Genomic DNA, 115,343 nt, shown 5'->3' on the forward strand with positions numbered 1-115,343 from the left:
CGCCGCTACATCATCTGGCGAAACCGCAATGCCGACAACCGGCACCTACGCGCCGTCGTGGACAGGGCAAACGTTGCCTGATCCGGCACTAGCTGCCTCCGTATGCGTGGTCCTGCGCTTCTGCCCCGGCTTTGCCTTCTCCGCTGCAGGTACCGCGCGGTGGCCCGTTGCAGGGAACCGTTCCCGGCACCCTTGGTGACAAGCAGCGCGCTGTTCTTGTGACGCACGTTGCGCCGCCGGGCTCTGTGGCGCATTTCGCCGGGGCGTGCGGAGCGACCGTGTCGGGAGCCGGCAACTGCGAGATCGCGGTGGGGTGTCAGACCTCCCAGTGCCCGCTCAAAACAGTTCCAGGTCCTCGCCGCTGGTGTCCGCGATGACTGGCCGGGACTGGGCAGGGAGGCCATCCAGGCGGTCAGGACCGGCCGCGGCGGCCACGGCAGGGGCCGTCTCGGTCAACCAGGCACGAAATCGCTCGACGGCTTCGCGGTAGGGGACTCGCGCCAGGACACGGTGCTCGCCGGAGGGGCAGAAGTCGACGACGACAGTGAGCAGGCAGGAACGAGGCGCGTTCTGACTGCCCGTCCAGGACACGCGCAGGGCACCGCAGGGCTTGCGCCCGCGGGGGGCGCGGTGGGTCGGGCGCAGCGATCGGCAGGCTATGTGGGCGGTCCATGCGGCAAGGTGCGGCAGGGGCAGGGTGGTGCGTGCGCGGCAGCCGGGGCAGCGGTGCCAGTGGCGGAGCCAGTCGTCGGTGTCGGTGTGGAAGAGGCGTGTGTAGCGGTTCGCCACGCGGATGTCGTTGCTGTACAGGTGGTCGGGGCGTTCCTGTGTGTTGCAGGACTGGCAGACGGGGGCGCGGACGTAGCCGTGTTCGTGGCAGTGGTCGAGGACTGTGGCGGGCGCAGTGCGGCAGACGGCGCACGCCCACCCAGCCACCCTGCGGGAGGTACCGGGCTTCCTGCTGAGCACCGAGTACAGCTGGCCTTCCAGCTCTTTGTTGTACGGGCGCAGTGCGGGGGTGGGGGTCCCAGGGTTCGTCTTTTGCCGACTGCCGGTGTCCGAAGGCTGCCGGGGGTGGGAGGGCGGCTCGGTGGCGGCTGTGCTTGCCTGGCGGGTCCGTGCAGCTTGCACCCACTGTGTTTCGGTGTGCTCGGCCGCGTCCAGGAGTCTGACCACAGCGCGCGGCATCCACCATGTGCGCTGCGTCCCGTTGCGGGTCTGTTCCACGAGTATGTGTCGCCAGTCGATCCCCGCCAGGGGGTACGGTCGGCGGGCTTCACGTCGTGCTGCCCGCTCGGGGTCGCTCAGCTCCTGCAGTTCCTCCGTGATGCGCCGGCGCCAAGGCAGCGGCGTTTCCTCGTTGGACTCCCGCCTCGGCGCCCTACGAAACGGACCGATGCGGACCAGGTCCTGCCGATCCATCCCGACCGCGTTCAGTTCCGCGGCCGCCCGGCGCACCTCAACCTCCGGAACACTCCACTGGCCGCTGCTCGCCCTCACCGTCGCGACCACATGGCTGCCGAGCAGGACGTGTCCCGCCTGGGCACGGGCAGGCGAGGCGAATGCCCCAGAAGCCGTGGGCACGGCGCTGTCGGCCGTCAAACCGACCCACAGAGCATCCGCGGCAACCAGGGTGATGAGGCCGTCCGTGCGACCGGGCATGACGCGCTCCGACATACCGACAGACTAACGGCCGGCAACGGGTCCCAAGCGCCTCGGTCAGCCGGGCCGCCGCCCGCAACTCCACATCCCTGAGCATCTGGCTAGCCAGCGCCTCCCGCGCCCGTAGCCTCACCACCAGAACGTCAAGAACCGGGCAAGTCGCCCTCGCACATCAGTGTAGTTTCTGCACGTCTGCAGGACCTGTACGTCGAACTGGACGAGCCGCTCACCGCTTGGGCGAGGTCAAGGTGGTCGGATTTCCCAGGTGGGCGACGACTTCATGAAGCCCGCCGACGATCTCACCGCGCGGGTCGAGCAGAGGCTCCGCACGTCGGCCGACCGGTACAAGGTCCTCGACAGCTACACCTCGGACTTCGACCCGTGCGAGACGTGGACGTTGACCCGCGACTCCATCGCTGCTCAGGCGCCGATTCGTGTCTTCCTCGAAGAGGGCGACTTCGACGCACACACGTACACGATGCGCGAGGGTGCCTTCGCAGACGAGGGCGCCGCCCGGCACTGGCTGGACGACCGCAGCAGCCCACTGCCGCAGCCGCCGGAATGCCGCGGTGACGCCGCTGCCCTCCGGACCCGCGCTGCCCGCACCCGGTCGGCCGGTGCCTCCGCGATACCGAAGGCCGGCCTCGATGCCCACAGCACGCCGTCGGCAGGAACGGCTCAGCGACCGAGCCCTGGGAGGTAGCCTCCCGGATCACCGACGCCTGCATGGAGATCTCAAGCGGTCTCCTCGAAGACGCCGCGTATGTCCTCGGCGAGGCGACCGACCACGTCTGGATCGGCGATGGTCCCGACAGCCTGCCCACCCTGGTCCGTTCGCTGCTTGCCCGGATGGAGGCGGCCGAATGAACCCCCACGATCCAGCCAAGCGGCCCGGTGCCCACCTCGTCGCCGAGATGCTCGGCGACGAGGACCCCTGGGCGCTGACCAGTGGGCATCGCCCGAGTGAACCGCTCGGCCGCGCCGGGACGGCGGTCGCCGAGGCCGCCCGTGATCTCGACGAGCTGCACGGCCAGGTAGCTCATGCTGCCCAGTCCGCCATCGGGCTGCTCGAACCCGTCGGTCGCGGCGAACTCAGCGGTACGCGCGTCTCGTACGCACTGCTGCGGACCGCAGTCCCACAGATCGGGCTGCTCGTCGCGCGGCAGGATGCGGCCTACGAGCAGCTCACCCAGTCCATTTCCGCGTACCGCCATCTCTTGTTCGACTCGGATGTTACCCAGCCTTCGAAGGCATCCGTCCACGGTCTGAAGAAGGAACAGAATCCTGGCCGGGACGATGACTGGGCCATCTCGGGTGATCGCCACCTCGGGGCCCTCGAAGCCGTCGAGGCCGGCGGACTGCGATTCCACCAGAGCGCGGTCTACGGCTACATCTACCTCTCCGACGGGCGGGGCCAGCGCCCCAACCCGGAGGTCTGGCCCGAAACCGTCCAGCGGCTGGTCGCCGACGGGCTACTCGACCAGGACACCAGCGAGGGGCTGTACCGGCCTGGACAGCTCCTCTCGCTCACGCCGCAGGGCGAGGCGGCTCTTCGAGACGCCCGTACGGCCACGCCGCGCGTATCCGCCGCCCTCAGCCGCAGCGGCACTGCGGCGATCTCCGGCGCCGCCGTCGACCCATCTGCCGCACCCGCGACAAGCGCGGCCACCAAGCCTTCCCGTTCCCGCTGATTTCCCCAGAAAGGGCGTCCCCCATGTCCACCGCGATCTACACCCGCCGCCTGGTCGAGCACCGGTACGGCCGCCCGCTGGAGGAACTGCAGCGCGGCAACGCCTCCGGCCGCTCCGACGATCCTGTCCTGCCCATCCTGCTGCGACGGCTCGGCGGGCTCGCCCAGACCGGCGCCGATGCCCGGTCTGCCCGTCGCAACCTCGATGCGGCCTGGCAGCGATGCCGTTCCGGCGAACACGTCCTCGACGATCTCGTGCTGCTGTACGCGACCGAAGTCGTCGACCTCGAACGCCAGGAGCAGACCGAGGCGGAAGCGGTCTGGGACCTGCTGGATGTCCGCCTCCTGCTGGACCGCCCTTCCGCTCAGCGGCCCTCGGCCTATCGAGCGGCCCATGCTCCTGACGACGAGGACCTGCTGGCCGTCGCCCGCGAGGTTGCCGCCGGCCTGCAACGCCTCAACCGCGAGGCACTGCGCCGGGGCCTGCGGACCGCGGCATCCACATCAGCAACCGCCGCCTCGGCGCGGTGCTCCAGAGGCTCCAAGCCGAGAGCGCCTCCCACTGACCACGCGGTCTCACCGGCACAGCCGGAAGTCCTTCTTCTTCTAACGGAGTTCGTCCCATGTCCACCCCCGCACAGCCCTCTGCCTCCTCGATCGGCTCGGTCGATGCCCAGCGTGTCGAGGACGCGCTTTCCCTGATAGCACCGAAGTGGACCACCTGGTCGGCGCAGACCCTGGCACAGCAGGGCCACCCCATGCGTGTGCGTGACGTCGCCGCCAGGCTCCCCTTCGTCAGCGAGCAGCTCATCGGCAAGCGGCTGGCCCAGATGCACGCTGATGGGCTGGTCACCCGAGCCGACGACCGCCACGGGGCTCCGTACCAGCTCAGCGCATTCGGCGAATCTCTGTCTCCGGTGCACCGTGCCCTTTCGGACTGGTCCCAGACCAACCTGTCGCTCGGCGGCAAGGTAGCCGGTGCCGAGCGCGTCGAGGACGCCGTGCGGCGTCTGCACCTTCGGCATTCGACCGCCGTGATCCAGGTCGTCGACGCGGGCGGCCCCATGCGGTTCGTCCACATCGCCGAGGAGGCCGGCCTGGACAACGGCTTCACCCGGCAGCGACTCAACCGGCTTCAGGCCGATGGCCTGGTCGCTCGTACCGGACCGCGCCACGGCGACCCCTACGTCTTGACCGACGCCGGGCGGGCGCTGGGCCCCGTTTACGCGGCCGTCGAGCAGTGGAGTAACCCCGTCGCCACGCAGAAGCGCTCGGCATCCCGGCCCCTGTCACGGCGGCCACCCGGACCCACACCGGCGTCCCGTTGGGGTCGGACGGCATCCGAACCGCAGCGGCACTGCGCCGGAGCACCGCCGCGCCGAGCGCCCTGTTCAGCCACGCACCGCAGCCGCAACCGCGGGTGCCGGTGGCCGTCACCGCCCAGTCGGCCCCCTCTCGGGGCCGGTGATCCGGGTGGCGCTGAGAGCCAGCCGCGTCTCCCCGCTGCCACGGCGCCCGCGTGCAGTCGAGCAGCCCGTTCCGCTGCGCGCGCGGGCGCGTTCCCCTCCTACGCCCCGGAGCCTCGACTATGAGCACCCAGCAGCCCTACCAAGAGGTACTAGTCAGCCCCGTGTACCTGGCCGGCTCCAACGGGACCGGGGACGCTGGCTTCGCCCCCCTCGCCCAGTGGCCGCACCACTACCTCGACGAGGGTCCCTGCCAGCTCCTTGTTACCTCGCCCGACCAGAGGATTCGTATCGGCTGGTTCGGCGACGACTTCGAGCTGTGGAAGATCACTGCAGCCGAGGACGCCGTCTCCGCACCCCGCTGGACGGCAACCTTCAACCATGTCACCCCGGCCGAGATCGTCGCCGGTCTCACCACCGCTCTGGCCCACGACTACGCCGAAGCCGACGCCACTGACGGCAACGGGCGTTTTCTGACGAGCCCGTCGTTGTACTGGGTCGACGCCGTCCGGCCGCTGACCGATGCTGGCTGGACCCGTGGCGCGGCCGAGCGCGGCACCGTCGAGATCACCGCCTCCGACGGGCAAGCAGGCGTCCTGATCGACAACCGTCTCTCTAGCTGGGACGACGAAACCGTGACGCTGTGGGCCGGTCCTCCGGGCTGGGGCACGCGCGCGGAGGCGGTCTTCACGGCCCGCATCCCGTCCCACTTGATCGCCGCGACGGCAGCCGCCATGAGCGATTCAGCCCCGGTGATCCGTGAGCGGCATCAGATCGATCGCAAGGTGGAACACCTGGTCACGCTTACCCCCGTCGGCCCAGCCGCCCCCAAGGTCTCTCGGACTCCGACTCCACTCGACGTGCGTCGCACCGCTGTCGCCCAGGCCGTCCACCGCGCCGCCCGCACCCCGCAGACAGCCGCCGACCTCCGGATCATGGCCGCCCGCAGCCGCACCGCGACTTCGGCACAGAACCGGTCGAGCAATCCCGCGCACACTCTCGGGGCCAGGCCGCTGGCCAGCCCGTCGGCGCATCCGTCTCCACTGGGAGCCCACCTCCCTCGCGGGCTGGGACGTCACCGCCCACCTGGGCCTGGCCACAACCGAGGTGCATCTCGCCTCCTGGCCCGCTGTCCCGGACGACTGGCCGCGCCTGGTCCGTCCGACCGTCCACGAGGTGATTGGCCTGTGCGCCGCTCTCGCGTTCGCGACCGACGCCCTCGACCTCTCGAATCGCCTCGCCGAGGTCTGACCGAGAACCGCAGAAGGCCGCCCCGCGCCGATCAGGCGGAGGCGGCCTTGCCGTGCGCCCAGTCGCGTGTTGCGTACGCTCATCCCGACAAACGAGGAGGACACGATGGCCGACGACCAGCAGGAGGTCGCCGCCCACCTGGGCATCAGTGTCGGCGCCGCCCGCAGCTGGAAAAGCCGGGGCAGCCTGCCCGCGCCCGACGACGACAGCGTGCCGGACCGGCCCCGTTGGAAGCCAGCCACTCCAGGGCTGGAAGCCGGTCGGCCGAGGATTCCGCAGCGACCTGCACGTATCCTCCCAGCGGGAGACCACTCCGTCGGACTGACCGGCGCCCGTACCCGCCCGTAGGCTGCGGCCATGACATCCAACTCGTCAATGCCGTCCCCTCCATTCCCCTCGCCCGACAACGCTGTGCTCGGGGTGGTCGTCGCCAACGCCATCGCTTCGGTCCGCAACGGCGAAGCCTCGGTGGAGGAGGCGATCCTGCACGCGGCGGTCCATGGCTGGTACGAGGGCCATATCCAGGGTGAGGACGAGTGCCCCGGGTGCGGCTTCCGGGGAGAGCTGCCCAAGCACAGCAATCGCAGCTGAGCAGGAGCAATGCGCCTGAGGGACTTACGACCGCACGAGCAGTGGTGGTCTGCCTTCTGGACAGACCTCGAAAGGCACCGTACGGCTCGTCTTTGGATGCCCCGTCCCTCCACCATGAGTCGCGTACGCCAGGGCGCGCCCAGCCCCGGATGGGGACGCGGGCGCCCTGGCGTACGGGCTGAGTCAGGCGGCGCCGGGTTCCTCCAGCGTCACCACGACCATCACCGGAAGATCGGTGTCCTGCTGGATCACGCCGGCGGTCAGGATCCGGGCGTCGAGGGTCCACTTCTTCACCGTGATGAACTCGTCTCTGTCCGCCGCCGTCTGCTCGGCCTCGGCGAGGTGGCTGGCGAGAGAGGATTCCTCGATCTCGGGGAGGAAGTCGGCCAGTGCCTGCTCTCCCTGCTCGTAGACGGCTTCCAGGTCGTCGAAGTAGCCCGACTCGTCGACGTCGCGGATCCAGACGGCGAACGAGACGCTGACCGCCCCACCGCCGAACGTCTGGATCCAGCCCCCGACGCCGTCCTTGTCCCACGACGTCTCCACGCCGTCGCGGGGCTTGCCTCCGGGCGTCCACTCCTGGGCCGTGAACCGCGCCGCCGCACCTTCGGCGGTCAGCGGGGCGATGTCCCTGAGCTCTTCCAGCATTGCGATTACTGCAGCCATGAACTCATTCCACTCATGCCGTTGCCGGGCACGTGATACGCCTTCAGCTGCCCGCTGGCGTAGGCCTCGGGGAAGGCCTTGGACAGCACTTCGTTCACATGCGCGGCACCCCATTCGTTGGACACCATATAGCGGACACCCTTGCCTCCGAGATCCTCGTTGAGGGCGAGCAGTTTGTCGGTCTGTGTGGTGAGCCGGCTCTCGTCGTAATACTTGAAATCGGGGTTGTATGGGGACTTCTTCCATTCGGGAAGGTTGTCACCGCCGGTCCACTTCGCCTCCGTGATCCAGCCGCCCCGCGGGCCGCCGTCGACGTGGACCTCCCGGCCGTCCGGCAGGATCCACTGTTGCTCGTAGCTCTGGTCGGTGACGAGCCGCTGGTACCGGAACGACGGGCGTTCGAGCATCTTGTCCGTCAGCCAGCCCAAGCCTTTGAACTGCGAGTACGGCGACAGACCGAGGGGGTCGCAGACGGTGAACGGGTTGTGCACATAGGCGACCGGATTCGGCGCGGGGCCGAGGCCGAGGGGGTCCGGGGAGGTGTAACGACCGGTCTCCGGGTCATAGTGGCGGAAGAGGTTGTAGTGGAGACCGGTCTCCGGGTCGTAGTACTGGCCGGGAAAACGCAGCGGGGTGTAAGCCGTGCTGGAGCGGGCCCAGGCAGTGGTGCCCCAGAGGGTGCTCCTGGCGCGCCAGGCGATCTCACCGGACTCGTCGACCAGCTCGGTGGGCGTTCCCACGAGATCGGTGGCGATGGCGAAGAACCGGCGGTCGATCTCTTCCTGACGGCTGTCCGGGGTGAGGAGGCGTTCCGTCTGGGACAGCGGCACCAGGCCGCGATGGTCCCAGGTGAGGGCGACCACGTGTGAAAGACCCGGTGTGTGGACTGTTTGTTCGCACAGGGTCGTGCCGTCCCAGGAGAAACGGACCTCCTCTGCGACCCTCTCGCCGTCGTCGGCGAGGCGCTGTTTTGCGGTGCGGCGGCCCAGGGGGTCGTAGAGATAGCGCCAGCGAGTGCCGTCGGGGGTGACCACGGCCGCGAGACGGTCCTCCGCGTCCCACTCGTAGCGCCAGGTGTCGGGCTTGCGCGACAGGCGGGTTTTCTGGCGCAGGGTCACGCGACCGAGGGCGTCGTGTTCGAAGCGGACGTTGCCGGCCCTGGTGACGGAGGTTCCGGTGTAGGTGCGGGGACCGGTGGCGTCATGGCCGGGGTGGGAGTCTGGCCAGGAGGCCACCGTCTGATTGCCGGCGGCGTCGTAGGCGTAGCGCTCGGTCCACCCCTCGGCGTGGACAGCGTTGACCCGGCCGGCCGCGTCCAGATCGAAGGTGCGGGAGCCTGACAGATCGTCGGTCACGGAGGTGAGATGACCGTCGGCGCGGTGCGCGTAGTGGCGGTGGTTGAGGGAGCGGCCCCCGATCGTCAGGTGCTGGGCGCAGATCCTTCCGGCCTCGTCCCAGGCGGAGGCCAGGGTGAGGGTTCCGCCGAAGACGCGCTCGAGTTCCCGGCCGGCCGCGTCGTGGGTGAAGGCGATCTCGCGGCCGCCGCTGGTTATCCGGGCGGCACGGCCGGCGGCGTCGTAGCCGTACTCGGTGATCGCGCCGGTGGGGGTGATGCGGCGGGCCCGGCGGCCCAGGGTGTCGTAGGCGTAGTTCATGACGCGGCCGTCGACGATTTCGGTCTTGGTCCGGCCACGCCGGTCGTACGCGTAGAGAATCTCGCTGTCCGGTCCGGCCGCGTGCAGCAGGCGTCCGGCCCGGTCGTACGCGTAGGTGGTCACCTTGCCCGCCACGTCCTTGCGGACCGCTTGGCCGAGCTGGTCGTAGGTGTAGGACACCGTCCGGCCGAGTGCGTCGGACCGGGCGGTGAGCTGCCCGGCGGCGTCGTACCGGTAGGTGAGGGTGCGGCCGTCGAAGTCCGTCTCGGAAGCGAGCCGGCCGGCGGCGTCGTACGTGTAGGACCAGGTGCCGTGCGGGCCGGTGACCCGGGTCAGCCGCAGGTCCGCGTCGTGCTCGAACGTGTGGCGGGTGCCGTCGGGCCCGGTGCGGGTGGTGAGCAGGTCGAAGTGCGTGTAGTCGAAGCGGGATATGCCGTCGGCCAGGCCGGTATGGCTGAGGGGGTTCCCCTCGCCGTCGTACGTCCACGACTCGGTGGCACCGTCCGGGGCGACACGGCGGGCGAGATTGCCGTCCTCGTCCAGGGCGACCCGGGTGACGTTGCCCACCGGGTCGACGGTACGCACGACCCGGCCCAGGGCATCGCGTTCCAGGAGGGTGGTGCCGCCGGCCGGGTCGGTCACCGCCACCGGCAGCCCCGCGGCGTCGCAGCGCACGGTGGTGGTGGCGCCGAGGGCGTCGGTGACGGTGGTCAGCCTGCCCCTGCCGTCGTAGGCGTACCGGGTGGTGGCCCCGGCAGGGTCGGTGACCGCGGTGCGGTTGCCGTACTCGTCGAATTCCTGGAGCCAGCGGGCACCGTCCGGCCCGCGGAACTCCGTGGACAACCCCGACGGGTCGCGCACGGTGCGCAGTTCGCTCCCGTCAGGGCGGGTGACGGCGAGCAGGCGACCGTCCTCGTCGTGGGTGAAGGCGGTGGTGCGGCCCAGAGGATCGGTACGGCTCAGGGTGTTGCCGCGAGCGTCGTAGGTGAAGCGGGTGGTGTGACCGAGCGGATCGGTGGTGGCCACCACCCGGCAGTGACGATCGATCCGGTGCCGGGTGGTGTGCCCGCCGGCCGTGGTGAGGCTGGTGGTGCGAAGACCGGTCTCCGGCTCGGGTTCTGTGTAGCTGAGGGTGATCTGGATGTGGCCGGCCTGACCGCCTTCGGCGATGACGCGGTCCCGGTCGTCGTAGGTGTAGTCGTAGCGGCTGTTGTTGGAGTCGATCCAGGCGGTGACGCGGCGGCGGTCGTCGTGGACGAAGGTGGTGGTAGCACCGGACGGCTTGACGACGGCGGTGAGGTTTCCGTCCTCGTAGCCGTATCGCATCAGAGGCAGGTCCGCCCCGTTCTCTCCCGCTCCCGCCAGGGACAGGGCCGCGACCCGGCCGTCGCTCACCATTACGGCCACCCGACGGCCTGCAGAACAGGTCAGGGCGAGCGGGGTGCCGTTTTCGGTACGTTCCACGGCCCACCAGTTGCCGTGGCGGTCTTCGACCTGGTCCAGCCAGGCGTCGCCGTCGCCGCCCGGTTCGCTGTCGGCCGGGGCGGTGAAGTGCCGGACCAGGCCGGTGCCGGGATCGGTGACGGTGTAGTCGCCGTCCGTTTCACGGGCCAGCAGTGTGCGGGCGGTCCCGGACTCCGGCTTGGTCGGGGTGCCTGGGGCGGGGTGCGGATAGGGGATCAGGAGGCCGTCAGCAGTGACGTGGACGACGCCGGCCGCGTCGATCTCCAAGCGCTCGTCGACGGTGGAGGTCCAGGACGGGCCGAGGAACCGGCCTGCCAGCAGGCCGGACTCGGTGCGGCGGGTGAAGACCAGCGGCAGGGTTCCCGGCAACACCAGGTCGGTCTGGGGCAGGAACATCCGTCCCGAGGCGAGGTCGACCGGGTCGGTGCCGGAAACGAGGCGGTGCCCGTCGGGGCGGTTGTGAGTGCCGTGGGGAACGTTGTCGAGCAGCCTGCGGGCCCGGGAGGCCTTTGCCATGTCCGCGGCGAGGCGGACACCCTTGACGACGGACCCGCCACCACCGGTGGCCACGGTCAGTGCCGCGTCGGGCAGCAGCCGACCGAATCCTTCCGCAGGGTCCTTCATGAAGTCGCTGATCATCTGCTTGCCGGTGCCGACCGGGTCGTTGCCGGCGACCACCAGGCCGGCGGCAAGACTGTTGAGGCTGGTGGCGTACTCGGCGGGATGGGTGAGGTTGTACGGATCCAGCGGATTGACTCCCCGGACGAAGTTCACCAGCCCCGCAGTGCCCTTGATGACGCCGCCGCCGACGTGGTCGTTGATGATCTGCCACTCCTGCAGACCGTCGCCCACCTGTTGTGCGTACGACGGCTTTTCCGGGGCCATGTCACGGGCGCCGCGGACCGCGGCACGGGCGGTCTCCGCAGCAGTGTTCCGCTGTTCACGGGCCTGGGCAAGGAGTTCCTGCGCGTCCCGCATCAGCGATTTACCCGGGTCGTCGAACGTCGGCGCGGGACAGGGCGGCAAAGTACCGGGGTTGCGCTTTTCTGGGGCCTGTGCTTTGTAACGGTCCACGGCCTTGTTGTAGTCGTCGATCCGCTTGAGGTGTGCGTCGGCCGCGTCCTGGGAGGCTTTGACGCCCTCCTTCCACACGTCGATCGCCGTCTGCGCCTGGTTCTGCGCCCAGGTGACGGTGTAGGCGAACGCCTCCAGCGCGGCGGCCGCCTTCTCGCAGGCATTGGAGCCGGTGAACCACTTCGGCGGCTGGGTACTCACTGCGGTGCGCAGCGCATCGGCCGTCTCACCCTTCAACCGAGAGGAGTCGAGACCCTTCAACCCGCCGCCGGCATCGTCGAACGCCTTCTGAAAGGAACGGAGTTGCTTCGCAGTGGAGTGGATCTTGCTGGGGCTGCCGTACACCAGCTTGGTCTTGTCCTCGGTCTGCCCGAGGTCCATCTCCTCGACATCGGCGCCCATCCGGTTCGCCACCGAACGCGACTGTTCCCGCACCCAGTCCGAACCTGATTCCCAGCCCACGTCGTCCAGCCGGTCCGCCGTCCAGTTCCCGGCGTCCTCGACCCGGTTGCCGACCCACTCGACACCGCCCTCGACCGCGTCCTCAACCGAGTCCGGCGTGATGTCCCTGATGAAATCCCCGACGCCCATCTTCAGTCGTCCCCGCCCGTGTTCGAGTCGCCCTGTTGCTGTGCCTGCTGGGCGCGTTCCTCGGGCGACGGCCCGAACGTGTCGTCCAGTGCCCGGTCCCATTGGCCGTCACTGAGGCCGAGCTCGGTCTTGAGCCTCTCCGACACCTGATCGCCCGCCCCTTCGGTGAGAACGGTGCGGCCGGTGTCCTTCCAGGTCTGCTCCATGTCCTGGCCGGCCTTTTCGAACGACTCGGCGCTCCAGTCGGGGTCCAGGTAGTCAGGGGTGAAGATGTCACCCCAGTTCTGCTGGGAGATGTCCTCCTCGTCGGCGTGCGGGTTGCCGCCCATCACTGCGCTGACGCCGACCTTGAAGGAGCCCTCAACGTACTGGTCGTGCTCCCACTGCGTGCCCGCCGCCAGCCCGAGACGGTCCGCGAGCGCGCTCGCGTCGCTCACCAGGGCGCGCACCCCCCACTCCCACCGTTCGCAGAAGTCCTCGAAATCTACCGACAGCCCGCGATGCCCGGCCTCCATGCCCGTCATGGCCAGACCCGAAAACCCCTTGCCCATCACCGACCCGGTGGCGCCACCGAGTTCGCCGAGTTGATCAATGACCGCGCCCACTCCCTGCGTGAACTTCGCCACCGACTCCTTGTCGAAAGCGAGGTCCGCCCCGTCACCGCTCACGGCCGCCCCCCTCCTCTGACACGCCGGAGTCGACCGCGACGCCGTCCGGGACGATTCCGGTGACCGGAGGGAAGAACATCGCCCCGTCTTCGTCCGCGATATCCACCGCGAGCCCGGCGGGTTCGTCCAAAGCCGACACGATCTCATCCACGATCCGCGCCCCGAGCAGCGCGACGTAGTCCATCGGACGATCACCCGGACCGTGGTGAACGGCGAAGCGGGCCAGCGCCGTCTCGTCCGTGAACGCGCAGATCCACCGAACACCGCCCGATCGGGCGCTCCACAGACCGGGTTCGGCCGACGGGACCAGAAGAACCGTGCGACGCATCTCACCCACCAACGCCCATGGATCGCCAGCTCCCGCCCGTTGCTCGGATATTCGTTGGGCGAGCATGGTCCTCGGCTGTCCCACGGGTTCTCCCTTGTCCTGGTCGGCTGACGGCACCGTAGAACAGAACGAGTATGCGGGTGGGACGGTTCTCGCACGTCCACGCACCACAGCCCCCCAGCCTCATGGACATGAACACCTGCTGATGTCCCACCGAGACGGTCGAGTGGGGGGCGTTGCCGGCGTCCGACGACGAAACGTCCCGTCCTCTTGAGTACGGAAGGAGCTCGGGCCGGAGTCCACGCTCGGCAACGCCATCTCATCGGTCCACACCGGCGAAGCCTCAGTGAAGGACGCGATCGTGTACGCGGCCGTCCACGGCTGGTAAGAGGGGCATATCCAGGGCGAGGACGAATACCTCGGGTGCGACTTCCGGGGCGAGCTGCCGAAGAACGGCAACCGCGGCTGACCATCTTGCAGCGCCGAGGAGCGCAACCGACACGTCGGTTGCGCTCCTCGGCGTTTGGTACTCCGCTCGCCTAATCCAGGTAGGTGCCGGCGAAGGCCCCATCGAAGCCGAGCGCGGCGAGGCCCTGCTCGACGCTGGGGTAGGTCGTCCCGTCCGGGATAGCGATCAGGGCGTCGAAGTCGGCACGGCTGATCTCGGGTTCGAGCCACTGGTTGCTACAGCGGCAGCAGAACCAGGCGTTTCGGCCGTGGTTGATGAGCAGCCAGTCGCGCCGGGCACGGCAGGCCGTGCACATCACGGGGATCCCGCGAAGGGCCAGTTCGCGGGGGTGGCTGAGGCAGCGCGTCGCGCCGGGGCCGCTGGGCGGCTGCGTCTCGTACTCGAGTTGCAGCAGGGGATCGGTGCCGGCGGGGAGGACGGGCAGCACGGGTGTCGGCTCTGCGGGGCGGTTGGTGGTTCTGAGCACGAGCGTCATCTCCCGGTCGAGGTCGTTCTGTTTTCATCCGTAACAGCCGGTGAAACCGGTTGTCCAGGGGTTTCGCGGAGTCGAGCGGGCCGGTTACCGGCCTGCCCGGCTCTGTCAGCGGCGCGGTGGGCGGTTACGCGGGTCGGAGGCGGCGGGGCGAGCTGCGGCCGTGGGTGCCGTCCGGTTGCTGGTGCGGTTGGCCGAGGACTTGGTGTCGGCCTGCGGGCGGCGGGTCGCTTCGCCCGGGTGAGCGGGGAGCTCGGCGAGTCGGCGCAGGCGCCATACCAGGACGTCGTTCACGTCCTCGGCGGTGTCGAGTTCGCGCATGTCGATGGCTTGCCGCAGGAGGGCCTTGGGGTCGTGGCCTGACCGCTCGGCCTGGGCAAGGGTGGCGGCCAGGGCGTCGGTCTTCGTCGACGAGCTGTCTGCTCGCAGCCCCTCTTCCGGCAGTGCTGCACGGATGGTGGCCTCGTGGGTTCGGCGTTCGGCTTCGGGCAGGGCGCGGCCTTGTTCGCGCAGTGCCCGCATGGGCGTGGCGGCGGCCTGGCGGTAGGCGGCTCGCAGATGCTCGGCGGTCTGTCGGGAGGCGTGGGCCTGCTGGGCATGTCCACGAGCGGAGTGCCAGCGGGCGGCGGCGAGGGCGACCAGGACCAAGGTGGAGACGAGCATGACGGTGGTGCCACCGTCCTCGCCCCGGCCGAGAGCGCTGCCGGTCTGGATGATGCCCCGGGCCGCCGAGCGGATCGCCCGGGTGTCGGCGCGCTCCGCTCGGACGTGACTGCGGGTGGCACGCTCGAAGGCGCGGGCGGCTGCACCCAGCTCGGCGCGGGTGGCGACCGGGGAGGTCTGCGCGACCGCGTCCAGGAGTTCGCCTACCCCTACCAGTTGGGCTGCGGCTTCATCTTCGTCGCTGTCGAGCAGGATGACGGCGCGCTCGGCGATGCCGGTGGCGTTGCGTCGTTCCCGGGCAGGCGGGGACCAGTCCGGTCGGCCGCCTGTGGCCGCCGACTGCGTCGTCTGGTCGGCGGTGCCGTCGGCCAGACGGTGGCGGATCTTGGGGAGTGAGAGGTCGGGGGCCAGCTTGGAGCCGGGGTACCAGATCGGTTTGCCCTCGCGGTTGCGGTCGCCGGGGAGTGCGACGTTGTAGCCGATGGCGTCGCCGGACGGGGCGTTTCGCATCTTCACGCGCAGGCCCGCCTCGCGCAGCCGGGTGAAGAACTCTTCTTCGGTGGCGGCTCCGGCGAGGGCTTGGCGGACGGCTTCGCGGAGCGTCTCGCGTGGGGCCTCGGTGCGGCCGGTGCGCTCGGCCTTGAAGCGTTCGGCGCTGGTGGGGGTCTTGGCTCCGGTGCCGTCGCCGGGTTTGAGTTGGCGCAGGCCCATCTCCTTCTCGATGCGACGACATTCGGCCTGGGCCTTCTTGAAGTCGTAGTTCATCCTGGGGCGGCGAAGGTCGCCTCGGACCATGGTGGCCAGGATGTGGATGTGGTCGTCCGCGTGCCGCACGGCGACCCAGCGGCAGCCGTCCGGGTCACCTTCGGGGGCGAGGTTGACGGCGTGGACCAAGCGGCGGGCGACGGTGTTCCACTCGGCGTCGGTCAGGGTCCGGTCGCCGGGGTCGGTGCGGACCGAGCAGTGCCAGACGTGCTCGGCCGGTGCCGTGGTGCCGGCCTGCTTGACGCGCAGGTCCAACGCGGCGGCGAGGCGGGCGAGGGTGACCTTGGGGTCGGGGTCGGGGCTGCTGTCTCGTCCGGGGTCAGGGGCGAAGCCGTCCCAGCTCCCGACGAGGTGGGCGGCCATCTGTTTTCCGGTGACTTCGCCGCTGTACAGGACGTTTGCTGTGTGCTGGGGGCATGTCTTCTGCGGGTGCCGCTGTACGTGATGCGGTCCGGTCTGGTCGCATGCACGCTCGACCTTCTCCTGACCGTCCTCGTCACCGCCGCCAGCGTCCACGACTCCACAGCAGGCGCCCACCCGGTCGACCACCTGACAGCCCACCACCCCACCCACGTCATGGCTGAGGGCCTTGAGTTGGCGGACCAGGTCGCGGGTGTGGCGGGCCGGGTCGATGAGGTGCTGGTGGTAGTCGGCGCCGAGGGCATTTTTGACGGTGCCCGGGTTGTTGGCCAGATGCCGGACAGTGACGAGGATTGAGCGGGCGACGGCGACCAGGGCCTTGGGGCGATCGCACCGTTTGACCAGGCGTTTGCAGCGGGTGCCGAGGAAACTGTCGCTGTGCGAGGCGGCCAGAGCGATCTCGCCGAGTAATGCGCGCGCGGCGTGCGGGAGCCCCAGTGTCTTGCGGTGGGCTGCGTGGGGCGCCGAGACTCGGTCCTGACGGTTCTTCTGATGCGGGGGACAGAGTGAAACGATTAGCGGACACCGACCCGGTGACGGTCGGAAGGTATCGGACGATCGCGGAGCTCGGCCGGGGCGGCATGGGCCGTGTCCTGCTGAGCAGTGACCCGGGCGGGCAGTTGGTCGCGCTGAAGCAGGTACGGGCGCAGTTCGTCGAGGACGACGGATTCCGCGCACGGTTCCGCCGAGAGGTGGAAGCCTCCCGCAAGGTCTCCGGAAAGTACACGTCCGCGATCACCGACGCGGATGCGGACGCCCCCGAACCGTGGCTGACGTCTGTGTTCGTCCCCGGCCCCTCGCTACAGCAAGCCGTGGCGGCCGTCGGCGCACTGCCCGAGGAATCGGCTCTGCGGATGGCCGTGGGACTGGCCTCGGCCCTGACCACCATCCACCGGGCCGGCTTGGTGCACCGGGATCTGAAACCGTCCAACGTACTTCTAGCCGACGACGGGCCCCGAGTGATCGATTTCGGCATCGCCCGGGCGGCCGACAGCGAGGACGGCAGCGAGCTGACAACCGCGGGCTGGCTGGTCGGCTCACCCGGGTTCATGTCCCCGGAGCAGGCCCAAGGTGAGCCGCTGGAACCAGCCAGCGACATCTTCTCCCTCGGGACGGTGCTGGTCATGGCATGCACCGGCGAGTGCCCGTTCGTCGGACCCTCCCTGCCGCAGACCTTATACAACGTCGTACACACCGAGCCCGATCTCAGCAGGCTCCCGGAGAAGATCCGCCCGATCGCGGCCGGCTGCCTGGCCAAGGACCCCGCTGCCCGGCCGAGCGCGGCCCAACTGCTGGAAGCCATCGGCCGGCTCACGCCCTCGGCGCGCCCCTGGCCGCTGGAGGTACACGAGCTGATCGCCGAGCAGCAGGCGGAAATCGAGCGGCTCCGGGACGAGTTGCGCAGACGGCCGGCCATCCCGGAGTCCGCCGCGGAGGTCGTCGACAAGCCCCCGCCGCACGCGGGCATTCCGACGAAGCCGGCGTCCCCGCCCGCACCGGCCTGGCGCGGGCGCGCCGTCGGCGCGGGCATCGCCATCGGCATCGTGATCGCCGCCACCGCCATCGCCCTCGTGTCCGGCTACGACAGCGGAACCGACACCATCGCCGACCCCAAAACCACCGTCACGGCGTCCCCGCCGCCAGCCGAGGAGCCGGCCACCTCGACGTCCGCCCTCCCGACCGCTGACCCCATCACCGAGGCACCCCGGCAGACAACCGCCGAACCGACCCCGCCTGCCGAGCCCTCCCCCGTCACGGAACCCTCCGCGCAGCCGCCGACGACGGCCGCCACACGGCAGAGCACGCGGCCCGCCGCGATCGCAAACTGCTTCGGGGAGTACCTGGCCGAGCCCAAATCACTCCTGCTCCACTGCGGAGACGGGAATGGCGGGCTCGAGGGTCTGACCTGGTCAAACTGGGGGCAGTCCACCGCCCAAGCCAGCGGGCAGGAGTCGGCTGTCATCTGCCAGCCCAACTGCGCGAACGGCAGAGAGGTCCACTACCCGGCCACTGTGACCCTCACGGGCCTCGTAGGCGGGCGATACACGATGATGCAGGTCAACACCCCGCAATCACCCTTCGGCCCCGTCGCCCAGTACACGCTCGACTCGAACGGGCCGACGCAGAGGAACTGACAGGGGCCCGGCGCGGAGCACTCAGACCCCCCATGCGGTGAACGCGGCCCAGTGGACCGGCGATGCGAAAGGGCACTCGTCGGTCGTCGGCCGAGCGGTGTACCGCTCGGTCAGGGCCGCCAGATGCGGACGGGCGGCTGTGTATTGTGCGAGCTCCTCCCAGGTGAGACGGCGCAACCACCCGCGTGCCCGGCGCAGTGCCGACACCGGGGGAACGCCGTCGGCACCGTGTGCGGGAGAGATCAGCTCGTAGAAGCGTGTCATCAGCAACGCGGTCACCATGTCGTCCACCTGCCACAGCCCGGCCACCGCGCAGGCCACCCCGGTCTGGAGGAAGCCGGCCGGAAGCCCGCGGAACTCGTCCGGAGCCTCCGCCATCGCGTAGTGGCCCGACTGGCATGCGCTGGCCACGGCCAGTCTGCAGGCGGGCAGTTGCCGATGGACCAGGGTGTCCATGTTCAGGCGGCCGTCGGCCAGGGCGAGGGAGCCGCCCACGCCGTCGAACCCGCCGCTGCCGTGGCAGCTGAGGTGCAGGTACGAGGCCTCGGCAAGATGGCCGAGCACCCAGCCCACGGTGGCTTCAGACCCCACCGCGCAACGGCTCTCTTCGAACAGTGTACGGATTTCGGCGAGTTCGGCGCGGCTGCCGGGGAGCGAACCGTCGGGGTCGGCCACGGCCACCAGGCGGGGCACACTCTGCGGCGGCCGTGCGGCCACGGAGCGGCACGCCGCGTACACCGCGGCGGACGGGGAGACGACCAGGGTACCGAGGTCGTCGAGTACGCCTTCCACCCCGAGCGGCACGGCGTGCAGCGGCACCACGCCCAGCAGACCGGTCGGAACGACGACAGCCTCGTGCCCCGGGTCGTCCGCAAGGAGCCGCGCGACCGGCCGTAGGAGCGGTGCGAGGGCGGCGAGCCGGTCCAAGGCTTGCGGGAGCTGACGCCTACGCCGGAGCGCTCCGCCCTCCTGTGCCAGGAGCAGCCCCAGGGTGTTGTCGGCCGGATCCATGACCAGGAGGCGGGTTACGGACTCGCTGCTCACCTCGGGAACGGGAACGGCCCGTACGGCGGGCCGCGCGCCCGGTGTACGGGGTAGCGCGAGGACATAGCTGCCCCAGGGCGCATTCACCAGATAGGCCAGCGGGCTACCGCCTGCCGCCCGGACGATGTCCTCCAGCTCGCTGGTGCGCAGGAAGCGTTCGAAGCTCGGGATCGCGCGGATCTCCTCGATCGCCGTGCGCACACCGCGTTCGGCCTCGGCCTCCTCACGCGCCGTGAAAGCGGGGCCGCCAGTCGCCGCCTGAGTCGCCACGCCGGCCGTGGAGCGGTACCGGGCCCGCGCCAGCCGGTAGCGGCGGGCCGTGGCCGGATCGGTCTGCTCAAGGGCTTCCAGGTCCGCCGCTCCCCGCCCGGCCACTACCGAGAGCTCGCAGGCCAGTCCGCTTTCGATGGCCTCGACTGCGCGCTCCGGGCGCCCCGCCCTGGCCAGCAGGAAGGCGGCCCAGCGGGCGATCGTGGTCACCTGGGCGAGTACGCTCCGGCGTCCGGCTCCGGTGACCTGGGCGTCGTAGAGCGCGTTCACGGCGATCACCATGTGCGACGCGACATCGGCCGCCTCGCTCCAGCGTTCCGCCGAGGCGTAGGCGTGGAGCAGTTCCCGGGCGATGCCGAGGTGCAGGGACGGCGACACCGCGGGCGGTGTCGCCGCCAGGGCCTTGAGGCGCAGCCGTTCGCTCCCCGCGCTGCCCGGGCCGTCGAGGTGATCACTGGCCCGGGCCAACAGCCAGGTGATGCGGCCGGTGTCGAGGAAGCCAGGGCGCGCGGCGGACAGGCCGAGCGCCGCGGTCGCCGCTTCTCTGGCGCCGTGCGCGTCGACGGGATCCCGGGACAGCAGCAGGTCGGCCAGATTGCACTGGATCCGGGACCACAGCGCCGCGTTGTCACCGGCGCCGAGGTACCGCAGGGCCTCCCGATAGCACCGCTCCGCCTGCCGCAGGTCCTCCGCCCCGGCTCGGCGGTACAGCAGCAGGCCGAGGTTGACCATCGAGTAGGCCCAGTCGCCCCGGTCACGCTGGGGGGAGCGCTCCTCCAGCCCGGCCTTGATGTGCTCGATGCCCAGGGTGAGGTCCTCAGGGCCGCCACCCGGCCGTTCCGACAGGAGCAGCCCGTAATTGGTCTGGACCCGTGCCCAGAACTCAGGATGCTCACGGCGGTCCAGTACGGTCGCGCGCGCCAGCAGGTCGCGCGCCGCCTCCCACGTCTCCAGCCGGTCGCCGTCATCACGCAGGTGGTGCGCACTGGCGAGGTTGTTCGCCACCTCTACCCACTGCAGACTTCCTTCGGGCAGCCGGCGCAGTGCCCGTTCGAGGACCTGGACCGCCTCGGACGGATCGGCATCGAGCCCACCCTGCACCGCGTGCACCAGGTGTCTGCCGAGCAGCGCGGCGAGCTCGGTCTCCATCTCCTCCTCACCCAGTCCGGCGGCGAGCGCCAGAGCCTCACGGGCGAGCGGGATGCCCTCCAGCCCGTCGGTGTTCCGGGCCTCGAGGTACATCGCGCGCAGCCGTGACCGCAGACCGGCGTCGAAGTGGACCCAGGCTTCGGAGTAGCGGCGGATCGCCGCCGCCGAAGGCGTCCGGCCGTCGCACAGTTCGTCCAGGAGCTGCTGACGGATGCCCATCACCTCTTCAAGCGGCGTGCCCTCAGCCTCGCGGAGCTCCGCGCGCCCCGCGTCGCGCACCCTGGTGCCGTCCGTCAGTTCCGGGTGCGAGCGGACGAGCTCCGCTAGGTCGTCCGGCAGACTGCCCAGCGTCGCGGCCAGGAGCTTCCCCACCCGAGTGTCACCCTGTTCCTCCCCGAGGTACTGGAGGAAGATCCTGTAGTTCGCGACCGTCGGCGCCCCCTCCGGCTGCAACTGCCGGCATGCCGCCTCGGGGTCCTCCAGGTCCCGTTGGAGGTCGCGGGCCAGGACGAACGGGAGCAACCTGCGCGGCAGCGGGATCACCCGCCCGGCGAAGGCACCGCCGAGGAAGGCCCCGGCCCGCCCGGCCTCCTCCAGCAGGGGTGCCGCGGACTGCGGCGGATCGTGCTGGAGCTCCGCGACCGGGACCGCGAGCAGCAGGGGCGCCACCCCGCCCGGACGCAGGACCAGCAGCGGCGCCTCGATGTGCGTCCTCGTACCGCAGACGGGGCAGTCCACCCAGGAGACGCCCGGGGCGGGGGCCGCCAGGACGTCGGCCTGCTCACGCGCGTCGATGACCCGCCAGATCGGAGCCCGGCGCTCCTGGGCACATTCCTCGCAGCGCCACGCGTACGGCACCCTCGCCGACACATTCATCCCGCACCCCGTCCCGGTCCGCTGGCTACTTGCCGCTGGTGATCTGCGAGAGCAGGGCCGTCAGGACCCGACCGAGAGTGGAGTCCCGCAAGGCCCGCTTGTGGATGGTCAGGCTCCACCTCCCATGCGGATCCCGCTTCACCACCACCTCGGTCTGCAGCAGCGTGACGGCGAGCGCGGCGACCGGGAGCGTGACGGGGTCGAGCCGGTCCATGGGCGACCGCGCGTACGCGACCGCCTCGCCTACCGTATCCGCCAGGTCCTCGCGCAGGGCCACCGCGTACTCCAGTACTCGGCGCGCCAACTCCCCGCCTGACACCTCGGGTTGCCCCGGATCTAAGTACCGCTCCAGCTCCACGGCGTCCACCCCGGCCTTCAGCCCACCGCCCTCCGGAGAAAACCGGTGCGCGGCGGGGAGCAGCCCGCGCTCCTCCGCCAGCGCCGTCAGCGCACGGATGGCCTCGTCGTCGGAGAGCGCGCGGATGGACTGCTCCAGATCATCTTGACTCAACATGCCCGCAATTCTGTCCCTTGCAAAGCATGTTCGGGCAGGAACGCGAGAGCTGGGGACGGGGAAGTGGTGGCGTGCCCTTCGGTACGCGGATGATCACGCGGACGCTCGCTCCTTCGGCGGCCGCGGCCGGGAGCTTCCCCCCGAGCAGGTCGAACGCCCTCTGCGATGCGGTCCAGTGACCTCGCGCCCGGAGGCACTCCGGCACCAAGAACAGCTCTCCGTCGGGACGTTCGCCAACGTTGACGCGGGTGGGTAGTTGCCAGTAGACGGCGAATTTCGGCCAGCGCGAGGTCCACGAGGCCGGGCGTGTCATGGTCGGCTCCCTCCTTTTTGCCGTTCCTGGGCGGCGGGGACGGTCAGGAACGGGTGGGCGAGCACGGCGAGGGTGATGTGGCGGTGCCAGCCGACGTAGCGGCGGACTTCGTACTGGTCCAGGCCGCATTCGTTCTCCGCGCTCTGGGTAGGTGGGCCGCACGGCAAGGTTCCTGTCAATGAACAGGACCTTTTCCGTGCGGCCTCCCTCCGAACCGGACATGCCCGGTTTCCAGGCATCCGGCTCTCCAGCGATCATTTTGTGAATGTTGCGGCGGTTGCCCTCTGGTGGATGAGACCGTGGAAATCAGCGCACACCACAAAGGATTTGCGGCGCTTCTTGACCATGACCGTTGTCCAGTGGGCCGGTTCGCTGGTTGCGCCCGCGCTTTCACACAACCCGCCCTGCGGACGCTTCACCTCGACGGGCTGCACCACCCGCTGGAACAGAGCCCGCAACTCGTCCGGTACCAACCGCTCAACCAGTTCCTCATGCACGGTTCAACGCGCGATCGCGCCATAAGAAACGATGTCAAGACGAAGATAGATACCACGGATTGACTGCAGGGCGAAATCGCCCGTCATCGACATGGTGATCCCTCCAAAGCCACCAGCCGTGTCTGCAGCTGGTGGCTCCAATGACGCCCCGGAGGTATCCGCATCCGATGAACGCCGCACACACTCCGATGCCGAGCGAAGATGACTGCTGGGAGGCGTTCTGGGACGTCTTGGCCGCTGTAGTGGTGACGCGACAGGAGTCCGGATCAGGCAGTGCGCAGGCCAAGCATGAAACACCCGCGTCAAGGTAGCCCTACAGCACAGCGCCAGCAGTAGAAGGCGCTGCCACGGGGCGCGCCTCCCACATGGGAACGATCCGGTACTTCTCGTTCAGCGGCAATCCGCGCCCCTTACGGACGTAAATCCCACGCACAACCGTCTTGATCAGCTTGTTCCGGGCGTTCGGGGTCGCCTGTTCCCACTCGTCCACCAAGCTCTTGAAGGCCACGGCACGGGGCTGGGAAACCATGCGCTCTCGACGCTTGGAGAGCTGCTGACGCTCCGTCTCAAGCTCCTCGCGACGAGCGTTGATCCGCTCCTGCTTGCGGCGGGCGGCGTCCTCGTTGATCAAGCCATCCACCAGGCTGTCGGTGAGCTTGTCCTCCTGACGCACCAACCGTTCCAGTTCCCGTTCAAGGCCGGTGAGCTGGGCTGCCGAGTCATTCGGCTTCAGCGCCGACTGGCTCCGGCGGACACGCGTCTCCATGTCCTGGCCTCCCTTGGCATTCTCCTTGAGCCAGTCAAGTACACGGACTTCGATGTGTTCCAGATTTCCGTACCCGGATCCGCGGCAAGAACCGAGTTCGGCGTACTGGCGGCACCGCCATGTGACGTCGAACGGATCGGGACGGCCGTCGATCGGGGGTTTCCGGATCTTCTTCGCCCGGAGCAGGGCGTGCATCGAGCCCCCGCAGGCCGCGCAGAAGACCAACCCGGTCGTCGAGTACCGGATCTCTCCCCGCTCACGGGCTGACGTCTTCGGCGAATCACCACGGCGGTCGAGATAGGCGTCCCCGACACGCTCGCACTCAGCGCGGTCGCTGATCACGGGTTCGTGCCCGCCCGGCAAGTACAGTCCGAACGTCTCCGGCCTGCGCGACCTGTTGCGTCCCCGGCGCTTGACTCCGTCCTTGTCGTTTCGCAGGACGTGCTGTTGCTCCGGCAGCCGGTGGCGCACGAAGCCGAGGCCGAAGCCCGAGTCGAGGATGTCGTACAGGCGCCCGGGCGTCACGGGCTTACCCGAGGACGGATCGACGACACCTTCCGCGTACCACTCGTGCGTGATGTGAGCGATGAACTCACCGGCGGCCAGCCACCGCCAGGCATCGGCCAGCCTGGGCCCCAGCACCGGATCGACCTTGAGTATGCCCTCCTTGCACGCCGGGCAGGTCTCCAGCGGTACACCCGGCTTCCGGGGAGGGCAGGTGTCGCACCGGTAGTAGCCGAATCGCCCCTGGTTCGCGTGCGGAAGTCCCTTGCGTCGGCGTCGGGCTATGGATTCCTTCCACACGTCGGCCTGCTGATCGCTGAACAGCTCAGCGATGTTGAGCATCTGCCGGATCGCGAAGCGGCCGATGTTCGTCCTCCCGTCGAAGTCCTCCTTGACCGCACGGACTTCGATACCCAGCTCGGTGAGCCGGTCAAGGTTGGTCAGGGAGTCCTTCATGTTCCGGCCGAAGCGCGACCAGACCCACAGGATGAGGACGTCGAATTCCTCTCGCTCAGCCATCCCGATGATCTTGGAAATCTGGCGTTCGCCGAAGGAACGCCCTGTCTTGCCCAGGTCCATGATGGGCTTCCCCACCAACTGCATGCCCTCCTTGGCGGCAAGCGTCTCGCCCTGGTACTGCTGCAGTTCCGGGCTGATCATGTCGTCCCTGGCCGTACTGACCCGGATGTAGATCAGCGCTCGTCGCGGACACCCCGTTTCGGTGCCTGCCATCGTCGTTCCCTCCCACGTCCCCGGTCCTGTGACCGCGCCGGCGACGGCATCTCATCATGGAAAGGGCGGCACGACATTCGTCGCCCCGGTGCTCATGGGCCTGGACCCGAACCTGGCGATCATGATGTCGGGTGTCGCGACGGCCATCTTCCTGCTGGCCACGCGCGGCCAGGTGCCCAGCTACCTCGGCTGTTCACTCTCCTTCGTCGGGGTCGCCGCGACGATCCGGGCGAGCGGCGGCAGCAGCGCGGTGGTCACCGGTGCGGTCTTCGTCGTCGGCGTGGTGCTCTTCCTCGCCGGTCTCGCGGTGCAGCGGTTCGGCGCGCGGATCATCCATGCGGCGATGCCGCCGGTGGTCACCGGAGCCGTCGTCATGCTGATCGGCTTCAACCTGGCTCCGGTGACCGCGTCGACGTACTGGCCGCAGGACCAGTGGACGGCACTGCTGGTGATGCTCTTCACCGGACTGGCCGTGGTGTGCCTGCGCGGATTCTTCTCGCGTATCGCGATCTTCCTGGGTCTGGTCTTCGGGTACGTGCTGTCCTGGGTCCTCGACCTGGTCTTCGGCAAGATCCACTCCCCGGTGGGCGGCGCCCAGGCCGTCGACCACTGGCGGCTCGACCTGTCGGGTGTCGCCAAGGCCGACTGGATCGGGCTCCCGTCCTTCCACGCGCCGAGCTTCGAGTGGTCGGCGATCCTGGTCGCCCTGCCGGTGGTCATCGCGCTGATCGCCGAGAACGCCGGCCATGTGAAGGCCGTCGGCGAGATGACCGGCGCCTCGCTGGACGACAAGCTGGGCACCGCGATCGCCGCCGACGGCGCCGCGTCGATGCTGTCGACCGCGGTGGGCGGCCCGCCGAACACCACATACTCGGAGAACATCGGCGTCATGGCCGCGACCCGCGTCTACTCCACCGCCGCGTACTGGGCCGCCGCCTGCTTCGCTCTGCTCTTCGGTCTCTGCCCCAAGTTCGGTGCGGTCGTCGCCGCCATCCCCGGCGGTGTGCTCGGCGGCATCACCGTCATCCTGTACGGCATGATCGGCCTCCTCGGTGCCCAGATCTGGCTGCACGGCAAGGTCGATCTGCGCAATCCGCTGAACCTGGTCCCGGCCGCCGCGGGCATCATCATCGGCGTCGGCGGGGTCAGCCTGAAGATCACCGACAACTTCGAGCTGAGCGGCATCGCCCTGGGCACGATCGTGGTGATCACCGGCTATCACGTACTCCGTGCCTTCGCCCCGGCGCACCTCAAGACCCAGGAGCCCTTGCTGGACTCCGGGACGTCGGCGTACGACGAACCGACACCGACGGACAAGGCGTAGCACCGAAGCGGGGCCTTCCGGCTGCTCGCACGCCGGGCACGCTGCGGTGCGCGTCGCAGCCGTTCCCCCGTTCCGCTGAACCCTCGGCAGGTCTGTGCCGTGGCGTACTTGGATCCGCGAGGATCTGATGCCCGGCCCCGATCTGCTGGAACTCGCGGATCCGCTCACCCATCTGCTCGGCTCGTGGAGTCCGGAACGGGCCCGTGAGGCGGCCGGTCCGCGCCCCTGGCGCTGTGGCGACTGCGTGATGTCCCGCTGCTCGCCGAGGAGTTCAGGAAGCGGATGGACGCGGGGGCGGGGCTGGTGGGGCGCTGTCTGCTCACTCCCTGTCGCTGACGGCGTCCCGGACTCGTAGAAGCGGCCGCCGTACCGGTCAGAAGCAGTCGCCGTACCAGTGGACCGCACCGGGCGCCGTGACCGTGGCCCGGACCGAGTCGGCGGTGGCGTGCAACGGGCGTGCCATGCCCACGTGTTCGTCAACCGTCCGGGGGTCCACCAGCAGGGCCGGCAGCGCTGCCCGGACCCCCGGGCCGTCGGGAATCCGGACCCGGGCCCGGTTCAGCCCCGCGGCCCGGCCGCGTTCGCCGACGGCGGCGAACAGCTCGCCCAGGCACTCGGGGGCGCCCGCGAATTCGCGTACCTCCACGCACTGCCTCTCGTGCTGGGCCACCATCCAGCCGACGAGCGCCCCCGACCCGGGGTCCTGAGCCACGAACGACCGGCCGGCAGGGCCGTACCAGGCGGGCACGCGCACCGCCCAGTCCTCCGGAGCCCGCAACGAGCTGAGCGGTCTGTTCACGTTGTACGCATGGTGCAGGGCAGCCACCTCCACGGCGTCCTGTGCGGTGGCCTCGCGTACCCGGAACGCCCCGGGGGCAGCCGGGGGCGCGAGCGTCCCCTCGGTGTACGCACTGCCGAATTCCTGCCATCCCGAGCCCCGGTAGACCCCGGGCGTCCCGGTGAACAGCAGGGACCAGGCGCACTGTTCGGCCATCATGGTGCGCTCCGCCTCCACCAGCAGCCGACGCACCAGCCCCTGCCCCCGGGCTTCGGGACGGGTGGCGACGCTGCCGATGCCGCCGACCCGCTGCGGGGTGCCGTGTGCGTCACGGATCAGCCTCGGTACGTAGACGACGACCGCGTCGACCCCGTCCCCCGGACCGTTCTGCGCGACGAACGTATGGCGGTGGCGGTCCGGGTCGAGGGCATGGAGGGCGGCGATCTGCGGGGCGTCGAAGCATCGCTGCCACAGGGCGGCCAGGGCCGGATCGTCGGCCGACGTCGCGGCTCTGATGATGCCGGTCACAGCGTCAGATTTCCGTCCGTGCGCACCGAGTCGCTGTTCACGGGCATCGCGCCACGCTTCGTACCGTCCTCCACGCACGCGGTGTGCAGGGTCGAATCGAGTGCGTCCGGGGCGAGGTGGAGCGTGCCGCCGGTGAAGCGGCTGCCGGTCGCCGCGTAGTGGTTCGTGCCGTCGGCGATGCGCACATGGGCGGTGTCCGGTCCCGAGGCGGCGCTGCTGAGCGCGTTGATGTCCCAGGTCACCTTCCCGGGGCCGGCTGCGCGGCCGAGAAGCACCTTGGCCTTGTTGCTGCCGGTGAGGTGGGTGCCGCCGGTGACGGTGATCCGCTGGTCGCGCACGGCGCTGAGTTCGATGCCGGTGTTGTCGTAACTACCGCCGTCGATCCGTAGATCCGCCGATCCGACCGAGATCGGGGCCGCGTTCCCGGCGCCGGTGACGGTGCAGTCGGTGAAGTGGACGGGCCCCGCACCGCGCAGGATCGCACCATCGACGCCCTTGAAGGTGCAGCGTACGAAGTGGACGGGAGCGGTGACCGGAGTCTGGACGAGGACGGCGCCCGCGGGCGGCTCGAAGGAGCAGTCGCTGATGGTGGTCGGCCGGGCGGAGCGGGCGGAGCGCTGGGCGACGGCGAAGGTCCTGGCGGTGCAGCCGCGCACCTGGGCTCCGTCGGCGTTGACGGTGAGGGTGCCGGCCTGGTCGAAGGTGGGGCGCGCGATCACCGTGATGTCCTCGAGGGTCAGATCGGTGATCTTGGTGTTGGCGGTGAACCAGGAGCAGACATGTCTGCGTACGGTGATCCGCTTCGCGGAAATTCCCCACTGCGCACCGGAGTTGGCTATGTCCATCAGTCCGGAGTTGCCGTCGAAGAGCAGATCGTGCTCGTACTGCCCGTGTGTCGTGAAGGGGTTGCCGCCCGCGTCGTCGCCGTCGCCGTGGCAGTTCACGACGGTGCAGTAGGCGGAGGCTGTCAGGTCGTTGAGATGACGGACGTTACTGGTCGTGCAGTCCGCGACCCGCCCGTACAGGCAGTAGATCTGCTGCGTGAGATAGCCCGCGCCGCCGTACTCGACGGTGGGCGGGTTCTTCAGGGAGCACTCCTCGGTACGGAACCGGGTGCACCAGCGGCGCATGATGACCGGCCAGAAGGAGCCGGTGGCATGGATCCCGGAGACGTCGCAGCCGACGGCGTACTCGAAGCTGACGGGGTGGGAGCCGGTGTACTCGTCGGGGCCGGCGCCCTCGAAGACCAGATTGCGGATGTGGGTGCCCTGGACCGGCTCGATGCGGGTCCAGGTGAGGGTGCGGCCCTCGGCGAGTTCCCAGCCGTTGAGGTAGCCGACCCGGATGTGGTCCGCGTCGATGATCTCGGTGATCTCGACCAGCTTCTGCAGCTCGCGTTCGTCACGGCCGCCGCCCGCGACCGGATCGACCTGCACGGCCCACCACTGGCCGACCTCGAACGCCTTGGCGTCGGGGACCGGGAAGGTGTCGGTGAGCTCGATGACCTTGCCGGAGAGCGCGTGCTCGACGGTGGTGTCGGTGACGGTGCCGCGGAAGGAGAGGACGGCGCCGAAGGGGTTGTCGTGGGTGTTCTTCTCGATGCCTTCGGTGCGCATGCGGTGGCCGCCGAAGTCGAGTTCGATGTTGGAGCGGTTCCAGAGGTGGCGTTTGGTGAACAGGAGGTCGGTGTGGGCCTCGATGCGGTGGACGCTGTTGTCGGCGATCATCGCGTCGAGGGCGGCGTCGGCGGGTTCTTCGGCGTCGAAGTGGCCGAAGGTGCGGAAGTCGAGGGTTCCGGTGTGGAGCTGGAGCCAGCGGCCGGTCTTTGTGGCGGTGGGTGCGATCACCGTTCCGCCGTTGTGCGCGGCGTCGGACTTCCTGTTCCAGCGCACGGCCATCGCGCCGCCGTCGCCGGGGGCGTGGTAGCCGGCGACCAGGATCTGGGTGCCGTCGTCGAGCGGCTTGGTGTTCAGCGCGCGCAGCTCGGCGACCGTGTCGACACGCAGCACATCGCCTGCGTGCGACGGTGCGGCCTGCGCCGAGCCGGAGGCCACGGCCGAACCGGCCATGACCAGACCGGCCAGCCCCGAAGCCCGCAACAGAGTACGACGGGACGAAGCGGAGGACTTGGCTGGGGACGATGCATGGACGGACATGGCGGAGGTACTCCTCGCGTTGTCGATGCGTGCTCGATGAAGACCGGTCGGTCGCGGTCAGATCGTGTTGCGGTACGGCGGCATGAATCGCATGCGCGGCATCTGGTCGGCGAGGACTCCCCCGTCGACGACGATGCGCGCCCCGGTGAGGTACGCCCCGGCATCCGAGGCGAGCAGCAGCAGTGCGCCCACGCATTCGTCGGGCTGTGCGTATCTGCCGAGTGGGATGCGCTCGCGGTACGCGGATTCGAAGGCCTCCCGGTCGAAGGGGAATTCGCCGTCGATGGGGGTCTCGACCATGCCGGGGGCAAGGGTGTTGGCGGTGATGCCGTGCGGGGCGAGTTCGACCGCCAGGGTCTCGGTGAGCAGTTGGGCGGCGGCCTTGGAGGCGTTGTAGTGGGCCAGGCCCGCCTCCGCCACCAGGGCGTTCTTCGACGTGATGGTGATGATGCGGCCGGCGACGGAGTCCGCCGTCATGTGCTCGGCGATGCGCTGGCTGAGGAAGAAGACGGCGTCGACGTTGACCCGCATGATGTGCGACCAGCTTGCGGGGGTGATCTCGTTGAAGCGTTCCAGTGCCGCCGTTCCCGCATTGTTGACCAGGATGTGCAGCGGTCCTGTCTCGGCGCGTACGGCATCGACGAAGCCGGGCAGCGCGTCGATGTCCGCGAGGTCCTGGCCGTAGGTGCGGACCTGTCGGCCGAGCGCCCGGACGGCCGCCGCGGTCTCGGCGACGCCGTCGGCACCGGGCAGGTCGACGAGGACCAGATCGGCGCCCGCCTCGGCGAGCCCGACGGCGAAGGACCGGCCGAGGCCCCGCGCGGCTCCGGTCACGACCGCGGTGCGGCCGGTCAGGTCGAAGCGGTCACTGCCGCGGGGCGGGACGGCTGCGGTCATGGCGGGGGTTCCTCCAGGCGGAGAGGTACGGAGAAGGGTGGGCCGCCGCGCAGGGACACAGGGTGGGAGCGCGGCGGCCCGGCTGCCGGTGCGGCGCCCGGGTAACAGGCGGGCGACCCGTGCGCCGTACCGGCAGGTCTGTGGGGACGGCCCGGTCAGTCGTTCAGGCCGAGCAGGTCCAGTGACGGCCGGTGGATGATCTCCTCCACCGCGTCCGCATCCAGCGGCGGCAGCCCGGGGATGCCGGGGATGCGGGCGATCTCCCGCAGCCCCTTCACCGAGTCGTCGACCGTCGTGAACGGGTAGTCGCTGCCGAACATCAGCTTGTCGAAGACCCCGTAGTCCTGGACCAGCCGGAGGCTGTGCCAGAGCTGGAAGGGCCGGTAGTGCAGGGCGCTGATGTCCGCGTACACATGCGGGTGCTTGCGGATGACCGCGATGCACTCGCCCTCGAAGGGGTGGCCGAGGTGGGCGAGGACCATCCGCAGTTCGGGGTGGCGGATGGCGACTGCGTCCAGGTGGCGGGGCATCGCCCATTCCAGCGGCGCGTTCGACACAAAGGTCGTGCCGGTGTGGACGAGAAGCGGAAGGCCGTGCCGTTCGGCGTAGCCGTACAGCTCGTCGTACTCCTCGGCGGCCGGGTCGAAGCCCGCGTACATCGGCATCAGCTTGATGCCGCGCAGTCCCAGTTCCTGGTGGCCGTAGCGGAGTTCGTCCTGCCAGCCGGGCTGGGTGGGGTCGAGGGAGAGGTAGCCGATGAGCCGGTCGGGGTGCGCTCCGGCGTACGAGGCGACGGCGTCGTCGTCGACCCAGAGGCCGCTGCGGCGCGCCTTGCCCCCGACGACGATCGTGCGGGTGCCCTCGGGCGCCGTTGCTGCGTACTCCTCCCACTTCACCGTGAGGTCGACCTCGCCCGCGTGGGCGCGTGCGGAGTCGGACTTGAACGGGTCGGTGAAGTCGTGGCTGTGCCGGAAGAGATGTGAGTGGACGTCGACGATCATGTCCGGTTCCGCTTCTCCCAGCCGTCCGCGAACATGTTCCAGAAGCGGTGGCTGGGCGGGTGTTCCTCGAAGACCTCGTCGACGAGCTCGACACCGAGTCCCGGGGCGGTCGGCAGGCCGATGCGGCCGTCGACGATCGGGAGGGTGCCCTTGAGGGCGTCGAAGACGTAGTCCTCCAGGAGTCCGTCGAAGGTTTCGAGGATCTTGAAGTTGGGGACGCCGAGCGTCGCGTGCACCGAGACGGTGGTGCAGAGCGGTGAGTTGGAGTTGTGCGGGGCCACGAGCATGCCGTGGGTATCGGCGATCGCGGCGAGTTTCCTGACCTCGGTGAAGCCGCCGGCCATGGAGAGGTCGGGCTGGATGATGTCGACCGCGTTCGTGGCGAAGAGCTGCTTGTACTCGTAGCGGTTGTGGAAGTGCTCGCCGCCGGAGATGGGGAACGCGGCGCGCTGCCGCAGTTCCGCGTAGCGCTCGATGTGGGTCCAGGGCATCGGCTCCTCGAACCAGCCGATGTCGAAGGGCTCCAGCTCCCGCACAAGGCGGGCGGCGGTCGGCATGGCGAACCGGGCGTGGCCTTCGATGAACAGGTCGACGTCCGGTCCGATGGCCTCGCGGACGGCGGCCACCAGGTCGACGGAGCGGCGCAGTTCGGCGCGCTCCAGCTCGTGCAGGCCGGGGCCGAAGGGGTCGAACTTGAGGGCGGTGAAGCCCTTCGCCACGGTCTCCTTCGCCTTGGCGGCGAAGGTCTCGGGCTCGCGTTCGCCGGTGTACCAGCCGTTGGCGTACACGCGTACCTCGTCCCGGCAGGCGCCGCCGGTCAGCCGGTATGCGGGCACGCCGAGCGCCTTGCCCATCAGGTCGTACATCGCCTGGTCGAGGCCGGAGAGGGCGATGCCGCCCATGTCGCCGCCGCGCAGGAAGTCGCCCTGGTAGACGCGGAGCCAGAGCTCCTCGATGTCGAAGGGGTCGGCGCCGATGAGATGGCGCTGTGCGAGGGCCTCGGTGAGGGCGCAGACCTCGCTGACCCGGTAGGGGTGGGTGATCTCGCCGATGCCGGACAGGCCCTCGTCGGTGTGGACCCGGACATAGCCGAAGTCGCGCCAGGAGGTGCCGAGCATCAGGGTCTCGACCCGGGTGATCCGTCCGGCGGGGCCCGCGGGGCGGGTGCGGTTGACAGTGAGCATCAGCGGGTCGCTCCGCCCATGGTGGAGGTGTTCTCCAGGTCGCGCGCGCCACCGTCGGCGAGAACGGCCTTGACCGCGGCCTCGGTGCCCTCGATCAGGCGGTCCACGTCGGCGTCGGTGTGGGCGTAGCTGATGTGGCTGCGCTTGAGGTTGAGCGGCAGCTCGAACAGGCCGTGGTCGAGGAGCCTCCGACGGTAGCCGACGAAGAGCGAGGCGTCGTTGTTCAGCAGGTCCGCGTAGGTGCGGGGGGTCTCGCCCGGCATGAAGTAGCTGACGAAGACGGAGCCGTAACCGGTGACGACGGCGGGGACGCCGAGGCGCTCGTACAGTCCGGTCAGTTCGCTGCGGACCCGGTCGCCGAGCCGGAAGACGTGCTCGTGGACCGGCTCCTCGCGCAGCTTGCGGAGGGTGGCGAGGGCGGCGGCGACGACGGACGGGTGGCCGTTGTACGTACCGGCGAAGAAGGCGGGGGCGCCGGGGCGGGTGGAGAAGAGGTCCATCAGGTCGGCTCGGCCGCCGATCGCGCCGACGGGGGCGCCGTTGGCGATGGCCTTGCCGAGGGTGGTGAGGTCGGGGGTGATGCCGGAGATCTTCTGCCAGCCGCCGATGTCGTGGCGGAAGCCGGTGATGACCTCGTCGAAGATCAGGACGCTGCCGGCCCTGGTGGTCTCCTCGCGCAGTGTGGTGAGGAACTCCTGGTACGGCAGGAGCGCGCCGACGTTGTGCGGGACGGGTTCGACGATGACGGCGGCGATGTCGGAGCCGTGTTCGGCGAAGGTGCGGCGGACGGCCTCGCTGTCGTTGAAGGGCAGGACGAGGGTGGCTTCGAGGACCTCGGGCAGGATGCCGGTCGAGATCGGGTCGTGGGCGCCGACCATCGAAGGGGCGGAGATGACGTTGAGGCTGACCGCGTCGTGCCAGCCGTGGTAACAGCCCTGGAACTTGACGACCAGGCGGCGGCCGGTGGCGGCGCGGGAGACGCGCAGCGCGTGGAACGTGGCCTCGCTGCCGGTGCTGGTGAGCAGCACCTTCTCGATCGACGGGATCAGTTCGGTGAGCTGTTCGGCGAGGAGGACCTCGCCTTCGGTGACGCCGACGCCCATGTGTCCGAGGGTGGCGCCGGCCTCGGCGGTGGCACGGGCCACGTCGGGGTCGTTGTGACCGAGCAGGGGCGGGCCGAACGCCGAGTGGAAGTCGGTGTACTCGCGTCCGTCGGCGGTACGGAACCGTGCGCCGTCGGTTCCGGTGACGACCAGATCGGTCAGTCCGGGAACGCTGCGCTGACCGCTGTTCACGCCGCCGGGTACGACCTGGCGGGCGCGCTCGGCGAGTCGGGCTCCGGATTCGTTGCCTACCGGGCCTGAACTCATATCGCTTGCTCCTTGCGTCGAGAGTCGTCGGTCTTCGCAGGCCCTGCCCGGCCTGTGAGTCCCTGGCGCCATCCGCCCGGCAGTCGCCGCAGGAAGAGGGGGATCCGTGGTGCTTGGGTGGTGTGTTTCGCTTTTTCTGAACGCTGTTCTGTAGAGCAGAACAGTGCCTGGATATTACGTGCGGCGCCTGGGCCGGTCAACCCCCTTTCCGGCTCGGCAAACCCGATTCCCCGGCTTTCTTCTCGGAGAAAGCGCCTCCCGGCCTCCCCGAAGGCACTAGGCTGTTCTGCTATGACGAACAGTGCTGCCCCAGAAGAACCGAAGTACTGGGTCAAGAGCGTGGCCAGGGCAGCGGACATCCTCGAAGCGCTCGCCGCCCCCGCACAGGGGAACGGCCTGAGCGTCACGGAGGTCGGCCAGGCCTGCTCGATCTCCAAGAGTGCCGCCTTCGGCATGCTCCAGACCCTGCGCGCCTACGGCCTCGTCTCGGACGACGGCGAGGGCATGAACCGCCGCTACCGGCTCGGCATGAGCCTGGCCCGGCTCGGCGACAGGGCCCGCTCCCAGGTGTCCCTGCGCGGGGTCGCCCACCCGGTCCTGCGCGAGCTCACCCGGACCACCGGCATGGCGTCCAGGCTCGCCGTGCCCGAGGACGGCCATGCGGTCGTCGTGGACCAGGTCGAGCTCGACCAGCGCGTCCGGCTCGATCTGCGGATGGGGCAGCGCGAGCTGCCGCACTGCACGGGCCTGGGCAAGGCGCTGCTCTCCGCCGTGCCGCAGAGCGAGGCCGCCGCGGTCGTCGAGCGTTTCGGGCTGCCCCGGCGTACGTCCCGCACGATCACCGACCCGGCCACCTTCCTTTCGCATCTGCGCGACATCGCCCGGGTCGGCTACGCCCTGGACGACGAGGAGGACGCCGAGGGCATCATCTGCATCGGCGCGCCGGTATTCGACGACCGTTCGGTGTGCGCCGGAGCCATCTCCATCACCGGCCTCAAGCTCGGTCTGCCGGCCTGGCGCTACCAGGAACTGGGCGGCCAGGTACGGGACTCGGCGCGGCGGATCAGCATCTCGCTGGGGTGGGTCGACGACGCGGAGGACGACACATCCGACACCGACACATCGCATTCCGACGGATTCGGGTCTTGACCAATCGGCGTAACCCGCCGTAGGTTCCCTGCCAACCGCGGTGACGCTCGTTCGTCACCGGCGATTTACCCCTTCCGGTCCGCTTCCGACGCCTGCCCACCGCGTCGTGAACATCCGACGGCCGGACCCTTTTCAGCCATCCGCCTCATGGCAGTCCACCGCAGGAACGCTCCCTCATTTTCGGCACTTCTCGGAAGGCGAAGTCCGCATGAGCGTTCCGCACCCACACACCTCCGCTTCGTCCCGTCGTACTCTGTTGCGGGCTTCGGGGCTGGCCGGTCTGGTCATGGCCGGTTCGGCCGTGGCCTCCGGCTCGGCGCAGGCCGCACCGTCGCACGCAGGCGATGTGCTGCGTGTCGACACGGTCGCCGAGCTGCGCGCGCTGAACACCAAGCCGCTCGACGACGGCACCCAGATCCTGGTCGCCGGCTACCACGCCCCCGGCGACGGCGGCGCGATGGTCGTGCGCTGGGACCACAAGTCCGACGCCGCGCACAACGGCGGAACGGTGATCGCACCCACCGCCACAAAGACCGGCCGCTGGCTCCAGCTCCACACCGGAACCCTCGACTTCCGCACCTTCGGCCACTTCGACGCCGAAGAACCCGCCGACGCCGCCCTCGACGCGATGATCGCCGACAACAGCGTCCACCGCATCGAGGCCCACACCGACCTCCTGTTCACCAAACGCCACCTCTGGAACCGCTCCAACATCGAACTCGACTTCGGCGGCCACCGCATGCGCACCGAAGGCATCGAGAAGAACACCCACGACAACCCCTTCGGCGCCGTCCTCTCCTTCCGCGGCACCGTCACCGACACCACCGTCGAGCACACCCTGAGCGCGGCGATGCCGGATCTCTCGGATCTCTTCGAGGTCGGCGACTCGGCGAAGTTCTCAGTCGGCCAGTGGTGGGCCGTGGAGATCAACGCCCTGTCGGGGAAGTACGAGAAGGAGATCCAGCGTCTCGTCCAGGTCACCGATGTCGTCGACCCGACGCACATCCGGGTCAACTACCAGATCGGCTGGGACCTGGCCGCCGGCCGCACCCTCACCTGGACCCGGATCGAGCCCGTCGACCGCGCCCACGTCCGCAACCTCGTCTTCGAGGGCTGGGGCGAGGACGAGATGACCGGCTCGCACCCGGTGGCATACGAGTACGCGGTGCGCTGCGACGTTTCCGGAATCGAGGCCATCGGCACCTTCTGGCCGGTGGTGATGCGCCGCTGGTGCACGTACTACCGCACCGAGCAGTGCTCGCTGACCAACCCCAAGTCCGTCACATACGGCGGCGCCGGATACCTCACCCAGCAGATCTACTGCCTGTACGGGCACGTCGAGGACTGTCACACGTCCAACGCCCGTCATCTCAACGACTTCACGGCCTCCGCCTACTGCTACGTCACCAACTGCCACGGCGACGGTGACGACGAGGGCCCGTTCGTGACGCACGGACAGTTCGAGCACGACCTCGTCTACACCGGCAACTCCGGCCTGATGACCTTCGCCAACTCCGGTGCCGCCTGGGGTGGCAGGGCCAAGCGGATCACGGTACGCAGGCACGCCTGCTCCTGGTTCGTGGCCCGCGTCAAGATCACCGATCTGACGCTGGAGGACGTACTGGTCATCGGCAAGAAGTCCCTGGCCGGCTCGGGAATGCTCTGGGTCAACGCCGACGGTGTGCAGATGCGCGGCTGTACGGCCTCCGGTCCGCTGATCGTGTCCCGAACCTCGGACCTGTCCGCCCGCCCCAATGTGATCGCCGACTCCTCGTTCGCCTTCGCGGCGGGCGCGGAGATAACCCAGACCGGTGTCAGCGTCCCGCTCACCCTTCAGCGCAGCACGCTGAAGGGCGTCGACGGCGCGGTCTTCAACGGCACCGGTCCGCTCGTCCTGGACCAGTGCGCCCTGACCGGCTCCAAGGACACCGCCCCGGTCTCGCTCGCGCACGCCGACATCACCGTCCTCGGCGGCGAACTCCGCGACACCGGCCTCAAGTTGACCTCGGCGAAGAACCAGCGGCTGCGCATCGACGGAACGCGCCTGACCGGCACCAACAAGGACGGCGCCCTGCTGGCCCGTACCGGCTCCGGACGAACCGTCGACTGGCAGCTCACCGGCCTCGACTCGACCGCCCCCGAGGGCACCGCCCACGTGCTGGTCACCGAGGGCCCCAACCGCTACCGGGCCACCGGCTCCACCTTCACCGGCGGCCGGCTCGAACTGCGGCCGGCGGCGTTCGGCGGCAACTCCAGCCATCTGCTGCACACCGGCTGCGTGGAGGACGGCACCGAGCGCACCGCGCTGCCGGACGAGGGCGACCGCGTCGCCCACACCGCGGCCACGCTGCGCTTCTGACCACTTCGGGACCTCTCGTTCGGATCATGCCGGGCTCGCGGGGTCCGGCACGCACGCTCGCGGCGTTGTCGTCGGTCTTCCCCAAGCTCTCGGCTCCGCTCGAGCAGGGGAGACCCCATCGGCTCCGCCATGGCTCCCTCCTCCGCCTTGCGATCGCACGCACCGGACCCCGCTCTCTGATCCGGCCTGATCCGAACGAAAGGCCCCAACCCATCGAGCACCAGGGATTCCCCGTGTCCACGCATACCCCGATCACCGGCCGGCCCGTACGGGTCGCGCTCGTCGGCGCCGGCAACCGCGGTCAGACGTACGCCGAGTGGATCAAGGCGCACCCCGAGCGCGCCGAACTCGTCGCCGTCGCCGATCCGCGCCCCGCGGCGCGGGCCGCCGCCGGTGCACCCGTCGAGTTCGACGACTGGCGGCCGCTGGCCGAGAACCGCATCGCCGACGCCGTCATCGTCGCCACCCAGGACCGTTTCCATGTGGAGCCGGTGCTGGCCCTGGCCGAGGCCGGATACGCGATCCTCGCCGAGAAGCCCCTCGCCCCGACCGAGGACGAGACCCGGCGGATCGTCGAGGGTGTGGAGCGGGCCGGGGTCCTCTTCGCGGTGTGCCATGTCATGCGGTACACCCCCTACACCGACCTGGTGAAGGAGGTGGTGGACTCCGGCGTGCTCGGTCAGCTGGTCTCCCTCGACCATCTGGAGCCGGTCGGCTGGTGGCACTACGCCCACAGTTACGTGCGCGGGCCGTGGCGCAGCGAGAAGGATTCCTCCCCGATGCTGCTCGCCAAGTCCTGCCACGACCTGGACTGGATCACGTATGTCATGGGCGGACGGATCGAACAGGTCACCGGTTTCGGCGGGCTGAAGCACTTCCGGCCCGAGAATGCTCCGGCCGGGTCCGCCGACCGCTGTCTCGACTGTGCGGTCGAGTCCGACTGCCCGTACAGCGCACTGAAGTTGTACATGCCGACGCTGCGCGAGAAGGGCGCGGTCTGGCCGGTCACCCATGTCACCGAGGCGTCCGACGAGGCCGGGCTCGTGCAGGCGTTGCGCGAGGGGCCGTACGGCGTCTGCGCGTACCGCAGCGACAACGACGTGGTCGATCACCAGGTGCTGGCGATGCAGCTGACGGACGGGGTGACCGCGACCTTCCAGATGGTGGCGTTCACCGAGCAGACGCACCGGCAGACCCGGATCTTCGGCTCGCACGGCTGGCTCATCGGTGACGGTGAGCGGGTCACGGTGCAGGACTTCCGGACCGGCGAGTCCACCGTCCATGAACTCGGCGCCTCCGGTTCGAACGCGGCCGACGGGCACGGCGGCGGGGACGCCGCGCTCGTCGAGGCGTTCGTCACCGCCGTCGCCACCGGTGACGCCGGGGCCGTCCGCTCCGGTCCCACCACCTCGCTCGGCAGCCATCTCGCGGCGTTCGCCGCCGAACGCGCCCGGCACACCGGCACCGTCCAGACGGTGCCGGCCAAGTGACGCCCCCTGAAGGGCCTGTCGTTCGGACCAGGCCGGGCTCGCGGGGTCTGGCACGCACATCTGCCGCGTTGTCGTCAATCACCAACGCTCCACGTTGCCTCAATCCTCCGCCTTGCAGCCGCACGCACCAAACCCCGCTCCCTGATCCGGCCTGGTCCGAACGACAGGCCCTCTTCCCCATCCCACCCTCACGTCCTCGGAGGACCACCTCATGTCCCGTCTCCTCAGCCGCCGCTCCAGAGTGCGCGCCGTCGCCGCCCCCGTCCTCGCCACCGCCCTCGCCGCCGGCGTGCTGGCCGGCTGCTCCGGCAGCGGCAGCGACGACAACACCGTCACCATGTGGACCTACCCCGTCATCTTCGACGAGGCCAAGAACAAGGCCTACTGGGACGGTCTGGTCAAGGCGTTCGAGAAGAAGCACTCGGGCGTCAAGGTGAAGGTGGAGACCTTCCCGTGGGCCAACCGCGACACCGCCCTGGCCACCGCGATCGCCTCCGGCAAGGGTCCGGACGCGGTCTACCTGATCCCGGACCAGCTGCCGAAGTACGCCAAGAGCATCGTCCCGGCCGACGAGTACATGCCGTCCGACGCCAAGTCGGACTACACGGACTTCGCGCTGAAGTCCGTCACCGTCGACGGCAAGGCGCTCGCCACCCCGATCCTGACCAGCGCCAATCCGCTGATCTGCGACAAGCGGGTGTTCGCCGCGATCGGCGAGAAGAACTACCCGACGAGCTGGGCGGACCTTCAGGCGCTGGCCCCGAAGCTGAAGAAGAAGGGCTACTACGCCACCACCTACTACGGCGACACCCAGCAGACCCTCAACATGACCTTCTACCCGCTGCTGTGGCAGGCCGGCGGGGACGTCTTCTCCGAGGACGGCAAGACCGTCACCTTCAACGACGCGGCGGGCGTCAAGGCCCTGACGTACCTGAAGGAGCTCGTCGACGGCGGCTACACCGACAAGGACCTGGTCACCACCACGCCCAAGCTGGAGCAGACCCCCACTGCCAAGGGCAAGATCGCCTGTACCTGGCAGAACACCCCGTCGGACGTCGAGCCGTTCTGGGGCAAGGAGAACATCGTCGTCCAGCCGCCGCTGAAGGACGTCGAGTCGGTGGGCTACGGGACCGTGGGCGCCCTGTCGATGCTGAAGGGCGCCGACAAGAAGAACACCGGCGACTGGCTGAACTTCGTCGCCGAGTCGAAGAACGCGGCCGGTCTGGAGAAGGAAGCAGGCTACTTCCCGGCCCGCAAGTCCGGCGGCGACCTTTATCCCGGCGACGCGCTGCAGACGGCGGTCGGCGCGACGCTGCCGAGCATGACCGTGGGTCCGCTCCAGGACAAGGCCCGTGAGGTCCAGGGCGTGCTGGCGCCGGAGATCCAGGCGGCGCTGCTGGGCAAGAAGAGCCCGCAGGAGGCGCTGAACGCCGCGCAGAAGGCCGCGCAGGCGATGCTCGGCCGCTGATCACACGCGGGGCCGGGGTCCGGCCGCACCCGGACCCCGGCCCCGCACCCTCCGGGGGAGCACGCTCCCCCGGCCCCCCGCAATTCCCCCGTACCGCAAGGAGATCCCCGTGGCAGTCGTCGCGGAACCCACCCGCCGGGGCCGTCGCAGCGGGCCGCAGGCGCGCCGCGAGGCCCGGATCGGCCTGCTCTTCGTCCTGCCGTGCTTCCTGCTCTTCCTGGCCTTCCGGTTCGGTCCGGGCATCGCCGGTGTGCTGATGAGCTTCACCGACTACTCCCTGACCGGCGGCGGCAGCTTCGTCGGGCTGGACAACTTCACCCGTCTGTGGGACGATCCGCTGTTCTGGCAGGCGCTGAAGGTCACCGTCCTGTACACCGTGCTCGCCGTGCCCGGCACGCTGATCGCGTCGGTGTCCCTGGCCCTGATCACCCGCCGCGCGTTCCGCGGCGCCAAGTTCTTCCGTTCGGTGTTCTTCCTGCCGGTCGTCACCTCGCTGGTGCTGGCCGCCACCGTCTTCGTCTGGATCTTCTCGACGGGCGGCCCGTGGTCCACCCTGATGGGCTGGTCCGGGATGTCGGAGGGCTCCTGGCTCTCCGACGACGTGCTGGTGCTGCCCGCGCTCGCGATCGTCGGCGTCTGGTCCCGGTTCGGGTACGGGATGCTCATCCTGCTGGCCCGGATGCAGGACATCCCGCGGGAGCTGGAGGAGGCGGCTCTCACCGACGGCGCGGGCCCCTGGCAGCGGTTCCGGCACATCGTGCTGCCACAGCTCAAGCCCGCCCTCTTCTTCCTCGCCGTGATCGAGACGACGGCCTCGTTCCAGGTCTTCGACGCGGTCTACACGATGACCGGCGGCGGCCCCGCCAACGCCAGCTACACGCTCGTCTTCCAGCTCTACGACGCGGGCTTCAAGTACTTCGACCTGGGCTACGCGTCCGCCATCGGCGTCGCACTCTTCGCGCTGACCGTGGTGGTCGCGGTGATCCAGCGGCTCGTGATCGGGAAGGACCAGTGACCATGACCGCAGCACCCGTAAAGACCGAGACCCCGCCCGCGGGCACGGTTCCCGCGACGCCCGACCGGGCCGCCCGCCGGGCCGAGCGCAAGCTGCGCAAGCTCTCGGAGCAGGACACCGTCCCGCACGGCATGCGGCCCACCCGGGCCGGCCGGATCGGCCGCGCCGTCCTGCTGACCGTGGCCGCGATCGTCACGATCTTCCCGTTCTACGCGATGGTCGTGCTCTCGCTGAAGCCCGCCGCGGCGGTCGAGTTCCCCGGCAGTCTGCTGCCCTGGCCGCTGACCGGCGAGGCGTACGGCACCGTCATGAACTCCCAGGACGTGCCGCGCTGGCTGCTCAACACCCTGCTCTACTCGGTCGTCTCGGTCGTCGGCGTGCTGCTGCTCGCCTCGCTCGCCGGGTACGCCTTCGCCAAGAAGCGCTTCCCGGGCCGGGAAACGATGTTCTGGTCGTTCCTGTCGATGGTGATGGTCCCGTACCACGTCACGATGATCCCCACCTTCGCGATGATCGCGAAGCTGGGCGGCGTGGACACCTACTGGGGTCTGATCGTGCCGACCCTCGCCAATGCCCAGGCGGTCTTCCTGATGCGCCAGTTCATCCAGGGACTGCCGGACGAGCTCTTCGAGGCGGCCCGGCTGGACGGCTGCAACGAGTGGCAGATCTTCTACCGCATCGTGCTGCCGCTGCTGAAGCCGATCCTCGCCACGCTCGGCGTCTTCGTCTTCCTGTGGCACTGGAACGACTTCCTGTGGCCGCTGGTCATCGGCCAGTCCACCGACATGCGCACCCTCACCGTCGGCATCGCCTCGCTCCAGCAGCAGAACGTGCCGCTCAATGTGGTGCTCTCCGGCTCCGTCATCGCGTTCGTGCCCATCTTCGCCGCGTACATGGTGGGCCAGCGCTACTTCACCGAGGGCGTCACCGCGTCCGGAATCAAGGGATAGCTACGAATGTTCACCGATGAGGCCGCTCTGGAAGAGCGGCTCGCCACCCCCTCCCCCGCGCTCGTCGCCGACCTCGGCCCCCTCGAAGGCGATCTGCTGGTGCTCGGCGCCGGCGGCAAAATGGGCCCCAGCCTGTGCCGACTGGCCCGCCGGGCGCTGGACGCCGCGGGCCGCAGCGATGTGACCGTGTACGCGGTCTCCCGCTGGTCCGACAAGTCCGCAGCCGACGAGTTGGAGGCCGCCGGGGTCTCCACCGTCGCCTTCGACCTGATGGACCCGGCCGCCGATCTGGCCGAGCTGCCCGACGCCGGGAACATCGTCTTCATGGTCGGCGCCAAGTTCGGCTCCGCCGGGGCGCCTTCGCACGCCTGGGCGGTGAACGCCGCGATGCCGGACCGGGTGGCGCGCCGCTGGCCGGGTTCGCGGATCGCCGCGTTCTCCACCGGCAATGTGTATCCGCTGGTACCGGTCTCCTCGGGCGGCTGCACCGAGTCCGACCCGGTCGGCCCGGTCGGCGAGTACGCCATGTCGTGCCTCGGCCGTGAGCGGATCTTCGGCCATGCGGCACTGACCCGTGGCACCAGGGTCGCCAACATCCGCCTCAACTACGCGGTCGATCTCCGCTACGGCGTCCTCGCCGACATCGCGTACCGCGTACAGGCGGGTGAGCCCGTCGATGTGACGACCGGCCACGCCAATGTGGTGTGGCAGGGGTACGCCAATGAGGTCGCCCTGCGTTCCCTGCTGCACGCCACCGACGGCGACGCGTTCACCCTCAACCTCACCGGTCCGGAGACCGCTTCGGTGCGCCGCATCGCCCAGTGGTTCGGCGAGGAGTTCGACCGGGAGCCGGTCTTCGCGGGCGAGGAGGCGCCCACCGCGCTGCTCTCCGACGCAAGCCGCTGCCATGCCCTCTTCGGGTACCCGGATGTCGCTCTGCGCACCCTCGTCGAGTGGCAGGCCGACTGGCTGCGCCGCGGGCTGCCGCTGTCCGGCAAGCCCACCAAGTTCCAGGTCCGTGACGGAAGGTTCTGATCCACTCCATGTCCACTCCCTCCCTCCCGTCCACCCCGGCCCTGGACGCGCTCGCCCGCGGTGCCGTGATCCCCGCACATCCGCTCGCCCTGCACGCCGACGGCTCCTTCGACGAGCGCCGGCAGCGTGCGCTGACCCGCTACTACCTCGCCTCCGGCGCGGGCGGGGTCGCCGTCGCCGTACACACCACCCAGTTCGAGATCCGCGAGCCCGAGGTCGGTCTGTTCCGGCCGGTCCTGGAGCTCGCCGCCGAGACGATCGACGCCGAGGCCGGCCGGCCGTTCATCAAGGTCGCCGGTGCCTGCGGATACACGGCGCAGGCCGTCGCCGAGGCCGGGACCGCCGCCGAGCTCGGCTATGACGCGGTGCTGCTCAGCCCGGCCGTGCCCGGTGCGGACGAGAAGGGTCTGCTGGAGCGGGCGCGGGCGGTCGGCGAGGTGCTGCCGGTGATCGGCTTCTATCTCCAGGAGGCCGTCGGCGGACGGTACTTGTCGCCGGGCTTCTGGTCCGCGTTCACCGATCTGCCGAACACGGTCGCGGTGAAGATCGCCCCGTTCGACCGGTACCGCACCGCCGATGTCGTACGGGCGGTGGCCGCCGCGGACCGCGCCGACGAGGTGGCGCTGTACACGGGCAACGACGACGACATCATCGGTGATCTGCTCACCCCGTACGAGACGGCGGGCGGCACACCGCACTGGTTCGCGGGCGGCCTCCTCGGCCAGTGGGCCGTGTGGACGAACTCCGCGGTGACGCTCCTGGACGACATCCGTAAGGCGCGCGGCGGGGACCATGAGGCGATGGTGCGCTGTCTGGCGCGTCGCTCCGAGCTGACCGATGCCAACAGCGCGGTCTTCGATGTGCGCGGCGCGTTCCGCGGCTGCATCGCCGGGGTGCACGAAGTGCTGCACCGCCAGGGACTGTTGGCGAACATCAGGTGCCTGGACCCGGCCGAGACGCTCTCCCCCGGGCAGGCGGAGGAGATCAGCCGGGTGGCCGCGGCCTACCCTTGGCTGACCGATGACGCCTTCGTTGCGGAGCATCTCGATGCCTGGCTCTCCTGATCCTGCCGATCGCCCGCGGGTGGTCGTCGCCGTACCGCCGGGCCTGCGGGCCCAGTTCTTCACCGCCGAGGTGTGGCGGGAGCTGGAGCGCGCGGCGGAGCTGACGGTCCTGGACGACCACTCCGACCGGGCGGCGGTGGCCGCGGCACTGCCCCGCGCCCGCGCGCTGATCACCTCGTGGCGGGCGCCCAAGGTGGACGCCGGACTCCTCGCGTCGGCCGACCGGTTGGAGCTGGTGGCGCACACCGGTTCGGCGGTCGCGCCCTATGTCACCGAGGAGGTGTTCCGGCGAGGCATCCTGGTCACCCAGGCGGGCGACGAGATGGCCCGTCCGGTCGCCGAGGTGGCTCTCGCGTTCACGCTCTCGCTGCTCCACCGCATCCAGCGCTTCGACCACGCCCTGCGCGGCGGGCTGGAGTGGGCGGCGGCGAGCGAGGCCCCGCCCCGCCACGAGATCCATGGCAGCGACATCGGCGTGATCGGCGCCTCCCGCACCGGACGTGCCTACATCGCCCTGGTGCGGGCGATGGGGGCACGGGTGAGCGTCACCGACCCCTACCTCTGCGACGCGGACGCCGAGGCGCTCGGCGTGAAGTCCGTACCGCTTCGGACTCTGCTGTCGCGCAGCAGGATCGTGGCCGTGCACGCGCCGGTCACCGAGGAGACCCGCAGGATGATCGGCGCCGAACAGCTGGCGCTGATGCCGGACGGGGCCGGCCTGGTGAACACCGCCAGGTCGTGGCTGGTCGACGAGGACGCACTCCTCGCCGAGCTGGCATCGGGCCGGCTGGACGCGGCGATCGATGTCTTCGACGCCGAGCCGCTGCCCGCCGGCCACCCCTTCCGCTCCCTGCCGAATGTGCTGCTCACCCCGCACCAGGCAGCGGGCAGCGTCGAGTGCCGGCAACGGCTCGGAACGAGCGCCGTCAACGAGGTACTGCGGCTGCTCGCCGGACGCCCCCCGGTCCACGCGGTCACCGCCGACGCCCTCACCCGTCTGCACTAGCGCTGTGCGGCGGATCAGGACCGGAGAAAGGCCCTGATCCCCACCCAACCCCCATACCTGTCAGGAGAGTTCACCCGTCATGCGACTGATGCGCATCGGCGAGCCGGGCCATGAGCGCCCCGTTGCCATCTGCCCCGAGGGCCGTCACCACGACCTGTCCGGCATCACCCACGACATCGACGGCGCGTTCTTCGCCGCGCTCGCAGACAATCCGCACCTGATCCCCGCCGAGCCGGCGCTCCCGGAGACGGACATCACGGGCCGGCGGATCGGAGCCCCGGTGGCCCGTCCCTCCGCACTGCTCTGCATCGGCCAGAACTACGCGGCCCACGCGGCGGAGTCGGGTGCCGAGCCGCCCGCGCAGCCGATCCTCTTCTACAAGTCGCCGAACACGATCGTCGGCCCGTACGACGACGTGCTGATCCCGCGCGGCTCGAAGAAGACCGACTGGGAGGTCGAGCTGGCCGTCGTCATCGGCCGTCGCGCCTCCTACCTGGACTCTCCCGCCGACGCCGCCGCACACATCGCGGGCTATGCCGTCAGCAACGACGTCTCCGAGCGCGCCTTCCAGCTGGAGCAGTCGGGCGGCCAGTGGTCCAAGGGCAAGAGCTGCGCCACGTTCAACCCGCTGGGGCCGGTGCTGGTGACGGCCGACGAGGTCGGTGACCCGCAGCAGCTGCGGCTGCGCAGCTATGTGAACGGGGAGTCGAGGCAGGATTCCAGCACCGCGGACATGATCTTCAGCGTGGCTCATCTGGTGCACCATCTGTCGCAGTATCTGGTGCTGGAGCCCGGCGACATCATCAACACCGGTACTCCGCGGGGTGTGGCCCTGTCCGGCCGATTCCCCTACCTGGGTCCGGACGATGTGATGGAGGCCGAGATCTCGGGCCTGGGCCGGCAGCGCAGCGTCTGCCGGCCCGCGTGACACCGAACGTGTCCCGGCCCGACCGGTCTCAGTCCTCCGGGAGTTCGACCGGGGCGATGTCGTCGAAGACATCGCCGGGGCCGGGGTTCGTCGCATCGGTCGCGCCGCCGAACTGGGTCATGACACCCCACACGGCGTTGAGCGCGGTCTGTACGGCGCCCTCGGCCCATCCGGCCGTCCAGGAGATGTCGTCGCCCGCGAGGAAGAGTCCGCGCTTGTCGGCGGGCAGCCGGTCCTGCATGAAGTGGGTGAACAGCCGCCGCTGATAGCGGTAGTGGCCCGGCAGATTGGCCTTGAACGCGCCCATGAAGTAGGGCTCGTTCTCCCAGGAAACCGTCACCGGGCTGCCGATGATGTGCTTCCTGATGTCAACGTCCCGGTAGATCTCGCCGAGCGACTTCAGCATGACCTCCATACGCTCGTTCGGGGAGAGCGGCAGCCACTTCAGACTGTCGTCGCACCAGGTGTACGAGAGGCAGATGACGGCCGGCTCGCCGGGCCCGTTGTCGAGTAGGTAGGTGCCCCGGGTCATCCGGTCGGTGAGCGTCATCGACATGACGTCCCGCCCCGTCGGCACCCCCCTGTCGTCGACGGCCTTGTCCAGCCAGAACGGCCGGTCGACCGGGACGAACAGCTTGGACGACTCCATGTAGTGGGTGCGCTCCATCGCCGTCCAGTGGTCGATCGGAAAGAGCGCGTCGTCGCAGTCGATCTTCGAGAGCAGCAGCCAGGACTGCCCGGTGAAGATCGCGGCGGGGTAGGTGCGTATGTCGCCGGTGGCGTCGGTGACGGTGATCCGGTTTCCGGCGGTGCGGGTCAGCCGGGTCACGGCGGGGCGCGGCTCGCCATCGTGCAGCGAGGACAGTGACGTGCCGAGCGGCCAGTGGACGATCTTCTGCGGTTCGCGGTCCCAGAGCCGCAGCGGGAGCTGCTGGCTGCCGCCGACGATGCCCCGGTGGTGGTCGTCCGCCTCGGTGTAGACGACGCGCAGGATCTCCAGGATGGAGTTGGGGAAGTCGGTGTCCCAGCCGCCGGTGCCGAAGCCGACCTGGCCGAAGATCTCACGGTGCCGGAACGACTTGAAGGCGTCGGAGTCGCAGAGGAATCCGTAGAAGGTCTGGTTGTCGAGCTTCTGGACGAGCTTCGCCCAGATCTCCCGGATGCGTGGCACATCGCGTTCGCGCATCGCGCGGTTCATGTCGGAAAAGTCCGCGCCCTCGTCCAGACACCGGTTCCAGGCGTCCATCACATCGCGGTAGACCTGCGGCAGATCGGCGATGGTCCGCGCGTAGTGCGACTCGCCCTTGAGGTCGACGACGGTCGACGGGGTGGCCGGGGAGAGCGGGTTGGGGAACGGCTTCGTCTCCAGGCCGACCAGATCGATGTAGTGCTGGAGAGCGGTGGAGGACGGCGGGAAGCGCATCGCGCCCATCTCCGCGGTGAGTTCCGGATCGCAGCCCTCGAAGCCGACAGTGCGCAGCCGGCCGCCGATCTCGTCCGCTTCGTAGACGACGGGCTTGAGCCCCATCTTCATCAGTTCGTACGCGGCCACGATGCCGGAGAGCCCGCCACCGATGACGGCGACCTCGGTGCCGTGCTCGGTCGCCGGTATCTGCCCGATCCCCGCGGGGTGCGCCAGGAAGTCGTCGTACGCGTAGGGAAAGTCCGGCCCGAACATGGTGATCGGCTCAGCCGCGTCGGTGTGCTGGACGGCGTTGGGCACCGTGGACGTCATGGGGTACGGACTCCTTGCACGGAAAAGGTGGAACGAGGGGTGGCGGGCTCAGACGAGGGAGCCGTACAGGCCGGGGCGGCGGTCGTTCAGATACGGGTTGGCGGCGCGCGACGCGCTCAGGAACTCGGGGTCGACCTCACCGATGACCAGTTCCTCGCCGCGTCCGGCGCGGGTGCGGACGGTGCCGTCGGGACCGGCCAGGCAGCTCAGCCCGACGAACTCGAACTCGCCTTCCGCGCCAGTTCTGTTGACGTACGCCACGTACATCTGGCTCTCGAACGCGCGGACCGGTACGACGGACTCGGCGACGAACTGGAAGGGGTGCATCTGCGCGGTGGGCACCAGCAGCAGATCGGTGCCCGCGAGGGCGTGCGAGCGGACGTTCTCCGGGAACTCGACGTCGTAGCAGATCATGATCCCGATGCGTACGCCGTCCAGTTCGGCCTGGACGACGGGCTGCTCGCCCGGGGTGAACCATTCCTGCTCGAAGCAGCCGAAGAGATGGGTCTTGCGGTAGTTCGCGAGCGCCGACCCGTCCGGCCCGATGAGCTGCGCGGCATTGAAGATCTGCTCGCCCGCGCGCTCCGGGTAGCCGTAGAGGACCGCGAGCCCGTACCGTGCGGCGATCTCGGCGACGGCCCGGGCACCAGGCCCGTCCGCCGGCTCGGCCAGCCGGGGCACGTCGGCCCCGATCGCGTACCCGGTCAGGAACAGCTCGGGACAGACGAGGAGCCGGACCCCGGCGTCCGCCGCCCGCCGTGCGGCTCCGTCGAGCACCTTGATGTTCTCGTCCACATGCCCGGGTCGTCCGGAGCTCTGGAGCAGGGCGGTACGCAACGGCGGCATGGCTGACCTCGGGCGGTGCGGGCGGGGCGGGGACGTATTGACGGTACGGTCCGCCACTCGAACCGGACAAGGCGCGACCGTTGCGCGTACACCGTCGATCCATTGCGCGCCGACGGCCTGTGGCGGCGATTCATTGCGCTCGACGTCTTCGCAGGTCAAGCAGGTGACACAGGTCTCAGTCCGACGCCTCGTCGAAGACCCGCAGCCCGCGGGCATCACCGGCCGCCCGCCCGGTGACTGTCCAGCCCGTCCGGCGATCGAGGACAGGGCGGCCGCCGGGCGCAGCCCGGCGCCCTACTCCGGCGACCCCGACGAGTACCGCCGCAGCAATGGCGACAGCACGAGCACGGACTTCGTTCGCTCCACATACGGCTCGCCCGCAATCCGCTCGAGCACCTGCTCGAAGTGGCGCATGTCCGCGGCGAAGACCTGCACGATCGCGTCGGCCTCCCCCGTCACCGTGGAGGCCGACGCGATCTCCGGGTACCGCGCAAGCCCCTGCTTGATCAGCTCCGGCGACGTATTGCGGCTGCAGTAGATCTCGATGAACCCCTCGGTCTGCCACCCCAGCGCCGCGGGGTCCACCCGCACCGTGAAGCCGGTGATCGCGCCCTCGGCGCGCAGCCGGTCCACGCGGCGTTTCACGGCGGGTGCGGACAGGCCGATGAGCGCGCCGATGTCCGCGTAGGAGCGCCGGGCGTCTTCGGCGAGGGCGTGGACGATGCGTTCGTCGAGGTCGTTCAGGCGCACTTCGGGCGGTTCACTTCTCTGCGATGGTCTACTTCGGGGGCGGCAGGGTGCCGCCCCCGAAGTAGACCATGGCCCCGCCCGGCCGGGCGCGCTCACCGCATCGGGTGACCGGTCAGAACGGGAACTGCGAACGGCCGTGCTGCACCGAGATCCACTTCTGGGTGGTGAAGGCCTCGATCATCGACGCGCCGTTCAGCCGGCCGAGGCCGGAGCTCTTCTCGCCGCCGAACGGGACGATGGGCTCGTCGTGGACCGTGCCGTCGTTGATGTGGATCATGCCGGTGTGGATGCGCTGCCCGATCCGTACGCCGCGCTCGATGTTGCCGGTGTGCACCGCGCCGCTCAGACCGTACGGGGTGTCGTTGGCGATCCGAACCGCCTCGTCCTCACCGTCGAACGGTACGAGGAGCGCGACCGGCCCGAAGATCTCCTGGGACAGGACGGGGGAATCCGCGGCCAGACCGGTCAGCACGGACGGGCTCACCAGATTGCCGTCGGCGCCGCCGTGCAGCAGGGCCGTCGCGCCGGCCTCGACGGTCTGGTCGACGAGCGATGAAATGGCCTCGGCCTGCGAGGAGTTGATCAGCGGGCCGATCTGGGTCTCCGGGTCGGCCGGGTCCCCCACCCGCAGCGAAGCGACCTTGGCGACGAACTTCTCGGTGAATTCCTTCTCCACCGAGCGGTCGACCAGGATCCGGTTCGCGGCCATGCAGACCTGACCCTGGTGCACGTACCGGCTGAAGACGGCCGCGTCCACGGCGTAGTCCAGATCGGCGTCGTCGAGGACGATGAGCGCACTGTTGCCGCCGAGTTCGAGCACGGCGCGCTTGAGGTTCGCCGCGCAGACCGTGGCGACGTGCCGTCCCACCTTGTCCGAACCGGTGAAGGAGATGACCTGCGGAATGGGGTGCTCCAGCAGTGCGTCACCGATCTCCGCGATGTCGGTGACCACGACGTTCAGGAGCCCGGCCGGCAGCCCCGCCTCCTCGAACACCTTCGCCACCAGCGTGCCGCCGCAGACCGGGGTGTTCTGGTGCGGTTTGAGCACCACGGCGTTGCCGAGCGCCAGGGCGGGGGCGACCGACTTCAGCGACAGCAGGAACGGGAAGTTGAAGGGACTGATGACACCCACGACACCGACGGGCACCCGGTAGACGCGGTTCTCCTTGCCCTCGGTCGGCGAGGGCAGTATCTGTCCGGAGGGCCGCAGCGCGAGCTGGATCGACTCCCGCAGGAACTCCTTGGCGAGATGCAGCTCGAAGGCCGCCTTCAGCCGGGTGCCGCCCAGTTCCGCGACGATCGCGTCGCTGATCTCCGGCTCGCGCTCCTCGACGACGCGCAGCGCCCGCTCCAGCACCATCCGGCGGGCGTACGGATTGGTGTCGCCCCACGCCCGCTGGGCGACCTCGGCGGACCGGTACGCCTGGTCCACCTCGCCGGCCGTGGCGACCGTGATCGAGGCGAGCTTCTCCCCGTTGTACGGATTGAAGTCGATGATGTCCCAGGACCCCTTGCCCGGCCTCCACTCGCCGTCGATGTACTGATGGGCCAGGTCAGTGAAGAAGGACATGAGATCCCTTACCGCAGAGAGGCGGGCAGCTGATTGCGCTTCATATTACTTACATCTCAATGGGGTTGGAGCGGATCACCATGGTATCCGGGGGCCGGAATCGGACATCCCCGAGCCAGGCGGGGACACCCAAAAGCGCCGTTGCCCCTCACGGCACGAACGGCCGTGAGGGGCAACGGTGTTGCGGGACTTCGGAATCAACTCCAGCTGGCGTGCAGCGGCTTGCCCTCGGCGTAACCGGCGGCGCTCTGCACCCCGACGACCGCCTTCTCGGCGAACTCCTCCAGGGAGGCCGCACCGGCGTAGGTGCAGGAGGAGCGCACTCCCGCGATGATCGAGTCGATCAGGTCCTCGACGCCGGGCCGGGCCGGGTCGAGGAACATCCGCGAGGTGGAGATGCCCTCCTCGAAGAGCGCCTTGCGGGCCCGGTCGTACGCCGACTCGTCCGACGTACGGTTCTTCACGGCGCGCGCGGACGCCATGCCGAAGGACTCCTTGTAGAAGCGGCCGTCGGCGGACTGCTGGAGGTCGCCCGGCGACTCGTACGTACCGGCGAACCAGGAGCCGATCATCACATTGGACGCGCCCGCGGCGAGCGCCATGGCGACATCGCGCGGGTGACGGACGCCGCCGTCCGCCCAGACGTGCTTGCCGTACTTCTTCGCCTCGGCGGCACACTCCAGGACAGCGGAGAACTGCGGCCGGCCCACACCGGTCATCATCCGGGTGGTGCACATGGCGCCGGGGCCGACACCTACCTTGACGATGTCCGCGCCGGCCTCGATGAGGTCGCGCACGCCCTCGGCGGCGACGATGTTGCCCGCGACGATCGGCACCTGCGGGTCGAGCGCCCGGACGGCCCTGACCGCGCCGATCATGGACTCCTGGTGGCCGTGGGCGGTATCCACGACGAGCGTGTCGACGCCCGCGTCGAGGAGCTGCTTGGCCTTGCCGGCCACATCGCCGTTGATCCCGACGGCGGCGGCGATCCGCAGCTTGCCGGCCGCGTCGGTGGCGGGGGTGTACAGAGTGGCGCGCAGCGCGGCCTTACGGGTGAGGATGCCGACGAGCCGGCCGTCCGCGTCGACCGCGGGGGCGAGCTTGCGGTGGGCGCCGTCGAGCTTGTTGAAGGCGTCGCGCGGGTCGATGTCCGCGTCGAGCAGCACCAGATCCCTGGACATGACCTCGGAGAGCTGGGTGAAGCGGTCGACACCGGTCAGGTCGTGGTCGGTGACGACACCGAGGGGCCGCTGCTCCTCGTCGACGACGACACCCGCGCCGTGCGCGCGTTTCGGCAGCAGGGACAGGGCGTCGGCGACCGTCTGGCCCGGGGCCAGCACGATCGGCGTGTCGAGCACGAGGTGGCGCGTTTTCACCCAGGAGACGACATCGGTGACGACGTCGATCGGGATGTCCTGAGGGATGACGACGAGCCCGCCGCGGCGGGCGATCGTTTCAGCCATCCGACGGCCCGCGATGGCCGTCATGTTCGCGACGACGAGCGGAATGGTGGTGCCGCTGCCGTCCGGCGAGGAGAGGTCGACACCCTGGCGGGAACCGACCGCCGAACGGCCCGGAACCATGAAGACATCGTCGTACGTGAGGTCGTACGGGACCGAGGGGGAGTCTGTGTAACGACCGGTACCGGGCTCAAGAAAACGCATAACGCTCATTTTTTCATACGAAACGGAGCAGGTCGCGTCCAGGAAGACACAGCAAATGGCCCCCGCGTTCGTACGTTCCTCCAAAGGAACGGAGCGGGAGTCCCGGGCAAGTGGAACCTGCCTTACCCACGGACCCTACCCGTACGGCATCCGAATCATTCGCGATCATCTTCCCTGGACCTGGTGACAAGCGGTCAGGTAGCTTCAAATCCGCAGGTCCCGTGGGTCACGGCTGTGCCCCGGAGGAACAGGCGGACGGTCACAACTTCCGTCACACGTACGACCGGAGAGGATCACGACCCACCCGTGGAGAGCGAACTGCCGGACATCTACTGCCCGTTCCCCCAGCGGACGAATCCGCACGTCGGGCACACCCGGGTCCACCTCGACAGCTGGATCCGCAACACCGGTCTGGTACACCGGGATTCGGCCAGGGAGCGCTTCGACCAAGCGGACTTCGGAGCGTTCGTCGGCATGGTGTATCCGAATGCCGGCAACAAGAATCTCGACCTCGTCGCCGACTGGTTCGTATGGCTGTTTCTCGTCGACGACCAACTCGACGACGGTCACCTGGGCCGCAGCCCCGAGCGGGTGCGGGACGTGGTCGCGGTGATGCGGTCCGTGATCGAGGGCACCGGTACGGGCACCCTGCCGGACGAGGACCTTCCCGCCGCCGTGGTCGCCCTGGTCGATCTGTGGGAACGGACGACGCCGACCGCGTCCGCACACTGGCGCACCCGGTTCGGCTGGCACCTCACCACGTATCTCACGACGGCCACCACCTGGGAGGCCGGGAACCGGGCCGCAGGGGTGGTGCCGTCCGAGGAGACGTACATCGCCAAGCGTCGCCACACCGGCGCGATACATGTCTGCATGGACCTGATAGAGATCGTGGCCGGGATCGAGGCTCCCGAGTCGATCCACAACGATTCCCGGTTCATCGCCGCGCTGGAAGCGTCGTGCAATGTCGTGTGCTGGGCCAACGACGTGTACTCGTACGAGAAGGAGCAGATGCTCGGCGAGATCCACAATCTCGTCCATCTGGTCCGGCACCACCGCGGGTACGGCAAGCAGCAGGCGCTCGAACACGTCTGCGCGGAAATCGCCACGGAGACGGAGCGGTTCCTCACCGCCGAGGCCGAGCTGCTGACCGCGTACCCGCAGCTGTCCTGGATGCTCGCACCGTACCTGGACGGGATGCGGAGCTGGATGCGCGGCAACCTGGACTGGTCACGGCAGACCCCCCGCTACAACCCGGCCGATGTGAGCCAGTACGAGGAGCCGGAAGAGTACCTGGAGGCAACGGTCCTGGGCGTGGCCCAGGACTGAACCACCGGACTCGTCGGTCAAGGCCCACTCAATCGCCGGGCGGCAGGATCAAGCCCGCCCGGCGGTTGAGGACACGGCGGCCACCGGGCGGCCCCGGCAACGGTCACCGCGACCACCGCCGCCCGCCCCCGGCACCCGCTCAGGCCCCGTCCGGATCCGCCCGCTCCAGCGCCGGCCGCCGCGGCGCCGCCGACTCGGTCAGCAGATAGTCGGCCGCCGCCGTATCCGTCACCAGGCTGGTGACGAGCCCGGACCGCAGCACCGCCCCGATCGCCGCAGCCTTCCGCTGGCCGCCCGCGATCGCCACCACCTCGGGAATCCGGCGCAGCCGGTCGGCCTCGACCGTGATGCATCGCTCCCCCAGGTCCCGGCCGACCCGCCGCCCCTCCGTGTCGAAGAGGTGCGCGGACATCTCGGCGGCGACGCCGAGCGACGCGTAGTGCGCCCGCTCCTCGTCGGTGAGCATGTCGTGGACGGTGGAGATGCCCGGCTCCCAGGAGCCGATGGACACCGCGGCGACCGTCACCTTGTCGAAGTACTCGAAGGCGCGGGCGATACCGGTCTGGTGGCGCAGCGCGGCGGCCGTGGCCGGGTCGGGCAGCAGCATCGGCGCGTAGATCGGGTGGGCCTCACCTCCGGCCACCTGGGCGGCCCGCCGGACCGCCTCGACCGAGCCGCGTTCGGCCGTCCCCGCGTCGTACACCCCGGTGAGCTGCACGACCGTGCACGGCGGCAGCCGGTCGAGCGCCGCCGCCATGTGGATGGTGGACCGGCCCCAGGCCAGGCCGAGCACATCGCCCTCGTTCACCAGTTCTCCGAGGAGATCCGCCGCGACCTCACCCAGGTTCTCCGGGTCCGGTGCGTCGTCCTGCTCCTCCGCGGGAGATTCGACGACGACCGCGTGACGCAGCCCGTAGCGGGCCCTGAGCGCGTCGGAGCGCTCGGCGTCCAGCTCGGCGGGGACGCGGATCTCGATCCGTACGAGGTCGCGCTCAAGAGCCGTCTCCAGGACCCGGGCCACCTTGAAGCGGCTGACGCCGAACTCCTCGGCGATCTGGATCTTCGACTTTCCTTCGAGGTAGAAGCGGCGGGCCATGGCCGCCGCCTGCACCAGCTCCGCGGGCCCCATCCGCAGGGCGGACCGTCCCGCCGACATTGCAGACACCGCGATCTCCTCACTGCTGTTCACACTCTCGATACGCCGTTCATCCTGTCAGATCCGGCGATCCTTGATCGGTCCCGTCGGACCGCGTTCATCTGCCCTTGGCCGGGCCGACCTGCAATCGGGGGCAGGTGCGGGTTCCGGCGCCGGTTCCGGCCTCAGTGGCGGCACGCCCAGGCCGCCGAGGCGGTGGCCGCTTCCGCCTTGGCGCGCAGGGCGCGCACCGCTTCCGCCGGGTCCTCGGCCCCGTACACCGCCGAACCCGCGACGAAGACATCCGCACCGGCCTCGGCGCACCGCTCGATGGTGGAGTCCGAGACGCCGCCGTCGATCTGGAGCCACAGTTCGAGGCCGTGCTTGGAGATCAGCTCACGGGTGCGGCGGATCTTCGGCAGCATGATGTCCAGGAAAGCCTGGCCGCCGAAGCCCGGCTCCACCGTCATGATCAGCAGCATGTCGAGTTCGGGGAGCAGGTCCTCGTACGGCTCGATGGGCGTCGCGGGCTTGAGCGCCATGGAGGCGCGGGCACCCTTGGCCCGGATCTCCCGCGCCAGCCGTACGGGGGCTGCCGCGGCCTCCACGTGGAAGGTGACGGAACCGGCGCCCGCCTCGACGTACTGCGGCGCCCAGCGGTCCGGGTCCTCGATCATCAGATGGCAGTCCAGCGGAGTGTCCGTGGCCCGGCTCAGCGATTCCACGATCGGCACGCCGAGGGTCAGATTGGGCACAAAGTGGTTGTCCATCACATCGACATGGAGCCAGTCGGCACCTTCCACTGCCTTCGCCTCCTCGGCGAGGCGGGCGAAGTCGGCGGACAGGATGCTGGGGTTGATCTGAGCCATGTGCCAAGCCTGCCATGTTCCGCGCCACTTCCCCGCCCTGGTGCGGGCCAAAGCCTCACGGGATCATTACAGTTCGCGGAATCCAGGCTTCCCGGCCGTGCGATACGGGCGTTTCAGCCCGCGTCGGGCCCTTCGGGGGGCGGTACGGGGCCCTGAGGCGGGGGCCCGCTGCCGGCAGGCGGCGGAGGGCCTTCTGCCGACGGGCCGGCACCGAATCCGGCGGGCGGCCGGTACCCATGTGCCGGTCGCACATGCCTCGGGCCCCGACCGCCCCACCGGCCGCGCGCGGCCCCCGGCCCGCCTCAGGCGGTCCGGCGCAGCAGTGCCAGATACATCGCGTCGGTGCCGTGCAGATGCGGCCACAACTGGACGTCGGGACCGTCGCCCAGCGCGGGCACTCCCGGCATCAGCGGGCGGGCATCGACCCACTCCGCATCGACCGGCTGGCCGCCACGCCCCTTGAGCACGTCCTCGACGACGACCCGGGTCTCGGCGAGATGCGGTGAGCAGGTCGCGTAACCGACGATGCCGCCGACCCGCACCGCCTTCAATGCCTCACGCAGCAGACCGCGTTGCAGCGGGGCGAAGCTCTCCAGGTCCTCCGGGCGGCGCCGCCAGCGCGCCTCCGGGCGGCGGCGCAGCGCTCCGAGGCCCGAGCACGGGACGTCCATCAGGATCCGGTCGAAGGTGCCGGGCTGCCACGGCGGACGGGTTCCGTCGGCGGTGATCACCTGGTAGGGGCCGGGGTTGCCGGCCAGCGCGCGCTCCACGAGGCGGGCCCGGTGCGGCTGCTTCTCGGCGGCGAGCAGGGCGGCACCGCGTCCGGCGGCGAGTGCGCCGAGCAGGGCGGCCTTGCCGCCGGGCCCCGCACAGCCGTCGAGCCACCGGGTGTCGCTGCCCTCCAGCGGTGCGTTGGCGAGGGCGGCGGCCACCAGCTGGCTGCCCTCGTCCTGGACCCCGGCCCGGCCCTCCTGCACGGCGCTCAGCGCGCCGGGCTCGCCGCCCTCCGCCATCCGTACGGCATAGGGCGACCAGCGGCCGGGCAGGCCGTTCTCGTCACCGAGGGCGGTGAGCAGTTCGTCGGTGGTGGAGCGCCCGGGGCGGGCGACCAGGGTGACCTCGGGCCGTTCGTTGTCCGCTTCGAGGAGGTCCTCGATCCCGGCACGGCCGCCGCCCAGTGCGTCCCAGAGCGCGGACACGACCCAACGCGGATGCGAGTGCACGACCGCGAGGTGGTCCTCGGCGTCCTCGTCGTACGACGGGGCGACGCGCGCCACCCAGCCGTCGAGGTCGTCCGCGGAGACCTTCCGCAGCACGGCGTTGACGAACTTGGCCCGCCCTTCGCCGAGCACCACACGGGCCAGCTCCACACTGGCGGAGACCGCCGCGTGGGTGGGGATACGGGTGCCGAGCAGCTGGTGCACGCCCATGTTGAGCACGTCGAGGACCGGCGGGTCGACCTCGCGCAGCGGCCGGTCGATGCAGGCCGAGACGATCGCGTCGTACGTCCCCTGGCGGCGCAGCGTCCCGTAGACCAGTTCGGTCGCCAGCGCCGCGTCCCTGTTGTCGAAGTCTCCCTTGGCGCGGGCTTTCTTCAGCAGCGGAGGAAGGACGAGGTTGGCGTACGCATCGCGTTCGTCGACGGCCCTGAGCGCTTCGAAGGCAAGGAACCGGACGGGGTCCTTCTTGGGGCGGCGATGCGGCTTGGCGGGACGGCGACGCTGCTGGTCGTTCACGTGAAAGGTGCTCCGCTGATGGTGAGAGGGCGAACCCTCCCAGCGTACGTCGCCGCCCCGGCCCGGGATTCCGCTAGATCCCCATCAGCTCGCCGTGGACGATCCGCACCCCGCGGGCCCAGTCCGCGGCCCGCATCGGCTTCTTGCCCTGCGGCTGGACCCAGAGCAGCTCGACGGCGTGCGAGCCGCTGCCCACGTACACATTGTTCTTGGCCGCCGACAGCTCGCCGGGCGCCAGATCGGCACGGTCCAGCACGGGCACCGCCTGGATCACCTTCAGCCGCTCCCCGCGGAACAGCGTCCACGCCCCGGGGGCGGGAGTGCAGCCGCGCACCACCCGGTCGACCCGCAGGGCAGGGGCGGACCACTGCACCTGGGCGTCCTCGACGGTGATCTTCGGTGCCAGGGTGACGCCCTCGGCGGGCTGGGGTACGGCGTGCAGCGTGCCGTCCTCGATGCCGTCCATGGTCGCGACGAGCAGCCCCGCACCCGCGAACGCCAGCCGGGTGAGCAGGTCACCGCTGGTGTCGGTAGGCCGTACCTCTTCGGTGAGGACGCCGTACACCGGGCCGGAGTCGAGCCCCTCCTCGATCAGGAAGGTCGACGCGCCGGTCACCTCGTCCCCGGCCATGATCGCGTGCTGTACGGGGGCCGCGCCGCGCCAGGAAGGCAGCAGCGAGAAGTGGAGGTTGACCCAGCCACGGGCGGGCACGTCGAGCGTGGTCCTGGGCAGCAGCGCTCCGTAGGCGACGACCGGACAGCAATCCGGGCCGATCTCCCGCAGCCGCGCCAGGAAGTCCTCGTCGCGCGGCCGGGCGGGCTTGAGCACCTCGATCCCGGCCTCCTCGGCGCGCTCGGCGACGGGGCTGGCGACCAGGCGGCGGCCTCGCCCGGCGGGGGCGTCGGGCCGGGTGACGACGGCGGCCACCTCGTGCCTGTCGGAGGCGATCAGGGCGTCCAGAGCGGGTACGGCTACCTCGGGGGTGCCTGCGAAGACGAGCTTCATGGGTGGCTGACTGCCTCTCGGGCCGAAACGTACGGTGACGAGCAACGCATAAGACCGACCGGCAAATGGGGGGTGGGAGAAGGAGCGGGGCTGGGCGCGTGCAGCTGCAAGGCGGAGGATCGATGCATGGCGGAGCCATGGTGAGTGACGACAACGCCGCAGATGTGCGTGCCCAGCCCCGCGACGCCGCCCCCCATTTGCCGGTCGGTCTAAGTCTATGGGCCGCGCGACCGGGGGGCGTACGCATGGCTGCGCGCCCCTTGGATATGGACACGCGCCCCCGCACCGTGACCAGATCCCCGGCTGACGCGTTGGTCAAGAGAGATTGACCGAAGCGAGCCGCCACGGTGCGGCCCGATCCCTTTCAACGCCGGTTCGAGAGGCTTCTTCATGGCCGACCACGCAACCCACGACGCCCAAGCGCGGGCCAGCCTGCATCTGTTGGTGCGGGACATCGAGCGGGTCCGGCGGCAGGTGGACGCGCTGCGCACGCTCACCGCCCAACTGGGCAACGTCTACCGTCCGCGCCGCTCCGGCCCGTCCACGGGCTTCGTCGTCTACGGCAGGGCCCCGGCCCCCACCGTCAGGCTGGCCCAGGAGCTGCGGGACAGTGTCGAGACCCTGGTCACCGCGGCAGTGGACTTCGACCGCTCGTTGGGCTTCTCCTGGGACGCGGTGGGCTCCGCGCTCGGGGTCACCAAGCAGGCGGTGCACCGCCGCTACGGCGCCCGCCGCAACGCCCGGCAGCCGGGAACGGCCGAGGCCACCGCGGAGACCGCCGTGCCGCGCCCGCTGCCCATTGCACCCGGCTCCGCCAATGCGCCCGCGCTGCCCGCCGTACCCGCCGCACGCTCCATGCCCCCGCAGCCGGTGGACCGCCCGTCCCTGCTCGAGGACGTACGCCCGGGCATCTTCCCCGGCCCACGCAACGGCTGACCACCCCACCCCTCTGCCCCGCCGCGCCCGATGCACGGCGGGGCAGCCGCATCTCCTCGTCCGGCCTCACCCATCGAGCCGTCACCCGATGTCCGGCGGATCCACCCTGATCCGGACCTGCGCACCGCCTCCCCGGGACATCCGCGCCGCCTGTGCCGCCTTCAGCGCGGCCGCAAGCGCCGCCCCGCTCCCCGGCGGCACCCTGAGCAGCGCCCGCTCCCAGGACTCCCCCGGCGGTGCGTCCCAGGGCCTGCGCGGCCTGCCCGGCTCGGCGCCCGGCACCGGGACCGGGCCGAGCACCTCGGCCTCCGGCGGCAGTTCGGCGGCCGTGAGAAACGCGGTGAGCGCCTCCGGTGAGCCGGTCACCGAGGCCATCCGGGACACCGGGGGGAAGCCGAGCTCGGCCCGTTCCGCCAGCTCACGGCGGGCGTGTCCGACCGGGTCCCAGCGGACCAGGGCCTGCACGGGCCGCAGCGTCGGCTCGGCGACGATCACCACCGTGCCGCCCTCCGGCTGCCCCCTCACCAGCGAGGCCGCGGCCGTCCAGCGGCGCAGCGCCTCCTCGCCGGCCCGCAGATCGGGGCGCCCGACCATCGCCCAGCCGTCCAGCAGCAGCGCCGCCGCATAGCCGCCTTCGGCGACGGGTTCGGCGCCGGGGGTACTGACGACCAGTGCCGGCGCGTCCGGCACCGAGTCCAGGATGTGGTCGCGGCCCGACGTCCGTACCGGTACTGCGGGAAACGCCCGGCCGAGCTCCTCGGCGGTGCGGCGGGCGCCGACGATCCGGGCCCGCAGCCGACTGGAGCCGCAGGCGACGCAGTGCCAGGCGGTCTCGGCCCGCCCGCACCAGGCGCAGTCGAGATCCCGCTGGTCAGGTGCCTGAAGCGGTCCCGCACAGTGCCGGCACCGGGCGGGTTCACGGCAGCGCTCGCAAGCCAGCCGCGGTGCGTATCCGCGGCGCGGCACCTGGACCAGGACGGGACCGCTGCGCAGCCCGTCCCGTACGGTCTGCCAGGCCAGGCTGGGCAGCCGGGCCGCCCTCGCGGCCCCGTCCCGCGCCAGCTCCCCGTCGCCGACCGTACGCACCAGGGGCGCCGCGATGCGCAGCTGCTCCCGGTCCGCACGCAGCGGCAGCGCCCAGCCGCTCTCCACCAGCTGGGCGGCCTCCACGGTGCAGCTCGTACCACCGAGCAGGAATGCGCACCGGCCGTGCGCGGCCCGCAGTTCGAGCACCTCGCGGACGTGCGGGAAAGGGGCATTGTCGTCGCTGTGGCTGGAGTCCCCGTCGTCCCAGACGGCGACCAGGCCCAGATCGGCGACGGGTGCGAACATCGCGGCCCTCGTCCCGACGACCGCCCGCACCGAGCCGCGCCGAACGGCGAGCCACTCCCGGTACCGCTTCTCCGGTCCGGAGTCGGCGGTCAGCAGCGCGTGGCGGCCCTCGCCGAGCAGCTCGGTGAGCGCGGCATCCACCCGCCCCGCGGTCCGGCCGTCCGGCACGACGACCAGCGCGCCGCGCCCGGAGGCGAGCGTCGCGGCCATGGCCCTGGCGATCTCCTGGGGCCAGTGCGGTCCTGGCAGGGCGGTCCATACGGCCCGGGGCGCACCGCCCTCGGCCAGCGCCCGCAGGAACGCGGGCCCCTGGGCGTACCGCTCCCAGCTCCCCGCCGATGGTGCGGGCGGCGGTGGCAGGGGATCGGGCGAGGGCTTGGACTCGGCCCGCCCGTTCCTCGGCGGCACGGCGAGCTGCAGCACATCGGCGAGGCTGCCCGCGTAACGGTCTGCGACAGCCCGCGAGAGGGCCAGCAGCTCCGGTCCCAGCACCGGTTCGGGCGATACGACATAGGCGAGCGCGGCCAGGGCTCCCGTGTAGTCCGATTCGGCGAGCCGCTCGACGAGGAACCCGTCGATCAGGCCGCCCCCTTCGCGCCGCCCGCCGCGGACATTGCGCCCCCCGGCCCCGAATCGCACCCGCACCCGCACTCCGGGCTGTGCGTCGGCGTCGAGCTCCTCGGGCACGGCGTAGTCGAAGTACTGGTCGAGATGGAGCACGCCCTTGTTGACCAGAACCCGGGCGACAGGCAGCTCCTCGGCGAGCGCGGCGCCGCGCCAGGTCCGCGGCTTGGCCCGCGGCACGTTGGCCTTCCGTACCGTCTCCCGAATGAGCGCAAGCTGCTCCGGGGCCCCGCCCGCGGGGTCCTCGGATCGCTCGTTGTCGCTGCTCACAGCCAAATTCCTACCAGACACCACTGACATTGATACTCGTACGCGGGTTCCGGTGGTCGTGGCTCTGCCACTGGCCGACGCCCTGCTGGGCTGTCTTCGAGGTGTACGGTCACCGGCCCCGGCGAGAGCGAACCGGCGGCCGCACGCACCGGGGCCCGGACACCGCGTGCGGCGTCCGGGCCCCGGCGTACAGGCTGGGAGCGGCAGGCTTACAGCCCGGCCGCCGTGCGCAGCGCGTCCACGCGGTCCGTGCGCTCCCAGGTGAAGTCGGGAAGCTCACGGCCGAAGTGGCCGTACGCCGCGGTCTGGGCGTAGATCGGGCGGAGCAGGTCGAGGTCGCGGATGATCGCGGCCGGGCGGAGGTCGAAGACCTCGCCGATGGCGTGCTCGATCTTCTCGGTCTCGACCGCGGCGGTGCCGAACGTCTCGACGAACAGACCGACGGGCTCGGCCTTGCCGATCGCGTACGCGACCTGCACCTCGCAACGGGCGGCAAGGCCCGCGGCGACGACGTTCTTGGCGACCCAGCGCATGGCGTACGCGGCCGAGCGGTCGACCTTCGACGGGTCCTTGCCCGAGAAGGCGCCACCGCCGTGGCGGGCCATGCCGCCGTAGGTGTCGATAATGATCTTGCGACCGGTCAGGCCGGCGTCGCCCATCGGGCCGCCGATCTCGAAGCGCCCGGTCGGGTTGACCAGCAGCCGGTAGCCGTCGGTGTCCAGCTTGATGCCGTCCTCGATCAGCTGCGCGAGCACGTGCTCGACGACGAACTCGCGGATGTCGGGCGCGAGCAGCGAGTCGAGGTCGATGTCGCTGGCGTGCTGCGAGGAGACGACGACCGTGTCGAGACGGACGGCCTTGTCACCGTCGTACTCGATGGTGACCTGGGTCTTGCCGTCCGGGCGCAGGTACGGGATGGCCCCGTTCTTGCGGACCTCGGAGAGCCGGCGCGAGAGCCGGTGCGCGAGGTAGATCGGGAGCGGCATGAGTTCGGGCGTCTCGTCGCAGGCGTACCCGAACATCAGGCCCTGGTCGCCGGCGCCCTGCTTGTCGAGGTCGTCCCCTTCTTCACCTGCGGCGGAACCCTCGACCCGCTTCTCGTACGCGGTGTCGACGCCCTGCGCGATGTCGGGCGACTGCGCACCGATGGACACCGAGACGCCACAGGAGGCGCCGTCGAAGCCCTTCTTGGAGGAGTCGTAGCCGATCTCGAGGATCTTGTTGCGTACGAGGGTCGGAATGTCGGCGTAGGCCTTGGTCGTGACCTCACCCGCGACATGCACCAGACCGGTGGTGATCAAGGTCTCGACGGCGACGCGGGACCGGGGGTCCTCACGGAGCAGCGCATCGAGAATGGTGTCGCTGATCTGGTCAGCGATCTTGTCGGGGTGGCCCTCGGTGACAGACTCCGAGGTGAAGAGACGGCGGGACACATCGCTCCCTGGGGTTGCAGCGGCTGCTGGCTGATCATTTGGCGGACGGCCGGGAGCTGCGCCCGGCACGGTCCGGGGGTCAGTTTATCGGTCGCTGTCGCTCGGCGGACAACGTGTCTCGCCCTTTGGGAGTTCTGTGACCTGTGGCACGGCCCGTCACGGTACGAAAATCGCCTTCCGAAAAAGCCATTTGCGCCCATATTTCGGGGGTTTTGGCTTGCGTGATGGCGTGAAACGAGAATTTCATCCGAGCCGCGACGACACGAGATCCCAGACCGTGTCGGCGAGTGCCTCCTTGGGACCGAACGGCACCGGGGTCTCACCTCCGTCCGCGGCGAGGACCACCGCTTCGTTCTCCTCGGAGCCGAATGTCCTGCGCTCCCCCACCTCATTGACGACGAGGAGATCGCAGCCCTTGCGGCGGAGCTTCTCGCGGCCGTTGGCGAGGACATCGTCGGTCTCGGCGGCGAAACCGACGACGATCTGGTCCGGCCGGGCGCGTTCGCCGGCGACCTCGGCGAGGATGTCGGGATTGCGGACGAGCTTGATGGGCGCGGGCTCCTGACCGTCCTTCTTCTTGATCTTCCCGGTCGCGTACTCGGCGGGGCGGAAGTCGGCGACCGCCGCCGCCATCACGACCACATCGGCGTCCGCGGCGGCCTTCAGCACGGCCTCGCGCAGCTGTATGGCGGTCCCTGCGTGCAGGACGTCGGCGCCGGCCGGGTCCGGCAGACCGGTGTTGGCCTCGATGAGCGTGACCCTGGCGCCACGGGCGACCGCGGTGCGGGCCAGCGCGAAACCCTGCTTGCCGGAGGAACGGTTGCCGAGGTAGCGCACCGGGTCGAGAGGCTCTCGCGTACCGCCTGCGCTGATCACGACGTGACGGCCGGCCAGGTCGGCTTCGACGGGCCCGCGGGCCAGCACCCGACGGCAGACCTCGAAGATCTCCCCGGGGTCGGGCAGCCGGCCCTTGCCGGTGTCGACGCCGGTCAGCCGGCCGACGGCGGGCTCGATGACGACGGCGCCGCGGCGGCGCAGCGTGGCGACGTTCTCCTGGGTGGCGGGGTGCTCCCACATCTCGGTGTGCATGGCGGGCGCGAAGACGACAGGACAGCGGGCGGTCAGGAGCGTATTGGTGAGCAGATCGTCGGCGAGACCGTGGGCGGCCCTGGCGAGCATGTCGGCCGTGGCCGGGGCGACGACCACCAGATCGGCTCCCTGCCCGATCCTGACGTGCGGCACCTCGTGGACGTCGTTCCAGACCTCCGTCGACACCGGGTGGCCCGAGAGCGCCGACCAGGTGGCCGCCCCCACGAAGTGCAGCGCCGACCCGGTCGGGACGACCCTCACGTCATGACCGGACTCGGTCAGCCGACGCAGCAGCTCGCACGCCTTGTACGCGGCGATGCCTCCGCTGACCCCAAGAACGACCTTCGGCTTGTCCACTGCGTCTCCCCGCACTCGGATACGAACACCCCCATGCTGCCTCACCGCACCCGGTCCGATGCTGTCGCCCCGGACACACCACAGGCCCGGCAGCCGTGGCCGCCGGGCCTGTGGTGAAGGTGCAATTCCTGCTTACTGCGCGGGGCCCTCGATGGCCTCGGAGGTGAGCAGGCCCGCGTTGATCTCGCGGAGCGCGATCGAGAGCGGCTTCTCGTGCACGTGGGTGTCGACGAGCGGACCGACGTACTCCAGGAGACCCTCGCCGAGCTGCGAGTAGTACGCGTTGATCTGGCGCGCGCGCTTGGCGGCGTAGATCACGAGGCTGTACTTCGAGTCGGTGGCCTCAAGGAGCTCATCAATCGGCGGGTTGATGATGCCCTCGGGCGTGGTGATGGAAGAGGACACTCTCTGCCTTCCGAAGGGGGTAAAGATCAAAGAAATCTTTGACAGTGCGGAGTTCCGTACTGCCGCGCGTGCCGACTGCGTCAGTCGCTGTCGGCACGGTGGCCGGAAGCCTCCAGCATGAAGGCTAGCAGCTCACGTGCCACGTCCTCGACGGAGGTGTTGACCAGCGTCGTATCGAACTCGGACTCGGCAGACAGTTCGATCCTGGCGGCGGCGAGCCGGCGCTCGATCACCTCGGCGGATTCGGTTCCGCGGCCGGTGAGCCGGCGCACCAGCTCCTCCCAGCTCGGCGGGGCCAGGAAGACGAGCCGGGCGTCCGACATCGACTGCCGGACCAGCCGGGCGCCCTGGAGATCGATCTCCAGCAGCACCGGCTCGCCCGCCTCCAGGCGGTCAAGCACGGCACGGCGCGGCGTGCCGTACCGGTTGCCGGCGAACTCGGCCCACTCCAGCAGCTCGCCATTGGCGATCAGCTTGTCGAACTCGTCGTTGTCCACGAAAAAGTAGTGGACACCGTTGCGCTCGCCGGGGCGCGGCTTGCGGGTTGTCGCCGACACCGAGAGCCATACCTCGGGGTGGGCCTTGCGCATATGGGCGACGACCGTGCTCTTGCCGACGCCCGAGGGGCCGGAGAGCACGGTCAGCCGCGGACGTACGTCCGGGGGTACGGGGGGCGTCCCCCGGGATGTTGCAGCCATGAAGCGATTATCCAGGTTCTCAGGGGTGCCTGAGAACGTCAGGCGGCGCTGCCGCCGAACTCCCGCTCCAGGGATGCGATCTGGTTGGAGCCGAGACCCCGGACCCGGCGACTCTCGGAGATGCCGAGCCGCTCCATGATCTGCTTGGCGCGGACCTTGCCCACGCCCGGCAGGGACTCCAGGAGGGCAGAGACCTTCATCTTGCCGATGACGTCGTTCTCCTGGCCCTGCTTGATGACCTCGTGCAGGGAGGCGCCGGAGTGCTTGAGTCGATTCTTGACCTCGGCCCGCTCCCGGCGAGCCGCGGCGGCCTTTTCGAGCGCGGCTGCGCGCTGTTCAGGGGTAAGGGGCGGAAGAGCCACGCCTACGTCACCTCGGATGTCGATCTGTCGGATACGGACCGGTGAGGAAGCTGGACGCTCCACACCAGGTGAGCGACGGACAACTTGTGTACGTCGGCTCTCGTCGGAGACTAGCGGCCAAGACCGCTCGAGTCAGCGAGAACCAACGAAAAGTCCTGGTCAGCCTCAGCCGACCAGGACATTTCAGGCATAACAACCGAGTTTTTTGGTCAGGATTCAGTCAACACGCTGTTACGTGGCATGTTCACCTACCTGCGACGGCTGCCCGGACCTCGTCCGTGAGCCGTTCGGCGGCTGCGCGCAGCCCTGCCACGTCCGGTCCCTGGCTCAGTACGCCGCGGCTCACACTGGGCACCACATTGCCCACCGCGTCGCCGAAGACACCGGGCAGATCCGCGGGCGTCGCACCCTGGGCCCCGATCCCGGGGGCGAGCAGGGGGCCGTTGATGGCGAGATTCACGCCCGCGTCCCCGAGTGTGGCACCGACCACCGCGCCGACGGAGCCGAGCGGGGTGGCCCCCTCGTTCTCGGCGGCCATGTGGTCGAGCATCAGCTGGGCCAGCGAACGGCCGTCGGCGGCGGTGGCGCGCTGAACCTCCGCTCCCTCCGGGTTGGAGGTCAGGGCGAGCACGAAGACGCCCGCGCCGGAGAGGACGGCCGCGTCGAGCGCCGGGCGCAGCGAACCGAAGCCGAGGTACGGCGAGACGGTGACCGCGTCCGAGAACAGTGGCGAGTCCTTGTCCAGGTAGGTCGCCGCGTAGGCACCCATGGTGGAGCCGATGTCGCCGCGCTTGGCGTCCATCAGGACGAGTGCACCGGCCGCCCGCGCCTCCTCGACGGCCTTCTCCAGGACCGCGATGCCGCGCGAGCCGAAGCGCTCGAAGAACGCGGACTGCGGCTTGAGGACGGCGACCCGGTCCGCCAGTGCCTCGACGACCGTACGCGTGAAATGCTCCAGACCTGCGACGTCGTCGTCCAGGCCCCAGGCGGTGAGGAGCGAGGCGTGCGGGTCGATGCCGACGCAGAGCGGCCCTCGGGTGTCCATGGCGCGACGCAGGCGTGCGCCGAACGGTTCCGGGATCATGCGGTGGCCTTCCTGGTTTCTGCGCCGACGGCTTCGGCGAGGGTGGCGTACGGGGAGGCGGCCAGGCGCGCGGCCAGGCCCTTGTGGATCGCCCGGGCGTAGAACGGGCCCTCGTAGATGAAGGCGCTGTAGCCCTGGACGAGCGTGGCACCGGCGAGAATGCGCTGCCAGGCGTCCTCGGCGTTCTCGATGCCCCCGACACCGACCAGGGTGATCCGGTCGCCCACACGCGCGTACAGGCGGCTCAGGACCTCCAGGGAGCGTGCCTTGAGAGGCGCACCGGACAGCCCACCGGTCTCCTTGACCAGGGACGGCGAGGACTTCAGGCCGAGGCCGTCCCGGGCGATGGTGGTGTTGGTGGCGATGATGCCGTCCAGACCCAGCTCGACCGCGAGATCGGCGACCGCGTCGACGTCCTCGTCCGCGAGATCGGGAGCGATCTTTACGAGCAGGGGGACCCGCCGGTCGGTGACGGTCCGGTCGGCTGCCTCGCGCACGGCGCTGAGCAGGGGCCGGAGCGCCTCGGTGGCCTGGAGGTTGCGCAGGCCGGGGGTGTTGGGCGAGGAGACGTTCACGACGAGGTAGTCGGCGTGACGGGCGAGCCGTTCGGTGGACTTCACGTAGTCGCCGACCGCTTCGGCCTCCGGCACGACCTTGGTCTTGCCGATGTTGACGCCGACCGTGGTCCGGAAGACCGGGTTGCGGGTGGCCAGGCGCTCGGCCACGGCCGCGGAGCCCTCGTTGTTGAAGCCCATGCGGTTGATCAGCGCGCGGTCCGCCACGAGGCGGAAGAGGCGCTTCTTGGGGTTGCCGGGCTGCGGCTCGCCGGTGACCGTACCGATCTCGATGTGGTCGAAGCCGAGCATCGACATGCCGTCGATCGCGACGGCGTTCTTGTCGAAGCCGGCGGCGAGGCCGAAGGGGCCGTGCATCCGCAGGCCGAGGGCCTCGGTGCGCAGTTCCTCGTAGCGGGGGGCGAGCGCGGCGGCGACGAAGGTGCGCAGCACGGGGGTGCGGGCGGCGAGGCGGATCCACCGGAAGGCCAGGTGGTGCGCCTGCTCCGGGTCCATCCGCTTGAAGACCAGCTGGAAGAAGAATTTGTACATCGGGGTGTCCTCGGTGTCCTCACAGAGAGGGGGACACCGTTTCCGGTGTCCCCCTGCTGGGCCTGCTAGTCGCGCGCCGCGGTCAGATGTTCCGCGTGTTCCTGGAGGGAACGTACGCCGACGTCTCCGTGGTTGAGTGCGTCGATGCCCTGGACGGCGGCGGCGAGTGCCTGGACCGTCGTGAGGCACGGCACGGACCGGGCGACGGCCGCGGTACGGATCTCGTAGCCGTCGAGGCGGCCGCCCGTTCCGTACGGCGTGTTGACGATCAGGTCGACCTCGCCGTCGTGGATGAGCTGGACGATGGTCCTCTCGCCCTGCGGGCCGACGCCCTCGGACTGCTTGCGCACGACCGTGGCGTGGATGCCGTTGCGCTTGAGCACCTCGGCGGTGCCGGAGGTGGCCAGCAGTTCGAAGCCGTGGGCGACCAGCTCGCGCGCCGGGAAGATCATCGAGCGCTTGTCACGGTTGGCGACCGAGATGAACGCGCGGCCCTTGGTGGGCAGCGGGCCGTACGCGCCGGCCTGCGACTTGGCGTACGCCGTGCCGAAGACCGAGTCGATGCCCATGACCTCGCCGGTGGAGCGCATCTCCGGGCCGAGGACGGTGTCGACACCGCGGCCGTGGATGTCGCGGAACCGCGACCACGGCATGACGGCCTCCTTGACGGAGATCGGCGCGTCGAGCGGCAGGGTGCCGCCGTCGCCGTTCTTCGGCAGCAGACCCTCCTCGCGCAGCTCGGCGATGGTCGCGCCCAGCGAGATGCGGGCGGCGGCCTTGGCGAGCGGTACCGCGGTCGCCTTCGAGGTGAAGGGGACGGTGCGCGAGGCGCGCGGGTTGGCCTCCAGGACGTACAGGATGTCGCCGGAGAGCGCGAACTGGATGTTGATCAGTCCGCGTACGCCGACGCCCTTGGCGATGCCCTCGGTGGAGGTGCGCAGCCGCTTGATGTCGTAGCCGCCGAGCGTGATCGGGGGCAGCGCGCAGGCGGAGTCACCGGAGTGGATGCCGGCCTCCTCGATGTGCTCCATGACGCCGCCGAGGTAGAGCTCGGTGCCGTCGTAGAGCGCGTCGACGTCGATCTCGATCGCGTCGTCGAGGAAGCGGTCGACCAGGACCGGCCGGGTGGGGCTGATCTCGGTGGACTCGGCGATGTACGAGGAGAGGCGCGTCTCGTCGTACACGATCTCCATGCCCCGGCCGCCGAGCACGTACGACGGGCGTACGAGGACGGGGTAGCCGATCTCGTCGGCGATGGCCTTGGCCTCGTCGAACGTGGTGGCGGTGCCGTGCTTCGGGGCCGGGAGTCCGGCCTCGGCCAGGACGCGGCCGAAGGCGCCGCGGTCCTCGGCGGCGTGGATCGCCTCCGGGGACGTACCGACGACCGGCACGCCGTTGTCCTTGAGCGCCTGCGACAGACCCAGCGGGGTCTGGCCGCCGAGCTGGACGATGACACCGGCGACCGGGCCCGCGAGGGACTCGGCGTGCACGATCTCCAGCACGTCCTCGAGCGTCAGCGGCTCGAAGTACAGGCGGTCGGAGGTGTCGTAGTCGGTGGAGACGGTCTCCGGGTTGCAGTTGACCATCACGGTCTCGTAGCCCGCGTCGCTCAGGGCGAAGGAGGCGTGGACGCAGGAGTAGTCGAACTCGATGCCCTGGCCGATGCGGTTGGGGCCGGAGCCGAGGATGATCACCGCCGGCTTGGTGCGGGGCGCGACCTCGCTCTCCTCGTCGTAACTGGAGTAGAAGTACGGCGTCTTCGCGGCGAACTCGGCGGCGCAGGTGTCGACCGTCTTGTAGACCGGGCGGATTCCCAGGGCGTGCCGCACCTCGCGCACGACGTCCTCGCGCAGGCTGCGGATGTCGGCGATCTGGGCATCGGAGAAGCCGTGACGCTTGGCCTCTGCCAGCAGCTCGGGACCGAGCTCGTCCGCAGCGGCCAACTCGTCGGCGATCTCCTTGATCAGGAAGAGCTGGTCGACGAACCAGGGGTCGATCTTCGTGGCGTCGAAGACTTCTTCCTGGGTGGCGCCGGCCCGGATCGCCTGCATCACCGTGTTGATCCGGCCGTCGGTCGGGCGGACCGCCTCGGCCAGCAGCTCGGCCTTGTCGCCGGTCTCACCGGTGAAGGAGAACTGCGAGCCCTTCTTCTCCAGCGAGCGCAGCGCCTTCTGGAGCGCCTCGGTGAAGTTCCGGCCGATCGCCATGGCCTCGCCCACCGACTTCATGGTGGTGGTGAGGGTGGAGTCGGCGGAGGGGAACTTCTCGAAGGCGAACCGCGGGGCCTTGACGACAACATAGTCGAGGGTCGGCTCGAAGGAGGCCGGGGTCTTCTCCGTGATGTCGTTCGGGATCTCGTCGAGCGTGTATCCGACGGCCAGCTTGGCGGCGATCTTGGCGATCGGGAAGCCGGTGGCCTTCGAAGCGAGCGCCGAGGAACGGGAGACGCGCGGGTTCATCTCGATCACGATGACGCGGCCGTCGGTCGGGTCGATGGCGAACTGGATGTTGCAGCCGCCGGTGTCGACGCCGACCTCGCGGATGATCGCGATGCCGATGTCGCGCAGCCGCTGGTACTCGCGGTCGGTGAGGGTCATCGCCGGGGCGACGGTGATCGAGTCACCCGTGTGGACGCCCATCGGGTCGAAGTTCTCGATGGAGCAGACGACCACGACGTTGTCGTTCTTGTCGCGCATCAGCTCCAGCTCGTACTCCTTCCAGCCGAGGATGGACTCCTCCAGGAGCACCTCGGTGGTCGGGGAGAGCGTGAGGCCCTGACCGGCGATCCGGCGCAGTTCCTCCTCGTCGTGGGCGAAGCCGGAGCCGGCGCCGCCCATGGTGAAGGAGGGGCGGACGACGACGGGGTAGCCGCCGAGCGTCTCGACGCCCGCCAGGACGTCTTCCATGGAGTGGCAGATGACCGAGCGTGCGGACTCGCCGTAACCGATCTTCGCCTTGACGGCCTCGACGACGCCCTTGAAGAGGTCGCGGTCCTCGCCCTTGTTGATGGCCTCGACGTTGGCGCCGATGAGCTCGACGCCGTACTTCTCCAGGACGCCGTTCTCGTGCAGGGAGATCGCGGTGTTGAGCGCGGTCTGGCCGCCCAGCGTGGGGAGCAGCGCGTCGGGGCGCTCCTTGGCGATGATCTTCTCGACGAACTCGGGGGTGATCGGCTCGACGTACGTGGCGTCGGCGATCTCCGGGTCGGTCATGATCGTCGCCGGGTTGGAGTTGACCAGGATGACACGCAGGCCCTCGGCCTTGAGGACGCGGCAGGCCTGGGTGCCGGAGTAGTCGAACTCGGCGGCCTGCCCGATGACGATCGGGCCGGAGCCGATGACCAGGACGGACTGGATATCGGAGCGCTTAGGCACGCTGGCCCTCCATCAGGGATACGAAACGGTCGAAGAGGTACGCGGCGTCGTGCGGGCCCGCGGCCGCTTCGGGGTGGTACTGGACGCTGAAGGCAGGCTGGTCGAGGAGTTGCAGCCCCTCGACGACCTGGTCGTTCAGGCAGACGTGGGAGACCTCGGCGCGGCCGAACTTCGTGTCCGACACCTTGTCCAGCGGGGCGTCGACGGCGAAGCCGTGGTTGTGCGCGGTGACCTCGACCTTTCCGGTCGTGCGGTCCTGCACCGGCTGGTTGATGCCGCGGTGGCCGTACTTCAGCTTGTAGGTACCGAAGCCGAGGGCGCGACCCAGGATCTGGTTGCCGAAGCAGATACCGAAGAGCGGCGTCTTCCGCTCCAGGACGCCCTGCATGACGGAGACCGGGTGGTCGGCGGTGGCCGGGTCGCCGGGGCCGTTGGAGAAGAAGACGCCGTCGGGCTCGACCGCGTACACCTCGTCGAGGGTGGCGGTGGCGGGCAGGACGTGTACCTCGATGCCACGCTCGGCCATCCGGTGCGGGGTCATGCCCTTGATGCCGAGGTCGATCGCGGCGACGGTGAACTTCTTGGTGCCGATCGCGGGGACGACGTACGTCTCCTTGGTCGCGACCTCGGTGGAGAGGTCGGCGCCCACCATCTCGGGGGCTTCCTTGACGCGGGCCAGCAGCGTGGCCTCGTCGGCGATGGCGTCACCGGAGAAGATGCCGACGCGCATGGCACCGCGCTCGCGCAGGTGACGGGTGAGGGCGCGGGTGTCGATGCCGCTGATGCCGACGACACCCTGGTGCTCCAGCTCCTCGTCGAGCGAGCGCTGCGCGCGCCAGTTGGAAGGCACCCGGGCGGGGTCGCGGACGACGTATCCGGCGACCCAGATCCGCTTCGATTCGGGGTCCTCGTCGTTCACACCGGTGTTGCCGACGTGCGGGGCGGTCATCACGACGACCTGGCGGTGGTACGAGGGGTCGGTCAGCGTCTCCTGGTAGCCGGTCATGCCGGTGGAGAACACCGCCTCGCCGAAGGTCTCCCCCACGGCCCCGTAGGCGCGGCCGCGGAAGGCGCGGCCGTCCTCCAGGACGAGTACGGCGGGAGCTTTGGCGGCTCCCCGGGTGGAGATCGTCATCGTGCGGTGCCTTCCGTAGTGCTGGTGAGTTGTTCGATGGCCTCGACCCAGGCCGGGTGCTCGGCCGAGCGGTCGGAGCGGAATCCGGAGTCGATCAGCTTGTCGCCGTGCGCCCAGGTGATGATCAGCAGGCCGCCCTCGGGGAGGACCTTGCCCGCGATGCCCTTGTCGAGCCGGGCCTCACGCAGTGCGGCGGCCGGGACGAAGAAGTCGGCTGCCCCGGGTCGTACGACGTCGAGGCCCTGGTCGGTCAGGGTGAGCTCGACGCGGCTGCGGGTACCGAGGCCGTGGGCGACGATCCGGTCGAGCCACTGCCCGGCGGTCGTCGAGGCGTGGTATCTGCCGGTCAGCGTCAGCAGCTTCTCGCCGTCCGCGAACCTCTCCGGAGTGGAGCTGAGTTCCGGCAGATCGGACTGGAGACTCCCCCGCCACTTCCATCCCTGACGCATCAGCCAGTAGACGAAGGCGATGAGGACGATCAGTCCGATGACCCAGCTGATGCGAGCGGACCAGTCGGTCACTTCGGCCGACTTCTGCTCGGCGGCGAGCTGGAGGTACAGGGGGGTGAGTGATGTCACGCGAGCTTCCCGTCGACGACCGTGGCACGGCCCCGCAGGAAGGTGTGTGTGACTCGCCCCGGCAGCTCGCGACCCTCGTAGGGAGTGTTGCGGCTGCGGGAGGCGAAGCCCGCGGGGTCCACCACACCACGGTATGCCGGATCGACCAGCGTGAGGTTGGCGGGCTCACCGGCCGAGACGGGCCGGCCGTGTCCGTCGAGACGGCCGATGGCGGCCGGACGGAACGACATCCGGTCGGCGACTCCCGCCCAGTCGATGAGGCCGGTGTCGACCATCGTCTGCTGGACGACGGAGAGCGCGGTCTCCAGGCCCACCATGCCCATGGCGGCGGCGGCCCACTCGCAGTCCTTGTCCTCGTGCGGGTGCGGGGCGTGGTCGGTGGCGACGCAGTCGATGGTGCCGTCGGCGAGCGCCTCGCGCAGGGCCATGACGTCGGCCTCGGTGCGCAGCGGCGGGTTCACCTTGTAGACCGGGTTGTAGGACCGCACGAGCTCGTCGGTGAGGAGCAGGTGGTGCGGGGTGACCTCGGCGGTGACGTTCCAGCCCTTGGACTTGGCCCAGCGGACGATCTCGACGGAGCCGGCGGTCGACAGGTGGCAGATGTGCACCCGGGAGCCGACGTGGGCGGCGAGCAGTACGTCGCGGGCGATGATCGACTCCTCGGCGACGGCGGGCCAGCCGCCGAGACCGAGTTCCGCGGAGACGATGCCCTCGTTCATCTGGGCGCCCTCGGTGAGGCGGGGCTCCTGGGCATGCTGGGCGACGACACCGTCGAAGGCCTTCACGTACTCCAGCGCACGGCGCATGATCACCGCGTCGTCGACGCACTTGCCGTCGTCGGAGAAGACCTTCACTCCGGCGGCCGAATCGTGCATGGCTCCGAGCTCGGCGAGCTTCTTGCCCTCCAGGCCGACAGTGACGGCGCCGATCGGCTGCACGTCGCAGTAGCCGGACTCCTTGCCGAGCCGCCAGACCTGCTCGACGACACCGGCGGTGTCGGCGACCGGGAAGGTGTTGGCCATGGCGTGCACGGCGGTGAAGCCGCCGACGGCCGCGGCCTTGGTCCCGGTGAGGACGGTCTCGGAGTCCTCGCGGCCGGGCTCGCGCAGGTGGGTGTGGAGGTCGACCAGGCCGGGCAGCAGGACCTGGCCCCCGGCCTCGATGACGGTCGCGTCACCGGCCTCGATGCCGGTACCACTCCAGTCGATTTCGCCCTGCCGGGCGGTGGCGGCGATGGTCTCGCCGTCGATCAGGACGTCCTGGGTTTCGCCGCCGAGGACCTTCGCGCCGCGGATAAGGATCTTGCTCATGGTTACTTGTTCTCCTCGGTACGGGCGGGGGCGGCGGGCGACGGGTGAACCGGGGTGGCGGGCTCGGAGCCGCCCAGCAGCAGGTACAGGACGGCCATGCGGATCGAGACGCCGTTGGCGACCTGCTCGACGGCCGTGCACCGGTCGGAGTCGGCGACCTCGGCGGTGATCTCCATGCCGCGGACCATCGGACCGGGGTGCATGACGATGGCGCCCTCGGGCATCTTCGCCATGCGGTCGCCGTCCAGGCCGTAGCGGCGGGAGTACTCGCGCTCGGTCGGGAAGTACGCAGCGTTCATCCGTTCGCGCTGCACACGCAGCATCATCACCGCGTCGGACTTCGGCAGCACCTCGTCGAGGCTGTAGCTGACGTCGCACGGCCACTGCTCGACGCCGACCGGGACGAGAGTCGGCGGGGCGACCAGGGTGACGTGCGCGCCGAGCGTGGTCAGCAGGTGGACGTTGGAGCGGGCCACCCGGCTGTGCAGGATGTCGCCGACGATGGTGATCCGGCGGCCTTCGAGGTCCCGGCCGATACCGGCGTCCGCCCCGACGAGGCGGCGGCGCAGGGTGAAGGCGTCCAGGAGGGCCTGGGTGGGGTGCTCGTGGGTGCCGTCACCGGCGTTGACGACGGCGCCGTCGATCCAGCCGGAGGTGGCGAGGCGGTACGGGGCACCGGAGGCACCGTGCCGGATGACGACGGCGTCGGCGCCCATCGCCTCCAGGGTCAGCGCGGTGTCCTTGAGCGACTCGCCCTTGGAGACGGACGAGCCCTTCGCGGAGAAGTTGATGACATCGGCGGAGAGGCGCTTGGCGGCGGCCTCGAAGGAGATGCGGGTACGCGTCGAGTCCTCGAAGAAGAGGTTGACGACGGTACGGCCGCGCAGGGTGGGGAGCTTCTTGATCGGCCGGTCCGAGACCCGTGCCATTTCCTCGGCGGTGTCGAGGATCAGGACGGCGTCGTCGCGGGTGAGGTCGGCGGCCGAGATGAGGTGACGCTTCATCTGGGTGTTCTCCGGGTGGCTGGAGGGTTCAGGCATGCGGGCGTGCGGAAACTGCCGTACGGGGTTCGAGGTACTCCGTACGGGTGGAGTTCAGCTACTGCTCGCCCGCCGGGGCGGTCTGCTGGACACCGAGCAGCACGGCGTCGCGGCCGTCCTCCTCGGCGAGCTGGACCTTGACCGTCTCCCGCAGCGACGTGGGGAGGTTCTTGCCGACGTAGTCGGCACGGATCGGGAGTTCGCGGTGACCGCGGTCGACGAGGACCGCGAGCTGCACCGCGCGGGGCCGGCCGATGTCGCCCAGCGCGTCGAGCGCTGCGCGGATCGTGCGGCCAGAGAAGAGGACATCGTCCACGAGGACGACCAGGCGGCCCTCGATGCCCTCGCCGGGAATCTCGGTGCGGGCCAGGGCGCGCGCAGGGCGCAGCCGCAGGTCGTCGCGGTACATCGTGATGTCGAGCGACCCGACCGGCATCTTCCGGCCGGTGATCTCTTGGAGTTTTTCGGCGAGCCGGCCGGCGAGGAAGACGCCCCGCGTCGGGATACCGAGGAGCACCACGTCGTCGGCGCCCTTGGCGCGTTCGACGATCTCGTGGGCGATTCGGGTCAGTACTCGGGCGATGTCGGGAGCCTCGAGAACGGGGCGTGCCACATTGCCGGTGGCTTCATGCTGTGCGTCCATAAGAAACGGACCTCCTTCTCCGCCTCACTGGACGGACCTTAAAGGACGTCGAAATTGCGTCATCAACGTTACCAGGGCTTGCACAGCGCCCTGGTCACACCCCCGGGAGGTGCCGGTCCGGACCATTCGGCTTGACGCATCCAAGTAACGCTGCGTAACCTCACAGTGAGTTACCAGCCACGCGGCGGAGCCGCAAAAATGTTCCAGCGTCCGGGGAGCCTTATGTCCAGCGAATACGCAAAGCAGCTCGGGGCCAAGCTCCGTGCCATCCGCACCCAGCAGGGCCTCTCCCTCCATGGCGTGGAGGAGAAGTCCCAAGGCCGCTGGAAGGCCGTCGTGGTCGGTTCGTACGAGCGCGGCGACCGTGCCGTGACCGTCCAGCGTCTTGCCGAACTCGCTGATTTCTACGGAGTCCCGGTGCAGGAACTCCTGCCCGGTACGACGCCTGGCGGGGCCGCTGAGCCGCCGCCGAAGCTTGTCCTGGACCTGGAGCGCCTCGCCCACGTCCCGCCGGAGAAGGCCGGGCCGTTGCAACGCTACGCCGCCACCATCCAGAGCCAGCGCGGTGACTACAACGGCAAGGTGCTCTCGATCCGCCAGGACGACCTGCGCACGCTGGCCGTGATCTACGACCAGTCGCCGTCCGTGCTCACGGAACAGCTGATCAGCTGGGGCGTGCTGGACGCGGACGCGCGTCGCGCCGTCGCCCACGAAGAGGGCTGACACCCCTCGCAGAAACGTACCGCCGTGTCGGCACGGGTTCACCCATTCGGGTGCCCGCGCCGACACGGTTTTTTCGTTGCCGGCAACCGGCCTCCCGCACGCCGAAGGGCCCGCGGTCACAAGACCGCGGGCCCTTCGTGGCTGAACGCCGCCGGAGGCTACTGCTCCCGGCGGAGGTTCGGCTTGAGGTCCTTGAAGCGGGCCAGCAGCCCGTTCACGAAGGACGGGGAGTCATCGGTGGAGAACTCCTTGGCGAGCTGGACCGCCTCGTCGATCACCACCGCGTCCGGCGTCCCGTCCACCCAGATCAGCTCGTACGCACCGAGCCGCAGGATGTTCCGGTCGACGACCGGCATGCGGTCGATCTCCCAGTCCACGGCGTAGGTGATGATGAGGTCGTCGATCCGGTCGGCGTACTGCGCGTACCCCTCGACGAGCTCCATCGTGTACTCGGTGACCGGCGGCTGACGGGTGTCGGACCGCGAGAGCCGCACCCAGTCCGCGAGGACCGTCTGCACGGACTCACCGCGCTGGTCGGCCTCGAAGAGGATCTGGAAGGCTCGCTTGCGGGCCGTGTTCCGAGCAGCCACGGTTAGCTGTTCACCCGGCCGAGGTAGTCGCCCGTGCGGGTGTCGACCTTGATCTTCTCACCCGTGGTGATGAAGAGCGGGACGCCGATCTCGTAACCGGTCTCCAGCGTGGCGGGCTTGGTGCCGCCGGTGGAGCGGTCGCCCTGGACGCCCGGGTCGGTGTGCTGGATGGTCAGCTCGACGGCGGCCGGCAGCTCGACGTAGAGCACCTCGCCCTCGTGCTGGGCGACGGAGGCCGTGAAGCCCTCGATCAGGAAGTTGGCGGCGTCGCCGACAGCCTTGCGGTCGACCATGAGCTGGTCGTACGTGTCCATGTCCATGAAGACGAAGTACTCGCCGTCCATGTACGAGAACTGCATGTCGCGGCGGTCGATGGTGGCCGTCTCGACCTTCACGCCGGCGTTGAACGTCTTGTCGACGACCTTGCCGGAGAGCACGTTCTTGAGCTTGGTGCGCACGAAGGCCGGGCCCTTGCCGGGCTTGACGTGCTGGAACTCGACGACGGACCAGAGCTGGCCTCCGTCGAGCTTGAGCACCAGGCCGTTCTTGAGGTCGTTCGTGGAAGCCACGGTTGCGGAATCTCCTGGACTGAAGCTGGTGGAACGACCGAGGATGCGCGCTAGAGCGCGAGCAGCTCCTTGGTCGTAATGGTGAGTAGCTCGGGTCCGCCGTCCGCCTCGGGGCGCACGACGAGCGTGTCATCGATCCGGACCCCGCCCCGGCCCGGGAGGTGGACCCCCGGTTCGACGGTGACCGGCACACAAGCGTCCAGTTTACCCATGGCTGCAGGTGCCAGCTGCGGGTCCTCGTCGATTTCGAGCCCCACCCCGTGCCCGGTCCATGGTGCGAGGCCCCCGCCGTGGCCCGCGGAGTCCAGGAGATGACGGGCCGCACGGTCCACATCGCGGTAGGCGGCCCCCGGCACGAGAGCCTCGCGCCCGGCCCGCTGAGCGGCGAAAACCAGGTCGTAGAGCTCGATCTGCCAGTCGGCGGGCGCGGTCCCGATGACGAACGTACGGCCGATCTCACAGCGGTAGCCGCGATAGTTCGCGCCCAGGCAGACGGAGAGGAAATCCCCCTCCTCCACCCGCCGGTCCGAGGGGCGGTGGCGGCCCTGGCCGGAGTTCGGTCCGGTGGCCACGGAAGTGGCGAAGGCGGGGCCGTCGGCACCGTGGTCCACCAGGCGGCGCTCCAGCTCCAGGGCGAGATGCCGTTCGGTGCGGCCCACCAGGATGGATTCGAGGAGTTCGCCCAGGGCCTGGTCGGTGATCTCGGCGGCGATCCGCAGACAGGCGATCTCCTCCTCGTCCTTGACGACCCGCAGCTGTTCGACGGTGGCACCGAGATCGGCGAGCCGCAGCCGCGGGGCGACCGAGCTCATGGCCCGGTGGCGGGAGACCGTCAGATGGTGTTCCTCGACGGCCAGGGACTCCGCACCGACGGAGGTGGCCAGACCGGCGGCCGCGACCGCCGGATCGCCGTCGGTGGCCGGCATCAGTGACACCCGAAGCTGATCGTCGGTGCGCCCGTCGGCGGGATCGCCGGTCGGGGCGTGCGAGCAGAGCAGGACGTCCTCACCGGGGCCGAGCAGCAGCACGGCGCCCGGGGGCGCTCCGCCCGCGAGGTAGCGGACGTTGGCGGGGCGGGAGACCAGAGCGGCCGCGGATCCGACGGCGGCGCACCGGTCGCGGAGCAGCCCGCGGCGGACGGCGTACACGTCTGACATGTCACGAGCCTACGAGTGGTGGCGCAGGCCTGCTCGGTCAGCGCATCCGACCGGGGGGCCGGGGCCGGGCCCGTCACCGGACCGGGAACACCGCGCGATGGCGGTTCACCAGGCCGGGGGGCTGGCTATGGAGCGGGCGAGTATCTCGTCCAGGACGCGGGCAGTGGTCTCCACGTCGTACGTCGAGTTGTCGATGATCGGCAGTCCGGAGCCGTACCACCCGGCCATCCGGCCGTGGATGCGGGCGACCTCCTCGTCCGAGAGGCGGCGGTTGCCACTGCGGGCGGCGTTGCGCTCCAGCACGATCTCCAGGCCTGGCAGCAGAACGACGGGCAGCAGTCCGGGGCCGACATGGCGTTTCCAGCCGCCGAGGCCGACGACCGGCCGGTCCGGGAAGACGGCGTCGTCCAGGATGCAGGAGATCCCGTTGGCGAGGAAGTTGCGGGCGGCGAAGCCGCAGGTGCGACGGGCGAGACGGTACTGGGCCTCGGAGTGGTCGTTCCACCCGGCCTGGGGGTCGGCGAAGCCGGAGCAGACCCATTCGCGGACGTCGTCGAGGCTGACGTGAGCCGTGGGAACCCGGCGGCGGCTGGCCCAGAGCTTGGCCACGGTGGTCTTGCCCGCGCCCGCGGGGCCGATCAGGAGAACGGCGAGGGTCGCGCTGCCGGTGCCGGGCTCGGCGGGCGGCGCGGGCAGCGGGACGGGCCCGCCGGGCGGCAACTGGATGTGTCCGGTGGTCTCCCTGGAGACAGGCGCCGGGGCGTGCTGCGGGACGGGGCCGCTCCAGCCCTGGGGCGTGGGAGGGGTGGTGGGAGGCGGCCCCGGCGGTCCGGGGTGCTGGGCCTGGTACGTCCAGCCGACAGGTCCGCTTGTGGGGCCTTGGGGCGGCGGCAGCGGGGCCCCCACTGCGTGCTGCATCCGGTGCCACTCCGTCTCGTACAGGCAACTGGCGCTGGTGGAACGGCAACCGTACCGTCCCCGGCCGCCGCTGAGGGAACGGTCGGGGACGGTCCACAGTGCCCGGTCGGCCGGTCGGCCGTCCGGTGCACCGGTCCGTCAGTCGGCCAACTCGTCCGCGAGGGCGCGCAGGGCGAGGCGGTAGGAGCCGATGCCGAATCCGGCCACGGTCCCCGTGGCGACCGGCGCGACCACGGAGTTGTGGCGGAATTCCTCCCGTGCGTACGGGTTCGAGATGTGCACCTCGATCAGCGGGGCGGTGCGCTGGGCCGCCGCATCCCGCATTCCGTACGAGTAGTGGGTGAAGGCCCCCGGGTTGAGAACGACCGGAATTGAACCGTCCGCGGCCTCATGGAGCCAGCGGATCAGCTCGCCCTCGTCGTTGGTCTCCCGGACGTCGACATCGAAGCCGAGCTCCTTGCCGAGGGCCTGACAGGTCTCGACGAGTCCGGCGTACGACGTGGCGCCGTACACATCGGGCTCGCGGGAGCCGAGGCGGCCGAGGTTCGGTCCGTTGAGGACGAGGACCCGGCGGGTCACGCCGACACCTCACCGTAGGCGGCGAGCAGCACTGCCGGGTCGGGGCCCTCCAGCACGGTGGGCTTGCCGAGGCCGTCGAGGACGATGAAGCGCAGCAGGTCACCGCGGGACTTCTTGTCGACCTTCATGTTCTCCAGCAGCTTGGGCCACTGGTCGCCGCGGTAGGTGAGCGGCAGCCCGACGGACTCCAGGACGGCGCGGTGCCGGTCGGCGGTGGCGTCGTCGAGGCGTCCGGCCAGCCGGCCCAGCTCGGCGGCGAAGACCATGCCGACCGAGACGGCCGCGCCGTGCCGCCACTTGTAGCGCTCGTTCTTCTCGATGGCGTGGGCCAGGGTGTGACCGTAGTTGAGGATCTCGCGCAGTCCGGACTCCTTGAGGTCGCTGGAGACGACCTCGGCCTTGACCCGGATGGCGCGTTCGATCAGCTCCGCGGTGTGCGCTCCGGTGGGCGTACGGGCGCCTTCCGGGTCCGCCTCGATGAGGTCGAGGATCGCCGGATCGGCGATGAAGCCGGCCTTGATGATCTCGGCCATGCCGCTGACGTAGTCATGAACGGGCAGCGAGTCCAGGGCGGCGAGGTCGCAGAGGACCCCGGCGGGCGGGTGGAAGGCGCCGACGAGGTTCTTGCCCTCGGCGGTATTGATGCCCGTCTTGCCGCCGACGGCCGCGTCGACCATACCGAGCACGGTCGTGGGTACGGCGATCCAGCGCACCCCGCGCAGCCAGCTCGCCGCGACGAACCCGGCCACATCGGTGGTGGCTCCGCCGCCGACGCCGACGATGACATCGGTACGGGTGAAGCCGGTCTGCCCGAGCGCCTTCCAGCAGTACGCCGCGACCTCGACGGTCTTGGCCTCCTCGGCGTTCGGCAGCTGGATCGCGATGGCCTCGTAGCCCTGCTCGGCGAGGTCCTGACGGACCGCCTCACCGGTCTCGGCGAGCGCCTCGGGGTGCAGTACGGCAACCCGCTTGGCACGGTCGCCGATGAGCGTGGGCAGCTCGCCGAGGAGCTGCCGGCCGACCAGCACCTCGTACGGGTCGGTGCCCGCGCTGCCGGCGATCTGGATACGGGTGGGACCCTGCTCGGTCATACGTGTGTTCTCCACGCCGGGGGTGACGGGGTCGCCCGTGCGCTCCGGCAGTTCCAGTGCGTCGAGGACCGCCTGGGCGACCTCTTCGGGGGTGCGCTCGTCGGTGGCGACGGTCGCCCGGGCCACCTCGGTGTACAGATGGCGGCGGGCGTCCATCAGCTCGCGCCACTGCCGGCGCGGGTTGACGGCGAGCAACGGGCGGGCGGTGTTCAGGCCGACCCGCTTGACGGCCTCCTCCACGTCCATCGAGAGATAGACGACGGGGTGGTCGGCGAGCAGCGCTCGGGTCGTCTCGTCGAGCACGGCGCCGCCGCCGAGGGAGAGGACACCCGTGTGCTCGGCGACGGCGGTGTGCACCGCCTGCCGCTCCAGCTCGCGGAAGTGTTCCTCGCCCTCGTCGTAGAAGATCTCCGAGATCGGCTTGCCGGCATTGGCGACGACGTCCGCGTCGGTGTCCCGGTAGGTGGTGCCGAGCCGGTCGGCGAGCAGTTCACCGACCGTGGACTTGCCGACGCCCATCGGGCCGACGAGGACGATCAGCGGGCCGCTCATCGGATCTGGAGGTGGTCGAGGTACGACTGGACGTTGCGGTGGGTCTCGGGGACGCTGTCGCCGCCGAACTTCTCCGCGACGGCGTCGGCGAGGACCAGGGCGACCATCGCCTCGGCGACGATGCCGGCGGCCGGCACAGCACAGACATCGGAGCGCTGGTGGTGGGCCTTGGCGGGTTCGCCGGTGACGACGTCGACGGTGGCGAGCGCGCGCGGCACCGTCGCGATGGGCTTCATCGCGGCGCGGACCCGCAGCAGCTCGCCGGTGGTCAGACCGCCCTCGGTGCCGCCGGAGCGGCCGGAGGCCCGCTTGATGCCGTCCTCGGTGACCAGGATCTCGTCGTGCGCCTTGGAGCCGGGGACCCGGGCCAGGTCGAAGCCGTCGCCGACCTCGACCCCCTTGATGGCCTGGATGCCCATCAGGGCCGCGGCGAGGCGGGCGTCGAGACGGCGGTCCCAGTGCACGTGCGAGCCGAGGCCGACGGGCACGCCGTACGCCAGCACCTCGACCACACCGCCGAGGGTGTCGCCGTCCTTGTGGGCCTGGTCGATCTCGGCGACCATTTCCTTGCTCGCGTCGGCGTCCAGGCAGCGCACCGGGTCGGCGTCGAGCTTCTCGACGTCCGCGGGTGTGGGGTAGACGCCGTAGGGCGCCTTGGCCGCGGCCAGCTCGACGACGTGGCTGACGATCTCGATGCCCGCGGTCTCCTTGAGGTACGACCGCGCGACGGCACCGAGCGCGACGCGGGCCGCGGTCTCCCGGGCGCTGGCGCGCTCCAGGATCGGCCGGGCCTCGTCGAAGCCGTACTTCTGCATGCCCGCGAGGTCGGCATGGCCGGGGCGGGGGCGGGTCAGCGGGGCGTTACGAGCCAGCGCGGCCAGTTCGTCGGGGTCGACCGGGTCGGCCGACATGACCTGCTCCCACTTGGGCCATTCGGTGTTGCCCACCATGACGGCGACCGGGGAGCCCATGGTCAGCCCGTGGCGTACCCCGCCGAGGAAGGTGACTTCGTCCTTCTCGAACTTCATGCGAGCGCCGCGGCCATAGCCGAGCCGCCGCCGGGCCAGTGCGTCCGCCACCATGTCCGTGGTGATCGGGACACCGGCGGGAAGACCCTCCAGCGTCGCCACCAGTGCGGGGCCGTGCGACTCCCCTGCGGTCAGCCAGCGCAACCTGCTCAACGGTGCTCCTCATGCTCGCGCCTGAAACTGCAACGGCGCGACCGGGTGCGCGGCCCTGGCCCGCCGCCTTCGATCCTCCCACGCTCGGGCACCCGAACCGGCCGCCGGTCCAGCAGACGGACGGATCGGGGCCCGCACATGCGCGTGGTCAGCGTGCGGCCAGTGCCTCTTCGCCGGCCCGCCGCATCGCCGCGAGCGGGGCGGGCGAGTGTCCCGTCATCTGCTCGACCTGGAGGACGGCCTGGTGCACCAGAAGGTCGAGACCTCCGACGACTGCGCCGTCATGGGCCGCCCAAGCTGCCGCGAGTCCGGTCGGCCAGGGCTGGTACAGCACGTCGAAGAGCGTGCCGGGCCGATCCGGTACGGCATCGGTCAGCGCGTCCGTCGCACCTGCCGGAGTGGTGGCGATGACCAGTGGGGCGTGCAGCGCCTGCTCGGCCTCCGCCCAGTCGGAGATCCGGACGTCGACGCCGAGGCGTTCGCCCCAGCCGCGCATCTCCTGGCCCCGTTCCCGGCTGCGGACGTATGCGGTGACCGGTCCCGTACAGATCTCGGACAGCGCGGCGAGCGCCGAGGAAGCGGTCGCTCCGGCGCCGAGCACGGCGGCGGAGTCGGTCTGCTCCACACCCCGTTCGCGCAGCGCGGCGATCATGCCGGGGATATCGGTGTTGTCGCCGGTCCTTCGGCCGTCATCCGTGAAGACGACTGTGTTGACCGCCTCCACCGAGGACGCGGTCTCGCTGATGGAGTCCAGCAGCGGGATGATCGCGCGCTTGAGCGGCATGGTCAGCGAGAGCCCGGCCCATGTGGAGTCGAGCCCCGCCATGAAGGCGGGGAGGCCCGCCTCGTCGACCTCGAACCGGTCATACATCCAGTGGGTGAGGCCGAGCTCGGCGTACGCGGCCCGGTGCAGGACGGGGGAGAGCGAATGGGCGATGGGCGAGCCGAGAACCGCCGCCCGGCGGCGCCCGTCAGCCGAGGCCATGCTGCTCCTTGAACTTCTTGTTGAGCCTCTCGTGCTCGGCGGCCGTCTTGGTGAACTCGGTCTTCTTGCCGTCGAGCGAGATGAAAAACATCCACCCGTCATCAGTGGGATTGAGCGTTGCTCGCAGGGCTTCGTCACCCGGATTACTGATCGGCCCCGGCGGAAGGCCCGCGTGGTAATAGGTGTTGTAAGGGTCCGGATTGCTCAGGATCTCACTGGATCTGATCTTGATCTTGCTCTGGTTGTTGAGGTAATTGAATGCGGAGTCGAATTGAAGCTTACGGTTCGTGACCGTGTTGTTCGGCTTCAAGCGGTTGTATGCGACTTCAGCCATCTTGCGGAAGTCGTTGTGCGTGAGGCCCTCCGCCTGGACCAGGCTGGCGACAGTGAGAACCTGCCATGGGCCGTCCAACTTGTACTTCTTGGCCGTTCCCTCGAGGTCGAACTTGTCGTACTCCTCGTTGGCACGGGAGACCATCTTCTTCAGGATCGTCTCCGGCTTGGTTTCCTTGGTGACCGGATAGGCGGCCGGGTAGAGGAAACCTTCCAGCGGGTCCTTGATGTCCTTGTCGTTGCTCGCCCAGTCGGGCAACCCGAGGCCGGACGCCTTGGACGTGGCAATTCCCTTGGTCGTTCCCTTTTTGAGGCTCAGTTTCTTGTCGACCATCGCGTAGATGTCGACATTGCGGGAACCCTCGGGAATCACCAAAAGATTCTGGCTGTTCGGGTCGAGCATCATCTTCAGGGCCTCGGCCGCGGACATCTTCTCGTGGAGCAGATAGACGCCTGCCTGGATCGACTTGCCCTTGGGGATCTCGTTCTGCGCGGCGACGAACGCGTCGACGCTCTTGACGACACCCTTCTGCTTCAGGATGTTGCCGATGTCGGAGCCGAAGGCGCCCTTCTCGATCTCGACCTCGACCTCGCCGGTGCCCGTTCCGGTGTAGTCGGGCGCCGCGCCGAACTTGTCCTGCCAGTACGAGTAACCGACGTAGCCCACTCCGCCGAGGCCGCCGACCAGGACCACCGCGACGACCAGACAGGCGACGCCGCTGCGGTTCTTCTTCTTGCCCTTGCCCCGGCGCTCGTTGCCACCGCGACCGCCGCGGCGTGACTCGTGCGGGTCGTCGTCGTGCTCGTCGTCGTTGTCGCCCCCGTCGTCCGCGCCCGTGAAGAAGGGGTGGGTCTCCTCCGGCTGGACTTCCGGGTCCCAGTCGGGACTCTGCGTGGGGGCCTGCTCGGGGGGCTGCTCGGGAACGGCCTGCCGACGGCCCGGGGGCTGCGGCGGCGGGTAGGCCTCCGGCGTGCCGTAGGAGTCGTGCGTCTCGCCGTAACCGGCCTGCCGGCCGCCGTACTGGTCGGCCGCCTGGGGGTCGTAGGGCATCCCGGCGGACTGCTGCCCGGTGTCCCAGCCACCGTTGTTGTACTCGGACTGCTGGGGCTGCTGCTGCGCGTACGGGTCCTGCGGGACTCCGTACGCGGGCTGCTGCTGGTACGGCTGCTGCTGCGCGTACGGATCCTGCTGTGCGTACGGGTCCTGCGGCTGCGGATGCTGCTGCTGTGCGTACGGGTCCTGCTGCTGCGGCTGCGGATGCTGCTGCTGCTGCTGCTGAGGATGCTGCTGCTGCGCGTAAGGGTCCTGCGGGTAGGGCTGCTGCTGGCCGCCGTACTGGTTCTGGCCGTGGGCAGGCTGCTGTCCTCCCCATCCCTGGTCCCCGTACAAGGGGTCCTCGGGATGCCACGGTTCGGAGCCGGGGCCCCGGCCATACTCAGTCATCGATCCCCTAGAGCCGCGAGACGACGTTCCGTCTCTGTGCTGTGCAGTGTTTGTTCGAACACCGCCACATCGCGCGGAACGTTACCGTATCGCGATCAGCCAACCGTTTCGACGCCTTCACCCGGGGCTTTACCTGACGCCCGTTCGGACTCCAGAGCGTTCTGGAGGATCACCACAGCGGCAGCCTGATCGATGACGGAACGACCCTTTTTGGACTTCACGCCCGAGGCGCGCAGTCCTTGACTGGCCGTCACTGTGGTCATCCTCTCGTCCACCAGTCGCACCGGAATGGGCGCGACCGAGCGGGCCACCTCCTGGGCGAAGACCCGGATCTTGGCGGCGGCGGGTCCCTCACCGCCGCCGAGGGACCGCGGCAGACCGATGATGATCTCGATCGGCTCGTACTCCTCGACGATCTGCCCCAGCCGCCGGTGGGCCGCCGGGACATCGCGTCCCGGAACGGTCTCCACCGGCGTGGCGAGGATCCCGTCGGGGTCGCACGAGGCGACCCCGATCCGGGCGTCCCCGACATCGATCGCGAGACGACGACCTCGGCGCATCCGCGTCATCCCCGCCGTCACGCCGTCTCGGTGACGAGGCGTTCGACAGCGGCCACGGCGGCGCCGATGGCCTCGGGGTCCTGGCCGCCGCCCTGGGCGACGTCCGGCTTGCCGCCGCCACCGCCGCCGAGGGTCTTGGCGGCCGTACGGACCAGGTCACCGGCCTTGAGTCCGCGCTCACGGGCGGCCTCGTTGGTGGCGATCACGGTCAGGGGACGGCCGTTGGCGGTGGTGAACAGGGCCACGACGGCCGGGCGGCCGCCCTGGATACGTCCGCGCACGTCGAGGACGAGCTTGCGCAGATCGTCGGCCGAGGTGCCGTCGGGGACCTGACCGGTGACCAGGGCGACGCCCCGTACGTCCTTGGCGGAATCGGCCAGCCCGGCGGCGGCCTGGAGGACCTTCTCCGCGCGGAACTTCTCGATCTCCTTCTCGGCGTCCTTCAGCTTGCCGAGCATTCCGGCGATCTTTTCCGGGAGCTCCTCGGGACGGCCCTTGACCAGCTCCTGGAGCTGGGAGACGACCGTGTGCTCCCTGGCGAGGAAGTTGTACGCGTCGACACCGACGAGGGCCTCGATACGGCGCACACCGGAACCGATGGACGATTCACCGAGCAGCTTCACCAGACCCAGCTGGGCGGTGTTGTGGACGTGCGTACCGCCGCAGAGCTCCTTGGAGAAGTCGCCGATGGTGACGACCCGGACCCGCTCGCCGTACTTCTCACCGAACTCGGCGATGGCGCCCTGCTTCTTGGCCTCGTCGATCGACATGACCTCGGCCTGGACGTCGAGTTCGCGGGAGAGGACCTCGTTGATCTTCTGCTCGACGTCGGTGAGGACCGTGCCGGGTACGGCGGCGGGCGAGCCGAAGTCGAAACGGAAGCGGCCCGGCGAGTTCTCCGAACCGGCCTGGGCGGCCGTCGGGCCCAGTGCGTCGCGCAGCGCCTGGTGCGTGAGGTGCGTGGCACTGTGGGCACGGGCGATGGCGCGGCGGCGGGTGTTGTCGATGGCGGCGTAGGCACAGGCGCCGACGGTCACCTCGCCGACCTGCACCGAGCCCTTGTGGACGGAGACGCCGGGGACGGGCTGCTGGACGTCACGCACCTGGATGACGGCGCCGCTGTCGAGCCGGATCCGGCCCTGGTCGGCGAGCTGGCCGCCGCCCTCGGCGTAGAACGGGGTGCGGTCCAGGACGACTTCGACCTCGTCGCCCTCGGAGGCGGCGGGCGAGGGCACACCGTCGACGAGCAGGCCGACCACGGTCGACTCGCCCTCGGTGGCGGTGTAGCCGGTGAACTCGGTGATGCCGGAGTTGTCGGCGACCGCACGGTAGGCGGACAGGTCGGCGTGGCCGGTCTTCTTGGCCTTGGCGTCGGCCTTGGCGCGCTCCCGCTGCTCCCTCATCAGGCGGCGGAAGCCGTCCTCGTCCACCGAGAGCCCCTGTTCGGCGGCCATCTCCAGGGTGAGGTCGATCGGGAAGCCCCAGGTGTCGTGGAGCAGGAACGCCTTGTCGCCGGCGAGGACCTTGCCGCCGGCGGCCTTGGTCTCGGTGACGGCGGTGTCGAGGATGTTGGTGCCGCCCTTGAGGGCCTTGAGGAAGGCGGCCTCTTCGGCGAGGGCGACGGTCTCGATGCGCTTGCGGTCGGTGATCAGCTCCGGGTACTGCTGCCCCATCGTGTCGATCACGACGTCGACCAGGTCCTTGACGACGGGTCCGGTCGCACCCATCAGGCGCATGTTGCGGATGGCGCGACGCATGATGCGGCGCAGCACATAGCCGCGGCCCTCGTTGCCGGGGGTGACGCCGTCACCGACGAGCATCACGGAGGTACGGATGTGGTCGGCGACCACGCGGAGCGAGACGTCCGAACCGTGGTCGGCGCCGTACTGGACACCGGTCAGCTCGGTGGCCTTGTCCATGACGACGCGCAGCGTGTCGGTCTCGTACATGTTCTGCACGCCCTGCAGGATCATGGCGAGGCGTTCCAGGCCCAGACCCGTGTCGATGTTCTTCGACGGCAGGTCACCGAGGATCGGGAAGTCCTCCTTGCCGTCACCGGCGCCCCGCTCGTACTGCATGAAGACCAGGTTCCAGATCTCCACGTAGCGCTCGTCGTTGACGGCCGGGCCACCCTCGACACCGAACTCGGGGCCGCGGTCGTAATTGATCTCGGAGCAGGGGCCGCAGGGTCCGGGGACACCCATGGACCAGAAGTTGTCCTTCTTGCCCAGGCGCTGGATGCGCTCGGCCGGTACCCCGATCTTGTCGCGCCAGATGGCCTCGGCCTCGTCATCGTCCAGATAGACCGTGATCCACAGCCGCTCGGGATCGAGACCGAAGCCGCCGTCCGCCGCGGAGCTCGTCAGAGCCTCCCAGGCGTAGCTGATGGCGCCTTCCTTGAAGTAGTCACCGAAGGAGAAGTTGCCGCACATCTGGAAGAACGTGCCGTGCCGGGTGGTCTTGCCGACCTCTTCGATGTCCGGCGTACGGACACACTTCTGCACGCTGGTGACGCGCGGGGCGGGCGGCTTGACCTCGCCGAGGAAGTACGGCTTGAAGGGGACCATGCCCGCGGGGACCAGGAGCAGAGTCGGGTCGTCCGCGATGAGCGACGCCGAAGGGACGACGGTGTGACCGCGCTCCTCGAAGAAGCTCAGCCAGCGGCGACGAATTTCAGCCGACTCCATCAGTGGTCCTCATTCCGGTTGTACGAGTTGTAGGGGAGCTTGCGGTAGTTGGTGGCTTCGAGGGACCTGTCCGGTCCGACGGGCTCGGCCGCCTCGACGGCGAAATGACGCCGTACGGGGAGGTCGGGGTCGACCGGTGCCTCCAGGCCCAGCGCCTCGCCCAGTTCGGCCTCGCGTCGAGCCATGGACTCACGGACGTCCAGAGCGAAGTCCTTGAGCTTGTGGCCGGTCTCGATCGCCTTGTCCGCGGCCTGCGCCGCGAGACTCTCGGGGGTCAGCTGCTTGAGCTTCCGGTTGACCTTGGCAGTGGCCCAGACACCGGCGGCGGCACCGGCGGTGAACCAGAACGTACGGCGGAACATCGCTGCGTCAGTCCTTCGATCCGCGGGAGTTTCTGCCGCTGCGCTTCCTGCCGCGCGCGGCAGGCACGGTGCGGCCGACGATCACCGTACGACGGGCAGGTTCCGGTTCCGGATTGGTCTTGCGGCCGATGGCCTGCCGTACCCCGTAACCGAACGCGGCGACCTTGACGAGCGGACCGCCGAAGGCCGAGGCGACAGTGGTGGAGAGCGCCGAGGCGTTCGAGGTGACTTCCTGGACGTCCGTGGCGATCGCGTCGACCTTGTCGAGCTGGGTCTGCGCGGAGCGCACGGTGGCGGAGGCGTCGGCAAGCAGCGGGACCGCCTGCTCGGTCACATCCGCCACGAGCTTGGTGGTCGCCCTGAGCGTCTGGGCCAGCCTCACCAGCACGACGGCGAGGAACGAAACCAGGATCGCCCAGAAGACGGCCACCAGAATCCCGGCCACCTCTCCACCGGACACAGTGCACCGCTCTCTAGCTTGTCGCTGTCTCTGTACTGTCTCTGTCTGCCAGGTCCGGCGACCGCTGCCGCAACAGCCGATCGTCGTCTCCCGAGCCTATCGCGCCGGTGGTCGCGCCCTGTACCGCATTACCGGCGGCAAGGACCGCAGTTGCCACAAGGAGATTGCACGGAGAGCTTCCGTGCCAGCACTCTGCGCGTTTCATGCAACTGGTCACGGCGGTCGAGGGGGATGCAGCGGAGGCGGCGGCGCCACAGGGGGCCGCCGACCGGATCTGGCCGTCGGTGGGGCTGCCGCTGTTCGGTTCGGCGTACTACGGGCAGCCGCGTGCCCGGTGCGAGGAGCCGCGAGCTGGGCGACGACCCCTATGAATCGGGCCTGCGTGCGGGTGGCCGGCTGGATCTGGACGCAGCGGTGGCCAGGGCGCCGGCGAGCGGGCCTGCGGACCGGCAGAGGATGCCGGGGCGGCTGCCCGGGCCCCTGCCGGGCCCCGGGAAAATGCGGAGGCCCGCCGCCTCCCGTACAGGGGGAAGGGGCGGGCCTGAGCGCTGGTGAGAGCGGCTACGCCTGGATCAGCGGGCGTAGTACTCGACGACGAGCTGCTCGTCGCAGATCACCGGGATTTCCTTGCGGTTCGGGTCCCGGTCAAGGCGGAAGGCCAGGGCCTTCAGGTTCACCTGCAGGTAGCGCGGGGTCTCGCCGTCGGGGGCGTAACCACCCTCGCGGGCAACCTGGAAGGGGTGCTTGTCGCGGCTGCGCTCGCGGACCATCACGATGTTGTCGGGACGGACACGGAAGGACGGCTTGTCGACCTTGCGGCCGTCGACCTCGATGTGACCGTGCACGACCATCTGGCGGGCCTGGTAGATGGTGCGGGCGATGCCCGAACGCAGGACCAGGGCGTCGAGGCGACGCTCGAGCTCGACGACGAGCGCCTCACCCGTCTTGCCCTCGGCCTTCTTGGCGCGGTCGTAGGCACGCGCCATCTGACGCTCGCTGATGTCGTACTGGGCGCGCAGACGCTGCTTCTCCAGCAGACGGACCTTGTAGTCCGAGTTCTGCTTGCGGCCACGGCCGTGCTCGCCCGGCGGGTAGGGGCGGGCCTCGAAGTACTTGACGGCCTTCGGCGTCAGCGCAATGCCGAGCGCGCGGCTCTTCTTGACCTTGGGACGCGACTGGTTAGGCACGTTCTCCAGACCTCCGTTGTAGGTTAGGTTAGGCTCACCTTACTTGAGGAGATCGCATGTCTCGCCCGGGGAACACCACACACGTCACGGACAGCACTGACAGCGTCGACACCCCTCAGGGTGCCGATACGACGGAGGACCGATCAGATCGTGGTCAGCCGCGTCCCGGCGGGCTAGAAAACACTCGGATGCCGTCAGCAGCCGAGCGCACACGAACTCTCGTACAGAGTACCTGTTCGGCAGTACTGCTCGTCCCCGGGCTGAACGCACCCGGCTCCGATCAGCTGATGCCGCTGACCAGGAATGTGGGCCCCGACGGGGATCTGTTCCTCGAACTCCCCGCTGATTCCCCGGCCGTGCGGGCCGCGACGCACGCCGAGGACGACGAGCTGACCGCTGTGCTGGAGATCACGGACGTCGCCCCGGTCTCCGTACCGCACCGCAATCCGCGGCCGCGCCTGGGTCTCGGGCTGGGTCACCACCGTACCCGGCATGTCGGGGCCCGGCCGGATGACGCTCCGGCTGGAGACGGGCGAGGCGTACGTCGACGATCTGTGGGGCGCCGAGGAGATCGAACCCGACGGATTCCGGGACGCGTCCCCCGATCCGCTCGTCGGACACGAGGCGGAGCTGCTGCAGCATCTGCACGCGGCGCACGGCGAACAGCTCGACACGCTGTGCGGGCTGCTCGGTGAGCGTGCGGCCCGTCGCTGCGCGGCTCACCGGCCCTCCGTCGTACCGCTCGCGCTGGACCGGTACGGGCTGCGTGTGCGCTTCTGCGAGGACGGGGGGTGCTTCGACGCACGCTTCGAATTCCCCGAGCCGGTGCGGGACCTCGGCGAGCTGCGTCACGCCATGCACACGCTCTTCGAGGCGGCGGCGCACTGAACGGGGGAACGGCCCCTGCGTGTCCTCCTCAGTCGGCGGACGGGCCGAAGAGCCGCTCGCGGACCCGCTCCACCACATCCGCGTAGCGCGCTTCCGCGCCGTAGCGCGTGGGCTGGTAGTAGTGCTTGTCGCGCACTGCGTCCGGGGCGTACTGCTGAGCGGCGATACCGCCGGGGACATCGTGCGGATATACGTAGCCCTTGGCGTGGCCCAGCTTGGCGGCGCCCTTGTAGTGGCCGTCGCGCAGATGGGCCGGAACTGGGCCCGCGAGCCCCTTCCGTACGTCCTCCTGGGCGGCGAAGATCGCCAGTGTCGCCGCATTGGACTTGGGGGCGAGGGCCAGGGCGATCGTGGCATGGCTCAGGGTGAGCGCTGCCTCGGGGAAACCGATCATGGCGACCGCCTGGGCGGCCGCGACAGCGGTGGGCAGTGCCGTGGGGTCGGCGAGACCGATGTCCTCGCTGGCCGAGATCATCAGCCGCCGGGCGATGAACCGCGGGTCCTCCCCCGCCTCGATCATCCGGGCCAGATAGTGCAGCGCGGCATCCACATCGGAGCCGCGGATCGACTTGATGAGCGCACTCGCCACGTCGTAGTGCTGGTCGCCGTCCCGGTCGTACGTGACGGCGGCACGGTCGACGGTCTCCTCCAGGGTCAGGAGGGTGATCTCCTTCTCCTGTTTGGCCAGCGCCGCACCGGCCGCGGCCTCCAGCGCCGTGAGCGCCCGGCGGGCGTCGCCGCCCGCGATGCGCAGCAGATGCGCCTCGGCGTCGCTCGGCAGCGCCACCGCGCCGCCGAGTCCGCGCCCGTCGGTCAGGGCACGCTGCAGCAGGCCGCGCAGATCGTCGTCGGTGAGTGATTCGAGGGTGAGCAGCAGCGAGCGCGACAGCAGGGGCGAGATGATCGAGAAGTATGGATTCTCGGTGGTCGCCGCGATCAGTGTCACCCAGCGGTTCTCCACCGCCGGGAGCAGCGAGTCCTGCTGTGCCTTGGAGAAGCGGTGGATCTCGTCGAGGAAGAGGACGGTCTCCTTGCCGTAGCCTCCGGTGGCGCGGCGGGCGCCCTCGATGACGGCCCGCACTTCCTTGACGCCCGCGGTGATCGCGGAGAGCTCGACGAAGCGCTTGTTGGTGGCCTTGCTGACCACGTACGCCAGAGTCGTCTTCCCGATGCCGGGCGGGCCCCAGAGGATCACCGACGACGGGCCTGCGGGCCCGCCGTTCCCCTCGCCGACGAGGCGGCGCAGCGGCGAGCCCGGCTTGAGCAGATGCTGCTGGCCGACGACCTCGTCGAGGGTGCGGGGACGCATCCGGACAGCCAGTGGGCTGCTGGACGGGTCCTTCTCCTGGCGGTCTTCGGCGGCTGCGGTAAAGAGGTCGGGCTCCACGTTTTGAAGCCTATGTCACGGCACTGACATCCCTGCCGGGCCGGTCGCCCGGCAGGAGCGACAGGCCGGTCAGCTGGTCCAGAAGTCCCACCAGCGGGTCAGGATCAGCATGCCGATGATGCCGACCCACAGGACCGACGGCACCCAGTGGAACTCCGTCAGTCCGTTGCGCAGCCAGTTCGGCGCGGGCAGGATCCGGTGCTTGATGTTGTGCGTGGTGACGTAGCAGAACATGACGATCGTGGCGACCCAGGCCAGGCAGCACCACAGGCAGAGGGAGTTGATGTTGTAGAGCGACTGGTACTGGAGCCAGGTGCAGAAACCGACGCCGAACAGCGTGCCGGCGTTCATCCCGAGCCAGTACCAGCTGCGGAAGCGGGCGCCCGCGAGGAGCGCCAGGCCGATGCCGATGATCACGGAGTAGGTGACCAGACCGAGCATCGGGTTCGGGAAGCCGAAGGCGGCCGCCTGCTCGCTCTTCATGATGTTGCCGCACGCGACAACCGGGTTGAGGCTGCAGCCCGGTGTGAAGTTGGGGTCCTCCAGCAACTTGAACTTGTCGATGGTGATGACCCAGGCGGCAAGGAGTCCGGCGGCGCCCGTGATCACCAGCAGCAGTGCGAACGCCCGACTGCCGCCGATGGTCCTCTTCCCGCTGTCCTCGTCCTGGTCGGAGGAGGGATGGTCAACCGCTGCAGTCGTCATATCGCCGTTCCGTCAGTGAGTGGCCTGCTGGGCACGGTCATTGTGCCGCACCGCGCCACTGGTCTTCTGTTCGATGGACATAAAGGTGTACGCAGAGCTGCGCGCACGGCCGGTACACAACGCTCGGGTCCGCGAGACGCTCCGGACCATGACCGAACTTGTGGTGGAGGTGCGCGGCCTGCGCAAGCGCTACGGCGAAGTGACCGCGGTCGACGGCCTGGACCTGGACATCCGGCAGGGCGAGGTGTTCGGAATCCTCGGACCGAACGGGGCCGGGAAGCGTTCGACCGTGAAAATCCCGCAGGGCCATCGCAGCCGCGGCGGAGGGACCGTGTCGGTGCTCGGCGTGGACCCGGCTTCCGCCGACCGCCGTCGGCGTTCCCGGCTCGGAACCGTCTCGCAGGATGAATCCCCGCCCGCCGAGTTGACGGTGCGCGAGACGTTGACGCACTTCACCCGCTACTACCCGAGTCCGCGCGACTGCGAGCACGTCATCGCGCTGGTGGGCCTGGCGGGGTCGCGCTGATGCCGGGTGCCTGGTGCATCGGCGGCCCGGTGCTGTGCCTTCTGGCCTTCCGCTGGACGGGCCGGCGCGACCGCTGACCGGGGTGGGCCGGTGAGCCCTGCGCTTCCGGTCGCCGGACGGGCCGGAACACCGGCCCGTCCGGCGACCGGGAGCCTCTAGGCCAGGCGCCCGCGGATCGCCTCGGCCACGTCCGGCAGGGGTACCGCCGTCTGCTCGCCGGACTCCATGTCCTTGAGCTGGACGACGCCCTCGGCCAGGTCCCGCTCACCCGCGACGATCGTGAACCGCGCCCCCGACCGGTTCGCACTCTTCATCGCACCCTTGAGGCCGCGGTTTCCGTACGCGAAGTCCGCCGCCACACCCTCGCGTCGCAGCTGCGTGACGATCCCGAAGAGCACCCGCCGGGCCTCCTCGCCGAGCGGTACCGCGAAGACACTGGTGGCCGCGGGCAGTTCGAGCTCGATGCCCTCCGCCTCCAGCGCGAGCACCGTACGGTCCACGCCGAGCGCCCAGCCGACCGACGGGAGCGCCGGTCCGCCGATCATCTCGGAGAGGCCGTCGTAGCGGCCGCCGCCGCCCACCGCGGACTGCGAGCCGAGTCCGTCGTGGACGAATTCGAAGGTGGTGCGGGTGTAGTAGTCGAGGCCGCGGACCAGCTTCTCGTCGTCCTCGTACACCACACCTGCCGCGGAGAGCAGGTCGCGCACCTCCTCGTGGTACGCCTTGCAGGCGTCGCACAGATAGTCGCGCAGTACCGGGGCGCCCGTCAGCTGCTTCTGCACCTCGGGCCGCTTGTCGTCGAGGACCCGGAGGGGGTTGATCTCGATGCGGCGACGGGTCTCCTCGTCCAGGTCGAGCTCACGCAGGAAGCCCTGGAGCGCGTCCCGGTAGACGGGGCGGCACTCCTTGTCGCCCAGCGAGTTGAGCAGGATGCGGAAGTTCTGCAGACCCAGCGTGCGGTAAGCCTGGTCGGCCAGGATGATCAGCTCGGCGTCCAGCGCCGGGTCCTCGGCGCCGATCGCCTCGGCACCGACCTGCGAGAAGTGCCGGTAGCGACCCTTCTGCGGGCGCTCGTAGCGGTAGTACGAGCCGGAGTACCAGAGCTTCACGGGCAGATTGCCGAGCTTGTGGAGGTTGGCCTCCAACGCGGCGCGCAGGACGGACGCGGTGCCCTCGGGACGCAGCGCCAGCTGGGAGCCGCCCTTGGTCGTGAGGGTGTACATCTCCTTGGTCACGATGTCGGTGGACTCACCGACACCACGCGAGAAGAGGGCGACGTCCTCGAAGCCGGGGGTCTCGATGTAGCCGTAGCCGGAGTTCTTCAGGGGAGCGGCGATCGCCTCGCGCACCGCGAGGTACTTCGCGGAGTCGGGCGGGGTCAGGTCGTACGTGCCCTTGGGGGCCTTGAAGGTGCTCACGGAATTTCTCTCGTCACATTCCTCGTCGGGGCGCGTCCATACCGTGCAGATACGGATTCGAGGCGCGCTCGCGGCCGATGGTCGTCTGGGGGCCGTGGCCGGACAGCACCACGGTCGAGTCGTCGAGCGGCAGGCACACACGGGCCAGCGACTCGAGCAGCTCGGCGTGGTCGCCGCCGGGCAGGTCGGTGCGTCCGACGGAGCCGGCGAAGAGCAGGTCGCCCGAGAAGAGGACCTGCGGAACATCCGCGGCCTCGGGCAACCTGAACGTCACCGACCCCTTGGTATGGCCGGGCGCATGCGCGACACCGAACTCCAGACCGGCCAGCTTCAGCTGGGCGCCGTCACTCAGTTCCTTGACGTCGTCCGGCTCCCCCACCGTCAGCTCGCCCATGAGCGGCATCCCGATGGAGCGGCCGAGGGCCTTCTCCGGGTCGCTCATCATGTACCGGTCCTCCGGGTGGATCCAGGCAGGGACGTCGTGCGCGCCGCACACCGGTACGACCGAGGCGACATGGTCGATGTGGCCGTGGGTCAGTACGACGGCGACGGGCTTCAGCCGATGCTTCTTCAGCGCTTCCTCGACTCCGGATGCGGCCTGATGGCCGGGGTCGATGATCACGCACTCCTCGCCTGCGGCCGGGGCGACCAGGTAACAGTTGGTCCCCCAGGCCCCGGCGGGGAACCCGGCAATGAGCACGATCGTCCTTAATGGTCGTCCGACGATGGGATTGCGACTGAGAAGGTCGCGGCAGTTCAGAGCCTACCGGCGCTCCTCATTCCACAGCTAACCCATATACGGTACGGGGCAGCCCAGGCCTCATCACACGACCTACAAGGAGATCACCCGGTGGTCAGCAGCGATCAGCGGCGGCGGCAGCTCGCCAGGGAGAAGTTCGAGCGGCAGCAGCAGCGCCGGGAGGAGGCCCGCCGCAGAACGAGGCGTCTGACGGTCGTCATCGCGTCCGTGGTGGCCGTGGCGGCAATCGTCGGGGTGGGCTCGTATCTCGCCCTCGACGACGACGGCAAGAAGGACAAGAGCGACGCGGCCGCGAGCGCGAGCCCGTCGGCCTCGCCGTCGGCGAGCGAGAGCAGCGCGCCCGAGCCCGCGCTGAAGATCGACAAAAAGGCGAAGTACACGATGTCGCTCAAGACGAGCCAGGGCGACATCGCGTTCACGATGGACGCGGCGAAGACGCCGCACACCACGAACTCCTTCAAGTCGCTGGCCGACAAGGGCTTCTTCGACGGTACGAAGTGTCACCGGCTCACCACGCAGGGCATTTTCGTCCTGCAGTGCGGCGACCCCAAGGGCGACGGCACGGGCGGCCCCGGCTACACGATCCCGGACGAGAACCTGACCGCGCTGGGCAAGGCGGGCAAGGACGGCACGGTGACCTATCCGGCGGGCACGGTGGCGATGGCGAACACCGGCCAGGCGCACACCGGTGGCAGCCAGTTCTTCCTCGTGTACAAGGACAGCAAACTGCCGCCCAGCTACACCCCGTTCGGCACGATGGACGATGCGTCGCTGAAGGCGGTCAAGGACATCGGTGCGGCGGGTGTGGCCGGCGGTGCGGCCGACGGTGCGCCGAAGAAGGCCGTGGACATCTCGAAGGCCGCTGTCGACAAGTCGTGACGCGGCCGGAGCGGCCGGACCGGGCCGGCCGGTGGTGACGACGAAGGGCGGGCCGGATTATTTTCGGCCGCGCTGAGTGCGGACAGCCGGGCGGCCGGTCGCCTAGATTGGCGTTGTGCAGGGCGGGCGCTGCCCGCCCCAGGAAACTGTGGACGATGCCAGGGGGGCGAACCCTCTCGCAGGCATCAGGTGGAGGAGGCGCTGTGAGCAGCGACCCGTGGGGCCGCGTCGATGAGACGGGCACCGTGTACGTGCGTACAGCCGATGGCGAGCAGGTCGTCGGATCGTGGCAGGCGGGTTCCCCCGAGGAGGCTCTGGCCTACTTCGAGCGCAAGTACGAGGGCATTGTGGTCGAGATCGGCCTCCTCGAACGGCGGGTGAAGACCACCGACCTGTCGGCCAAGGACGCCACGACCGCCATCGAGCATCTGCGCCTGCAGGTGGACGAGCATCACGCCGTCGGTGACCTCGACGCGCTGCGCAAGCGACTCGACGCGCTGGTCGCGACGGTCGACTCGCGGCGCGAGGAGCGCAAGGCCCAGAAGGCGAAGCAGACCGACGAGGCGAAGCACGCCAAGGAGGCGCTGGTCACCGAGGCCGAGGAGCTGGCGCAGAGCGAGCAGTGGCGCTCCGCGGGCGAGCGCCTCCGTGCGCTCGTCGATACGTGGAAGGGCCTGCCGCGGCTCGACCGCAAGTCCGACGACGAGCTGTGGCACCGCTTCTCGCACGCCCGCTCGGCGTTCTCCAAGCGCCGCAAGGCCCACTTCGCCTCGCTGGACGCCCAGCGCGAGGAAGCCCGCAAGGTCAAGGAGAAGCTGGTCGTCGAGGCCGAGTCGCTCTCCGGCTCCACGGACTGGGGAGCGACGGCCGCCCGCTATCGCGACCTGATGACGGAGTGGAAGGCGGCGGGCCGCGCCCAGCGCGAGGCCGAGGACGATCTGTGGAACCGCTTCCGCGGTGCTCAGGACGTCTTCTTCGCCGCCCGCGGCGAGGTCTTCGCCGAGCGGGACGCGGAGCAGGGCGAGAACCTCAAGCTCAAGGAGGAGCTCGCGGTCGAGGCCGAGAAGCTGGTGCCGGTGCAGGACCTGAAGGCGGCCAGGGCCGCGTTCCGGGCCATCAACGAGCGCTGGGAGGCCATCGGCCATGTACCGCGTGACGCCCGTCCGAAGGTCGAGGGGCGGATGCATGCGGTGGAGCGGGCGCTCCAGGAGGCCGAGGAGTCGGAGTGGCGCCGGACGAACCCGGAGGCGCGTGCGCGCGCCGCGGGTCTGACCGGTCAGCTGCAGGCGGCCGTGGACAAGCTGCGTACGCAGATCGACACGGCTCGTGCCTCGGGCAACAACGCCCGGGCCGACAAGCTGGCCAGGGAGCTCGAAGGCCGGCAGGCGCTGCTGGACCAGGCGCTGAAGGGCCTGGAGGAATTCGGCGGCTGAAGCAGCACCTGCTGCTGACCGGCTTGTGACAAGGCCCCCTGTGTCCGTCCCTCGGGACGGACACAGGGGGCCTTGTCACATGCGCGGGGTCGTCGGTCAGGGCCTGCGGGCCGAAGTGACGCGGTAGACGTCGTAGACGCCCTCCACGCCCCGTACCGCCTTCAGCACGTGTCCGAGGTGCTTCGGATCGCCCATCTCGAAGGTGAAGCGGGAGGTGGCCACCCGGTCCCGGGAGGTCTGGACGGCCGCCGACAGGATGTTGACGTGCTGGTCGGACAGGACGCGGGTGACGTCCGAGAGCAGCCGCGACCGGTCCAGGGCCTCGACCTGGATGGCGACCAGGAAGACCGAGGACTGGGTGGGCGCCCACTCGACCTCCAGGATCCGCTCCGGCTGCTGCGACAACGAGTCGACGTTGACGCAGTCGGCGCGGTGCACGGAGACGCCGCTGCCACGGGTGACGAAGCCGATGATCGGGTCGCCGGGGACCGGCGTACAACAGCGGGCCAGTTTGACCCAGACGTCCTCGACGCCCTTGACGACCACACCCGGATCGGCGTTGGAGCGGCGCTTGTGGCGGCTGCGCGAGGGCGGCGCGCTCTCCGCGAGGTCCTCGTTGGCGGCGTCCTCGCCGCCGAGCGCCTGCACCAGCTTCTGCACGACGCCCGCGGCCGCGACATGGCCCTCGCCGATCGCCGCATACAGCGACGAGATGTCGGGGTAGCGCATCTCATGGGCGAGCGTGACCAGCGAGTCGCCGGTCAGGATCCGCTGGATCGGCAGATTCTGCTTGCGCATGGCGCGCGCGATGGCGTCCTTGCCCTGCTCGATCGCCTCGTCGCGGCGCTCCTTGGAGAACCAGGCGCGGATCTTGTTGCGGGCCCGGGGCGACTTGACGAAGCCCAGCCAGTCCCGGGAGGGTCCGGCGCCGGCCGCCTTGGAGGTGAAGACCTCCACCAGATCGCCGTTGTCGAGGGTCGATTCGAGCGGTACGAGCCGCCCGTTGACCCGTGCTCCTATGGTCCGGTGGCCGACCTCCGTGTGCACGGCGTACGCGAAGTCCACCGGCGTCGCACCCGCGGGGAGCGCTATGACGTCGCCCTTGGGAGTGAAGACGAAGACCTCGTTGCGGGAGAGGTCGAAGCGCAGGGACTCCAGGAACTCGCTGGGGTCCTCCGTCTCCTTCTGCCAGTCCAGGAGCTGGCGCAGCCACGCCATGTCGTTGACGGTGTCCTGGCGCGCGCCCTTGCCCGTGCTCTTGGGTACGTCGGTACGCACCTTGGAGGCGCCCGCGACGGCCTCCTGCTTGTACTTCCAGTGCGCGGCGATGCCGTACTCGGCGCGGCGGTGCATGTCGAACGTACGGATCTGCAGCTCGACGGGCTTGCCGCTGGGGCCGATCACCGTGGTGTGCAGCGACTGGTACATGTTGAACTTGGGCATCGCGATGTAGTCCTTGAACCGGCCGGGGACCGGATTCCATCGCGCGTGGACGGTGCCGAGCGCCGCGTAGCAGTCGCGGACGGTGTCGACGAGGACCCGGATGCCCACCAGGTCGTAGATCTCGGCGAAGTCCCGGCCGCGCACGATCATCTTCTGGTAGACGCTGTAGTAGTGCTTCGGGCGCCCGGTGACGGTGGCCTTGATCCGGGCGGCGCGCAGGTCTGCCTGGACCTCGTCGGTCACTATGGCGAGGTATTCGTCGCGCTTGGGGGCCCGCTCGGCGACGAGGCGGACGATCTCGTCGTACATCTTGGGGTAGAGGATCGCGAAGGCGAGGTCCTCCAGCTCCCACTTGATGGTGTTCATGCCCAGGCGGTGTGCCAGTGGGGCATAGATCTCAAGCGTCTCGCGGGCCTTCTTCTCCTGCTTCTCCCGCTTGAGGTAGCGCATGGTGCGCATGTTGTGCAGCCGGTCTGCGAGCTTGATGACGAGGACCCTGGGGTCCTTGGCCATGGCGACGACCATCTTGCGTACGGTCTCGGCCTGTGCGGCCTCGCCGAACTTGACCTTGTCCAGCTTGGTGACACCGTCGACGAGCAGGGCGACCTGGTCGCCGAAGTCGCGGCGCAGCGTGTCGAGGCCGTACTCGGTGTCCTCGACCGTGTCGTGCAGCAGGCCGGCCATCAGCGTCGCCGGGTCCATGCCCAGCTCGGCGAGGATCGTCGTGACGGCGAGCGGGTGCGTGATGTACGGGTCGCCGCTCTTGCGCTTCTGGCCGCGGTGCCAGCGCTCGGCGACCTGGTAGGCGCGCTCGATCTGACGCAGCGTGGACGTCTCGATCTTGGGGTCGTTGCTGCGGACGGCGCGCAGCAGCGGTTCGAGGACCGGGTTGTACGGGCTGGAGCGCTGTACCCCGAGCCGTGCGAGCCTGGCCCGTACCCGGTTGGAGGAGCCGCCGGAGCGGGTCGTGGGAGCGGGCGAGGTGACCGGCTTCGCAGCGGGCTTCGCCGGGGGCTTCGGCGCGGACGCGGCCGGGGAGGCCGGCTGAGCGGGCGAGGCGGGCGCGGGCCGCAGCGCCGGGGCACCGGCCCGCTCCGGGCCCGTGCCGGGCTCGGGGGCCGGGGGCTTCGGCTTCTCCGCGGCCTGATTCTTCCCGGGCGCGACTGGGGCCGCCACCGGCTTGTCGGGCTGCGGGGCGGCGACTGGCTGGGCCTCGTCTGGCAAGAGCGCTCCTCATGCGGATCCGGACTCCCGGAAAGGCCATCGTATCGACCCTGCGGCCGGTCCTCCCCCGGGGACCGTGAGAGCCCTCACAACGCGGGACGGGTACCCGGTTGTTCCCGGGTGCCCGTCCTGTGACTGCGGCCGGGCCTGCCCGTCGTGTGCCGTGGGCCCGGACACCGGCCCGGCTCAACGAGGCAGTGGCGAGTCGGTGCTCGACCCACAGGCGCGGCTCAGACGGCGAGGGCGAAGAGGCCACACCGCCTCTCGCCCTCTCCCGTCAGTGCCACGGGTCGCTGGGCGTGGGCCTGACCGGATTCGGGGAATAGCTCAGTTCCACCGCAGGAGAGCTGCCCCCTTGACCTTCATCTCCTTGTTCGCGACAACGTTGCCCCACGGCACCGTTATCTTCCCGCTCTTCCCGCAGCCGGCTTTGTACCAGGTCTTCTTCGCCTTGGCATTGAAGCCCTTGACCTCCACACAGATACTGCCGCCCTTGAAGACCTTCCAGCCATAGACCATTTTCATGCCCTTGGCGCCGAAGTGGGCGCAGCCATCATTGAGCGTGCTCCACTTCCCCGGGATCGACCCCGCGTTCTTCCAGCCGGAGCAGACGCCCTGCGCGCCCGGGGTGGTCGGGGCGGGCGCGGCTGCCTGGCTCGCGCTCGCAGGAGCGGCGCCCGCGGTAATCGCTGCAAAGGAAAGAAGAGAAACCGCCCCCGTGGCGATCTTATGCGAAATCCTCATGAGTTAATTTGAGTCATTCCTGAGCTTCATGCCGATGCTGGTGCGCATGCACAAATCGGGTGTCCAGGAGAATCCTGGACACCCGATTTGTGCATGCGTTATTCACACGTGGATGAGTGCCTCCAGGGGAGCACCCGCCAGGCCCTGCTGCAGCCGGGCACGTCCATCCAGGAAGCCGAGCTCCATGAGGACCGCCACGCCCGCGACCTCGGCACCGGCCCGCCGGATCAGCTCCAGCGAAGCCTCGGCGGTGCCACCGGTGGCGAGGATGTCGTCGATGACCATGATCCGGTCGTCGGCGGACAGGTCCTCCGCGTGGATCTCGATCTCGGCGGTGCCGTACTCCAGCTCGTACGCCTGGCTGAGCGTGGCCCCGGGCAGCTTCCCCGCCTTGCGGACGGGTACGAAGCCGAGCCCGGCCCGGACCGCGACCGGGGCAGCCAGGATGAAGCCACGCGCCTCCAGGCCCACGATCTTCGTGGCGCCGTGCCGTACGCACAGCTCCGCGAGGGTGTCGGTGAGGGCCGCGAACGCCGTCGGGTCCGCGAGCAGCGGGGTGATGTCCTTGAACATCACGCCCGGCTTCGGATAGTCCGGCACATCGCGGATCCGGCTGAGCAGGAGCTCGCGGGTGCTCTCGGTGGCGGTGCTGGTCATCGGCGCTTCCCCGAGGTCCGGCCGTGGCCCCTGGGGGGCTGCTGGCGCTGGCCGACGACCGCGGCGGCGGGTGCGGCGTCCCGGGGGAAGTCGTCGTCCGGCTGCTCGTCCTCGGCGGACTCGCCCTTGGCGGCGGCTGCCGCGCGCTTGGCGAGGACCCGCTTCTTCAGAGCCTTCATCTGCGGGTCGCGTTCCTTGAGGTCGGCGACGAGCGGGGTGGCGATGAAGATCGAGGAGTACGCACCGGCCGCGAGGCCGACGAACAGCGACAGCGAGATGTCGTTCAGCATGCCGGCGCCGAGGACACCGCCACCGATGAACAGCAGGCCGGCGACGGGGAGCAGGGCCACGACGGTGGTGTTGATGGAACGGACCAGCGTGCCGTTGATCGAGCGGTTGGCGATCTCGCTGTACGTCCAGCGGGTCTGCTTGGTGATGTCCCCCGTGCTCTCCCTGAGGCTGTCGAAGACGACGACCGTGTCGTAGAGGGAGTAGCCGAGGATGGTCAGCAGACCGATCACGGTGCCCGGGGTGACTTCGAAGCCGACCAGGGCGTAGATGCCGACCGTGATGGTGATGTCGTGGATCAGCGCGACCAGGGCCGCGATGGCCATGCGCCACTCGAAGGCGATGGCCAGGTAGATCACCACGAGGACCATGAAGATGCCGAGGCCCGTCCAGGCCTTGTTGGCGATCTGCTCACCCCAGCTGGGGCCGACCAGGTCGGCGGCGATCTTCTCCGTCGGGACGTCGAGGTCCTCGGAGAGCTGGTGCTTGATCTGGTCGGACTTCGCGGTGTCGACCTCGGAGATCTGAATACGCAGACCACCGTTGCCGAGCTTCTGGACGATCGCCTGGTGGCCGGAGGCCTTCGTTGCGAAGTCCTCCGCCTGGGAAACGCTGACGCTCGTCTTCGGCGTGGTGAAGACCGCGCCGCCCTTGAACTCGATGCCCATGTTCAGGCCGCTGACCGCCAGGCCGACAATGGCCGTGATGGTGATCAGGATCGAGATCCCGTACCAGATCTTGCGCTTGCCGATGAAGTCGTAACCGACCTCGCCGCGGTAGAGACGGGCGCCGAGACTGCCGAGTCGCGACATCTCACGCCTCCTTCGGGTCAGTGGGGGCGTTGACACGGCGCGAGCGGCGCAGCGGCGGCTTGGCGCCGAGCCGCTTCGGGTCCAGACCGGACCACGGGTGACCGCTGGAGAAGAACTTCGTACGGGCCATCAGCGTCATGACGGGCTTGGTGAAGAGGAACACCACGACCACGTCGAGCAGGGTGGTGAGACCCAGCGTGAAGGCGAATCCCTGGACCTTGCCGACGGTGACCACGAAGAGCACCGCCGCGGCGAGGAACGACACGAAGTCGGAGACCAGGATGGTGCGCCGGGCGCGCGGCCAGGCGCGCTCGACGGCCGGGCGGAGCGTACGGCCCTCGCGGATCTCGTCGCGGATTCTTTCGAAGTACACGATGAAGGAGTCAGCGGTGATACCGATGGCCACGATGGCTCCGCAGACCGCCGGGAGGTTCAGCGCGAAGCCGATGGCCGGGCCGAGAAGCGACATGATCGTGTAGGTCAGGATGCCGGAGGCCGTGAGGCTCAGGAGCGCGATGAGCGCGAGTCCGCGGTAGTAGGCCACCAGGTAGATGACCACCAGGGCCAGACCGATGGCGCCGGCGATCAGACCCGCCTGGAGCTGCTCGCCGCCGAGTGCGGCGGTGACGGTGGTGACGCTCTGCTCCTTGAACGAGAGCGGGAGCGCACCGTAGGAGAGCACGTTGGCCAGGTCCTCGGCGGACTGCTGGGTGAAGCTGCCGGAGATCTCGGCGTTGGCGCTCAGTGCCGTGCGCACGGAGGGCGCCGAGACGACTTCACCGTCGAGCGCGATGGCGAACTGGTTCTGCGGCGACTGCTGCTGGGCGAGCTGGCCCGTGATCTTCTGGAACTTCTTGGCGCCGCCCTTGGTGAACTCCATCTGAACGATCCATTGACCGTTTGTCTGGTCGATCGCCGCCTTGGCGCTGTCCACGTCCGTGCCGGACACCTGGGCCGGGCCGAGGACGTACTTGGCGTCGCCCTCGGAGCTGCACGCGACGACCGTGTCGGTGGGCTTGGCGCCCAGTGCGGCCTTGGCGCGGGAGGCCTTGCTGGAGCAGTCGAGCTCCGCGAACTGCTTCTGCAGCTTGGCGGCGGCCGCCTGGTCCGCAGCGGATGCCGACGGCGTGGCGTCGGCCTTCGGCGTGGTGCTCGCCTTGGGGGTGGGCGAGGAATCGGCCTTGAGGGCGCCGGTGACCGCGCGGCCCTGGGTGGTGGCGCTGGCATTCGGCGTCGCCGACGCCTTCCCCTTGTCCGACGTCGAGGCGCTCGGGCTGGGCTTGCCGGACGACGAGGCGCTGGGCGTCGGCGTGGGCGTGCCCTGGGCGACGGTCAGCACCGGCCGGAAGTAGAGCTTGGCGGTGGTGCCGACCTGCTCGCGGGCCTGGGCGGAATTCGTGCCCTTGGGGATGTTGACGATGATGTTGCGATCGCCCTGTGTCTGGACCTCGGCCTCGGAGACACCCAGACCGTTGACACGGCGTTCCATGATCTGGACCGCGGTGTCCATGTTGGTCTTGTTGATCGCCGATTCCTGGCCCGGCTCGCTCTTCGCCTCAAGCGTGATGGACGTGCCGCCCGCCAGGTCGATGCCCAGTCGTGGGGTCGGCTGATCGGCCAGGAACATCCCGCCGGTGAGCGCGACCATGGCGATCAGGATCAGAGCCAGGGAACGCCCCGGCCTGCCCTGACCGCCGGCCGGCCCTCGGCTCTTCTTCGGTGCTGCCACCTTCTCGTTTCTCCCTGTCCAACCGCCCCGCGCCGGGTACGCGCCCGAGCGGCCACGAAGTGTAGTGGGGACCCGCCCCCGCAGAAGATCGCACGGTCCGGGGAGTGCCGGATGCCGGTGGGCTCGCGGCATCCCCGGGTCGTGGGTTACTTCGCGTCGGCCTCGCCGTCGGTCTTGCCCTCGGACTTCTTGTCGGACTCGGCGTCCTTCGGCTCGGCCTCGTCGGCCTCGGCCTTCTTGCCCAGGTCGATCTTGGCGTCGTCCGAGGTGTCCTCGTCGGCATCGGCCTCGGTCAGCGAGGAGGCGTCGTCCGGCACGACCGCGCCCTCGATGTCGAGGGCGTCATCGCCGTCGCCGTGGACGATGCGGTTGTACTCCGCGTCGTCCAGGACGGCGCCGATGGCGTTCTTGGCGTAGATGGCGTGGACGCCGGGCGCGATCTCAAGGAGAACGGTGTCGTCGTGAAGCTCCTTGACGGTGGCGTACATGCCCCCGATCGTCCGGACGCCGGTGCCGGGCTGCATCTCATTGCGCATCTGGGCAGCGGCCGCCTGCTTCTTCTTGGCGGACCGCGTCATCAGGAACATGGCCCCGATGAGCACGATGAAGGGGAGGAGAGTCACGGGATTCACGGGACGAGTTTCCTTCGCACGACCGCACTGGAAGGCGGCCTGATCTACGGGGGTGGGTACACCGACCTGTACGGGCGGCATCGGCGGAGTCTAAGCGAGTCCGCATCGATGGAACAACGCCCGGCGTCCCTCGGTGGTTCCTGTCCGGGTGAAGCTGTGATGCATCACGCCCCGAACAGGCCCTGTTGTCCCTTTCCGCCGTGCTGGGGAGGTACGAGGCCGAGGTGGGCCCAGGCCGCAGGTGTCGCGACACGCCCCCTCGGCGTCCTGGCCAGCAGTCCTTCCCGTACCAGGAAGGGCTCCGCGACCTCCTCGACCGTCTCGCGCTCCTCGCCCACGGCCACGGCGAGGGTGGACAGCCCGACGGGGCCGCCGCCGAAGAGCTTCAGCAGGGCGCCGAGCACCGCCCGGTCCAGCCGGTCGAGGCCGCGCGCGTCGACCTCGTACACCCCGAGGGCGACGGAGGCGACGGCGCGGTCGATCCATCCGTCGGCCTTGACCTGGGCGTAGTCCCGGACACGGCGCAGCAGTCGGTTGGCGATGCGCGGGGTGCCGCGGGAACGTCCGGCGATCTCGGCGGCGCCGTCCGCGTCTATCGCCACGTCGAGGAGGCGGGCGGAGCGGTGAATGACGCGTTCCAGCTCGGTGGGGGCGTAGAACTCCATATGGCCGGTGAAGCCGAAACGGTCGCGCAGCGGGGGCGGCAGCAGTCCGGCCCTGGTGGTGGCGCCGACCAGGGTGAAGGGCGGCAGTTCCAGCGGGATGGCGGTGGCTCCGGGGCCCTTGCCGACGATGACATCGACGCGGAAGTCCTCCATCGCCATGTAGAGCATCTCCTCGGCGGGCCGCGACATGCGGTGGATCTCGTCCAGGAAGAGAACTTCACCCTCCTGGAGTGAGGAGAGAATCGCGGCAAGATCACCCGCATGCTGGATGGCGGGGCCCGAGGTGATCCGGATCGGGGCGCCCATCTCGGCCGCGATGATCATGGAGAGGGTGGTCTTGCCGAGACCGGGGGCGCCGGAGAGCAGGACATGGTCGGCGGTGGCGCCGCGGGCCCTGGCCGCCTTGAGGACCAGGTCGAGCTGTTCGCGCACCTTCTCCTGGCCGACGAATTCGTCGAGGTCCTTCGGCCGCAGCGCCGCTTCGACCGCGGTGTCCTCGCCGTCCGCGTCGGCGTCGACGAGGCGCTCGTCGGTGTCGGGTCCGGTCTCGTCCCAGTTCATTCAGTCTGTCCCGCCTCGGGTGTTTCGGTGCCGTGCGGTGCCCGGCCCGGCGTCGGGGTCTCCCCCGGTGTGACGCGCTCCGGTCAACGCGCGCGGTTGAGGGTCTGCAGCGCGGCGCGCAGCAGCTGCGGCACGGGGGCCTGTCCGCCCTCGGCCAGGGCCGCCTCGGCCTGTGGGGCGACAGCGGTGACCGCGTCGTCGGCCTCGCGGGTGGCGTAGCCGAGACCGATCAGGGCGGCCTGCAGCTGATCGCGCCAGGAGGAGGTGACGGCGGTGCCGATGCCCTGTCGGCCGATGTGGACGCCGACGGGCTCGCCGAGTCTGTCCTTCAGTTCGAGGAGGAGTTTCTGCGCGCCCTTCTTGCCGATGCCGGAGACGGCGGTGAGCGCCTTCTCGTCGTCGGTGGCGACTGCGATCCGCAGGGTGTCCGGACTGTGGGTGGCGAGCATGGCCTGGGCGAGCCGCGGTCCGACTCCGCTGGCGGTCTGGAGCAGCTCGAAGACCTGCCGCTCGTCGTCGTCGGCGAAGCCGTAGAGGGTGAGCGAGTCCTCCCGCACGACGAGGGAGGTGGCCAGCCTGGCCTCCTCGCCGATCCGGAGGCCGGCGAGGGTGTTCGGCGTGCACTGGACGGCCATGCCGATGCCGCCGACCTCGATCACGGCCGTGGTCGGGGCGAGTGCGGCCACGGGGCCGCTGACGAAGGCGATCATCGGGGGACCTTCCGGACGGGAGCTGCGGGTGTACGGGGAACGCGTGAGGTGCGAACCGCTGCGGCGACTGCCGCGTGTGCCTGCTGGAGGCGGTTGACGGCGGGGGCGCGCCAGATGTGGCAGATGGCGAGCGCGAGGGCGTCGGCCGCGTCGGCGGGTTTCGGCGGGGCGTCGAGCCGCAGCAGACGGGTGACCATGGCTCCGACCTGCGCCTTGTCGGCACGGCCGCTGCCGGTGACGGCCGCCTTGACCTCGCTGGGGGTGTGCAGGGCGACCGGTATGCCGCGCCGGGATGCGCAGAGCATGGCGACGGCACTGGCTTGGGCGGTGCCCATCACCGTACGGACGTTGTGCTGGCTGAACACCCGCTCCACGGCGACGAATTCGGGCCGGTGCTCGTCGAGCCATTCCTCGATGCCGCGCTCGATGGCCACCAGCCGGTGGCCGAGCTCCGAATCGGCCGAGGTGCGGACGACTCCGACGCCGAGCATCGTCAGGGGCCGGCCGGCGACGCCTTCGACGACGCCGACACCGCACCGGGTCAGCCCCGGGTCGACGCCGAGTACCCGCATGGGAGGCCCCCTCCGTACCGATCGGTCAACTGTTCCCGCAGGCTATCGGCTCGCACTGACAATGCGACGGGCCGACGGGGTGTGTCCCCGTCGGCCCGTCCGTGAAGGCTGTGCTGAGCGTGGCTCAGGCGTCGACCTTCTCCATGACCTCGTCCGAGACATCGAAGTTGGCGAAGACGTTCTGCACGTCGTCGCTGTCCTCCAGCGCGTCGATCAGCTTGAAGATCTTGCGCGCGCCCTCCTCGTCCAGCTCGACCTGCATGGTGGGCAGGAAGTCGGCCTCGGCGGAGTCGTAGTCGATGCCGGCCTGCTGGAGCGCGGTACGGACCGCGACCATGTCGGTGGCCTCGCTGACGACCTCGTAGGTGTCACCGAGGTCGTTGACCTCCTCGGCGCCCGCGTCGAGCACGGCACCCAGGACGTCGTCCTCGGTCAGCCCGCCCTTGGGGACGATGACGACACCCTTGCGGTTGAAGAGGTACGAGACCGAACCGGGGTCGGCCATCGAACCGCCGTTGCGGGTCATCGCGACACGCACGTCGGATGCGGCACGGTTGCGGTTGTCGGTGAGGCACTCGATGAGCACCGCGACACCGTTCGGGCCGTAACCCTCGTACATGATCGTCTGATAGTCGACGCCGCCCGCTTCGAGACCGCCACCGCGCTTGACCGCGGAGTCGATGTTCTTGTTCGGTACGGAGCTCTTCTTCGCCTTCTGGATCGCGTCCACGAGGGTCGGGTTTCCCTCGGGGTCCACACCACCGGTGCGGGCCGCGACCTCGATGTTCTTGATCAGCTTCGCGAAGAGCTTGCCGCGCTTGGCATCAATCACGGCCTTCTTGTGCTTCGTCGTAGCCCATTTAGAGTGGCCGGACATCTGCCTTCTCCTTCGCGTCACCAAATTCGATCCGAACCCGAGAGATCCTACCGGGATCGAGTCAGCCGACTGCGCGCACCATGTCCACGAACAACGCGTGAACCCTGTGGTCCCCGGTCAGTTCCGGGTGGAACGACGTCGCCAGGGCGTTTCCCTGACGTACGGCGACGATGTGTCCACCGTGCTCCGCCACCACCTTGGCCTGCGCGCCGACCGATTCCACCCACGGGGCGCGGATGAACACGCCCTCGACGGGTCCGCCCTCGATACCGGCAACCTCGACGGCCGCCTCGAAGGACTCGTTCTGCCGCCCGAAGGCGTTGCGGCGCACGATCATGTCGATGCCGCCGATCGTCTCCTGGCCCGAGCGCGGGTCGAGGATCTTGTCGGCGAGCAGGATCATTCCGGCGCAGGTGCCGTAGACCGGCATCCCGTCCCGTACCCGCTCACGCAGCGGTTCCAGCATGCCGAACAGGGAAGCCAGCTTGGACATCGTGGTGGACTCGCCACCGGGAATGACCAGGCCGTCGACCTCGGCGAGTTCCTCGGGACGCCGGACCGGCCTGGCCAGGGCATCCGCCGAGGCCAGGGCGATCAGGTGTTCCCGTACGTCGCCCTGGAGAGCCAGGACTCCGATCACAGGGGTGTCGCTCATCAGTGATTACCAGCCACGGTTGGCGTAGCGCTCGGCCTCGGGCAGGGTGTCGCAGTTGATGCCGACCATGGCCTCGCCCAGGTTCCGGGAGGCGTCCGCGATGATCTTCGGGTCGTCGTAGAAGGTGGTGGCCTTCACGATGGCGGCGGCGCGCTTGGCCGGGTCGCCGGACTTGAAGATGCCGGAGCCCACGAAGACGCCCTCGGCGCCGAGCTGGCGCATCAGCGCGGCGTCGGCGGGGGTGGCGACGCCGCCCGCGGAGAACAGCACGACGGGCAGCTTGCCGAGCTCGGCGACCTCCTTGACCAGCTCGTACGGGGCGCGGAGCTCCTTCGCGGCTGCGTACAGCTCGTTGTTGTCGTAGCCGCGCAGCCGGGCGATCTCGTTCTTGATCTGGCGCAGGTGACGGACCGCCTCGACGACGTTTCCGGTGCCGGCCTCGCCCTTTGAACGGATCATGGCCGCGCCCTCGGCAATGCGGCGCAGGGCCTCACCGAGGTTGGTGGCGCCACAGACGAACGGGGTGGTGAAGGCGAACTTGTCGCTGTGGTTGACCTCGTCGGCCGGGGTGAGGACCTCGGACTCGTCGATGTAGTCGACACCGAGGGACTGCAGGACCTGGGCCTCGACGAAGTGTCCGATGCGGGACTTCGCCATCACCGGAATGGAGACGGCCTCGATGATCTCTTCGATCATGTTCGGGTCCGACATCCGGGCCACGCCGCCATCCTTGCGGATGTCGGCCGGTACCCGCTCCAGGGCCATGACGGCCACGGCGCCCGCATCCTCGGCGATCTTCGCCTGCTCGGCATTGACGACGTCCATGATCACGCCGCCCTTGAGCTGCTCGGCCATGCCGCGCTTGACGCGAGCGGTGCCGGTGGCCGGGGAGTCGGCGGACTGCGGGGTGGTGGGAAGCGTGGACACGGATCGACCTCACTCGGAGAAAAAGTTACTGAAAGCCCTGGTTGGTGCAGTGCTGAGCAAACTCTCCGGGACCAGTCCACAGCAAGGGCCAATGGAAGGCCGGTGGATCGTTTTGCACGCGTATGAAACGGGCTGTGATCCCGGTCACGCATGAGCCCGGCCGCCGGGTCAGCTGACGGGGCGGTCCGCCAGGGCGACAGGCGGTTCGTCGTCCATCTCGAAGGCGAGCGGGAACGGGGCGTGCCCTGCCAGCCGGAACCACCGCACCGTACGGTGCCGGCGCAGCGCACGCGCCGCGCGCACCGCATCGTTGTGGAACCGCCGGGCCATCGGGACACGACGCACGGCCGCCGCGAGTTCGAACGCCGCCTCCTCGCCGCCGGGGATCTCCTTCACGGACTCCACCTGCGCCTTCTCACCGAACACCGCTCGCAGCGCGGTGCTCAGCTCGCTCTCCGCAACCTCACGGTTCTCCTCCTCCGCCTGGCGGGCGGCGTGCGCGGCCTCGTACAGCACGATGGACGCGGCCGGGTCGAGGACACCCGATGTCGCCAGTTCCTGGGTGACCGAGGCGCGGCGCAGGAGCTGCGCGTCAAGGGCGGCGCGGGCGGCGTCGATGCGCGTGTGCAGCCGGTCCAGCCGCCCGGCGGTCCAGCTGAGGTACATACCGATCGCGACGATCGCGACGGCGATCCAGATGAGGGTTTCGATCACGGGCGGCAAGGCTACCGTCGGGGCGCAGGCGGTGCGGCCGTCCGGTCCTGGGCGCGGAAGCAGGGGCAGGGCGGGTGCGGGCGGGCTCGATCGCCGCCGGGGTGCTGCCCCGGACCCCGGCCCTCAATCGCCGGACGGGCTTGAACTGCTGCGCACATCAAGAACGGCGCTCCGACGGGCCCGGACCAGGAGCCCGCCGAGGCCTCGATGCTCGCCCTGCACCTGCTCCCATCGTGGCACGGGCCGCGCGATCCGCACACCCTGGCCAGAAGCGGCCTCGGGCGAGTCCCGCTCGCGGACGAGTGATCGGCTACCACGTACGTGCGCGGCGCCTGCGGCGTCCGCGGCAGCGCGAAGTGTCTGCGTCCGCCGGACGACCGGAGGCGGGTCGGGCGGACAAGCTCGGGTGATCCAGTTCCCGTGAGGAGAAGGAGCACCTCGTGTCAGTCCGCACTGTGCTTGCCGTGGCCGGAGCCACCCTGATCAGCGTCTCGCGCTCGCCGAACCGGCGGCCGCGGATCCCTCTGTCCAGCCGGTCGCCGCAAGCGTCTGCACCCTGAGCGCCGGCCGCGCCGGATCCTCCTTGGCCGCATTGGTCGGCCTCCTCGGCACGGTCAACGGCGGCCTGGTCCTGGCCCGCCCCACCGGTCAGGGTCACATCGGCACCTGGGCCCGGCGGAACGGGGCCGTCACGGCTCTCGTGGCGGGTCTGATCGCCGTGGTCGTCGGCGGGTCGGTCGCGGCCACCGCCGACGGCGGTCTCGGTACCGGCAACGGGCTGGGCGGCGCCTACGTCGCCATGCTGGTGGGCCTGATCGCCGTCACCCTGGGTTGGCTGGCCCGCTCCCGCTCCCGCCGAACCGGCTGACCGGACCGTGAATCCTCTGGAAGGTCCGGCTGTATGCGGCGGGCGGTAACTGGTGGTGGCCGCACGGTCGTTGGCGCGGCGGTCCGGCCCGCTCGACCGGGACACCCCAGCCGAGCGCCTGCATGAAATGCCCACCGCCTGATCAACACGACAGCTACGACCCCTGGAATCCGCCGTCCTGGACCGCCTCTCGCACGGCCCCGGCCCCCGGGTGCAGTCCAATCTCGCCTACTTCTGCGAGGACGCCATGGCAGGCCGCCTGGCGAAACTCGTCCCCGGCGGGCACACTGCCACGGTGCCGGCGGCCACGCACCACCCGAAACATGGCAAGCCCGGTCCGCTTCAGCGCCGAACCGACGTCATTCCTGGAGACCGTATGAGCAGCGCCCTTCTCGTCATGGACGTCCAGCGAGCCGTCGTGGACATTGTCGACGACGGCTCCGGGTACCTGCCGCGCCTGCGCAGGGCGATCGACGGTGCCCGGGCGGCAGACATTCCTGTCATCTACGTGGTCATCGCATTGCGCCCGGGCTTTCCGGAAGTCGGCCCGCGCAACAGGGCACTCACCGCCGTCGCGCGAGCCGGGCTCCATGTCGAGGGCGACCCCGGCACCGAAATCCACCCCGATGTCGCGCCCCGGCCGGGCGAGGTGGTGGTCACCAAGAGACGGGCGAGCGCGTTCTCGGGCAGCGACCTCGACGTGGTGCTCAGGGCGCACGGAATCGACAGCCTCGTCCTCACCGGCATCGCCACCAGCGCCGTGGTGCTGCACACCCTGTGCCAGGCCAACGACCTGGACTTCGACCTCACCGTCCTCGCCGACGCCTGCCTGGACACCGACGCCGAGGTTCACCGGTTCCTCACCGAGAAGCTGTTCCCGCAGTGGGCGGACGTCGTCACCGTCGACGACTGGCTCAATGCCACCACACCCCGTTAGCGGCAGACCAGGGAGAGACCGGTGTGGTGGAGCACGTCGGCGCATCGCTGCTGGTTCAGGCATGACCTTGCCATGACGCTCCGCCACGGCACGTGAGAATGTACGCAGCGATGCCGCCTTCGACGAGCCGGGCGGGGCAGC

The 115,343-nt window shown here is 69.7% G+C and carries 99 protein-coding genes and 6 pseudogenes; 33 read left to right on the top strand and 72 right to left on the bottom strand.

Annotated elements, in window-relative coordinates; genetic code table 11:
* Positions 1–336 precede the first annotated feature (336 nt).
* Positions 337–1,677: an endonuclease domain-containing protein gene (locus ACIPEK_RS28280; RefSeq protein ID WP_402001519.1), complete on the bottom strand. Its 1,341-nt coding sequence runs from the start codon at positions 1,675–1,677 to the stop codon at positions 337–339.
* A 250-nt stretch (positions 1,678–1,927) separates the two neighbouring features.
* Here ACIPEK_RS28280 and ACIPEK_RS28285 point away from each other — a divergent pair, with 250 nt between their 5' ends.
* The 9 genes and pseudogenes from ACIPEK_RS28285 (at position 1,928) to ACIPEK_RS28325 (ending at position 6,660) form a co-directional block, all read left to right on the top strand.
* Positions 1,928–2,365, top strand: a complete 438-nt coding sequence (locus ACIPEK_RS28285; RefSeq protein WP_402001522.1) for a hypothetical protein — start codon at positions 1,928–1,930, stop codon at positions 2,363–2,365.
* 23 nt (positions 2,366–2,388) lie between these two features.
* A complete protein-coding gene (locus tag ACIPEK_RS28290) occupies positions 2,389–2,529 on the top strand; it encodes a hypothetical protein (protein ID WP_402001525.1) in 141 nt (46 codons plus the stop codon).
* Positions 2,526–3,353 carry a large ATP-binding protein gene (locus ACIPEK_RS28295; protein ID WP_402001527.1) on the top strand — a complete coding sequence of 276 codons (828 nt, stop codon included), beginning with the start codon at positions 2,526–2,528 and terminating at the stop codon, positions 3,351–3,353. Before ACIPEK_RS28290 ends, ACIPEK_RS28295 begins: the two co-directional genes overlap by 4 nt.
* A 23-nt stretch (positions 3,354–3,376) precedes the next feature.
* The gene (locus ACIPEK_RS28300; RefSeq protein ID WP_402001530.1) at positions 3,377–4,054 is read left to right on the top strand and encodes a hypothetical protein; all 678 of its coding nucleotides are present in this window, start codon (positions 3,377–3,379) and stop codon (positions 4,052–4,054) included.
* Positions 3,976–4,944 (top strand): winged helix-turn-helix transcriptional regulator, encoded by a 969-nt coding sequence (locus ACIPEK_RS28305; protein ID WP_402001533.1) that lies wholly within the window; start codon positions 3,976–3,978, stop codon positions 4,942–4,944. The genes ACIPEK_RS28300 and ACIPEK_RS28305 overlap by 79 nt, the downstream gene beginning before the upstream one ends.
* A pseudogene (locus tag ACIPEK_RS28310) lies at positions 4,941–5,849 on the top strand (DUF317 domain-containing protein); the annotation flags it as partial. The gene ACIPEK_RS28305 and the pseudogene ACIPEK_RS28310, both read left to right, overlap by 4 nt.
* Before the next feature lie 76 nt (positions 5,850–5,925).
* The gene (locus ACIPEK_RS28315; RefSeq protein WP_402001852.1) at positions 5,926–6,069 is read left to right on the top strand and encodes a hypothetical protein; all 144 of its coding nucleotides are present in this window, start codon (positions 5,926–5,928) and stop codon (positions 6,067–6,069) included.
* Positions 6,070–6,174: 105 nt separating this feature from the next.
* Positions 6,175–6,417: a hypothetical protein gene (locus ACIPEK_RS28320; RefSeq protein ID WP_402001855.1), complete on the top strand. Its 243-nt coding sequence runs from the start codon at positions 6,175–6,177 to the stop codon at positions 6,415–6,417.
* Positions 6,418–6,426: 9 nt separating this feature from the next.
* Positions 6,427–6,660: a hypothetical protein gene (locus ACIPEK_RS28325; RefSeq protein WP_402001536.1), complete on the top strand. Its 234-nt coding sequence runs from the start codon at positions 6,427–6,429 to the stop codon at positions 6,658–6,660.
* Positions 6,661–6,843: 183 nt separating this feature from the next.
* Here the strand turns inward: ACIPEK_RS28325 and ACIPEK_RS28330 are convergent, their stop codons facing one another.
* The 6 genes from ACIPEK_RS28330 to ACIPEK_RS28355 form a co-directional block, all read right to left on the bottom strand.
* On the bottom strand, positions 6,844–7,326 hold the full coding sequence (locus ACIPEK_RS28330; protein ID WP_266357211.1) for a hypothetical protein: 483 nt from the start codon (positions 7,324–7,326) through the stop codon (positions 6,844–6,846).
* On the bottom strand, positions 7,314–12,110 hold the full coding sequence (locus tag ACIPEK_RS28335; RefSeq protein ID WP_402001539.1) for a putative T7SS-secreted protein: 4,797 nt from the start codon (positions 12,108–12,110) through the stop codon (positions 7,314–7,316). Before ACIPEK_RS28335 ends, ACIPEK_RS28330 begins: the two co-directional genes overlap by 13 nt.
* Positions 12,111–12,112: 2 nt before the next feature.
* On the bottom strand, positions 12,113–12,778 hold the full coding sequence (locus ACIPEK_RS28340) for a hypothetical protein (protein ID WP_402001542.1): 666 nt from the start codon (positions 12,776–12,778) through the stop codon (positions 12,113–12,115).
* The gene (locus ACIPEK_RS28345) at positions 12,768–13,172 is read right to left on the bottom strand and encodes an SseB family protein (protein WP_402001837.1); all 405 of its coding nucleotides are present in this window, start codon (positions 13,170–13,172) and stop codon (positions 12,768–12,770) included. The genes ACIPEK_RS28340 and ACIPEK_RS28345 overlap by 11 nt, the downstream gene beginning before the upstream one ends.
* 473 nt (positions 13,173–13,645) lie before the next feature.
* Positions 13,646–14,050 (bottom strand): hypothetical protein, encoded by a 405-nt coding sequence (locus tag ACIPEK_RS28350; protein WP_402001545.1) that lies wholly within the window; start codon positions 14,048–14,050, stop codon positions 13,646–13,648.
* Positions 14,051–14,155: 105 nt separating this feature from the next.
* A complete protein-coding gene (locus ACIPEK_RS28355) occupies positions 14,156–15,838 on the bottom strand; it encodes a relaxase/mobilization nuclease domain-containing protein (protein WP_402001548.1) in 1,683 nt (560 codons plus the stop codon).
* A gap of 42 nt (positions 15,839–15,880) precedes the next feature.
* Here ACIPEK_RS28355 and ACIPEK_RS28360 point away from each other — a divergent pair, with 42 nt between their 5' ends.
* The gene (locus ACIPEK_RS28360; RefSeq protein WP_402001551.1) at positions 15,881–16,192 is read left to right on the top strand and encodes a hypothetical protein; all 312 of its coding nucleotides are present in this window, start codon (positions 15,881–15,883) and stop codon (positions 16,190–16,192) included.
* A gap of 236 nt (positions 16,193–16,428) precedes the next feature.
* Positions 16,429–18,030: a protein kinase gene (locus ACIPEK_RS28365; protein WP_402001554.1), complete on the top strand. Its 1,602-nt coding sequence runs from the start codon at positions 16,429–16,431 to the stop codon at positions 18,028–18,030.
* Between the two features lie 21 nt (positions 18,031–18,051).
* Here the strand turns inward: ACIPEK_RS28365 and ACIPEK_RS28370 are convergent, their stop codons facing one another.
* The 5 genes and pseudogenes from ACIPEK_RS28370 to ACIPEK_RS28390 all read right to left on the bottom strand — a co-directional run bounded on the left by ACIPEK_RS28370 (position 18,052) and on the right by ACIPEK_RS28390 (position 24,695).
* On the bottom strand, positions 18,052–21,369 hold the full coding sequence (locus tag ACIPEK_RS28370; RefSeq protein ID WP_402001557.1) for a CHAT domain-containing protein: 3,318 nt from the start codon (positions 21,367–21,369) through the stop codon (positions 18,052–18,054).
* Between the two features lie 25 nt (positions 21,370–21,394).
* Positions 21,395–21,883, bottom strand: a complete 489-nt coding sequence (locus ACIPEK_RS28375; RefSeq protein ID WP_402001560.1) for a hypothetical protein — start codon at positions 21,881–21,883, stop codon at positions 21,395–21,397.
* 309 nt (positions 21,884–22,192) lie between these two features.
* Positions 22,193–22,342: pseudogene (locus ACIPEK_RS28380) on the bottom strand (IS701 family transposase); the annotation flags it as partial.
* A 108-nt stretch (positions 22,343–22,450) separates the two neighbouring features.
* Positions 22,451–22,693: a hypothetical protein gene (locus ACIPEK_RS28385; protein WP_402001563.1), complete on the bottom strand. Its 243-nt coding sequence runs from the start codon at positions 22,691–22,693 to the stop codon at positions 22,451–22,453.
* Between the two features lie 313 nt (positions 22,694–23,006).
* On the bottom strand, positions 23,007–24,695 hold the full coding sequence (locus tag ACIPEK_RS28390; RefSeq protein WP_402001566.1) for a recombinase family protein: 1,689 nt from the start codon (positions 24,693–24,695) through the stop codon (positions 23,007–23,009).
* A 28-nt stretch (positions 24,696–24,723) separates the two neighbouring features.
* Here ACIPEK_RS28390 and ACIPEK_RS28395 point away from each other — a divergent pair, with 28 nt between their 5' ends.
* Positions 24,724–26,019 carry a uracil-xanthine permease family protein gene (locus tag ACIPEK_RS28395; RefSeq protein WP_402001840.1) on the top strand — a complete coding sequence of 432 codons (1,296 nt, stop codon included), beginning with the start codon at positions 24,724–24,726 and terminating at the stop codon, positions 26,017–26,019.
* A gap of 112 nt (positions 26,020–26,131) precedes the next feature.
* Positions 26,132–26,355, top strand: a pseudogene (locus ACIPEK_RS28400) (DUF5995 family protein); the annotation flags it as partial.
* 37 nt (positions 26,356–26,392) lie between these two features.
* Here the strand turns inward: ACIPEK_RS28400 and ACIPEK_RS28405 are convergent.
* The 6 genes from ACIPEK_RS28405 to ACIPEK_RS28430 all read right to left on the bottom strand — a co-directional run bounded on the left by ACIPEK_RS28405 (position 26,393) and on the right by ACIPEK_RS28430 (position 33,933).
* On the bottom strand, positions 26,393–27,325 hold the full coding sequence (locus ACIPEK_RS28405; RefSeq protein ID WP_402001569.1) for a GNAT family N-acetyltransferase: 933 nt from the start codon (positions 27,323–27,325) through the stop codon (positions 26,393–26,395).
* A complete protein-coding gene (locus ACIPEK_RS28410; protein WP_402001572.1) occupies positions 27,322–29,481 on the bottom strand; it encodes a peptidase C14 in 2,160 nt (719 codons plus the stop codon). The genes ACIPEK_RS28405 and ACIPEK_RS28410 overlap by 4 nt, the downstream gene beginning before the upstream one ends.
* A 57-nt stretch (positions 29,482–29,538) precedes the next feature.
* Positions 29,539–30,378: an SDR family NAD(P)-dependent oxidoreductase gene (locus tag ACIPEK_RS28415; RefSeq protein ID WP_402001575.1), complete on the bottom strand. Its 840-nt coding sequence runs from the start codon at positions 30,376–30,378 to the stop codon at positions 29,539–29,541.
* 155 nt (positions 30,379–30,533) lie between these two features.
* Entirely contained in the window at positions 30,534–31,379 is an 846-nt protein-coding gene (locus ACIPEK_RS28420; RefSeq protein ID WP_402001578.1) for an amidohydrolase family protein, read from the bottom strand.
* The gene (locus tag ACIPEK_RS28425; protein ID WP_383082405.1) at positions 31,376–32,563 is read right to left on the bottom strand and encodes a mandelate racemase/muconate lactonizing enzyme family protein; all 1,188 of its coding nucleotides are present in this window, start codon (positions 32,561–32,563) and stop codon (positions 31,376–31,378) included. Before ACIPEK_RS28425 ends, ACIPEK_RS28420 begins: the two co-directional genes overlap by 4 nt.
* Positions 32,563–33,933: an aspartate aminotransferase family protein gene (locus ACIPEK_RS28430; protein WP_383082402.1), complete on the bottom strand. Its 1,371-nt coding sequence runs from the start codon at positions 33,931–33,933 to the stop codon at positions 32,563–32,565. Before ACIPEK_RS28430 ends, ACIPEK_RS28425 begins: the two co-directional genes overlap by 1 nt.
* Positions 33,934–34,224: 291 nt before the next feature.
* On the opposite strand from ACIPEK_RS28430, the gene ACIPEK_RS28435 reads away from it, so the two are divergent.
* The 10 genes from ACIPEK_RS28435 (at position 34,225) to ACIPEK_RS28480 (ending at position 46,397) form a co-directional block, all read left to right on the top strand.
* Positions 34,225–35,082 carry an IclR family transcriptional regulator gene (locus ACIPEK_RS28435; RefSeq protein WP_402001583.1) on the top strand — a complete coding sequence of 286 codons (858 nt, stop codon included), beginning with the start codon at positions 34,225–34,227 and terminating at the stop codon, positions 35,080–35,082.
* A gap of 208 nt (positions 35,083–35,290) precedes the next feature.
* Positions 35,291–37,441, top strand: a complete 2,151-nt coding sequence (locus tag ACIPEK_RS28440; protein WP_402001586.1) for a peptidase C14 — start codon at positions 35,291–35,293, stop codon at positions 37,439–37,441.
* 233 nt (positions 37,442–37,674) lie between these two features.
* Positions 37,675–38,931 carry a Gfo/Idh/MocA family protein gene (locus tag ACIPEK_RS28445; protein WP_402001589.1) on the top strand — a complete coding sequence of 419 codons (1,257 nt, stop codon included), beginning with the start codon at positions 37,675–37,677 and terminating at the stop codon, positions 38,929–38,931.
* 211 nt (positions 38,932–39,142) lie between these two features.
* Positions 39,143–40,399, top strand: coding sequence for an ABC transporter substrate-binding protein (locus ACIPEK_RS28450; RefSeq protein WP_402001592.1), 1,257 nt, complete (start codon positions 39,143–39,145; stop codon positions 40,397–40,399).
* Positions 40,400–40,508: 109 nt separating this feature from the next.
* On the top strand, positions 40,509–41,414 hold the full coding sequence (locus ACIPEK_RS28455; protein ID WP_402001595.1) for a carbohydrate ABC transporter permease: 906 nt from the start codon (positions 40,509–40,511) through the stop codon (positions 41,412–41,414).
* 2 nt (positions 41,415–41,416) lie between these two features.
* Complete coding sequence (locus ACIPEK_RS28460) at positions 41,417–42,364, top strand: carbohydrate ABC transporter permease (protein ID WP_402001598.1); 948 nt, start codon at positions 41,417–41,419, stop codon at positions 42,362–42,364.
* Positions 42,365–42,370: 6 nt separating this feature from the next.
* Entirely contained in the window at positions 42,371–43,399 is a 1,029-nt protein-coding gene (locus tag ACIPEK_RS28465; RefSeq protein ID WP_402001601.1) for an NAD-dependent epimerase/dehydratase family protein, read from the top strand.
* A gap of 8 nt (positions 43,400–43,407) precedes the next feature.
* Entirely contained in the window at positions 43,408–44,463 is a 1,056-nt protein-coding gene (locus ACIPEK_RS28470) for a dihydrodipicolinate synthase family protein (RefSeq protein ID WP_402001604.1), read from the top strand.
* Positions 44,447–45,469 carry a hydroxyacid dehydrogenase gene (locus tag ACIPEK_RS28475; RefSeq protein WP_402001607.1) on the top strand — a complete coding sequence of 341 codons (1,023 nt, stop codon included), beginning with the start codon at positions 44,447–44,449 and terminating at the stop codon, positions 45,467–45,469. Before ACIPEK_RS28470 ends, ACIPEK_RS28475 begins: the two co-directional genes overlap by 17 nt.
* A gap of 79 nt (positions 45,470–45,548) precedes the next feature.
* Positions 45,549–46,397, top strand: coding sequence for a fumarylacetoacetate hydrolase family protein (locus ACIPEK_RS28480; RefSeq protein WP_402001610.1), 849 nt, complete (start codon positions 45,549–45,551; stop codon positions 46,395–46,397).
* Between the two features lie 28 nt (positions 46,398–46,425).
* On the opposite strand, the gene ACIPEK_RS28485 is transcribed toward ACIPEK_RS28480, so the two are convergent.
* From ACIPEK_RS28485 to ACIPEK_RS28505, 5 genes are all read right to left on the bottom strand, one after another.
* Positions 46,426–48,132: a flavin monoamine oxidase family protein gene (locus ACIPEK_RS28485; RefSeq protein ID WP_402001613.1), complete on the bottom strand. Its 1,707-nt coding sequence runs from the start codon at positions 48,130–48,132 to the stop codon at positions 46,426–46,428.
* 48 nt (positions 48,133–48,180) lie between these two features.
* The gene (locus tag ACIPEK_RS28490) at positions 48,181–48,978 is read right to left on the bottom strand and encodes a carbon-nitrogen hydrolase family protein (RefSeq protein ID WP_402001615.1); all 798 of its coding nucleotides are present in this window, start codon (positions 48,976–48,978) and stop codon (positions 48,181–48,183) included.
* A 294-nt stretch (positions 48,979–49,272) separates the two neighbouring features.
* Positions 49,273–49,728, bottom strand: coding sequence for an Lrp/AsnC family transcriptional regulator (locus ACIPEK_RS28495; RefSeq protein ID WP_402001618.1), 456 nt, complete (start codon positions 49,726–49,728; stop codon positions 49,273–49,275).
* A 112-nt stretch (positions 49,729–49,840) separates the two neighbouring features.
* On the bottom strand, positions 49,841–51,298 hold the full coding sequence (locus tag ACIPEK_RS28500; RefSeq protein ID WP_402001621.1) for an aldehyde dehydrogenase family protein: 1,458 nt from the start codon (positions 51,296–51,298) through the stop codon (positions 49,841–49,843).
* A gap of 197 nt (positions 51,299–51,495) precedes the next feature.
* A complete protein-coding gene (locus ACIPEK_RS28505) occupies positions 51,496–52,962 on the bottom strand; it encodes a GuaB1 family IMP dehydrogenase-related protein (RefSeq protein WP_402001624.1) in 1,467 nt (488 codons plus the stop codon).
* Positions 52,963–53,268: 306 nt separating this feature from the next.
* On the opposite strand from ACIPEK_RS28505, the gene ACIPEK_RS28510 reads away from it, so the two are divergent.
* Positions 53,269–54,291, top strand: coding sequence for a terpene cyclase (locus ACIPEK_RS28510; protein ID WP_402001627.1), 1,023 nt, complete (start codon positions 53,269–53,271; stop codon positions 54,289–54,291).
* A 139-nt stretch (positions 54,292–54,430) separates the two neighbouring features.
* Here the strand turns inward: ACIPEK_RS28510 and ACIPEK_RS28515 are convergent, their stop codons facing one another.
* The 4 genes from ACIPEK_RS28515 to fmt all read right to left on the bottom strand — a co-directional run bounded on the left by ACIPEK_RS28515 (position 54,431) and on the right by fmt (position 59,037).
* Positions 54,431–55,447 carry a sugar-binding transcriptional regulator gene (locus ACIPEK_RS28515; RefSeq protein WP_189276421.1) on the bottom strand — a complete coding sequence of 339 codons (1,017 nt, stop codon included), beginning with the start codon at positions 55,445–55,447 and terminating at the stop codon, positions 54,431–54,433.
* 164 nt (positions 55,448–55,611) lie between these two features.
* Positions 55,612–56,295 (bottom strand): ribulose-phosphate 3-epimerase, encoded by a 684-nt coding sequence (gene rpe / locus ACIPEK_RS28520; protein WP_382300900.1) that lies wholly within the window; start codon positions 56,293–56,295, stop codon positions 55,612–55,614.
* A 302-nt stretch (positions 56,296–56,597) separates the two neighbouring features.
* Positions 56,598–58,031 (bottom strand): RsmB/NOP family class I SAM-dependent RNA methyltransferase, encoded by a 1,434-nt coding sequence (locus ACIPEK_RS28525; RefSeq protein ID WP_402001630.1) that lies wholly within the window; start codon positions 58,029–58,031, stop codon positions 56,598–56,600.
* A gap of 73 nt (positions 58,032–58,104) precedes the next feature.
* A complete protein-coding gene (gene fmt, locus ACIPEK_RS28530) occupies positions 58,105–59,037 on the bottom strand; it encodes a methionyl-tRNA formyltransferase (protein ID WP_402001632.1) in 933 nt (310 codons plus the stop codon).
* Between the two features lie 390 nt (positions 59,038–59,427).
* Between fmt and ACIPEK_RS28535 the strand changes: the two genes are divergently transcribed.
* Positions 59,428–59,973 carry a hypothetical protein gene (locus ACIPEK_RS28535; RefSeq protein ID WP_402001635.1) on the top strand — a complete coding sequence of 182 codons (546 nt, stop codon included), beginning with the start codon at positions 59,428–59,430 and terminating at the stop codon, positions 59,971–59,973.
* An 81-nt stretch (positions 59,974–60,054) separates the two neighbouring features.
* Here ACIPEK_RS28535 and ACIPEK_RS28540 read toward each other — a convergent pair whose 3' ends face one another.
* The 14 genes from ACIPEK_RS28540 to pyrR form a co-directional block, all read right to left on the bottom strand.
* Positions 60,055–62,199, bottom strand: coding sequence for a primosomal protein N' (locus ACIPEK_RS28540; protein ID WP_402001638.1), 2,145 nt, complete (start codon positions 62,197–62,199; stop codon positions 60,055–60,057).
* Positions 62,200–62,408: 209 nt separating this feature from the next.
* Entirely contained in the window at positions 62,409–63,632 is a 1,224-nt protein-coding gene (metK, locus tag ACIPEK_RS28545) for a methionine adenosyltransferase (protein WP_383077903.1), read from the bottom strand.
* Between the two features lie 243 nt (positions 63,633–63,875).
* Positions 63,876–65,078, bottom strand: a complete 1,203-nt coding sequence (gene coaBC / locus ACIPEK_RS28550; RefSeq protein WP_402001641.1) for a bifunctional phosphopantothenoylcysteine decarboxylase/phosphopantothenate--cysteine ligase CoaBC — start codon at positions 65,076–65,078, stop codon at positions 63,876–63,878.
* Between the two features lie 132 nt (positions 65,079–65,210).
* Positions 65,211–65,483, bottom strand: a complete 273-nt coding sequence (gene rpoZ / locus ACIPEK_RS28555) for a DNA-directed RNA polymerase subunit omega (RefSeq protein WP_003970369.1) — start codon at positions 65,481–65,483, stop codon at positions 65,211–65,213.
* A gap of 80 nt (positions 65,484–65,563) precedes the next feature.
* Entirely contained in the window at positions 65,564–66,181 is a 618-nt protein-coding gene (gene gmk / locus ACIPEK_RS28560) for a guanylate kinase (RefSeq protein WP_402001644.1), read from the bottom strand.
* 38 nt (positions 66,182–66,219) lie between these two features.
* The gene (locus ACIPEK_RS28565; protein WP_014157387.1) at positions 66,220–66,543 is read right to left on the bottom strand and encodes an integration host factor; all 324 of its coding nucleotides are present in this window, start codon (positions 66,541–66,543) and stop codon (positions 66,220–66,222) included.
* A gap of 244 nt (positions 66,544–66,787) precedes the next feature.
* Positions 66,788–67,627 (bottom strand): orotidine-5'-phosphate decarboxylase, encoded by an 840-nt coding sequence (gene pyrF, locus ACIPEK_RS28570; RefSeq protein WP_402001647.1) that lies wholly within the window; start codon positions 67,625–67,627, stop codon positions 66,788–66,790.
* Positions 67,624–68,733: a quinone-dependent dihydroorotate dehydrogenase gene (locus ACIPEK_RS28575; protein ID WP_402001650.1), complete on the bottom strand. Its 1,110-nt coding sequence runs from the start codon at positions 68,731–68,733 to the stop codon at positions 67,624–67,626. Before ACIPEK_RS28575 ends, pyrF begins: the two co-directional genes overlap by 4 nt.
* Before the next feature lie 65 nt (positions 68,734–68,798).
* Entirely contained in the window at positions 68,799–72,107 is a 3,309-nt protein-coding gene (gene carB, locus ACIPEK_RS28580) for a carbamoyl-phosphate synthase large subunit (protein WP_402001653.1), read from the bottom strand.
* A complete protein-coding gene (carA, locus tag ACIPEK_RS28585; protein ID WP_402001656.1) occupies positions 72,100–73,242 on the bottom strand; it encodes a glutamine-hydrolyzing carbamoyl-phosphate synthase small subunit in 1,143 nt (380 codons plus the stop codon). The genes carB and carA overlap by 8 nt, the downstream gene beginning before the upstream one ends.
* Positions 73,239–73,820: a hypothetical protein gene (locus tag ACIPEK_RS28590; RefSeq protein ID WP_383077917.1), complete on the bottom strand. Its 582-nt coding sequence runs from the start codon at positions 73,818–73,820 to the stop codon at positions 73,239–73,241. Before ACIPEK_RS28590 ends, carA begins: the two co-directional genes overlap by 4 nt.
* Positions 73,817–75,130 carry a dihydroorotase gene (locus tag ACIPEK_RS28595; RefSeq protein ID WP_402001659.1) on the bottom strand — a complete coding sequence of 438 codons (1,314 nt, stop codon included), beginning with the start codon at positions 75,128–75,130 and terminating at the stop codon, positions 73,817–73,819. Before ACIPEK_RS28595 ends, ACIPEK_RS28590 begins: the two co-directional genes overlap by 4 nt.
* A 2-nt stretch (positions 75,131–75,132) precedes the next feature.
* Positions 75,133–76,134, bottom strand: coding sequence for an aspartate carbamoyltransferase catalytic subunit (locus tag ACIPEK_RS28600; RefSeq protein WP_402001843.1), 1,002 nt, complete (start codon positions 76,132–76,134; stop codon positions 75,133–75,135).
* Positions 76,135–76,228: 94 nt separating this feature from the next.
* Positions 76,229–76,813, bottom strand: coding sequence for a bifunctional pyr operon transcriptional regulator/uracil phosphoribosyltransferase PyrR (gene pyrR / locus ACIPEK_RS28605; protein ID WP_383077921.1), 585 nt, complete (start codon positions 76,811–76,813; stop codon positions 76,229–76,231).
* A 222-nt stretch (positions 76,814–77,035) separates the two neighbouring features.
* On the opposite strand from pyrR, the gene bldD reads away from it, so the two are divergent.
* The gene (bldD, locus tag ACIPEK_RS28610) at positions 77,036–77,536 is read left to right on the top strand and encodes a transcriptional regulator BldD (RefSeq protein ID WP_014044812.1); all 501 of its coding nucleotides are present in this window, start codon (positions 77,036–77,038) and stop codon (positions 77,534–77,536) included.
* Positions 77,537–77,694: 158 nt separating this feature from the next.
* Here bldD and nusB read toward each other — a convergent pair whose 3' ends face one another.
* From nusB to ACIPEK_RS28675, 13 genes are all read right to left on the bottom strand, one after another.
* Positions 77,695–78,126: a transcription antitermination factor NusB gene (nusB, locus tag ACIPEK_RS28615; RefSeq protein ID WP_327276287.1), complete on the bottom strand. Its 432-nt coding sequence runs from the start codon at positions 78,124–78,126 to the stop codon at positions 77,695–77,697.
* A gap of 2 nt (positions 78,127–78,128) precedes the next feature.
* Entirely contained in the window at positions 78,129–78,695 is a 567-nt protein-coding gene (gene efp / locus ACIPEK_RS28620; RefSeq protein ID WP_030918902.1) for an elongation factor P, read from the bottom strand.
* 50 nt (positions 78,696–78,745) lie between these two features.
* Positions 78,746–79,852, bottom strand: coding sequence for an aminopeptidase P family protein (locus ACIPEK_RS28625; RefSeq protein WP_402001664.1), 1,107 nt, complete (start codon positions 79,850–79,852; stop codon positions 78,746–78,748).
* A 105-nt stretch (positions 79,853–79,957) separates the two neighbouring features.
* A complete protein-coding gene (locus ACIPEK_RS28630) occupies positions 79,958–80,770 on the bottom strand; it encodes a Pro-rich N-terminal domain-containing protein (protein WP_402001667.1) in 813 nt (270 codons plus the stop codon).
* Positions 80,771–80,908: 138 nt separating this feature from the next.
* The gene (aroQ, locus tag ACIPEK_RS28635) at positions 80,909–81,349 is read right to left on the bottom strand and encodes a type II 3-dehydroquinate dehydratase (RefSeq protein WP_402001670.1); all 441 of its coding nucleotides are present in this window, start codon (positions 81,347–81,349) and stop codon (positions 80,909–80,911) included.
* Positions 81,346–82,992 (bottom strand): 3-dehydroquinate synthase, encoded by a 1,647-nt coding sequence (gene aroB, locus ACIPEK_RS28640; RefSeq protein ID WP_402001673.1) that lies wholly within the window; start codon positions 82,990–82,992, stop codon positions 81,346–81,348. Before aroB ends, aroQ begins: the two co-directional genes overlap by 4 nt.
* Positions 82,989–84,173, bottom strand: coding sequence for a chorismate synthase (gene aroC, locus ACIPEK_RS28645; RefSeq protein ID WP_402001676.1), 1,185 nt, complete (start codon positions 84,171–84,173; stop codon positions 82,989–82,991). The genes aroB and aroC overlap by 4 nt, the downstream gene beginning before the upstream one ends.
* Positions 84,174–84,321: 148 nt before the next feature.
* Complete coding sequence (locus ACIPEK_RS28650) at positions 84,322–85,158, bottom strand: shikimate dehydrogenase (protein ID WP_402001679.1); 837 nt, start codon at positions 85,156–85,158, stop codon at positions 84,322–84,324.
* The gene (gene mltG / locus ACIPEK_RS28655) at positions 85,145–86,935 is read right to left on the bottom strand and encodes an endolytic transglycosylase MltG (protein WP_402001682.1); all 1,791 of its coding nucleotides are present in this window, start codon (positions 86,933–86,935) and stop codon (positions 85,145–85,147) included. Before mltG ends, ACIPEK_RS28650 begins: the two co-directional genes overlap by 14 nt.
* A 95-nt stretch (positions 86,936–87,030) precedes the next feature.
* Positions 87,031–87,504, bottom strand: coding sequence for a Holliday junction resolvase RuvX (gene ruvX, locus ACIPEK_RS28660; RefSeq protein ID WP_402001846.1), 474 nt, complete (start codon positions 87,502–87,504; stop codon positions 87,031–87,033).
* A gap of 8 nt (positions 87,505–87,512) precedes the next feature.
* A complete protein-coding gene (gene alaS / locus ACIPEK_RS28665; protein ID WP_402001685.1) occupies positions 87,513–90,182 on the bottom strand; it encodes an alanine--tRNA ligase in 2,670 nt (889 codons plus the stop codon).
* Positions 90,182–90,544 carry a DUF6167 family protein gene (locus ACIPEK_RS28670; protein WP_266363141.1) on the bottom strand — a complete coding sequence of 121 codons (363 nt, stop codon included), beginning with the start codon at positions 90,542–90,544 and terminating at the stop codon, positions 90,182–90,184. The genes alaS and ACIPEK_RS28670 overlap by 1 nt, the downstream gene beginning before the upstream one ends.
* A 7-nt stretch (positions 90,545–90,551) precedes the next feature.
* On the bottom strand, positions 90,552–90,989 hold the full coding sequence (locus ACIPEK_RS28675; RefSeq protein WP_383077936.1) for a DUF948 domain-containing protein: 438 nt from the start codon (positions 90,987–90,989) through the stop codon (positions 90,552–90,554).
* Positions 90,990–91,195: 206 nt separating this feature from the next.
* Between ACIPEK_RS28675 and ACIPEK_RS28680 the strand changes: the two are divergent.
* Positions 91,196–91,559, top strand: a pseudogene (locus ACIPEK_RS28680) (regulator); the annotation flags it as partial.
* Between the two features lie 17 nt (positions 91,560–91,576).
* Here ACIPEK_RS28680 and rpsD read toward each other — a convergent pair.
* Entirely contained in the window at positions 91,577–92,191 is a 615-nt protein-coding gene (rpsD, locus tag ACIPEK_RS28685) for a 30S ribosomal protein S4 (protein ID WP_030918857.1), read from the bottom strand.
* Positions 92,192–92,379: 188 nt separating this feature from the next.
* On the opposite strand from rpsD, the pseudogene ACIPEK_RS28690 reads away from it, so the two are divergent.
* Positions 92,380–93,079, top strand: a pseudogene (locus ACIPEK_RS28690) (DUF2470 domain-containing protein).
* Positions 93,080–93,107: 28 nt separating this feature from the next.
* Here the strand turns inward: ACIPEK_RS28690 and ACIPEK_RS28695 are convergent.
* Together ACIPEK_RS28695 and ACIPEK_RS28700 are read right to left on the bottom strand one after the other, a co-directional pair.
* Positions 93,108–94,466: a replication-associated recombination protein A gene (locus ACIPEK_RS28695; protein ID WP_402001690.1), complete on the bottom strand. Its 1,359-nt coding sequence runs from the start codon at positions 94,464–94,466 to the stop codon at positions 93,108–93,110.
* Between the two features lie 69 nt (positions 94,467–94,535).
* Positions 94,536–95,171, bottom strand: a complete 636-nt coding sequence (locus ACIPEK_RS28700) for a vitamin K epoxide reductase family protein (RefSeq protein ID WP_402001693.1) — start codon at positions 95,169–95,171, stop codon at positions 94,536–94,538.
* 148 nt (positions 95,172–95,319) lie between these two features.
* On the opposite strand from ACIPEK_RS28700, the pseudogene ACIPEK_RS28705 reads away from it, so the two are divergent.
* Positions 95,320–95,694: pseudogene (locus tag ACIPEK_RS28705) on the top strand (ATP-binding cassette domain-containing protein); the annotation flags it as partial.
* Positions 95,695–95,852: 158 nt separating this feature from the next.
* On the opposite strand, the gene hisS reads toward ACIPEK_RS28705, so the two are convergent.
* Together hisS and ACIPEK_RS28715 are read right to left on the bottom strand one after the other, a co-directional pair.
* Complete coding sequence (gene hisS / locus ACIPEK_RS28710; protein ID WP_402001696.1) at positions 95,853–97,115, bottom strand: histidine--tRNA ligase; 1,263 nt, start codon at positions 97,113–97,115, stop codon at positions 95,853–95,855.
* A gap of 13 nt (positions 97,116–97,128) precedes the next feature.
* Positions 97,129–97,815, bottom strand: a complete 687-nt coding sequence (locus ACIPEK_RS28715; protein ID WP_327276272.1) for an MBL fold metallo-hydrolase — start codon at positions 97,813–97,815, stop codon at positions 97,129–97,131.
* 150 nt (positions 97,816–97,965) lie between these two features.
* On the opposite strand from ACIPEK_RS28715, the gene ACIPEK_RS28720 reads away from it, so the two are divergent.
* Both ACIPEK_RS28720 and ACIPEK_RS28725 read left to right on the top strand, forming a co-directional pair.
* Positions 97,966–98,754, top strand: coding sequence for a peptidylprolyl isomerase (locus ACIPEK_RS28720; RefSeq protein ID WP_402001700.1), 789 nt, complete (start codon positions 97,966–97,968; stop codon positions 98,752–98,754).
* Between the two features lie 203 nt (positions 98,755–98,957).
* Positions 98,958–100,187, top strand: a complete 1,230-nt coding sequence (locus ACIPEK_RS28725; RefSeq protein WP_402001703.1) for a DUF349 domain-containing protein — start codon at positions 98,958–98,960, stop codon at positions 100,185–100,187.
* Between the two features lie 96 nt (positions 100,188–100,283).
* On the opposite strand, the gene ACIPEK_RS28730 is transcribed toward ACIPEK_RS28725, so the two are convergent.
* From ACIPEK_RS28730 to ACIPEK_RS28790, 13 genes are all read right to left on the bottom strand, one after another.
* A complete protein-coding gene (locus ACIPEK_RS28730; RefSeq protein WP_402001706.1) occupies positions 100,284–102,854 on the bottom strand; it encodes a RelA/SpoT family protein in 2,571 nt (856 codons plus the stop codon).
* A 327-nt stretch (positions 102,855–103,181) separates the two neighbouring features.
* A complete protein-coding gene (locus ACIPEK_RS28735) occupies positions 103,182–103,598 on the bottom strand; it encodes a hypothetical protein (protein WP_402001709.1) in 417 nt (138 codons plus the stop codon).
* Between the two features lie 102 nt (positions 103,599–103,700).
* Entirely contained in the window at positions 103,701–104,255 is a 555-nt protein-coding gene (locus tag ACIPEK_RS28740) for an adenine phosphoribosyltransferase (protein ID WP_383073854.1), read from the bottom strand.
* The gene (gene secF / locus ACIPEK_RS28745) at positions 104,252–105,355 is read right to left on the bottom strand and encodes a protein translocase subunit SecF (RefSeq protein ID WP_402001712.1); all 1,104 of its coding nucleotides are present in this window, start codon (positions 105,353–105,355) and stop codon (positions 104,252–104,254) included. The genes ACIPEK_RS28740 and secF overlap by 4 nt, the downstream gene beginning before the upstream one ends.
* Before the next feature lies 1 nt (position 105,356).
* Positions 105,357–107,084, bottom strand: a complete 1,728-nt coding sequence (secD, locus tag ACIPEK_RS28750) for a protein translocase subunit SecD (protein WP_402001715.1) — start codon at positions 107,082–107,084, stop codon at positions 105,357–105,359.
* 146 nt (positions 107,085–107,230) lie between these two features.
* The gene (gene yajC / locus ACIPEK_RS28755; protein WP_402001718.1) at positions 107,231–107,716 is read right to left on the bottom strand and encodes a preprotein translocase subunit YajC; all 486 of its coding nucleotides are present in this window, start codon (positions 107,714–107,716) and stop codon (positions 107,231–107,233) included.
* A 164-nt stretch (positions 107,717–107,880) separates the two neighbouring features.
* Positions 107,881–108,942, bottom strand: a complete 1,062-nt coding sequence (ruvB, locus tag ACIPEK_RS28760) for a Holliday junction branch migration DNA helicase RuvB (RefSeq protein ID WP_402001721.1) — start codon at positions 108,940–108,942, stop codon at positions 107,881–107,883.
* Positions 108,943–109,025: 83 nt separating this feature from the next.
* Complete coding sequence (gene ruvA, locus ACIPEK_RS28765; RefSeq protein ID WP_402001724.1) at positions 109,026–109,652, bottom strand: Holliday junction branch migration protein RuvA; 627 nt, start codon at positions 109,650–109,652, stop codon at positions 109,026–109,028.
* Entirely contained in the window at positions 109,649–110,224 is a 576-nt protein-coding gene (gene ruvC, locus ACIPEK_RS28770; RefSeq protein ID WP_402001727.1) for a crossover junction endodeoxyribonuclease RuvC, read from the bottom strand. The genes ruvA and ruvC overlap by 4 nt, the downstream gene beginning before the upstream one ends.
* A gap of 124 nt (positions 110,225–110,348) precedes the next feature.
* Positions 110,349–111,101, bottom strand: a complete 753-nt coding sequence (locus ACIPEK_RS28775; RefSeq protein WP_383073841.1) for a YebC/PmpR family DNA-binding transcriptional regulator — start codon at positions 111,099–111,101, stop codon at positions 110,349–110,351.
* A 61-nt stretch (positions 111,102–111,162) separates the two neighbouring features.
* On the bottom strand, positions 111,163–111,756 hold the full coding sequence (gene pdxT / locus ACIPEK_RS28780; protein WP_383073839.1) for a pyridoxal 5'-phosphate synthase glutaminase subunit PdxT: 594 nt from the start codon (positions 111,754–111,756) through the stop codon (positions 111,163–111,165).
* Between the two features lie 6 nt (positions 111,757–111,762).
* Positions 111,763–112,683: a pyridoxal 5'-phosphate synthase lyase subunit PdxS gene (gene pdxS, locus ACIPEK_RS28785; protein ID WP_093898403.1), complete on the bottom strand. Its 921-nt coding sequence runs from the start codon at positions 112,681–112,683 to the stop codon at positions 111,763–111,765.
* Between the two features lie 168 nt (positions 112,684–112,851).
* Positions 112,852–113,349 (bottom strand): hypothetical protein, encoded by a 498-nt coding sequence (locus tag ACIPEK_RS28790; protein WP_383073837.1) that lies wholly within the window; start codon positions 113,347–113,349, stop codon positions 112,852–112,854.
* A 631-nt stretch (positions 113,350–113,980) separates the two neighbouring features.
* Here ACIPEK_RS28790 and ACIPEK_RS28795 point away from each other — a divergent pair.
* A complete protein-coding gene (locus ACIPEK_RS28795; protein WP_402001732.1) occupies positions 113,981–114,265 on the top strand; it encodes a DUF6223 family protein in 285 nt (94 codons plus the stop codon).
* A 376-nt stretch (positions 114,266–114,641) separates the two neighbouring features.
* Positions 114,642–115,202, top strand: coding sequence for a cysteine hydrolase family protein (locus tag ACIPEK_RS28800; RefSeq protein ID WP_402001735.1), 561 nt, complete (start codon positions 114,642–114,644; stop codon positions 115,200–115,202).
* Positions 115,203–115,343 lie beyond the last annotated feature (141 nt).

Source organism: Streptomyces sp. NPDC088246 (genome assembly GCF_044741025.1).
GTDB lineage: Bacteria > Actinomycetota > Actinomycetes > Streptomycetales > Streptomycetaceae > Streptomyces.

Coding starts and splice junctions, on each gene's coding strand:
- ACIPEK_RS28280 (WP_402001519.1), bottom strand. CDS start 1,677: ATGTCGGAGCGCGTCATGCCCGGTCGCACGGACGGCCTCATCACCCTG.
- ACIPEK_RS28290 (WP_402001525.1), top strand. CDS start 2,389: ATGGAGATCTCAAGCGGTCTCCTCGAAGACGCCGCGTATGTCCTCGGC.
- ACIPEK_RS28295 (WP_402001527.1), top strand. CDS start 2,526: ATGAACCCCCACGATCCAGCCAAGCGGCCCGGTGCCCACCTCGTCGCC.
- ACIPEK_RS28300 (WP_402001530.1), top strand. CDS start 3,377: ATGTCCACCGCGATCTACACCCGCCGCCTGGTCGAGCACCGGTACGGC.
- ACIPEK_RS28305 (WP_402001533.1), top strand. CDS start 3,976: ATGTCCACCCCCGCACAGCCCTCTGCCTCCTCGATCGGCTCGGTCGAT.
- ACIPEK_RS28320 (WP_402001855.1), top strand. CDS start 6,175: ATGGCCGACGACCAGCAGGAGGTCGCCGCCCACCTGGGCATCAGTGTC.
- ACIPEK_RS28325 (WP_402001536.1), top strand. CDS start 6,427: ATGACATCCAACTCGTCAATGCCGTCCCCTCCATTCCCCTCGCCCGAC.
- ACIPEK_RS28330 (WP_266357211.1), bottom strand. CDS start 7,326: ATGGCTGCAGTAATCGCAATGCTGGAAGAGCTCAGGGACATCGCCCCG.
- ACIPEK_RS28335 (WP_402001539.1), bottom strand. CDS start 12,110: ATGGGCGTCGGGGATTTCATCAGGGACATCACGCCGGACTCGGTTGAG.
- ACIPEK_RS28345 (WP_402001837.1), bottom strand. CDS start 13,172: ATGCTCGCCCAACGAATATCCGAGCAACGGGCGGGAGCTGGCGATCCA.
- ACIPEK_RS28350 (WP_402001545.1), bottom strand. CDS start 14,050: ATGACGCTCGTGCTCAGAACCACCAACCGCCCCGCAGAGCCGACACCC.
- ACIPEK_RS28355 (WP_402001548.1), bottom strand. CDS start 15,838: ATGGCCGCCCACCTCGTCGGGAGCTGGGACGGCTTCGCCCCTGACCCC.
- ACIPEK_RS28370 (WP_402001557.1), bottom strand. CDS start 21,369: ATGAATGTGTCGGCGAGGGTGCCGTACGCGTGGCGCTGCGAGGAATGT.
- ACIPEK_RS28375 (WP_402001560.1), bottom strand. CDS start 21,883: ATGTTGAGTCAAGATGATCTGGAGCAGTCCATCCGCGCGCTCTCCGAC.
- ACIPEK_RS28390 (WP_402001566.1), bottom strand. CDS start 24,695: ATGGCAGGCACCGAAACGGGGTGTCCGCGACGAGCGCTGATCTACATC.
- ACIPEK_RS28410 (WP_402001572.1), bottom strand. CDS start 29,481: ATGTCCGTCCATGCATCGTCCCCAGCCAAGTCCTCCGCTTCGTCCCGT.
- ACIPEK_RS28415 (WP_402001575.1), bottom strand. CDS start 30,378: ATGACCGCAGCCGTCCCGCCCCGCGGCAGTGACCGCTTCGACCTGACC.
- ACIPEK_RS28420 (WP_402001578.1), bottom strand. CDS start 31,379: ATGATCGTCGACGTCCACTCACATCTCTTCCGGCACAGCCACGACTTC.
- ACIPEK_RS28425 (WP_383082405.1), bottom strand. CDS start 32,563: ATGCTCACTGTCAACCGCACCCGCCCCGCGGGCCCCGCCGGACGGATC.
- ACIPEK_RS28430 (WP_383082402.1), bottom strand. CDS start 33,933: ATGAGTTCAGGCCCGGTAGGCAACGAATCCGGAGCCCGACTCGCCGAG.
- ACIPEK_RS28435 (WP_402001583.1), top strand. CDS start 34,225: ATGACGAACAGTGCTGCCCCAGAAGAACCGAAGTACTGGGTCAAGAGC.
- ACIPEK_RS28440 (WP_402001586.1), top strand. CDS start 35,291: ATGAGCGTTCCGCACCCACACACCTCCGCTTCGTCCCGTCGTACTCTG.
- ACIPEK_RS28450 (WP_402001592.1), top strand. CDS start 39,143: ATGTCCCGTCTCCTCAGCCGCCGCTCCAGAGTGCGCGCCGTCGCCGCC.
- ACIPEK_RS28460 (WP_402001598.1), top strand. CDS start 41,417: ATGACCGCAGCACCCGTAAAGACCGAGACCCCGCCCGCGGGCACGGTT.
- ACIPEK_RS28465 (WP_402001601.1), top strand. CDS start 42,371: ATGTTCACCGATGAGGCCGCTCTGGAAGAGCGGCTCGCCACCCCCTCC.
- ACIPEK_RS28470 (WP_402001604.1), top strand. CDS start 43,408: ATGTCCACTCCCTCCCTCCCGTCCACCCCGGCCCTGGACGCGCTCGCC.
- ACIPEK_RS28475 (WP_402001607.1), top strand. CDS start 44,447: ATGCCTGGCTCTCCTGATCCTGCCGATCGCCCGCGGGTGGTCGTCGCC.
- ACIPEK_RS28480 (WP_402001610.1), top strand. CDS start 45,549: ATGCGACTGATGCGCATCGGCGAGCCGGGCCATGAGCGCCCCGTTGCC.
- ACIPEK_RS28485 (WP_402001613.1), bottom strand. CDS start 48,132: ATGACGTCCACGGTGCCCAACGCCGTCCAGCACACCGACGCGGCTGAG.
- ACIPEK_RS28490 (WP_402001615.1), bottom strand. CDS start 48,978: ATGCCGCCGTTGCGTACCGCCCTGCTCCAGAGCTCCGGACGACCCGGG.
- ACIPEK_RS28500 (WP_402001621.1), bottom strand. CDS start 51,298: ATGTCCTTCTTCACTGACCTGGCCCATCAGTACATCGACGGCGAGTGG.
- ACIPEK_RS28505 (WP_402001624.1), bottom strand. CDS start 52,962: ATGCGTTTTCTTGAGCCCGGTACCGGTCGTTACACAGACTCCCCCTCG.
- ACIPEK_RS28515 (WP_189276421.1), bottom strand. CDS start 55,447: ATGTCGGCGGGACGGTCCGCCCTGCGGATGGGGCCCGCGGAGCTGGTG.
- rpe (WP_382300900.1), bottom strand. CDS start 56,295: ATGGCTCAGATCAACCCCAGCATCCTGTCCGCCGACTTCGCCCGCCTC.
- fmt (WP_402001632.1), bottom strand. CDS start 59,037: ATGAAGCTCGTCTTCGCAGGCACCCCCGAGGTAGCCGTACCCGCTCTG.
- ACIPEK_RS28535 (WP_402001635.1), top strand. CDS start 59,428: ATGGCCGACCACGCAACCCACGACGCCCAAGCGCGGGCCAGCCTGCAT.
- gmk (WP_402001644.1), bottom strand. CDS start 66,181: ATGGCTGCAACATCCCGGGGGACGCCCCCCGTACCCCCGGACGTACGT.
- pyrF (WP_402001647.1), bottom strand. CDS start 67,627: ATGATCCCGGAACCGTTCGGCGCACGCCTGCGTCGCGCCATGGACACC.
- ACIPEK_RS28575 (WP_402001650.1), bottom strand. CDS start 68,733: ATGTACAAATTCTTCTTCCAGCTGGTCTTCAAGCGGATGGACCCGGAG.
- carA (WP_402001656.1), bottom strand. CDS start 73,242: ATGACGATCTCCACCCGGGGAGCCGCCAAAGCTCCCGCCGTACTCGTC.
- ACIPEK_RS28595 (WP_402001659.1), bottom strand. CDS start 75,130: ATGAGCAAGATCCTTATCCGCGGCGCGAAGGTCCTCGGCGGCGAAACC.
- ACIPEK_RS28600 (WP_402001843.1), bottom strand. CDS start 76,134: ATGAAGCGTCACCTCATCTCGGCCGCCGACCTCACCCGCGACGACGCC.
- pyrR (WP_383077921.1), bottom strand. CDS start 76,813: ATGGACGCACAGCATGAAGCCACCGGCAATGTGGCACGCCCCGTTCTC.
- bldD (WP_014044812.1), top strand. CDS start 77,036: ATGTCCAGCGAATACGCAAAGCAGCTCGGGGCCAAGCTCCGTGCCATC.
- ACIPEK_RS28625 (WP_402001664.1), bottom strand. CDS start 79,852: ATGTCAGACGTGTACGCCGTCCGCCGCGGGCTGCTCCGCGACCGGTGC.
- ACIPEK_RS28630 (WP_402001667.1), bottom strand. CDS start 80,770: ATGCAGCACGCAGTGGGGGCCCCGCTGCCGCCGCCCCAAGGCCCCACA.
- aroB (WP_402001673.1), bottom strand. CDS start 82,992: ATGAGCGGCCCGCTGATCGTCCTCGTCGGCCCGATGGGCGTCGGCAAG.
- ACIPEK_RS28650 (WP_402001679.1), bottom strand. CDS start 85,158: ATGGCCTCGGCTGACGGGCGCCGCCGGGCGGCGGTTCTCGGCTCGCCC.
- mltG (WP_402001682.1), bottom strand. CDS start 86,935: ATGACTGAGTATGGCCGGGGCCCCGGCTCCGAACCGTGGCATCCCGAG.
- ruvX (WP_402001846.1), bottom strand. CDS start 87,504: ATGACGCGGATGCGCCGAGGTCGTCGTCTCGCGATCGATGTCGGGGAC.
- alaS (WP_402001685.1), bottom strand. CDS start 90,182: ATGGAGTCGGCTGAAATTCGTCGCCGCTGGCTGAGCTTCTTCGAGGAG.
- ACIPEK_RS28670 (WP_266363141.1), bottom strand. CDS start 90,544: ATGTTCCGCCGTACGTTCTGGTTCACCGCCGGTGCCGCCGCCGGTGTC.
- ACIPEK_RS28700 (WP_402001693.1), bottom strand. CDS start 95,171: ATGACGACTGCAGCGGTTGACCATCCCTCCTCCGACCAGGACGAGGAC.
- ACIPEK_RS28735 (WP_402001709.1), bottom strand. CDS start 103,598: ATGAGGATTTCGCATAAGATCGCCACGGGGGCGGTTTCTCTTCTTTCC.
- ACIPEK_RS28740 (WP_383073854.1), bottom strand. CDS start 104,255: ATGACCAGCACCGCCACCGAGAGCACCCGCGAGCTCCTGCTCAGCCGG.
- secF (WP_402001712.1), bottom strand. CDS start 105,355: ATGTCGCGACTCGGCAGTCTCGGCGCCCGTCTCTACCGCGGCGAGGTC.
- ruvB (WP_402001721.1), bottom strand. CDS start 108,942: ATGAACTGGGACGAGACCGGACCCGACACCGACGAGCGCCTCGTCGAC.
- ruvA (WP_402001724.1), bottom strand. CDS start 109,652: ATGATCGCCTTCGTCAGCGGCCCCGTGGCCGCACTCGCCCCGACCACG.
- ruvC (WP_402001727.1), bottom strand. CDS start 110,224: ATGCGGGTACTCGGCGTCGACCCGGGGCTGACCCGGTGCGGTGTCGGC.
- ACIPEK_RS28775 (WP_383073841.1), bottom strand. CDS start 111,101: ATGTCCGGCCACTCTAAATGGGCTACGACGAAGCACAAGAAGGCCGTG.
- pdxT (WP_383073839.1), bottom strand. CDS start 111,756: ATGAGCGACACCCCTGTGATCGGAGTCCTGGCTCTCCAGGGCGACGTA.
- ACIPEK_RS28790 (WP_383073837.1), bottom strand. CDS start 113,349: ATGTACCTCAGCTGGACCGCCGGGCGGCTGGACCGGCTGCACACGCGC.
- ACIPEK_RS28800 (WP_402001735.1), top strand. CDS start 114,642: ATGAGCAGCGCCCTTCTCGTCATGGACGTCCAGCGAGCCGTCGTGGAC.